Here is a 108653-nt window from a genome sequence, read left to right as displayed (position 1 = left end):
AGCGCCATCACCGTCATGCCGCCCATCGAGTGCCCGACGAGGACGAGCGGTCCCTCGGGCGCGGCGGCGTCGATGACGGCCCGCAGGTCGCGGCCGAGCCGGTCGATGGTGACGGGCACCCCGTCGGCTCCCGTCTGGGAGGCGCCGCGGGCGGAGCGGCCGTGCCCGCGCTGGTCCCAGAAGACGGTCCGCACCCGGCCCCGGAGGGCGGCGCGCTGGTAGTGCCAGGAGTCCTGGGCGAGGCAGAAGCCGTGACAGAAGACGACGGTGACGACCGGGCCGGCGGTCTCGCCGGTCTCGCCGGTCTCGTCCACCTCGTCCAGCTCGTCCAGCTCGTACGCGAGGGCGGTGCCGTCGTCCGCGAGGGCGCGGCCCGCGGTGCCGCGGAGGGTGCCGTACGGGCCGGTGGCGTCCAGGGCGAGCCGGGCCTTCTGGCGCACCGAGCGGCCCACCGTCAGGCGTTCGATCGCGACTCCGGCCGCCGCACCGGCGGCCAGCACGCCTATCGCCGCGCCGGCGAACCCCGCGCGGCGCCAGCCGCTCCCCCCGGTCCCCTCCCCCATGGCGGGCTACTCCCCCACGTAGACGCGCGGCACGCGGGCGCCGATCCGGGTGACGATCTCGTACGCGATGGTGTCGGCGGCCTCCGCCCAGTCCTGGGCCGTCGGCTCGCCGTGCTCGCCGGAGCCGAAGAGGACGGCCTCGGTGCCGGGCGCGGGCCGTTCGCCGCCGAGGTCCACCACGAACTGGTCCATGGCGACCCGCCCGGCGACCGTGCGGACCGTGCCGTCGACCAGGACGGGGCCGCGGCCGGAGGCGTGCCGGGGGACGCCGTCGGCGTAGCCCACCGGGATCAGGCCGAGGGTGGTCTCGCCGCCGGTGACGTAGTGGTGCCCGTAGGAGACGCCGTGGCCGGCCGGGACCTCCTTCACCAGGGCGACGCTCGCCTTCAGCGACATCACCGGGCGCAGGCCGAGCTCGGCGGAGGTGCCCAGCTCGGGCGCGGGCGAGACGCCGTACATCGCGATGCCGGGCCGGACCAGGTCGAAGTGGGCCTCGGGCAGGGTGAGCGTGGCGGGCGAGTTGGCGATGTGCCGGACCTCGGGCTCGACGCCGGCCTTCTCGGCGTAGTCGAGCATCGAGCGGAAGACGTCGAGCTGGGCGGTGATCGAGGGGTGGCCCGGTTCGTCCGCGCACGCGAAGTGGGACCAGAGCCCCGTCACCTTGACCAGGCCCTCCTGCTCGGCCTTCAGCGCCTCGGTGACGAGCGCGGGCCAGTCGGCGGGCTGGCAGCCGTTGCGGCCGAGGCCGGTGTCGGCCTTGAGCTGGATACGGGCCGTGCCGCCGGTGCGGCGGGCGGCGGCGGTCACCTCGTCGAGGGCCCACCGGCCGCTGACCGCGATGTCGAGACCGGCCTCGACGCCGGCGTCCCACGGATCGCCGGGGGTCCACAGCCAGCACAGCACGGGCACGTCGGTGATCCCGGCGGCGCGCAGCGCCAGCGCCTCCTGCGGGGTGGCCGTGCCGAGCCACGCGGCGCCCGCGTCGAGGGCGGCGCGGGCACAGCGCTCGGCGCCGTGTCCGTACGCGTCGGCCTTGACCACGGCCATGACCCGGACGTGGGGCGCGACGCGGGCGCGCAGCGCGCGGACGTTGGCGCGCAGCGCCCCGAGGTCGATCTCGGCGCGGGCTCGGCTGGGCGGCGGTGCTGTCTCAGTCATCGCGCCCAGTCTCTCAGGTGGCCGGAGTCCCGGCGGCGCGCCCCGGCTGTCGACCCGGTCACCCGTCACCGGGAGCCGTGGCCGGCCGGAGGCGCGGCGGGTCAGGGTTCCCTGACGTCCCGCCAGGCGGCGCGGAGCGTGTCGGCGACCTCGGTCGCGGTGATCGGGCCGGTGCCGTCGGCGGCGCGGCGGGCCGCGAGGCCGTGCAGGTAAGCGGCGCAGGAGGCGGCGTCGACGGGGCCGAGTCCGCCGGCGAGGAGGGAGCCGGCCAGTCCGGAGAGGACGTCGCCGGAGCCGGCGGTGGCGAGCCAGGGGGTGCCGGTCGGGTTGACCCGCACGGGGCCGGTGCCGCCCGGGCCGCAGACCAGGGTGGTCGAGCCCTTGAGGAGGACGGTGGCGCCGTAGCGGACGGCGAGCTCGCGGACGGCGGCGAGCCGGCCGGCCTCCACGGCCGCCCGGTCGGTGCCGAGCAGGGCGGCGGCCTCGCCGGCGTGCGGGGTGAGCAGGGTGGGCGCGGCGCGCTCGCGCACGGCGTCGGGGTCGAGGGCGCGCAGGCCGTCCGCGTCGACGAGGACGGGGACGTCGGAGTCGAGGACCTCCGCGACGGCGACCTCCGTGCCGGGGCCGTCGCCGAGGCCGGGTCCGACGACCCACGCCTGGACGCGGCCGGCCTTGTCCGGCGGGCCCGAGTGCACCAGCGTCTCCGGGTGGGCGGCGATCACCGCCTCGCGGGCGGGGCCCACGTACCGGACGGCCCCGGCGCCACCGCGCAGGGCGCCCGCGACGGCGAGGACGGCGGCGCCGGGGTAGCGGGCGGAGCCGGCGACGACGCCGAGGACGCCGCGCCGGTACTTGTCGCTCTCCGCGCCGGGCGCCGGCAGCAGCCGGGCCACGTCCTCGTGCTGGAGGGCCTCCAGGGCGGGCACGGAGGGGAGGGTGGCGGCGAGCCCGATGTCCACCAGCCGCAGCGCGCCGGCGTACTCCCGGGCGGGGTCGACGAGCAGTCCCGGCTTGTACGTGCCGAAGGTGACGGTGGCGTCGGCGCGCAGGGCCTCGCCCGCGACCTCGCCGGTGTCGGCGTCGACGCCGCTGGGCAGGTCGACGGCGACGACGACCGCGTCGGAGCCGCGCGCGGCGCGGGCGACGGGCACGGCCTCGGGGCGCAGTCCGCCGCGCCCGCCGATGCCGGTGATGCCGTCGAGGACGAGGTCGGCGGCGGCCAGCGCCTCGTACGGGTCCTCGGTGACGTGCCCGCCGGCCGCCCGGAGCGCGGCGAGTCCGGCGCCGTGGGCGCGGGCGCCGAGCAGCACGGCGGTGACGCCGGCGCCGCGCCGGGCGAGCCGGGCGCCGGCGTAGAGGGCGTCGCCGCCGTTGTCGCCGCTGCCGACGAGGAGGACGACCCGGGATCCGTACACCCGGCCCTTGCCGAGCAGGGAGCAGCAGGCGGCGGCGAGTCCGGCGGCGGCCCGCTGCATCAGCGCGCCTTGGGGCAGGCGGGCCATCAGCTCGGTCTCGGCGGCCCGGACGGTCTCCACGTGGTGAGCGGTACGCATGGTCAGCAGTCTGCCGCAGGTGCGGGCCGCCCGCCGGGAAGGACCGGACGGGGCTCGGGCCGCCCGCCGGGAAGGGCCGGACGGGGCGGCCCCCGAGGCTCCCGGGGAGGGGCCGGGCGAGAAAGGGTCCCAAGAGGCGGCCGAAAAGCGACGGTTGACGCCCCGTCGACGATCAACTTAGGTTTGCCTTACCTAACCAACCTGCCCTGGAAGGCCGGCTTCGCCATGCGTACCCGCACCCGCACCGCCCTCACCTCCGCCCTCGCCCTCGCCTCCGCGAGCGCCCTCACCCTCGGGCTCGCCTCCTCCGCCTCGGCCGCCACCGCCGGCCGCACGGTCACCGACGGCACCCGCAGCTACACCCTCTCCCTGACCGCCCCGAACACCGCCGCGGGCACCGGCACCAACGTCACCGTCACCGGCTCCGGCTACAACCCCGACCAGGGCGTCTACGTCGGCCTCTGCGCCATACCGGCGGGCGTGAACACGGCCGATCCCTCCACCTGGAACAGCAAGCCCACCCCCTGCCTCGGCGGCCAGGACGAGACCGGCACCACCGGCGCCTCCCACTGGGTGAACAGCGACTGGTACTGGATGTCCCCGTCCAACTCCTCCCCGTTCACCGAGTCCGGCGGCCTCGGCTCCTTCTCCGTCCAGATCTACGTCAAGGCCCAGCTCTCCTCCACCGTCACCTGCGGCCAGGGCGGCGTGACCTGCGCGATCGTCACCCGCGCCGACCACTTCGACAGCTCCGACCGCAAGTACGACGTCTACGTCCCGGTGACCTTCTCGTGAGAACAGCCCTTCTGACGGCCGCCGCCGCGCTCGCCCTCGCGGGCGGGGCGGCGGCCCCCGGCCCGGCCGGACCGCACCACGAGACGCTCCGCACGATCACGCCGCCCGCCGGGGCCGCCCTGGACGCCGAGGTCGACCCTGCCGCCGACCGGCTCTACGTCAGCAGCAGCGACGGCGGCTCCCACCACCTCACCGTGTACGACACGGCGACCGGCGCCGCCGTCGGCGACCCGGTGCCGCTGCCCGCCCCGGCGACCGTGCTCGCGCTCGGCGCGGGCGGCACGCTCCACCTCGGCCTCTCCACCCGGATCGCCGTCTTCGACCCGGCGACCCGCACCCTCACCGACGACCGGATCCCGGTCACCGGCAGCGTCACCCTCCTCGCCGCCGACCCGGGCCAGGGGCGGCTGTACGTCGGCAACCAGGCCGCGAAATCGGTGACCGTGTACGACACGGCCACCGGCGCGCCCGTCGGCGACCCCGTCGTCCTGCCCTTCCACCCGGCCGGACTCGCCGTGGACACCACCCGGCACACCGGGTACGCCACCTATGTCGGCGGCGCCGTCGAGAACGGCTCGGTCGTCTACAGGAACGTGCTCAACGCGGTCGACGGCGCCACCGGCCGCCTCACCGGCAGCGTCAGCCTCGGCTCCACCGCCCTCGGCTCCATGGGCGTCACCGTCGACCCGACCACCCGCACCGGCTACGTGGCCAACCTGGCCGCCGGCACGGTCTCGGTCGTGGACCTCGCCGCCGAGTCGGTCACCGGCACGCTCCCGGTCCCCGGCAACCCGAAGGCGCTCGCGTACGACCCCGGCACCGCCACTCTCTACGCGGCGCAGACCGGCAGCTCGTCGGTGGCCGTCGTCGACCCGGCGAAGGGCGAGGTCACCGAGACGATCGCGACCGGCGAACGCCCGGCGGCCCTCGCCCTGGACCCCGAGGACCACACGGTCTACACGGTGGCGGGCGGGGCGGTCACCCAGACGACCCGGAGGACCCCGGAACCGACCCCTACACCCACGGGCGAGCCGACCCCCACGCCCACCGGCGAACCGACCGGCGAGCCCACGGGCGAACCCACCGGGGAGCCCACCGGCACCGCCTCCCCCACCCCGACCGGCACCCCGGAACCGACCCCGACGGACACCCCGACGGGCACCCCCACAGGAACCGCCTCCCCGACCACGACGGCGACCGCGACCACTGAGCCGGATCCGGACGACACGGGCACCGGCACCGCCGCCCCCGGCCCGACGACAGGCACAGGCACGAGCACCGGCACCGGCACCGGTTCCGGCTCGGGCGGCGGCTCAGGCACCGCCTCGGGCGGCGCCTCGGGCGACGGCGGCTCCCTCCAGGCGACCGGCTCCGACCCGGTCGCCACCGGCTCGGCCGGCGGCTCGGCGCTCGCCTCCACCGGCGGCCGCGCCCTCACCCTCACCCTCGCGGCCGGCGCCTTCGCGGCCCTCGGCGGTACCGCCGTCGCCGTGGCCCGGCGCCGGCAGCGCACCGAGGAGGGAGCCGCTCTGTAGAGACCCCGGAGACCCCGCGCGCGGCACTCGCAACCACCGCCGGCCCTGGCAGCCGCGCGCGGCACGGAACGGGGCCCGGTACCGCCTCCCCGCGGCCGGGCCCCGCTCTCCGTCCACCCGTCACCCCTCGGCGATCACCACCGCCGACGCGACCCCGGCGTCATGGCTCAGCGACAGGTGCCAGTGCTCCACGCCCAGCTCCGCCGCCCGGGCCGCCACCGTGCCCCGCACCCGCAGCCGGGGCCTGCCGGTGGACTCGACGTACACCTCGGCGTCCGTCCAGAGCAGATTGCCCGGCGCCCCGAGCGCCTTCGCCAGCGCCTCCTTGGCCGCGAAGCGCGCCGCGAGGGAGGCGGGACCGCGCCGCTCCCCGCTCGGCAGCATCAGCTCGTCGCGGACGAAGAGCCGGTCGAGCAGCCCCGGCGTCCGCTCCAGCGACGCGGCGAACCGGTCGATCTCCGCCACGTCGATCCCCACCCCGATGATCATCTCTTCACTCACTCCACCGTCACGGACTTGGCCAGGTTGCGCGGCTGGTCCACCTCGTTGCCCCGCGCGGTGGCCAGCTCGCAGGCGAAGACCTGGAGCGGCACCGTCGAGACGAGCGGCTGGAGCAGCGTGGGCGTGGCGGGGATCCGGACGAGGTGGTCGGCGAAGGGGACGACGGCCTCGTCGCCCTCCTCCGCGATCACGATCGTCCGGGCGCCACGGGCCCGGATCTCCTGGATGTTGGAGACGATCTTGTCGTGGAGGACCGAGCGGCCCTTCGGCGAGGGCACCACGACGACGACCGGCAGGTCCTCCTCGATCAGGGCGATCGGCCCGTGCTTCAGCTCGCCGGCCGCGAAGCCCTCGGCGTGCATGTACGCCAGCTCCTTCAGCTTCAGCGCGCCCTCCAGGGCGACCGGGTAGCCGACGTGCCGGCCGAGGAAGAGGATCGTGTCCTTGTGCGCGAGGGAGCGGGCGAGGGCCCGTACCGGCTCCATCGTCTCCAGCACCCGCTCGACCTCCTCGCCGATCCTGGCGAGCTCGCGGACGACGGCCCGGATCTCGTCGCCCCACTTGGTGCCGCGCACCTGGCCCAGGTAGAGGGCGAGCAGGTAGCAGGCGACGAGCTGGGTGAGGAAGGCCTTCGTGGACGCGACCGCGACCTCGGGCCCGGCGTGCGTGTAGAGCACGGCGTCGGACTCGCGCGGGATGGTGGAGCCGTTGGTGTTGCAGACGGCGAGGACCTTGGCGCCCTGCTCGCGGGCGTGCCGGAGCGCCATCAGCGTGTCCATGGTCTCGCCGGACTGCGAGATCGCGATCACCAGCGTCCGCTGCCCCAGGATCGGGTCGCGGTAGCGGAACTCGCTGGCCAGCTCCACCTCGCACGGGATCCGGGTCCAGTGCTCGATGGCGTACTTGGCGATGAGCCCGGCATGGAAGGCGGTGCCGCAGGCGACGATGACGATCTTGTCCGCCTCGCGGAGCACCGCGTCGGGGATCCGCACCTCGTCGAGGGTGAGCCGCCCGGAGGCGTCGATCCGGCCGAGGAGGGTGTCGGCGACCGCCTTCGGCTGCTCGGCGATCTCCTTGAGCATGAAGTGGTCGTAGCCGCCCTTCTCGGCGGCGGAGGCGTCCCAGTCGACGTGGAAGGCGCGCACCTCGGCGGGCGCGCCGTCGAAGTCGGTGACGGTGACGCCGTCCCGGGTGAGCTCGACGACCTGGTCCTGGCCCAGCTCGATCGCGGACCGGGTGTGGGCGATGAAGGCCGAGACGTCGGAGGCGAGGAAGTTCTCCCCCTCGCCGACGCCGACGACGAGCGGCGAGTTGCGGCGGGCGCCGACGACGACGTCCGGCTGGTCGGCGTGGACGGCGACCAGGGTGAAGGCCCCGTCGAGCCGGCGGCAGACCAGCCGCATGGACTCGGCGAGGTCGCCCACCGAGGAGAACTCCTCCGCCAGCAGATGGGCGACGACCTCGGTGTCGGTCTCGGAGAGCAGGGTGTGGCCGCGCCCGGTGAGCTCCTCGCGCAGGGCGGCGAAGTTCTCGATGATCCCGTTGTGGACGACGGCGACCCGGCCCGCGTTGTCGAGGTGCGGATGGGCGTTGGCGTCGGTGGGGCCGCCGTGGGTGGCCCACCGGGTGTGCCCGATGCCGACGGAGCCGCCGGCCAGCGGCCGTTCGACGAGCTCCTTCTCCAGATTGACGAGCTTGCCCGCCTTCTTCGCGGCGGCGAGCCCGCCGTCCGCGAGCACGGCGACCCCGGCCGAGTCGTACCCCCGGTACTCCAGCCGCTTCAGCCCCGCGACGACCACATCAAGCGCCGACTGCCCGCCGACGTATCCCACGATTCCGCACATGGCGGCAGCCTACGGCCGAACCGGGCGCCCGTCCCGGACCCCGCACGGAGTCGGGGCCGCCGCCGTCAACCACGCGGCACGTGACCCACCCCACGGCCCACGGCGCGCGGGAAGCCGGGACAATGGCGGGGTGATCACTTCGCCGCCACGAAGCGCCAACGGCAACGGTGCCGGGAACGGCGGGCCCCGCAGGGCCGCCGAGCCGACGCCGTACGTCGACCTCACCCGCGCCGAGTGGAGCGCCCTGCGCGACAAGACCCCGCTCCCCCTCACCGCCGACGAGGTCGAGCGGCTCCAGGGCCTCGGGGACGTCATCGACCTCGACGAGGTCCGGGACGTCTACCTGCCCCTCTCCCGGCTGCTCAACCTGTACGTGCAGGCCACCAGCGGGCTGCGGGGGGCGCTGAACACCTTCCTCGGGGAGAGGGCCGAGCAGCGCGGCACGCCCTTCGTCATAGGGGTGGCCGGCTCGGTCGCGGTGGGCAAGTCGACGGTGGCCCGGCTCCTCCAGGCGCTGCTCGCCCGCTGGCCGGAGCACCCGCGGGTGGAGCGGATCACCACCGACGGCTTCCTCTATCCGATGGAGGAGCTGAAGGCGCGCGGGCTGATGTCCCGGAAGGGCTTCCCCGAGTCGTACGACCGGCGGGCGCTGACCAAGTTCGTCGCCGACGTGAAGGCCGGCAAGGACGAGGTCACCGCCCCGGTCTACTCGCACCTCATCTACGACCGGGTGCCCGGCGAGCAGCTGGTGGTGCGGCGCCCCGACATCCTGATCGTCGAGGGCCTCAACGTGCTCCAGCCGGCGCTGCCCGGCAAGGACGGGCGGACCCGGGTGGGCCTGGCGGACTACTTCGACTTCTCGGTGTACGTGGACGCGCGGCCGGAGGACATCGAGGGCTGGTACCTCAACCGCTTCCGCAAACTGCGGGAGACGGCGTTCCAGGACCCGTCGTCGTACTTCCGGCGGTGGACGCAGGTCTCCGAGGAGGAGGCCCTGGACTACGCCCGCACGATGTGGCGGACCGTCAACAGGGTGAACCTGCTGGAGAACGTGGCGCCGACGCGCGGCCGGGCGACGCTCGTCGTCCGCAAGGGCCCGGACCACAAGGTGCAGCGCCTGAGCCTGCGCAAGCTCTGACCTCCGTAAGCTCGGGGGATGTTGCATCTGCGGATGATCGTGCCCCCGGACCGCACGGACGCGGTCACGGAACTGATCGGGTCGACGGTGGGCACCACCCATCTGGTGGTGCTGCCGGGGGCGGCCCGGGACCCCGCGGGCGACGTGGTGATGTGCGACGTGGCCCGCGAGGCGGGGGACGAACTCCTGCACGGGCTGCGCGATCTGAAGCTGGATCAGGACGGTTCGATCGCGGTCGAGAACATCGACCTGTCGATGTCGGAGCGGGCGGACGCGGCCGAGGACGACGCTCCCGGCGAGGGCGCGGACGCGGTGATCTGGGAGCAGCTGGCGGAGGCCACCCACGAGGAGTCGACGCTCTCCGTCACGTACCTGTCGTTCATGCTGCTCGCGACGATGATCGCCGCCTGCGGTGTCGTCCTGGACAACGCGATCCTCATCGTGGGCGCGATGGCGGTGGGCCCGGAGTTCGGCCCGATCGCCGGGGTGTGCACGGCGATCGTGCAGCGGGCTCCGCGGCTGGCCGCCCGCGCGCTGATCGCGCTGCTGATCGGCTTCGTGGCGGCGATCGCGGTGACGACCTTGTTCAGCCTGCTCATGGACCGGCTGGACCTGTTCAGCCGGGAGATGCTGGACGGGGAGCGGCCGCAGACCGGCTTCATCTGGCAGCCCGACCCGTTCTCGCTGGTGGTGGCGCTGCTGGCGGGCGCGGCCGGCACGCTGTCGCTGACCTCGTCCAAGTCCGGCGCCCTGGTGGGCGTGGCGATCTCGGTGACGACGGTGCCGGCCGCCGCGAACGCGGCGGTGGCGCTCAGCTACGGCGAGGTCGGCCAGACGTGGGGGTCGATCGAGCAGCTGCTCCTCAACCTGGCGGCGCTCATGGTGTCGGGCACCGCGACGCTCGCCCTCCAGAAGAAGCTGTGGCAGACCCAGCGCGGCAAGCTGCGGCGCCGGCTGCGCAGGGGCTGAGCCGGTCCGTACGGGAAGGGGCCCCGCGCACCGGAGTGCGCGGGGCCCCTTCCCGTACCGATGGGGGCGGCTAGCCCAGCGCGGACTTCACGACGTCGGCGAGGCGCTGCGCGACCGAGCGGGCCTGCTCGATGTCGGCGGCCTCGACCATCACGCGGACCAGCGGCTCGGTGCCGGAGGAGCGGAGCAGCACGCGGCCGGTGGTGCCCAGTTCGCGCTCGGCGTCGGCGACGGCGGCGGCGAGTTCACCGGACGTGGTGACGCGGGACTTGTCGACGTCCTTGACGTTGATGAGGATCTGCGGCAGCCGCTCCATCACGGAGGCCAGCTCGGCGAGGGACTTGCCGGTGGCGGCGACCCGGGCGGCCAGCATGAGGCCGGTGAGGGTGCCGTCGCCGGTGGTGGCGTGGTCGAGCACGATGACGTGCCCGGACTGCTCGCCGCCGAGGGCGTAGCCGTGCTCCTTCATGGACTCCAGGACGTAGCGGTCGCCGACCGCGGTCTGGACGAGGGTGAGGCCCTCGCGCTCCATGGCGAGCTTGAAGCCCAGGTTGGACATGACGGTGGCGACGACGGTCTCGCCGCGCAGCGTGCCGGCCTCGCGCATGGCGAGGGAGAGCACGGCGAGGATCTGGTCGCCGTCCACCTCCTCGCCGGTGTGGTCGACGGCGAGGCAGCGGTCGGCGTCGCCGTCGTGGGCGACGCCGAAGTCGGCGCCGTGCTCGATCACGGCGGCCTTGAGCAGCTCCAGGTGGGTGGAGCCGCAGCCGTCGTTGATGTTGAGGCCGTCGGGGGCGGCGCCGATGGTGACGACCTGGGCGCCGGCGCGGGTGAACGCCTCGGGGGAGACGCGGGCGGCGGCGCCGTGGGCCTCGTCGAGGACGATCTTCAGGCCGTCGAGGCGGTTGGGCAGCACGGTGAGGAGGTGGGAGACGTAGGTCTCGAAGCCCTCGTCGTAGTCGCGGACGCGGCCGACGCCGGCACCGGTCGGGCGGTCCCAGGGAGCGCCGGTGCGGTGCTCCTCGTAGACGGCCTCGATCTTGTCCTCCAGGTCGTCGGCCAGCTTGTGGCCGCCGCGGGCGAAGAACTTGATGCCGTTGTCGGGCATGGCGTTGTGGCTGGCGGAGAGCATCACGCCGAGGTCGGCGCCGAGGACACCGGTGAGGTGCGCGACGGCCGGGGTCGGCAGGACGCCGACGCGCAGGACGTCGACACCGGCGCTGGCGAGGCCGGCGACGACGGCCGCCTCCAGGAACTCTCCGGACGCGCGGGGGTCACGGCCGACCACGGCCGTCGGCCGATGGCCCTCGAAGGTCCCCGCCTCGGCGAGCACGTGCGCCGCCGCGACCGACAGGCCGAGCGCGAGCTCCGCCGTCAGGTCGGCGTTGGCGACGCCGCGTACGCCGTCGGTGCCGAAGAGTCGTCCCACAGCTGTCCTCCGAAAATGCGTGCCCAAAGGTGGAAAAAGTCCAGGGATGAAAAAGGTTAAGAAAAAACGTACGCCCCGACGGCACGCGCAGTGCGCCGGGGCGTACGTACAAGCAGTGCTGGCAGGCGATTAACGCTTGCTGTACTGCGGAGCCTTACGGGCCTTCTTGAGACCGGCCTTCTTCCGCTCGACCGCACGGTCGTCACGGGAGAGGAAGCCGGCCTTCTTCAGCGCCGGGCGGTTGTTCTCGACGTCGGCCTCGTTCAGGGCGCGGGCGACACCGAGACGCAGGGCGCCGGCCTGGCCGGAGACACCGCCACCCGCGATGCGGGCGATGACGTCGTAGCGGTTGTCGAGCTCGAGCACCTTGAAGGGCTCGTTGACTTCCTGCTGGTGCACCTTGTTGGGGAAGTAGTCCTCAAGGGTGCGACCGTTGATCTTCCACTTGCCGGTGCCCGGGACGATCCGGACGCGGGCGATGGCGTTCTTGCGACGGCCCAGGCCGGCGGCCGGCTGCGGGTCGCCGAAGCGGGAGGCCAGGGACTCGGAGGTGTAGTCACCCTCCACGACCTCGGTCTCGGTGGTGTACTCCTCGACGCCCTCGAACTCGTCGACGGGGGTCTCAGGGGTGGTCTCGGCCACGATGCTCCTCAGATTTCTTTCGTTCTTAGGGGGTGTGGCCGGAACTACTGCGCGACCTGGGTGATCTCGAACGGGACCGGCTGCTGGGCAGCGTGCGGGTGGTTCTCGCCCGCGTAGACCTTCAGCTTCGAGAGCATCTGACGGCCCAGGGTGTTCTTGGGGATCATGCCCTTGATGGCCTTCTCGACGGCCTTCTCGGGGTTCTTGTCCATCAGCTCGTCGTAGCGGACGGAGCGCAGACCACCCGGGTAGCCAGAGTGGCGGTAGGCCATCTTCTGGGTCTTCTTGTTGCCGGACAGGTGAACCTTGTCGGCGTTGATGATGATGACGAAGTCGCCCATGTCCATGTGGGGGGCGTAGACCGGCTTGTGCTTGCCTCGCAGGAGGTTCGCAGCCGTGGTCGCCAGACGGCCCAGGACGATGTCCTGCGCGTCGATGATGTGCCACTGGCGAGTGACATCGCCGGGCTTGGGGCTGTACGTACGCACTTCGTAGCCTTCGCTTCTTCAGTGGATGGAGTCCAGACACACCTGAAGCGATCATGCAGCTGGGGCCTGCACTGCCGGGACGCGATGCCCGTATGCGAGCCACTGGTAACTGCTCCAGGGAACCTGCGTAAGGGCCCCTCGCGTGAGAACGACGCGGCCTATACGCATAACAAACCTGAAGACTACCCGGGCCCCCCGCGGCGGGTCAAAACGCGTCGTACGCGGCCCGCGCCGCCGCCACCTCCCCCATGTGCCCGTCCGCCCACGCCTTCACCGCCGCCACCACCGGCAGCAGGGACGCGCCCAGCGGGGTCAGCGCGTAGTCGACCCGGACGGGGACGCAGGGGGTCACGGTGCGGGTCACGAGGCCGTCGCGCTCCAGCCCCCGCAGGGTCTGCGTGAGCATCTTCTGGCTGACGCCGGCGACCTTGCGGCTCAGTTCGGCGTAGCGGCGGGGGCCGTCCGCCAGGGCGTTCAGGACCAGGGTGACCCACTTGTCGGAGAGCCGGTCGAGGAGCTGCCGGGCGGGGCAGTCGGCGAGGTACGCGTCGTAGGCGCGGCGCGCCTCGGCGCGCTGCTCGGCGGCGGTGCGGGTGGGCATGGGCGCTCTCCCTCGGGTGCGGTACGCACTTCCAGGTGCCTGCTTCCCGACGGAGAGTAGCGCTCCCTAGGTTCGTGAGGAGCCTCACATCCGCCCGCCGTCCCGCGAAAGGCCCCTCCCATGCGCGCACTCGTCCTCGACTCCTTCGGCGGCCCGGAGGTCCTGCGGATCGCCGACGTCCCCGTCCCCGCCGCCGGCCCCGGGCGGGTGCGGGTGCGGGTCGAGGCCGCCACCGTCCACCCGGTGGACCTCGCCACCCGCGCCGGCGTCCTCGCCGAGGCCGGGGTGATGAGCGGCGGCGGCCGCCTCGGGCTCGGCTGGGACGTGGCCGGGGTGGTCGAGGAGACCGGCCCCGACGTCGCCCACGTGCGCCCTGGCGACCGGGTCATCGGCATGAACGACCGGCTCGACGTGCCCCTCGGCACCCAGGCCGAGCAGGTCGTCCTGGACGCCCACGCGGTGGTGCCCGCCCCGGCGGGGCTCGACCCGGTGGCCGCCGCGACCCTGCCGCTGGCCGGCCTGACCGCCCTCCAGGCCCTGGACGCCCTCGCGCTGACCGGCGGCGAGACGCTGCTGGTCACCGGAGCGGCCGGCGCGGTCGGCGGCTACGCGGTGCAGCTGGCCGCCGCGCGCGGCCTCCGGGTGGTGGCGACGGCCCGTGCCGCCGACGAGACGCCCGTACGGGAGCTGGGCGCCGCGCTCTTCGTGCCCGCGGGCGCGGGGCGCCTCGGCGAGGAGGTCCGCGCCCTGGTCCCCGGCGGCGTGGCCGCGGCGCTGGACGCCGCCGTCCTGGGCGCGGCGGCCCTGGACGCGGTCCGTACCGGCGGCGCCTTCGCCGCCCTGGTCGCCGGCGGCGCCCCGTACCCCCTGCGGGGCATCCGGGTCGCCCCGGTCTGGGTCCGCGCGGACCGCACCGGCCTGACCCGGCTGGCCTCGCTGGCCGAAGAGGGCGTCCTCACCCCGCGCGTCGCGGAGACCCTGCCCCTGGCGGAAGCGGCGAAGGCCCACCGCCGCCTGGCCGGGGGCGGCCTCCGCGGGCGCCTGGTCCTGGTCCCGTAGCGGCCCCGATCCCGCCCGGTCGGGTCCCGTAGGGGCCCCTACCGCACCCGATCGGGGCCCGCAAGGGGCACCCCTACCGCGCCCGGTCGACCCGCCGCTCGTCCCACACCGGCTCGGTCGACTCCCGCACGACGCCGTCCGAGCCGAAGACCAGGAAGCGGTCGAAGCTCTTCGCGAACCAGCGGTCGTGGGTGACGGCCAGGACCGTGCCCTCGTACGACTCCAGACCGTCCTGGAGGGCCTCCGCCGACTCCAGGTCCAGGTTGTCCGTCGGCTCGTCCAGGAGGAGCGCCGTGGTTCCGGCCAGCTCCAGGAGCAGGATCTGGAAGCGGGCCTGCTGGCCGCCGGAGAGCTTGTCGAAGGGCTGGTCGCCCTGCCGCTCCAGCTCGTACCGGCGCAGCATCGACATCGCCGCGCCCCGGTCCCTGGCGTGCTCGGTCCACAGGATGTCGACCAGCGGGCGCCCGGCGAGCTCGGGGTGCGCGTGGGTCTGGGCGAAGTGCCCGGGGACGACCCGCGCGCCCAGCTTCCACGTACCCGTGTGGGCCACCGACGGGTCACCGGCGAGGAGGCGCAGGAAGTGGGACTTGCCGGAGCCGTTCGAGCCCAGGACGCCGACCCGCTCCCCGTAGAAGATCTCCAGGGAGAAGGGCTTCATCAGACCGGTGAGCTCAAGGTTCTCGCAGGTCACGGCCCTGACGCCGGTGCGGCCGCCGCGCAGCCGCATCCGGATGTCCTGCTCGCGCGGCGGCTCCGGCGGCGGTCCGGCCTCCTCGTACTTCCGCAGCCGCGTCTGGGCGGCGGCGTACCGGGACGCCATCTCGTGGCTGACCGCGGCCGCCTGCCGCAGGGTGACGACCAGCTTCTTCAGCTGCGCGTGCTTCTCCTCCCAGCGCCGCTTCAGCTCCTCGAAGCGGGCGAACCGCTCGCGCCGCGCGTCGTGGAAGGTGTCGAAGCCGCCGCCGTGCACCCACACGTCGGATCCGGCCACCCCGGGCTCCACCGCGATGATCTTCTGCGCGGCCCGCGACAGCAGCTCCCGGTCGTGGGAGATGAAGAGCACGGTCTTGCGGGTCTCCCGCAGCCGCTCCTCCAGCCAGCGCTTGCCGGGCACGTCCAGGTAGTTGTCCGGCTCGTCGAGGAGCAGCACCTCGTCGCCGCCGCGCAGCAGCGACTCCAGGACGAGCCGCTTCTGCTCACCGCCGGAGAGCGTCCGCACCTGACGGAACTGCGCCTTGTCGTACGGCATGCCCAGCGCGGCCATGGTGCAGATGTCCCACAGCGTCTCCGCCTCGTACCCCTGCACCTCGGCCCAGTCGGAGAGCGCCTGCGCGTACTTCATCTGCGCGGCCTCGTCGTCGACGGTCATGATCAGGTGCTCGGCCTCGTCGACCGCCTTCGCCGCCTCCCGGATCCGCGGGTGCGCCACGGAGACGAGCAGGTCGCGGACGGTCGACTCGTCCCGTACGGAGCCGATGAACTGCGGCATCACGCCGAGCCCGCCGCTGACGGTGACGGAGCCGCCGTGCGGCTGGAGGTCTCCCGCGATCATCCGCAGCAAGGTGGTCTTGCCGGCGCCGTTGGCCCCGACGAGCGCGACGACGGCGCCCTCCCCCACCCGGAAGGAGGCGTCCCCGAGCAGGACCCTCCCGTCGGGAAGGTAGTACTCCAGATGCGCGGCCTCGACATGTCCCATGAGGTGCATTGTCACCGCCCGCGTCCGGTTCTCCCAAGCGGATTAGGATGCGCGGCATGAGCTTTGGGGGACCGCAGTGGCCACAGGAGCCGCAGCAGCAGGGGCAGCAGGGGAACGGGCAGCCCGGTTACGGCTACCCGCCCCCGCAGGGGAACGGGCAGTCCGGCTACGGCTACCCGCCCCCGCAGGGGAACGGGCAGCAGCAAGGGGGATACGGGTACCCCCCGCAGCAGGGGCCGCACGGGCAGCCGCAGCACGGGTACGGCTACCCGCCGCCGCAGGGGAACGGGCAGCAGCACGGGTACGGCTACCCGCCGCCGCAGGATCCCTTCGCGGGCGGCCAGGGCGGCGGCGACACCCCTGACTGGGGCGCCCTCGCGGACGCCTCGGCCGCGGGCGGCCGCCGCAAGCGCCGGCTGATGATCGCGGGCGGTGTCCTCGCGACCGTCGCCGTGGGCGCGATCGTCGCCACCGCCGTCGTGGCGACCAACAAGAAGAACGACGAGGCCAAGAACGGCGGACCGACCCCGACGGGCGCCGTCACCACGACGGACTCCCCCACCCCCGCCCCGACCTTCTCCTCCGTGGCCCCGCCGCCCCCGCCGGACCCGAAGGACTACATCACCGATCCGAAGAAGGACACGGCGCCGCTGACCGCCGAGGGGCTGTACCCCGGCTCGAAGCTCACCATGTTCGGCCGCCCCTACAAGAAGGGCGCGACCTCCGCGACGAAGAACTGCGCCTCGGTCACCACGGGCGGCCTCGGATCCGTCCTCCAGAAGAACGGCTGCGAGCGCGTCCTGCGCGCGACCTACGTCAAGGACGGCGTGGCGATCACGGTCGGCCTGGCCGTCTTCCCCTCGGAGAAGGCGGCGCTGGCCGCGAAGAAGCAGGCCACCGGCGGCATCGCGCCCCTCGCCGGCAAGGGCGTGACGAACTTCTGCCACGCCACCGTCTGCCTGCGCCGCGCCAACTCGGTCGGCCGCTACGCCTACTTCACCCAGGCCGGCTTCACGAGCGGCAAGAAGGTCACCACCGGGGACAAGCCCGTCTTCCAGGCCAGCGACGACCTCGGCACCTTCGTCTTCAACCAGATCTACGCCCGCGGCAAGAGCCAGGCGAAGGCGGCGGCCGCCTCCTCCGCCCCGCCGCGGTAGCGGCGCCCGGTCTCAGCAGCAGCCCGCGCCGGGGAGGGTCCGCTTGTTGCGGGCCTCGCGGCTGCGGGCGGCGAGCTGGTCGTCGGCGGGGTAGCCGACCTCTTCGAGGGTGAGGCCGTGGGGGCGGACGACGTGGACGGCGGAGTCCCGCACCCCGGCCGCCAGCACCTTCCCCGGCCACTCGACCGGCCGGTGCCCGTCGCCGACGAAGAGCAGCGCGCCGACGAGCGAGCGGACCATGTTGTGGCAGAAGGCGTCGGCCTTGACCGTGGCCTCCAGAATGCCGTCGGGCCGCCGCTCCCAGCGCAGTTCCTGGAGGGTGCGGATGGTGGTGGCGCCCTCGCGCTTCTTGCAGTAGGCGGCGAAGTCGTGCTCACCGATCAGCGCGGCCGCCGCCTCGTTCATGGCGTCCATGTCGAGCGTCCAGTCGTGCCAGAGCACATGGCCGCGCAGCAGCGGGTCGACCCCGCCGGGGTGGTCGGTGACCCGGTAGGCGTACCGGCGCCAGATCGCGGAGAAGCGGGCGTTGAAGCCCTCGGGGGCCTCGGCGACGCTCCACACCCGGACGTCGTGCGACAGCCGCCCCGCGAGCCGCCGCAGCAGCTTCTCGCGGTGCTCCCGCCACAGCTCCTCCGGCAGGTCCACGTGGGCGACCTGGCCGCGCGCGTGCACCCCGGCGTCGGTCCGGCCGGCGACGGTCAGCTCGAACGTCTCCGGGGACCGCGTCACGGTCTTCAGCGCGGACTCGATCTCGCCCTGCACGGTCCGCTGCCCGCGGGCCTGCTTGGCCCAGCCGGAGAAGTCCCGGCCGTCGTACGAAAGGTCCAGCCGCACCCGTACGAACCCGGGCTGCACGTCATCACTCACCAGAAGATCCTCTCAGACACACGGGAACGGGCCCGCACCCCAGGGGGTACGGGCCCGTCCGCGAGAAACGTCGGAAGAACGCTTACGCGTCCTTCGCCTCGCCCTCGGTCGCCTCGGCGGCGGGGGCCTCGTCGGCCTCCTTGACGGCGCGCTTGGTGGCGGCCTCGGCCTCGGCGACGGTCGCCTTCTTGGCGATCTCGCCCTCGACCAGCTCGATCACGGCCATCGGGGCGTTGTCGCCACGACGGTTGCCGATCTTGGTGATGCGGGTGTAGCCACCCGGACGCTCCGAGTAGCGCGGGGCGATCTCGGTGAAGAGGGTGTGGACGATGCCCTTGTCGGTGATCGTCTGCAGCACCAGGCGACGGTTGTGGATGTCGCCCTTCTTCGCCTTGGTGATCAGGCGCTCGGCGACGGGACGCAGACGGCGGGCCTTGGCCTCGGTCGTCGTGATGCGGCCGTGCTCGAACAGCGACTTCGCCAGGTTGGCGAGCAGCAGCTTCTCGTGAGCGGCGGAACCGCCGAGGCGGGCACCCTTCGCGGGACGCGGCATGGTGTTTCTCCTTGTGATCTGCACCGGCCGTATGAGGTACCGGTGTCAGTGTCCGAGCGGGCGGTCACCCGTCGGAGACCGGGGCAGGGCCCCGGAAGGGGTGCGGGGAACTGCGCGACCAGCCACGGTCCACCCGCACCCGAGTACGGACCCGAAGGGCCCGAGCTCTTAGTACTGCTCGGTCTCGACGAAGCCCGCGTCCGCGTCGTCGTCGGCGCCGAAGGCGTCCGCGGCGGCGGTCGGGTCGAATCCGGGCGGGCTGTCCTTGAGCGCGAGGCCCATGCCGGCCAGCTTCGCCTTGACCTCGTCGATCGACTTCGCACCGAAGTTGCGGATGTCGAGCAGGTCGGCCTCGGAACGCGCCACGAGCTCACCCACGGAGTGGATGCCCTCGCGCTTGAGGCAGTTGTAGGAGCGGACGGTGAGCTCCAGCTCCTCGATCGGCAGCGCGAGGTCGGCGGCCAGGGCGGCGTCCGTGGGGGACGGGCCCATGTCGATGCCCTCGGCGTCGATGTTCAGCTCGCGGGCGAGACCGAACAGCTCGACCAGGGTCTTGCCGGCGGACGCCATGGCGTCGCGCGGGCGCATGGCCTGCTTGGTCTCGACGTCGACGATGAGCTTGTCGAAGTCGGTGCGCTGCTCGACTCGGGTCGCCTCGACCTTGTAGGTGACCTTGAGAACCGGCGAGTAGATGGAGTCGACCGGAATACGGCCGATCTCCTGGCCCACCTGCTTGTTCTGGACGGCGGAGACGTAGCCGCGACCGCGCTCGACGGTCAGCTCCATCTCCAGCTTGCCCTTGGCGTTCAGGGTCGCCAGGACGAGGTCGGGGTTGTGCACCTCGACACCGGCCGGGGGCGCGATGTCGGCGGCGGTGACCAGACCCGGGCCCTGCTTGCGCAGGTACATCACGACCGGCTCGTCGTGCTCCGAGGAGACGACCAGCTGCTTGATGTTGAGGATGAGGTCGGTGACGTCCTCCTTGACGCCCGGCACGGTGGTGAACTCGTGCAGGACACCGTCGATGCGGATGCTGGTGACAGCGGCACCCGGGATCGAGGAGAGGAGGGTACGGCGGAGGCTGTTGCCGAGGGTGTAACCGAAGCCCGGCTCCAGCGGCTCGATCACGAACCGGGAGCGGAACTCGTCGACGACCTCTTCGGTCAGCGACGGACGCTGAGCGATAAGCATGTGTGTTCCTTCAGTCGTGGACGCCCACTATTTGACGTCCGACAGGCACCGGGCGGAGCCCGGTGTTGCTACTGCACAAGGGTACGGGCGGTACGCCTCGAAGAGAGGCGCACCGCCCGAAAGCCCTGGTCAAGCAGGCCGTGCGTCAGACGCGGCGGCGCTTGGGGGGACGGCAGCCGTTGTGCGGCGTGGGGGTGACGTCCTGGATCGAGCCGACCTCGAGGCCGGTGGCCTGGAGGGAGCGGATCGCGGTCTCACGGCCGGAGCCGGGACCCTTGACGAAGACGTCGACCTTGCGCATGCCGTGCTCCTGCGCGCGGCGGGCGGCCGACTCGGCGGCCATCTGCGCGGCGAAGGGGGTGGACTTGCGCGAGCCCTTGAAGCCGACGTGGCCGGCGGAGGCCCAGGAGATCACGTTGCCCGAGGGGTCCGTGATCGAGACGATCGTGTTGTTGAACGTGCTCTTGATGTGCGCGTGGCCGTGAGCGACGTTCTTCTTTTCCTTGCGGCGCACCTTCTTGGCAGCGCCCTGACGACCCTTGGGGGGCATCTCTTACTCCTACGGGAGGTGGTCGGTCCTACAGCGAAGACCGCTTGGTCGAGCGTCCGCTGAGGACTACTTCTTGCCCGGCTTCTTCTTGCCGGCGATGGCGCGACGCGGGCCCTTGCGGGTACGAGCGTTCGTGCTGGTGCGCTGACCGCGGACGGGCAGGCCACGACGGTGGCGAAGACCCTGGTAGCAGCCGATCTCGACCTTGCGGCGGATGTCGGCGGCGATCTCGCGGCGGAGGTCACCCTCGGTCTGGAGGTTGGCGTCCACGTACTCGCGGATCTTGACGAGGTCTTCCTCGGCAAGGTCGCGGACACGGGTGGACGGGTTCACGCCGGTCGCGGCGAGAATCTCCTCGGACCGGGTACGCCCGATGCCGAAGACGTAGGTGAGTGCGACCACCACGCGCTTCTCGCGCGGGATGTCAACACCGGAAACGCGTGCCATTCAATGGCTCCTGTGTTCTCGGGGGTCTGCTGCAGAACCGTTCCCGGCTGCCGTATGAGGTACAGGTCGGGTCCCCGGCCCCCGCCGGAGGTGCCGTCAGCCGTGGATCACGGCCGGACGGGCTCTGCGTATGTACGTATTGCTATGCGTCGCGCGAAGAACTGCGAAATGCAGGTCGGTCGGCGTGCGTCAGCCCTGGCGCTGCTTGTGGCGCAGGTTGTCGCAGATGACCATGACCCGGCCGTGACGGCGGATCACCTTGCACTTGTCGCAGATCTTCTTGACGCTCGGCTTGACCTTCATGGGATGTGAGGTTCTCCGGGTCAGTGCCACCACCCGCGCGCGGAGGCGGGGTGCGGGCAAGATCTACTTGTACCGGTAGACGATCCGGCCACGCGTCAGGTCGTACGGAGAGAGCTCCACGACGACCCGGTCGTCCGGGAGGATACGGATGTAGTGCATCCGCATCTTGCCGGAGATGTGCGCGAGGACCTTGTGACCGTTCTGGAGCTCCACCTTGAACATGGCGTTCGGCAGGGACTCGATCACGGTGCCCTCGATCTCGATGGCACCTTGCTTCTTGGCCACGCTTCGCCCTTCGAATCGGCTACCTTGATCGACTCTCACTCCCCGGTGCGGACACACGGGTACACGAGAGCCGACGCATCAGTCTACGTCAGGCCCTACGAAAAGACGAATCCGAGGAATCTGCCCAACGCGGAAGATCATTACGCCGGCGAGGCTCCCCCTCCTCACGCACCGCTCGCGGGCGAGCGGGCCGAGGCCGGACGCCGAGGTGCACCCCGGGCTCGCCCCGCGGGAACGACGACTACGCCAGCGGGTCCGGCGCCGCCGTGACGCCGAGCTCCGCGAGCTTCGCCTTGCCGCCGTCGACCGCGGTGAGGACCAGGGGGCCCTCCTCGGTGAGGGCGACGCTGTGCTCCCAGTGGGAGGACCAGGTGCCGTCGGTGGAGACGACGGTCCAGTCGTCCTCCAGGACCTCCGTGCGCGGGGTGCCGAGGGAGACCATCGGCTCGATCGCCAGGCAGAAGCCGGGGACCAGCTTCGGGCCCTTGCCGCGCTTGCGGGAGACGTAGTTCAGGAGGTGCGGGTCCATGTGCATCTCGGTGCCGATGCCGTGGCCGCCGTAGTCCTCGACGATGCCGTACCGGCCGAGGCTGTGGTCGCCGGCGGCGGGCCGCGGCTGGCGCTTGATGTACGACTCGATCGCCTTCGAGATGTCGACCAGGCGCGCGCCCACCCGCATCGCGGCGATGCCGGCCCACATCGACCCCTCGGTCACCCGGGACAGCTCGACGAGCTCCGGGGCGTGACCGGTGCCGACGAAGGCGGTGTACGCGGCGTCGCCGTGCCAGCCGTCGACGATCGCGCCGGCGTCGATGGAGATGATGTCGCCGTCCTTGAGAACGGTCTTCTCGTCCGGGATGCCGTGGACGACGACCTCGTTGACCGAGGTGCAGATGGTGGCGGGGAAACCGCCGTAGCCGAGGAAGTTCGACTTCGCCCCGTGGTCGGCGATCACCTTGCGCGCGACCTCGTCCAGGTCCTTCGTCGTGGCGCCCGGCACCGCGGCCTCGCGGGTCGCCGCGTGGATGGCGGCGACGACCAGCCCCGCCTCGCGCATCTTCGCGATCTGCTCGGGGGTCTTGATCTGCACCATCGTGACGGGGGCCTTTCCAACGGGTACGGGGACAGAACAACGATACGGCCGCGGCGCCCGTGAGGGGCACCGCGGCCGTACCGCGTGAGCGTGGGGTTACTTCTTGAGCGCGGCCATCGCGCGCGCCGTGACCTCGTCCACCTTGCCGAGCGCCGAGATCGTCACGACCAGGTTCTGCGCCCGGTAGTAGTCGATGATCGGCTCGGTCTGCGTGTGGTAGACCTCCAGCCGCTTGCGGACGGTCTCCTCGGAGTCGTCGGCACGCTGGTAGAGCTCGCCACCACAGGTGTCGCAGACGCCCGCGGACTTCGGGGCGTTGTACTCGACGTGGAAGACGTGCGAGGAGTCGTTGCGGCAGATGCGGCGACCCGCGATCCGCTTCACGACCTCGTCCTCGGGGACCTCCAGGTCCAGGACCGCGTCCAGCTGCATGTCGTCGGCCTTCAGCACGACATCCAGGGCCTCGGCCTGAGCCACGTTGCGCGGGAACCCGTCGAGCAGGAAGCCGTTGACGGCGTCGCCCTGCTCCATGCGGTCCTTGGCCATCCCGATGGTCACCTCGTCCGGGACGAGCTCGCCCCGGTCCATGTAACCCTTCGCCTCCAGGCCCAGCGCCGTGCCCTGCGAGATGTTGGCACGGAACAGGTCACCCGTGGAGATGTGCGGGATGGCCAGGTTCTTGGCGAGGAACGCGGCCTGCGTTCCCTTGCCGGCCCCGGGCGGTCCGACGAGGACGATTCGCATCAGCGGAGGAACCCTTCGTAATTGCGCTGCTGGAGCTGGCTCTCGATCTGCTTCACGGTCTCCAGCCCCACACCCACGATGATGAGGATGCTCGTCCCGCCGAAGGGGAAGTTGGCATTGGCACCGCCGAAGCCTGCCAACGCCATCGTCGGCACAAGAGCGATCAGACCCAAGTACAGCGAGCCCGGCCAAGTGATCCGGTTGAGCACGTAGCTCAGGTACTCGGCAGTAGGTCGACCAGCCCGGATACCCGGGATGAAGCCACCATACTTCTTCATGTTGTCGGCGACTTCCTCGGGGTTGAACGAGATCGCCACGTAGAAGAAGGCGAAGAACACGATCAGGAGGAAGTACGTCGCGATGTAGTAGGGGTGGTCACCCTTGACGAAGTGGGCTTCGATCCAGGTCTTCCAGCCCGCCTGCGAGCTGGAGAACTGCGCGATCAGCGCCGGGATGTAGAGCAGCGACGACGCGAAGATGACAGGAATCACACCTGCCTGGTTCACCTTGAGCGGGATGTAAGTGGACGTACCGCCGTACGACCTGCGACCGATCATGCGCTTCGCGTACTGCACCGGGATGCGGCGCTGGGCCTGCTCGACGAAGACGACGAGGGCCACCATCACGAAGCCGATCAGGATGACGGTGCCGAACTCGATCCAGCCCTGGGCGAGCTTGCCGCTCTCCTTGATGGCCCACAGGGCGCCCGGGAAGCCGGCGGCGATCGAGATGAACATCAGGATCGACATGCCGTTGCCGATGCCGCGGTCGGTGATGAGCTCGCCGAGCCACATCACGATGGCGGTACCCGCGGTCATGGTGATGACCATGACGGCGATGGTGAAGATCGTGGGGTTCGGGACGACCTGGTCGGCGACGTTGCAGCCGCTGAAGAGGGCGCCGCTCTTGGCGGTGGCCACGAGGCCCGTGCCCTGGAGGACCGCGAGCGCGATCGTCAGGTAGCGGGTGTACTGCGTGATCTTCGCCGTACCGCTCTGGCCCTCCTTCTTGAGGGCTTCGAGACGCGGGATCACGACGGTGAGCAACTGCAGGATGATGCTCGCCGTGATGTACGGCATGATGCCGAGCGCGAAGATGGTGATCTGCAGCAGTGCGCCGCCACTGAACATGTTCACCAGGCCGAACAGGCTGTTGTTGCCCTCGCTCGCCTGGTCCACGCACATCTGGACGGCCTCGTAGCTGACGCCGGGCACGGGGACGTGGGCCCCGAGGCGGTACAGCACGATGATCGCCAGCGTGAAGAGCAGCTTCTTGCGCAGGTCGGGCGTCTTGAACGCCCGGGCGAAGCCGGTGAGCACGGTGCCTCCTGCGACCCCCGCGCTATGCGTCAGAGGTGACGGTTTTGAGATTCGACAATGACTGATTGGATCAGTCCCGGCTCCTGCGGTCTATACCGCATGAGCATGGACGGTGCACGCCACCTTACCGGCGACCATGCCCCCCTAGGAACGACCAACCGGGGATGCCCCTTTTGGGAGGCATCCCCGGTCGGATGTTCAGGCCATCGAGTCGTCTCAGACGAGCTCGGTGACGGTGCCGCCGGCGGCGGCGATCTTCTCCTTGGCGGAGCCGGAGACGGCGTCGACCGTCACCTGCAGCGCCACGGAGACCTCGCCGGTGCCGAGCACCTTGACGAGCTGGTTCTTACGAACCGCACCCTTGGCGACCAGATCGGCCACCGTGACCTCGCCACCCTGCGGGTAGAGCGCGGCCAGCTTGTCCAGGTTCACGACCTGGTACTCGGTGCGGAACGGGTTCTTGAAGCCCTTGAGCTTCGGGAGGCGCATGTGGAGGGGCATCTGGCCACCCTCGAAGCGCTCCGGAACCTGGTAACGGGCCTTGGTGCCCTTGGTACCACGACCGGCCGTCTTACCCTTCGACGCCTCACCACGACCCACACGGGTCTTGGCGGTCTTGGCGCCCGGGGCGGGACGGAGGTTGTGGATCTTGAGCGGGTTGTTCTCCGCCATGATCAGTCGACCTCCTCAACCGTCACGAGGTGGCGGACGGTGTGCACCATGCCGCGGAACTCGGGGCGGTCCTCCTTGACGACCACGTCGTTCAGGCGCTTGAGCCCGAGCGAACGCAGCGTGTCGCGGTGGTTCTGCTTGCTGCCGATGTACGACTTCGTCTGCGTGATCTTGAGGCGAGCCATTACGCACCCGCTCCCGCACGCGCACGAAGCAGAGCCGCGGGGGCGACGTCCTCGAGGGGCAGACCACGGCGAGCCGCGATCTCCTCGGGACGCTGCAGGCCCTTGAGGGCCTCCACGGTCGCGTGCACGATGTTGATCGCGTTGTCGGAGCCGAGCGACTTCGACAGGATGTCGTGGACGCCGGCGCACTCGAGAACCGCGCGCACCGGGCCACCGGCGATCACACCGGTACCGGGGGAAGCAGGCTTGAGCAGGACGACGCCCGCGGCCTTCTCACCCTGGATGGGGTGGGGGATGGTGCCCTGGATACGGGGGACCTTGAAGAAGTGCTTCTTGGCCTCCTCAACACCCTTGGCGATGGCGGCCGGCACCTCCTTGGCCTTGCCGTAACCGACACCCACGGTGCCGTCACCGTCGCCCACCACGACCAGCGCGGTGAAGCTGAAACGACGACCACCCTTGACAACCTTGGCGACGCGGTTGATCGCGACTACGCGCTCAACGTACGCGGTCTTCTCGGCGGCGGCAGCGCCACCGTCGCGGCCCTTCCGGTCCCGCCGCTCGCCGCCACCGGCACCGCTGCCGCGGCGCTGGGGTCCAGCCATTGGAATACCTCTCTCTGTTACGTCCGTTAGTCCCGGAACCGGGGCTTAGAACTTCAGCCCGGCTTCGCGGGCGGCGTCAGCCAGAGCGGCAATGCGCCCGGCGTACCTGTTGCCACCACGGTCGAACACGACGGCCTCGACACCGGCGGCCTTGGCGCGCTCGGCGACCAGGGCGCCGACCTGCTGGGCCTGCGAGGACTTGGAGCCCTCGCCGCCGCGGACGGAGGCGTCCAGGTGGGACGCCGACGCCACGGTGTGGCCCTTCAGGTCGTCGATGACCTGCGCGGTGATACCGCGGTTCGAACGCGTCACGACGAGGCGCGGACGCTCCGCCGTACCCGACACGTTCTTGCGGATGCGCAGGTGACGGCGCGCCTTCGCAGCGCGCTTGTAAGCGTCGCCCTTGGCGATCTTGACACCGTATGCCATGGCTTACTTACCAGCCTTTCCGACCTTGCGGCGGATGACCTCGCCCGCGTACTTGACGCCCTTGGCCTTGTACGGGTCGGGCTTCCGCAGCTTGCGGATGTTCGCGGCGACCTCGCCGACCTTCTGCTTGTCGATGCCCTCGACCGAGAACTTGGTCGGCGACTCGACCTTGAACGAGATGCCCTCGGGCGCCTCGATCAGGATCGGGTGGCTGTAGCCGAGCTGGAACTCCAGACCGGAGCCCTTCGCGGCCACGCGGTAACCGACACCGCTGATCTCGAGCGCCTTGACGTACCCCGCGGTCACACCGGTGATCATGTTGGCCACCAGCGTGCGGGACAGGCCGTGGAGGGCCTTGTTCTGACGCTCGTCGTTCGGACGGGTGACGTTCAGAACGCCGTCCTCGCCCTTGACGATCTCGATCGGCGCGGCGACGGTGTGGCTCAGGGTGCCCTTGGAACCCTTCACCGTGACCGTGCGGCCCTCGATGGTGACGTCCACGCCGGCGGGAACCGTGATGGGGAGCTTGCCGATTCGCGACATTGCTATTCCTCCGTTCCCGACTACCAGACGTAGGCGAGGACTTCCCCACCCACGCCCTTCTTCTGCGCCTGCTGGCCGGTCAGGAGACCGTGGGACGTGGAGATGATCGCCACGCCCAGGCCGCCGAGGACCTTCGGCAGGTTGGTGGACTTCGCGTAAACCCGGAGGCCCGGCTTCGAGATCCGCTTGATGCCCGCGATGGAGCGCTCACGGTTCGGACCGAACTTGAGGTCGACGACGAGGTTCTTGCCGACCTCGGCGTCCTCGACCTTCCAGCCCGTGATGAAGCCCTCCTGCTGGAGGATTTCCGCGATGTGAGACTTGATCTTGCTGTGCGGCATCGTCACGGTGTCGTGGTACGCCGAGTTCGCGTTACGCAGACGCGTGAGCATGTCTGCGATCGGATCAGTCATGGTCATGAATTGGCCTTCGGCCTCTCTCGCCGGGGTTTCCTGGTGCACCATCCCTCTCCCCGATCCGAGACGGGGCGGGTGCGGTGCGGTGGACCTACGGCGTAGTAAGTCGTAAGGGCGGCGGACGCCCAACCCCACTAGCCTAAGCCATGCGGGGGTGGGAGTCCGCCATCCCAATGCCTACCGAGAGACTCCGGTCATTCACCAACGCCCAGAGGGCGAAGGGGAATTACCAGGAGCTCTTGGTCACGCCCGGCAGCTCGCCACGGTGAGCCATCTCACGAAGGCACACGCGGCAGAGGCCGAACTTGCGGTACACGGAGTGGGGACGGCCGCAGCGCTGGCAGCGCGTGTAGGCACGCACGCCGAACTTGGGCTTGCGGGCAGCCTTCGCGATGAGAGCCTTCTTCGCCATCTCGCTTACGCCTCCTTGAACGGGAAGCCGAGGTGACGGAGAAGCGCGCGGCCCTCGTCGTCGTTGGTCGCCGTGGTGACCACGGTGATGTCCATACCCCGGGTACGGTCGATCTTGTCCTGGTCGATCTCGTGGAACATGACCTGCTCCGTGAGACCGAAGGTGTAGTTGCCCCGGCCGTCGAACTGCTTCGGGGACAGGCCGCGGAAGTCGCGGATGCGCGGCAGCGCGAGCGACAGGGTGCGGTCCAGGAACTCCCACATGCGGTCGCCACGGAGGGTGACGTGGGCACCGATCGGCTGGCCCTCGCGGAGCTTGAACTGCGCGATGGACTTGCGGGCCTTGGTGACGGCCGGCTTCTGACCGGTGATCGTGGTGAGGTCGCGGATCGCGCCCTCGATCAGCTTCGAGTCACGGGCGGCGTCGCCGACACCCATGTTGACCACGATCTTCACGAGGCCGGGGATCTGCATGACGTTCTCGTAGGAGAACTCCTCACGCAGCTTGCCGGTGATCTCCTCGCGGTACTTCGTCTTGAGACGCGGAGTGGTGGTAGCCATCAGATGTCCTCACCCGTCCGCTTGGCAACGCGGATCTTGTTGCCCTCGTCGTCGAAGCGGAAACCGACACGCGTGACGACCTTCTTGCCGTCCTTCTCCACGACCAGCTGGACGTTGGAGACGTGGACCGGCGCCTCGGTGGTCACGATGCCGCCGGCCTGGTTCGGGCCGGCCTTCGTGTGCTTCTTGACCCGGTTGACACCCTCGACCAGGACACGCGAGTCGGCGGGGTAGGCCGCGATGACCTTGCCCTGCTTGCCCTTGTCCTTGCCGGTGATGACCTGGACCAGGTCGCCCTTCTTGATCTTCATGCTTACAGCACCTCCGGCGCGAGCGAGATGATCTTCATGAACTTCTTCTCGCGCAGCTCACGGCCCACCGGGCCGAAGATACGGGTGCCACGAGGGTCGCCGTCGTTCTTCAGAATGACGGCGGCGTTCTCGTCGAAGCGGATGTACGAGCCGTCCTGACGACGACGCTCCTTGACGGTGCGAACGATGACCGCCTTGACGACGTCACCCTTCTTCACGTTGCCACCGGGGATCGCGTCCTTGACGGTGGCGACGATGACGTCACCGATGCCCGCGTAGCGGCGACCCGAACCACCGAGAACACGGATGCAAAGGATCTCCTTGGCACCAGTGTTGTCGGCGACGCGAAGTCGCGACTCCTGCTGGATCACGTCTATCTCCTGATTGTCTGCCGGTTCCCGGCAGGGGCACCGGAGTGCCCCTGCCGAGCCTGGCGGAACTGTTCCTAGGGGGTCCCCCTAGGAGGGATTACTTGGCCTTCTCGAGGATCTCGACGACGCGCCAGTGCTTCGTCGACGACAGCTTCCGGGTCTCCATCAGGAGGACGCGGTCGCCGATGCCGGCAGCGTTCTGCTCGTCGTGAGCCTTGAGCTTGTTGGTACGGCGGATGACCTTGCCGTACAGCGCGTGCTTGACGCGGTCCTCGACGGCGACGACGACGGTCTTGTCCATCTTGTCGCTGACGACCAGGCCCTCGCGGACCTTGCGAGCGTTGCGCTCGGTCTTCTCAGTCACGTTGCTCTCGCTCATCAGGCGTTCTCCACCGTCTCAATGCCGAGCTCACGCTCTCGCATGAGGGTGTAGATCCGGGCGATGTCCTTACGGACCGCCCGGAGACGGCCGTGGTTCTCGAGCTGACCCGTCGCCGCCTGGAAGCGGAGGTTGAACAGCTCTTCCTTGGCCTCGCGGAGCTTGCCAACAAGCTCCTCGTTGCCCAGCTCGCGCAGCTCGGACGCCTTGGTACCGGCCGACATCACAGCTCACCTGCCTCGCGCTTAACGATCTTGCACTTCATCGGCAGCTTGTGAGCCGCACGAGTCAGAGCCTCACGCGCGATCTTCTCGTTCGGGTAGGACAGCTCGAACATCACCCGACCGGGCTTGACGTTCGCGATCCACCACTCCGGCGAACCCTTACCGGAACCCATGCGGGTCTCGGCAGGCTTCTTCGTCAGCGGGCGGTCCGGGTAGATGTTGATCCAGACCTTGCCGCCACGCTTGATGTGGCGGGTCATCGCGATACGCGCGGCCTCGATCTGGCGGTTGGTCACGTAGGCCGGGGTGAGGGCCTGAATGCCGTACTCGCCGAACGCAACCTGCGTGCCACCCTTGGACATGCCATTGCGCTTCGGGTGGTGCTGCTTGCGGTGCTTGACCCTACGGGGGATCAGCATTTCGGTCAGGCCTCCGTTCCGGTGCTCTCAGCAGCCGGAGCGGCGGCGGCCTCGGCCTTGGGGGCCTCGGCAGCGGGAGCCTGCTGCGGCTTGCGACCGCGACCGCCACGCTCGCCACCGCGGCCACCGCGGCCGGCCGGGCGGTCAGCGCCGCCACGGGCCGGGCGGTTGCCCGCACGGGCAGCAGCGTTCTCGGCGCGGACCTCGGCGATGTTCTTGACGTCGCCCTTGTAGATCCAGACCTTCACGCCGATGCGGCCGAAGGTCGTCTTGGCCTCGAAGAAGCCGTACTCGACGTTCGCGCGGAGCGTGTGCAGCGGCACACGACCCTCGCGGTAGAACTCCGAGCGGGACATCTCGGCGCCGCCGAGACGGCCACCACACTGGATCTTGATGCCCTTGGCGCCGGCCTTCATGGCGGACTGCATGCTCTTGCGCATGGCCCGACGGAAGGAGACGCGGGAGGAGAGCTGCTCGGCGACGGCCTGGGCCACGAGCTGAGCGTCGACCTCGGGGTTCTTGACCTCGAGGATGTTCAGCTGGACCTGCTTGCCGGTCAGCTTCTCCAGCTGGCCGCGGATCTTGTCGGCCTCGGCGCCACGGCGACCGATGACAATGCCCGGACGAGCGGTGTGGATGTCCACGCGGACACGGTCACGGGTGCGCTCGATCTCAACCTTCGAGATGCCGGCGCGCTCCATGCCGGACGTCAGCATCCGACGGATGGCGACGTCTTCCTTGACGTAGTCCTTGTACAGCTTGTCGGCGTACCAGCGGGACTTGAAGTCCGTGGTGATGCCGAGCCGGAACCCATGCGGGTTAACCTTCTGGCCCATTACCGGGTTCCTTCCTTGCTGCTGACGACCACGGTGATGTGGCTGGTCCGCTTGCGGATCCGGTAGGCACGGCCCTGGGCACGCGGACGGAACCGCTTCAGGGTCGGGCCCTCGTCGACGTACGCCTCGCTGATGAACAGCGAGTTGGCGTCCGTGTGGTCGTAGTTGTGCGCGGCGTTGGCGATGGCGCTGTCGAGCACCTTGCCGACCGGCACGGAGGCTGCCTGCGGAGCGAATCGCAGAACAGCCTGAGCCTCCGTGGCATCCATGCCACGGATCAGGTCCACCACGCGGCGGGCCTTCATGGGCGTGACGCGGATGTACCGCGCCTGGGCCCTGGCTTCCATGGTTGTCCCTCTCAGTTACTTACGTGTCTGAATGCGATCCGCTACTAGCGGCGCTTCGACTTCCGGTCATCCTTGACGTGACCCCGGAAGGTACGCGTCGGCGAGAACTCGCCGAGCTTGTGCCCGACCATCGACTCGGTGACGAACACCGGGACGTGGGTCTTGCCGTTGTGCACCGCGATCGTGTGCCCGAGCATCGCCGGGATGATCATGGAGCGACGGGACCAGGTCTTGATGACGTTCTTGGTACCGGCCTCGTTCTGAGCGTCCACCTTCTTGATGAGGTGGCCGTCGACGAAGGGTCCCTTCTTGAGACTGCGCGGCATCTAAACCCGCTCCTAGCGCTTCTTGTTCGTCTTGCGGCGGCGGACGATGTACTTGCTCGAAGCCTTCTTCGGCGAGCGAGTACGACCCTCCTTCTGACCCCACGGGGAGACCGGGTGGCGACCACCGGAGGTCTTGCCCTCACCACCACCGTGCGGGTGGTCAACCGGGTTCATCGCCACACCGCGAACGGTCGGACGAACGCCCAGCCAGCGCTTGCGGCCGGCCTTGCCCCAGTTGATGTTCGACTGCTCGGCGTTGCCGACCTCGCCGATGGTGGCGCGGCAGCGGGCGTCGACCAGACGGATCTCACCGGACGGCATGCGGAGGTGGGCCATCGTGCCCTCCTTCGCCAGCAGCTGCACGGAGGCACCCGCGGAGCGGGCGAACTTGGCGCCACCACCGGGACGGAGCTCGATCGCGTGGATCGTGGTACCGACCGGGATGTTGCGGAGCGCCAGGTTGTTGCCGGGCTTGATGTCCGCGCCGGGGCCGTTCTCGACGCGGTCACCCTGCGTCAGACCCTTGGGAGCGATGATGTAGCGCTTCTCGCCGTCCAGGTAGTGGAGCAGCGCGATGCGCGCGGTGCGGTTGGGGTCGTACTCGATGTGAGCGACCTTGGCCGGCACGCCGTCCTTGTCGTGACGACGGAAGTCGATCACGCGGTAGGCGCGCTTGTGTCCGCCACCCTGGTGGCGAACGGTGATCCGGCCGGTGTTGTTACGGCCGCCCTTGCTGTGCAGGGGGCGGACCAGCGACTTCTCCGGCGTGGACCGCGTGATCTCGACGAAGTCGGCTACGGAGGAGCCACGACGGCCCGGCGTAGTCGGCTTGTACTTGCGGATACCCATTTCTCAGTCCTCGTCCGATATCGGACGACTCGACCGCCGTCAGGCGGTCGGGCCGCCGAAGATGTCGATTCGGTTGCCCTCGGCCAGGGTCACGATGGCGCGCTTGGTGTTGGCGCGCTTGCCGAAACCGGTGCGGGTGCGCTTGCGCTTGCCCTGACGGTTGATCGTGTTGACCCCGGTGACCTTGACCGAGAAGACCGCCTCGACGGCCTGCTTGATCTGGGTCTTGTTGGAGCCGGGCGCGACGATGAACGTGTACTTGTTCTCGTCGAGCAGGGCGTAGCTCTTCTCGGAGACAACCGGCTTGACGAGGACGTCGCGCGGGTCCGTGAAGGTCTTGCTGGTGATCTCGGCCATCAGGCGTCGTTCCCCTCGTTGTCGTCGGCCTTGGGGCCAGACACGAAGGACTCGAGGGCGGCCTGGGTGAAGACCACGTCGTCGGATCGCATCACGTCGTACGTGTTCAGCTGGCCCGGCTCCAGGATGTGCACCTGGGGCAGGTTGCGGGCGGACAGCCACGCGGCCTCGTCGGAGCGCTCGACGACCAGGAGCAGGTTCTTGCGCTCCGAGATCTTGCCGAACAGGACCTTGGCGGCCTTGGTGGAGACCTCACCCTCGACCACGCCGGTGACGACGTGGATGCGGGAGTGGTTCGCCCGGTCGGAGAGGGCACCGCGGAGGGCGGCGGCCTTCATCTTCTTGGGGGTCCGCTGCGAGTAGTCACGCGGCACGGGACCGTGCACGACGCCACCACCGGCGAACTGCGGGGCGCGGGTCGAACCCTGACGGGCGCGGCCGGTGCCCTTCTGGCGGTAGGGCTTCTTGCCACCACCACGGACCTCGCCACGCGTCTTGACCTTGTGCGTGCCCTGACGGGCGGCGGCCAGCTGCGCGACGACGACCTGGTGGATCAGCGGGACGCTGACCTTGGCTTCGAAGATCTCGGCCGGGAGCTCGACGGTCCCGGTCTTGTCGCCGGAAGGCGACAGAATGTCAATGGTGCTCATATCCTCAGGCCCCCTTGGCCGCGGTGCGGACCAGGACGAGGCCGCCGTTCGGACCAGGAACCGCGCCCTTGATGAGCAGCAGGCCCTTCTCCGCGTCAACGGCGTGAACGGTCAGGTTCTGGGTGGTCACGCGCTCGTTGCCCATGCGGCCGGCCATGCGCATGCCCTTGAAGACGCGGCCCGGGGTGGCGCAGCCACCGATCGAACCGGGCTTGCGGTGCACGCGGTGGGCACCGTGGGAGGCCTTGCCACCACGGAAGTTGTGGCGCTTCATGGCACCGGCGAAGCCCTTGCCCTTGCTCTTGCCGGTCACGTCGACCTTGATGCCCGCCTCGAAGACCTCGGCGGTGATCTCCTGGCCGAGGGTGTACTCGCTGGCGTCAGCGGTACGCAGCTCGACGAGGTGGCGGCGCGGGGTGACGTCGGCCTTGGCGAAGTGGCCCTTGAGGGGCTTGTTCACCTTGCGCGGGTCGATCTCGCCGAAGGCGATCTGGACCGACTCGTAGCCGTCGACGTCGTTCGTACGCACCTGGGTGACGACATTCGGGCCGGCCTTGACGACGGTCACCGGGACGACCCGGTTGTTCTCGTCCCAGACCTGCGTCATGCCGAGCTTCTCGCCCAGGATGCCCTTGATGTTCTTAGCCATCTCGCGCGCCCTCAGAGCTTGATCTCGATGTCGACACCGGCCGGCAGGTCGAGACGCATCAGCGAGTCAACCGTCTTCGGCGTGGGGTCGAGGATGTCGATGAGGCGCTTGTGCGTGCGCATCTCGAAGTGCTCGCGCGAGTCCTTGTACTTGTGCGGCGACTTGATGACGCAGTACACGTTCTTCTCAGTGGGCAGCGGCACCGGGCCCGCGACCGACGCACCAGTGCGGGTCACCGTCTCGACGATCTTCTTCGCCGAGGAGTCGATGACCTCGTGGTCGTAGGCCTTGAGCCGGATGCGGATCTTCTGTCCCGCCATGGCTACTCCGTAGTCCTGTCTTGTCGTTAAACGCTCTGGAGCCCGGAGGATCACCGTTCTCCTCCGACCCACGCGGTCGGGCGTGTCGCACTCCCTCTACGAAGAAGTCCCGAAGGATTTCCCAACCAAGGGGGTGCGGGCCGAGGACCGCGGGACGGGGGTGAACACCCACCGGGCGCCTGGCCGGTACCCCGCTGACACTTCCCGGAAGATTCCCGTACGTCCGCTCCTGAGAAGGAGCGACGAGTACCGTGGGACTCGCTTCCGGTCCCCCCGACGGGAGGCGTGCAGCATCGGCACTCAACCGAGCAACCCCGCTAGTCTGCCATACGGGGCCTATGGGCCGCCAATCGGGTCGAAGACTGTACCCCACGTCACGTTCACCCACACGCACAGGTCGAACGGGCTCCCGACGCCCGGGCCGCCCTCCCCCGGGGTCACCCCAGCCGGCGGGCTCGCTCCGTCAGGTGGCGGCGCTCGGGGGCGCTCGTGGTACGGCGGGCCGCCTCCCGGTAGGCGACCGCGGCCGCCGCCGGTTCGCCGGAGAGCTCCAGCAGATGGGCCCGGGTGGCCAGGAGCCGGTGGTGGCGGGCCATGCGCTTGTCGGCCGCCAGCGTGTCGAGCAGGGCGAGCCCCGCGCCCGGGCCCTCCACCATGGCCACCGCCACCGCGCGGTTGAGGGTGACCATCGGGTTGGGCCCGGTCCGCTCCAGGAGCTCGTACAGGGCCAGGATCTGCGGCCAGTCCGTCGTCTCCGCCGCCTCCGCCTCGTCGTGCACCGCCGCGATCGCCGCCTGGATCTGGTATGGGCCGACCTGACCGCGCGGAAGGGTGCGGCTGATCAGCCCGACGCCCTCGGCGACCAGGGCCGCGTCCCAGCGGGAACGGTCCTGCTCCGCCAGCGGGACCAGCTCGCCGTGCGGGCCGGTACGGGCCGGCCGGCGGGCGTCGGTGAGCAGCATCAGCGCCAGCAGGCCCGCCGTCTCGGTGTCCTCAGGGACGAGCCGGTGCAGCAGCCGGGCCAGCCGGATCGCCTCCGACGACAGCTCCGGCGCCGTCAGCTCCTCGCCGCCGCTCGCCGTGTACCCCTCGTTGAAGACCAGGTAGAGCACGTGCCGGACCTCGGCCAGCCGGGGCGCCCGGTCCCCGGCCTCCGGCAGGACGAGGGCGTCCCCCGCCGCCCGGACGGTCTGCTTGGCGCGGCTGATCCGCTGCGCCATCGTCGCCTCCGGCACCAGGAACGCGGCGGCGATCTGCGCGGTGGTGAGGCCGCCGACCGCCCGCAGGGTGAGCGCGATCCGGCTCGGCGGCGACAGGTCCCGGTGGCAGCAGAGGAAGAGCAGCGCCAGCGAGTCGTCCCGGTCGGTGTCCGGGGCCTGGTCGGCGGCGGGCGCCAGCAGCTCGGCGGCCGGCGTGGCGAGCGCGACCGTGTCCTCGCGCCGGCGCCGGGCCGCCTCGCTGCGCACCTGGTCGACGTACTTGCGGTGGGCGACGGCCAGCAGCCAGCTGCCGGGCCACTCCGGCACCCCCTGCTCCGGCCACTGCCGGGCCGCCGCGATCAGCGCCTCCTGGACGGCGTCCTCGCAGCCGTAGAAGTCGCCGTGCCGGCGGACGAGGGCGCCGAGGACCCGCGGGGCCGAGGCCCTCAGCAGCTCCTCGACGCCGGCCGGTTCCGCGGTCACACGTCCGCCGCGGACTCGTGCAGCACCGGCCAGAGCTCCACCGGGTCGACGTCCGCGAAGGGCATGTCGGCGGCGATCGCCTGGGCCCGCTCCAGGGACTCGCAGTCGAGGAGGTAGAAGCTGGCCAGGTACTCCTTGGTCTCCAGGTAGGGCCCGTCGGTGACGGCCGGGGCGCCGTCCTCGCGGCGCACCAGCTGGGCGGCGGCCGCGTCGGCGAGTCCGTACGCGCCGACCAGCTCGCCGGTCTCCCGGTACTTGCGGTTGAAGGCGTCCTGGCGGGCGATCGCCTCGGGCCACGCGTCGGCCGGGAACGCGTCCCACTTGGCCTGGTTGCCGTAGATCATCGCGACGTACTTCATCTCGGGTTCCTCCCCTGTCCCGCACGCCTCTCGCGGCGTGCTGTCACCCTAGGGTCGGAGCCGCCGCGACGGTCTCGACATCGCCCGGAGGAATCTTCGGAAGAAGATTCCTCCGGGCGCGCGGATCAGATCACGCCCTGCGCCAGCATCGCGTCCGCGACCCGCTCGAAGCCGGCGATGTTGGCGCCGGTGACGTAGTCGCCGGGGGCGCCGTACCGCTCGGCGGTCTCGTGGCAGGTGCGGTGGATGTCGGTCATGATCCCGGCCAGCTCCTCCTCGACCCGGGCCGCGGTCCAGGACGTGCGGGAGTGGTTCTGGGCCATCTCCAGGGCGCTGACGGCGACGCCGCCCGCGTTGGCGGCCTTGCCGGGGCCGAAGGCGACTCCGGCCCGCTGGAGCAGGTGGACGGCCTCGGCGGTCGTGGGCATGTTGGCGCCCTCGGCGACGGCCTTGACGCCGTTGCGCACCAGCGCGGCGGCGTCGTTCTCGTCCAGCTCGTTCTGGGTGGCGGAGGGCAGGGCGACGTCGGCGGGCACCTCCCAGACCCGGCCGCCGGGCACGAAGCGGGCGGAGGCGCCGCGCCGCTCGGCGTAGTCGGCGACCCGGCCGCGCTCGACCTCCTTGATCTGCTTGAGCAGGTCGAGGTCGATGCCCTTGTCGTCGTAGACGTAACCGCTGGAGTCGGAGCAGGTCAGCGGGTTGGCGCCGAGGGCGAGGAGCTTCTCGATCGTGTAGAGGGCCACGTTTCCGGAGCCGGAGACGACGGCGCTCTGGCCCTCCAGGTCCTCGCCGCGCTCGCGGAGCATGGCGGCGGCGAAGAGGACGCTGCCGTAGCCGGTGGCCTCGGGCCGGATGGCGGAGCCGCCCCAGCCGGTGCCCTTGCCGGTGAGGACGCCCGCCTCCCAGCGGTTGGTGATCCGCCGGTACTGGCCGAAGAGGTAGCCGATCTCGCGCCCGCCGACGCCGATGTCGCCGGCGGGGACGTCGGTGTGCTCGCCGAGGTGGCGGTACAGCTCGGTCATGAAGGACTGGCAGAAGCGCATGACCTCGGCGTCGCTGCGGCCGTGCGGGTCGAAGTCGCTGCCGCCCTTGCCGCCGCCGATGCCGAGGCCGGTGAGGGCGTTCTTGAAGATCTGCTCGAAGCCGAGGAACTTCACGATGCCGAGGTTCACCGAGGGGTGGAAGCGCAGACCGCCCTTGTAGGGGCCGAGGGCGCTGTTGAACTCGACGCGGAAGCCGCGGTTGACCTGCGTGCGGCCCCGGTCGTCCTGCCACGGCACGCGGAAGACGATCTGCCGCTCGGGCTCGACGAGCCGCTCCAGGAGGCCGGGGTCGGCGTACTCGGGGCGGGCCGCGAGCACCGGCGCGAGGCTGTCGAGCACCTCGTGGACGGCCTGGTGGAACTCGGGCTGGGCCGGGTTGCGCTGCTCGATCCCGGCGCGCAGGGCGTCGAGCGCGGACCGGGCGGCGGTGGTCTCGGCGGTGGTCTGGGACGGCACGGAGTACCCCCTTCTGGCACGGCTGCGCGCGCCAGGGAAGCGGTGCGGGGCTCGGCGCCGTTGCCGAGCCATGACGGGCGGCGTCCTCGCGCGCCCCCGCACCTGTGGGACCGCCACCAGCGGCAGTGTTACATCCATGTGAATGCAGGCACCAGTAAGCATTCCGACCCTTCCGGCATGCGAGACGGCGCTCCGGGGTCCCGGCGGTGCCCGGCCGGTGCGCAACCCCTGCCCCGCGATCCCCGTCTAGCCAGGGACCGCTCCAGGGGGAAGGGCCATCCGCCGTGCACATATCGTCCCGCCGTACGCTCCTGGCCGCCGCCGTGACCACGGCACTGGCCGCCGGCTGCTCCGTACCCGCTCCGCCCCGCGCCTCCGCGGCGGCGGACCCGGCACCGGGCAAGCCCTTCGCCGGCGGGGAGCCGGGCCGGGCGCTGCTGCTCCAGATCGTGGCGCACCCGGACGACGACCTGTACTTCATGAACCCGGACGCGCAGCGGCTCCTCGACGCCCGGGTGCCGCTGGTCTCCGTCTACGTGACGGCCGGGGAGCACACCGGCGTCAACCGGATCGAGGGCATGCCGGAGAGGGCGCCGGACCGGGCCGCGTACTCCTCCGCCCGCCGCCAGGGCCTGCGGCAGAGCTACGCGGCGGCGCTGGGTCTGCCGCTGTTCGCGCCGTGGCGGCGCGAGGCGCTGCCGCTGGGCGGCGGCCGTACGGCCGAGCGGGCCGTCCTGGCGCACGGCGGGCGCCGGGTGGAGCTGGTCTTCCTGGACCTGCCGATGCACACTCCGCGCCGGTACACGGCGCTGCCCGCGCTGTGGGAGGACCGGGCCCTGGAGCTGTCGGCGCACCGCTCGGCGGGCTCGCCGGTGACCCGTCCGGGGCCGTACGACCACGACGGCCTGGTGGCGGCGCTGACCGGGCTGCTGCGCCGCTACCGGCCGACCGTGGTGCACACCCTCGACCCGGACCCGGACGCGCAGCCGGGCGACGAGGCGACCCGCCGGCGGAACTCGGAGCAGCCGGGCTTCTCGGACCACGGCGACCACACCGCGGCGGCCTGCTTCGCCTGGGCGGCACTGGTGCGCTGGGTGGCGGAGGAGCTACGCGCCGGGGCGCCGGTGCCGTCCTTCACGGCGACCGCCTTCCGGGGCTACTACAACCGGCACTGGCCGAAGAACCTGCCGCCGGCCGTGCTGGCGGGGAAGGCGGCCCGGCTGGTGCCGTACGGCGGCGACCCTTCCTGGGAGTGCGGGAACCCGTCGGGGTGCGGCGACTACGGGGTGGGCGGCGACCGGCCGCTGACCAACCGCAAGGGCTGGGTCCGCTCCACCCACCACCGCTGGCCGGGCCCCGGGCTCGCACTGGCCGAGGAGCCGGACGGGCGGCTCGCCGCGTACGGGGTGCTGGGGCTGCGGGCGGTGCGCCGGCGGGAGACCGCGCCCGGGGTGTGGAGCGGTCCCGAGGACCTGGGCGGCGGGCCGCTGGCCCCGGCGCTCGGTTCGGCGGTGCTGCCGGACGGGCGGGTGCTGCTCTTCGGGGTGCGCTTCGCGGCCCTGGCCGGGCGCGGCGGGCCGAACCGGCGGGAGGTGGTGCTCCTGGAGCAGCGCTCCCCCGGCGGCCCGTTCCTGGCCTGGCGGGGGCTGGGCGCCCCGGACCGCGGCGGGGACCGCAGCCGGCGGCTGGGCGCCCCGGTGGCGGTGGCGGCCCCGGACGGGCGGGTGCGGCTGTACGTGCGGGACGCGGAGCGGGGGGTGGCCGAGCGGGTGCGCGAGCCGGATGGGGGCTGGGGGCCGTGGCGGGCTCTGCCGGGGGGCGGGGTGGTGCAGGACGGTCTCGCCGTCTCGCGGGACGGGGCGGGACGGACGCATGTGTACGCGGCGGGCCCTGAGTCCGTACGGCACTGGGTGGACGGCCGGGAGGCGCCGGGCGGGCTGCCGCTGTCGGGCTCGACGGTGGCGAGCGTGGGCGGGGCCCTCTACCACCGGGCGCCGGCCTCGGCGCGGCTGGTCGGCCCGGACGGTGCCGACGCGGGCCTGGACGGCTTCGGCGCGGTGCGGGCGGCGCGTTCTCCGGCGCTGGGCACGGTGCTGCTGGGGACGGACACCGCCGGGCGGCTCTGCGTCCGGGCCGGCGGGAGGCCGCGTTCCCGCGAGGGCGGTCCCGCGGTGGCGGCGGAGCTCCACGTGGGCGGGCGCGGGGTGACGGTGGTGGGGCAGGGCCCGGACGGTCGGCTCTGGTCCTGGCGGCCGTAGGGCCCCGCCGGAGGGCCGGAAAGCCGGACGCGAGAAGGCCGAACGCGAGAAGGCCGAACGCGAGAAGGCCCCGCACCTTCCGGTGCGGGGCCTTCCCTCACTGCTAGCAGCTCGTACGAGCTACCAGGTCAGTTCAAGATCAGGCAGTGATCTTGACGACCTGGCCGGCGCCGACGGTCCGGCCACCCTCACGGATGGCGAACTTGAGGCCCTCCTCCATGGCGATGGGCTGGATCAGCTCAACGCTCATGGCGGTGTTGTCGCCCGGCATGACCATCTCGGTGCCCTCGGGGAGGGTCACGACGCCGGTCACGTCCGTGGTGCGGAAGTAGAACTGCGGGCGGTAGTTGTTGAAGAACGGGGTGTGACGGCCACCCTCGTCCTTCGACAGGATGTAAGCCTGCGCCTCGAAGTTCGTGTGCGGCGTGACCGAGCCCGGCTTGATGATGACCTGGCCGCGCTCGACGTCCTCGCGCTTGATGCCACGGAGGAGCAGACCGACGTTCTCACCGGCCTGGCCCTCGTCGAGCAGCTTGCGGAACATCTCGATGCCGGTGACCGTGGTGGTGGTCTTCTCCTGCTTGATGCCGATGATGTCAACGGTCTCGTTGACCTTCAGGACACCACGCTCGATACGACCGGTGACGACGGTGCCACGACCGGTGATCGTGAAGACGTCCTCGATCGGCATCAGGAACGGCTTGTCGACGTCACGCTCGGGCTGCGGGATGGCCTCGTCGACGGCGTGCATGAGGCCGAGGAGCTTCTCGCCCCACTCCTTGTCGCCCTCGAGCGCCTTGAGCGCCGAGACGCGGACGACCGGCAGGTCGTCGCCCGGGAACTCGTACTCGGAGAGGAGCTCACGAACCTCGAGCTCGACGAGCTCCAGGATCTCCTCGTCGTCCACCATGTCGGCCTTGTTCAGGGCGACGACGATGTACGGAACGCCGACCTGGCGGGCCAGGAGCACGTGCTCCTTGGTCTGCGGCATCGGGCCGTCGGTGGCGGCGACCACGAGGATGGCGCCGTCCATCTGCGCGGCACCGGTGATCATGTTCTTGATGTAGTCCGCGTGACCGGGGCAGTCGACGTGGGCGTAGTGACGCGACTCGGTCTGGTACTCGACGTGCGCGATCGAGATCGTGATACCGCGCTGGCGCTCCTCGGGAGCCTTGTCGATCTGGTCGAAGGCCGAGGCCTCGTTCAGGTCCGGGTACGCGTCGTGCAGCACCTTGGTAATGGCGGCCGTGAGGGTCGTCTTACCGTGGTCGATGTGACCGATGGTGCCGATGTTGACGTGCGGCTTAGTCCGCTCGAACTTCGCCTTCGCCACTGGGGTCCTCCTGTGGAGTGGTTCTGAACGCCTTGCTTCATCGGCGCCAGGTGATCTTTGCTGGGGTGCCGCCCGGCAGGGGGTGTCCCTCGCGGAACGGCCCCCCACCGGTCGGTGTCAAGCCTAAAGCGTGTGCACGCGGTGCGTTGAACGCAGGTGCGTTACTCGCCCTTGGCCTTCGCGATGATCTCCTCGGCGACGTTCCGCGGAACCTCGGCGTAGGAGTCGAACTGCATCGAGTAGCTTGCGCGACCCGAGGTCTTGCTGCGGAGGTCGCCGACGTAGCCGAACATCTCCGACAGGGGCACGAGGCCCTTCACGATGCGGGCACCGTGACGCTCCTCCATGGCCTGGATCTGGCCACGGCGGGAGTTGATGTCGCCGATGACCTCGCCCATGTAGTCCTCGGGCGTGGTGACCTCGACGGCCATCATCGGCTCAAGGAGCACGGGAGAAGCCTTGCGCGCGGCCTCCTTGAAGGCCTGCGAACCGGCGATCTTGAACGCGAGCTCGGAGGAGTCGACCTCGTGGTAGCCACCGTCGAGAAGAATGACGCGGACGCCCGTCATCTCGTAGCCGGCCAGGATGCCGAACTGCATGGCCTCCTGCGCACCCGCGTCGACCGAAGGGATGTACTCCTTCGGGATGCGGCCACCGGTGACCTTGTTCACGAACTCGTACGACGCCTCGCCGCCCTCGATGGGCTCGATCGCGATCTGCACCTTGGCGAACTGACCGGTACCACCGGTCTGCTTCTTGTGGGTGTAGTCGTGACGCTCGACGGCCTTGCGGATCGTCTCGCGGTACGCGACCTGCGGCTTGCCGACGTTGGCCTCGACCTTGAACTCGCGACGCATGCGGTCGACGAGGATGTCGAGGTGGAGCTCGCCCATGCCACCGATGATGGTCTGGCCGGTCTCCTCGTCCGAGTGGACCTGGAAGGAGGGGTCCTCCTCCGCGAGACGCTGGATGGCGACACCCAGCTTCTCCTGGTCACCCTTGGACTTGGGCTCGATCGCGACCTGGATGACCGGCGCCGGGAAGTCCATGGACTCCAGGATGACCGGGTTCTTCTCGTCGCACAGCGTCTCACCGGTGGTGGTCTGCTTCAGGCCCATGACGGCGACGATGTCGCCGGCGCCCACCGAGTCGATCTCCTCACGCTTGTTCGCGTGCATGCGGTAGATCTTGCCGATGCGCTCCTTCTTGCCCTTGACGGAGTTCAGCACCGCGGTGCCGGCCTCCAGGCGACCGGAGTAGATCCGGACGAAGGTGAGCTTGCCGAGGTGCGGGTCGCTCGCGATCTTGAACGCGAGGGCGGCCAGCGGCTCCTCGTCGGACGGCTTGCGCCGGACGACGACCTCGGCGTCCTTGACGTCCTGGCCCTCGATGGCCTCGACGTCGAGGGGCGACGGCAGGTAGCGGACGACAGCGTCGAGCAGGGGCTGGACGCCCTTGTTCTTGAACGCGGTGCCACAGAACACGGGGGTGACCGTGGTCTCGCCGCCCTTGCCGGAGGCGATGGTGATGCGACGGATCGCGGCGTAGAGCTGCTCCTCGGTGGGCTCGACGCCCTCGAGGAAGAGCTCCATGAGCTCCTCGTCGTTCTCGGCGACGGCCTCGACGAGCTTGGCGCGGTACTCGTCCGCGAGCTCCTGCTTGTCGGCCGGGATGTCGACGACGTCGTACATCTCGCCCTTGGTCGCCTCGGCGGACCAGACGAGGGCCTTCATCTTCACGAGGTCGATGACGCCCTCGAAGTCGGCCTCGGCACCGATCGGGAGCTGCATGACGATCGGAGTGGCGCCGAGGCGGCTCACGATCATGTCGACGCAGCGGAAGAAGTCGGCACCCGTACGGTCGAGCTTGTTGACGAAGCAGATACGCGGAACGCCGTAGCGGTCCGCCTGACGCCAGACGGTCTCGGACTGGGGCTCGACACCGGCCACGCCGTCGAACACGGTCACGGCACCGTCGAGCACGCGCAGGGAACGCTCCACCTCGACGGTGAAGTCGACGTGACCCGGCGTGTCGATGATGTTGATCGTGTGGTCGACGTTCTCGAGCGGCCAGTGGCAGGTGGTGGCAGCGGACGTGATCGTGATGCCACGCTCCTGCTCCTGCTCCATCCAGTCCATCGTGGCAGCGCCGTCGTGGACCTCACCGATCTTGTACGAAACGCCGGTGTAGAACAGGATCCGCTCGGTGGTGGTCGTCTTGCCCGCGTCGATGTGGGCCATGATGCCGATGTTGCGCACCTTGGCCAGGTCAAGCGAAGTGGTAGCCATAAGGCTTCAGTCTTCTCTCGGTCTCGATGTGGGTTGCGACTACCAGCGGTAGTGCGCGAAGGCCTTGTTGGACTCGGCCATCTTGTGCGTGTCCTCGCGCTTCTTGACCGCAGCACCCAGGCCGTTGGAGGCGTCCAGGAGCTCGTTCATGAGGCGCTCGGTCATGGTCTTCTCACGGCGGGCGCGGGAGTAACCGACGAGCCAGCGCAGCGCGAGGGTGGAGGCACGACCGGGCTTGACCTCGATCGGCACCTGGTAGGTGGCGCCACCGACACGGCGGGACTTGACCTCGAGAGCCGGCTTGACGTTCTCGAGGGCGCGCTTCAGCGTGACGACCGGGTCAGCACCGGTCTTCTCGCGCAGGCCCTCCATGGCGCCGTAGACGATGCGCTCAGCGGTGGAGCGCTTGCCGTCGAGCAGGATCTTGTTGATCAGCGACGTGACAAGAGGAGAACCGTAGACCGGGTCGATGATGACCGGGCGCTTCGGGGCGGGGCCCTTACGAGGCATTCTTACTTCTCCTTCTTGGCGCCGTAGCGGCTGCGGGCCTGCTTGCGGTTCTTGACACCCTGGGTGTCGAGGGAGCCGCGGATGATCTTGTAACGAACACCAGGCAGGTCCTTCACACGGCCACCACGCACGAGCACGATGGAGTGCTCCTGCAGGTTGTGTCCCTCACCCGGGATGTAGGCCGTGACCTCGATGCCGCTGGTCAGACGCACACGCGCGACCTTACGGAGGGCCGAGTTCGGCTTCTTCGGGGTGGTCGTGAACACACGCGTGCAGACGCCACGGCGCTGGGGCGAACCCTCGAGAGCGGGCGTCTTGTTCTTCTCGACCTTGTCCTGCCGGCCCTTCCGGACCAGCTGCTGGATCGTAGGCACTACTTCTCCGGTTTCTGTGTGCCGTAAGTACTACTAACCTGGAACATTCACCGACCCACGCGGTCGGGAGTGTCGGACCCGGCGGACCCTCCGCGGAATGCGGAAAGGGCGCGGATCACGGTGGCCGGCCTTGGACTCACCGTGCGGTTGTGGACACGCACAGGAGCCCAGGCACACCCCAGGCACAAGGCATGAGCGTACCTATCGCATGGACTGCGGTCAAAAGAAAAGCCCACGCCGCCGGGACGGGCCGCCGGTGGATCTTGGCCCGCCCCGGGGAAGCACAGATGTGGCCCGCTGTCAATCGCGGGCGGTACGGCGGGATTCGGCACGGGGTTCCCCGGCCTCGGCGTCGGCGTCGGGCTCCAGGAACTGGCTCACGACCTTGACGAAGACGCTCATACGTTCGTCGGGGACACCGAGCCAGCGGGCGAAGTCCTCCATGGTGGGCTGCCAGTCGGTCGGCGGGAGCAGGTCGGCCGCGAGGGGAAGTTCCTCGGGGGTGACCCGGCCGGAGCGGATCAGCATGTCGCGCACCGAGACCCCGAGGAGCGGGGCGATGCGGCGCATGGTCTCCAGGTCGGGCATGCTCTGCCGCTGGAGCAGGCGGGTCACCGCGGCCCGGTGGACCCCGGCCTCGTCCGCGATGCGGGACTTCCCGCCACCGCGGGGACTGTCGATGTCGTATCCGCGCCGTCTCATCAGACCTTCGACCCAGCCGGCGAACTCGTCGAGCCCTTGACTGTTCATGCTCTACCGCTCCCTCATCATCCCCACCCTTCCGGGTTCCTCACTCTAGCGTGCTTGCGCGCACGGAATTACGTGCTTTCGGGCACGCAATCGTGTCGAATCGGTGAAGGCCCTCCCGGTCGTTAGTTGCGAGCTCGCACGCAACATGCAAGTCTGCTCCCCGCCGCACTCGCCGGCTCCTGGACGCCGTGCCCCCTCCCGGGGCGCCCCGGCGTCCGGCGGCCCCGGACCGTGGAGAGAACCCGTCTTGTCCCAGCACGACCCGACCCCCTGGCAGGCCGCCGCCGCGTGCGCCGGCCTCTCCCCGTCCGTCGTCTTCGCCCGCCGCGAGCGGCAGGCGGCCCCCGCGCTGCGGGCCTGCGCCGCCTGTCCCGTCCGCCGCGAGTGCGAGGCGGCCGTCGCCCCCGCCGAGAGCTGGTTCGACGGCGTCTGCGCGGGCCGCCTGTGGCGCAACGGACGCCCCGTCAAGCCCCGTTCGTCCCGATACGTGAAGCCGGGCGCCGCCGACCCGCTCGGCCCGCCCGCCCCGGGGCGCCCGGCCGCGGAGCCCGCGCCGCTGACCCCCCGCACCGTCGCCGCGCAGCTCGACGCCGCGCTCGACGCCGTGCTCGCCGCCGCTCCGGGCGCCGCCGGGGGGAACGCGTGAGCGGGAGCGCCGCCGAGGCCGTCCTGCGGGACACCGTGCTCTGGGCCGCCTCCCTCGTCCGTCAGTTCCCCGAGCTCGCCGAGGAGCTGGCGCCCGGCCGCCGCTCCCCCGTGGGCGCCGCGCCCGCGGCGCCGCGCGCCGGCGACGCCGCACTCCTCCGCCGGGAGCGGCGCGAGGCACTCCTCCTGGAGCAGCGGCACGGGCTCGCCGTCCCCGGGCACGGCGCCGCCCCGATCCGGCTGCACGTCTCCGACTGCATCCGGGACGTCACCGACGGCGTGGTGGAGCTGGAGGAGGCGGTGTGCGCCCGGCTGGGGCTGCCGCGGCCGCCCAGGGCCGGGGTGACGGACCGGCTGCGCCGGGTCGTGGGGCTCCTCGACGGGATCGCGGCCCACCCGGACCTCGCCCGACACGTGCGGGACGAGGTGCGGCGGATGGCCCGCCGGTGCGCGCGCACGCTGGGCGAGGCGGAGACGGTGGTGCGGGTGGCCGGCCGCTGCCCGTGGTGCGACTCCGTCTCGCTGCGCGCCTTCCCCGACCGCCGGGCGGTGCTGTGCGTGAACCCCGCCTGTGTGTGCGCCGATCAGGTGTGCGGCTGCCAGGACGACCCGGCCTACCGGCACCTGTGGCGGGAGGACGAGTGGGAGGAGCTGGCGGACGCCTCCGGGGCCCTCACGGAGGAGATCGAGGCGGCGATGGACGACACGAAGGAGACCTCATGCTGAGCTCGCCCCACCTCCCCGCGCTGATCCCGGGACCGCTCGCCGCCGAGGAGGCGGGGGTGGCTCCCGCGACCATCCGCAAGTGGGTCCAGCTGGGCCATCTGCGGGCCGCGGGGCGGGCCGGGCGGGCGCAGCTCTTCCGCCTGGAGGACGTCTTCGCGGCGGAGCGGGCGGCCCGCCGCCGCCCCCGTACCGCCTGAGACCGCACCGCACCACCGCGTCGAGCCCACCGAGCGCCCCGTGTCCGAGGACGGACACGGGGCGCTTCCTCATGCCTCGAGGAAGGCGTGGAGGGAGTCGGTCAGGGTCTCGGTGAAGCGGGTGCGGACGTCCTCGCCGACGCGGTCGAGCGAGAGGTACGGGTTGAGGTCCTCCAGCTCCACCAGGAGCAGCCGGCCGTCGCGGGTGCGGCAGGCGTCGACGCGCTGGACGCCGTGGCGGAGCGTGTTCCAGTCGATGAAGCGGCGGGCGAAGTCGAGGTCGTCCGGGGTGGCTTCGTACGGCTCCAGGACCCAGCGGCGCTCGGGGTCGGGGGCGTACAGCGCGTACTGGAAGAGGTCGTCGACGAAGACGAAGGAGACCTCGTACGTGAAGTCGATCCGCGGCTGGACGAGGAGGCTCCCGTCCCGGGGGAGGCCGTCGAGTTCCCCGTACGGGACGAACCGCAGTCCTATGGAGTCGGCGCCGGCCTTGGGCTTGACGGCGTAGAGCTCGGACTCGGGGAGGAGCCGGAGGTCCTCGGGGCGGTCGACGGTGGGGATGACGGGGTGCCCGGCGGCGGTGAGGTCGAGGAGGTACTGCTTGCCGGCCATGTCGCCGCGGCCGTGGAGCGGGTTGTAGACGCGGGTGCCCAGGGCGGCGGCGCGGGCGCGGAAGTCGTCGTAAGCCTCCTGGTGGTGGAGGACCGGACCGCTGTTGCGGACGACGACGGCGTCGAAGGCGTCCATCAGGGCGGCGGCGTCGCGCGGGTGGCAGAGCGCGAGGTCGAAGGAGGCGCGGAGGCGGGCGGTGAGGTCGATGTCCTCGTCGCGGTAGCGGCGTCCGCGGGCCGGGTAGGCGAGGTCGGTGACGTAGAGCAGACGGGGGCGGTCGGCGGACACGGGCGGCTCCTCGGGGGGGGTCGGGACGGCCAACCTATCCGCCGTCGCGGCCGATCCGGAAGACATCTCCGCAGGTCAGAGCTGTTCTGTGAGCTGTCGTGGGCGACGGAGCCGGTTTTAGTTGCGTGCGCGCACGCTCTCTGTCACAGTTGGTGCAGCGGCGGAGCTGCGCCCGTGAGACGGGACGCGGCTCCGCCGTCGGCCGTCCGGGCGCGCTGCCGCGCCCCTCCCCCTCCCGCCGGAGCCCCCGGACGGCCACCCCCTCTCCCGCCCACCGCCCCCTCTCCGAGGAGAACCGCGATGACCACTCCCCCGAGTGCGTTCCCGGACGTCGAGAAGCTGGTCGTCGACGTCCTCAAGGCCGACCCGGCGCTGGCCGGGGCGGTGCTCGCCGTCCACCCGCCGGCCGGGTTCGACGGCACGCAGGCCGCCGTCCTCGTCAACCGCCGCGGCGGCGCCTGGATCGGCGACCTGCACGTCGACATGCCGCTGGTCGAGTTCGAGGTGTACGGCCCCACCAAGGAGGCCGCCCACGTCCTCGCCAACGGCGCCCGGCGCGCGCTGCTCGCCACCCTCGGCAAGCAGATCGGCGGCTACGCCGTCCACGACGTGGAGGAGCAGGACGGGCCGCGCTGGCTGCCCGACTACCTCTACCGGGGCGCCAACCGCTACCTCTGCGTGCTGCGCCTCTCCCTCGGCGTCTTCTGACGCCCCGCCGGACCCCGTCCGGCCCCGCACCGGACCCCGTCCGGCCCCACAGACCAGGCCCTGCCGTCCGGCGGGGCCTTTGCCGTACCCGGGTCCCTTCCCTTCGCCCGGGCGCGGCGCCCTCACCCACACAAGGAGAAACCCACCATGGCAGGAAACAACTCCGCCGAGATCCGCGTCGCCGGCACCGGCAAGCTCTTCGTCGCCACCGCCGGTGCCGACGCCCCGTCCTTCGGCGCCGACCCGGCCGCCGACTGGGCCTCGACCACCTGGACGAACCTCGGCTACACGACCGGTGACGGCGTGACCTTCTCCAAGAAGGACAAGCTGGAGCCGATCGACACCTGGCAGTCGGTCTCCCCGGTGCACTTCATCTACTCCAGCCGCGACCTCTCGCTGAAGTTCTCGATGCTCCAGTTCAACGAGGACACGCTGCCGTTCTTCATGGGCGGCGGCAAGGTCGAGGCGGAGCCGGCCGCGTCGACCGACACGTACAAGTACGAGATCGCCGAGCGTCCCTACGCGGACGTCCGCGCCCTCGGCCTGGAGTTCACCGACGTCAAGGTCGGCGGCGCCGCGGTCACGTACCGCTTCATCATCCCGCGCGGCCAGGTCACCGCCTCCGACGACATCAAGCTGGCCCGCAAGGCGGCGTCCACCCTGGGCATCACCTTCACCGCGATGTCGAACGGCGACGGCAAGCCGCTGGCGACCTTCCTGATGAAGGACAACCAGTACGGCACCTCGGCCTGATCCCCCCCGGGGCGGGACGGCGGCACCCCCGCCGTCCCGCCCCGGGCCCTTCCCTCTCCCCCTCGCGCGCATCCGGCGCGTCCGACGCATCCGATCAAGGAGTACGCATCACCATGGCCCGTTTCGACGTCAACGCCGCCCGCGCCCAGCGCCAGGAGGGCCGCAGCCGCTCCTGGAGCTTCGAACTGGACGGCGACACCTTCACCCTCCCCACGGAGCTCTCCCGCGCGACCGCGAAGGGCCTGCGCAAGCTCGACGACAACGACGTGGACGGCCTGCTCGCGCTCCTCATGGGCGTGGAGCAGTTCGCCCGCTTCGAGGAGCACGAGGTCACCATGCAGGACATCGCCGCCATCCTGGAGGCGTACGGCCAGGAGACCGGGCTCGGCCTGGGGGAAGACTGAGCCTCGTCGAGTTCGTCGACGAACACGCCGAGGCCCTTGAGGCGGACCTGATCCGCTACTACGGGACCGACATCCTCGACTGGCACCGGGGTGAGCTGTCGAGCCGGCGGCTGCTGGTCCTGGTCAAGCACCTGCCGCGGGAGAGCGCGCTCCAGCGCCAGATCCACGGCGAGGCGGCCGAGTGGTCGGTCACCGACCATCTGCTGGCCGCGACCGTGGACCACCTGGCCGTCGGCAACTGGATGTTCTCCTGCGTCAACAGCGGGGAGGACGGCGATCCGCCCGAGTTCCCGAAGCCGGTCCCGCGCCCGGCGAACAGGGAGGACCGGGACGAGGGCGGGAGCGAGGGCGAGGACGGCACCGGGGCGGGCTCCGCCCCGGCGAACGGGGACGGGCCTCCCGAGGTCTCCCCCGGCCAGCTGGCCCGCTTCTTCGGCTGACCCTCCCGGCGCCCGCCCGCGCCACCCCTCCCGGAGTCCGTTCCCGTCAGGGGGCGGACTCCGGAGGTGCTTCCTGGGCACGCTCGGCGGCCAGCTCCTCCTCCAGCGCCTTGGCGCGCTCGGAGAGCCTGCGGGGCTTGCGGGGTTCGGCCTCCCGGCGTTCGCCGGGACCGGCGCCCTGCTGGACGGGGACGTGGGAGAGCGGCGGGACGATGGGGCGGCCGCCCTTGCCCCGTACGACCTTGCGCACGGGCTGCGCGGTGCGCCGGGCGCGGCCCTCGTGGGCCGTGGCCGGGGCGTCGGGCGCCCTTGTGTCGGGCGCCGGTTCCTTGCCGTGCTCGGGCTCGGGCTCGCCCCCGTGGCCGGCCTCGCCCGGGCCCCCGCCCCCGTCGCCGTACCTGGGCTCGATCCCGCCCTCGGGCTCGGGACCGGACTCGGACTCGGGAACGGGACCAGCCCCGGGACCGGGACCAGGCCCGGGACCCGACTCGGGCCCGGGGCCATGCTCCGGACCGGGCTCGGTCGGGTACCCCTGTTCGAACCGTTCGCGCTCCCGGCGCACCCGCTCCTCCGCCTCGACGACGGCGGCGGGCGGTTCGAGGAGCCGGGCGAAGGGCAGGGCGATGACCCGGGCGCCGCCCTCCGGACCGGTGTCCGTCCGGCGCTGCGGCCGCCGGATGCCCCGGCCGTCGCGCTGCCCCTGGGCGTAGGCGTCGGCGACACGGCGCTCGTACTCCCTCCGGATGCGCGGGAGTTCGTCGGAGACGGCCTCGGCCCAGCCGGAGGTGAAGGCGGTGGTCTCCCTGCGGTCGATCTCGGACCGGGGGATCACGACGAGTTCCTCGGGGGCGTGTCCGAGGACGTGGACGAGCTCGGAGAGCCGCGCGAAGAGGTGGGGCAGGTCGGGGTGGGAGGCGAGCCAGTCGACCACCCGCTCCCGCCGGTCGGCGTCCGGCTCCGTGTCCATGTCTCAGTACTGCCTTCCAGCCCCCTGGGGTCCCCGCGCGCCCCTCGCGCCCCTCGCCCTCCCCGGAGTGGTCGGGTCCGGGAGAGCGCCCTCCAGGTTACCCGGTCGGAATTTCTTTTCGTTCCCGGCCAACTCGTTCGAGAACGTGACGAGAAGACACGCCGTCAGCTCCTTCTCGCTCGACAAACCTAGAACAGATGTTCCACACTCTGTTCGCACAGTAGTTCGAACACGTGGTGCCCCCGCTCTCCAGACACACGCGGCGCCGCCACGCACGCAAGGGCAAGCAAAGGAAGGCAGGCGTCCATGACTCAGCCGGGCGAGGCATCGCGACCGCACATCCCTCTCCAGGACCGCCTCCGCCAGCTCCTCGACGGACCCGTCGCCCTCGACAAGAGAGCGCTGCTCGGCACCCTGTACGCCGAGGTCTCCCGCCGCGAGACCGTCGCGTACGCGGCCGGCTGGAACGACGCCCTCGCGACGACGCGGCGCACCCCCCGCCGGGACACCGACGCCTAGCCGCGGCGCACGCCCCTGCGCACGAGCCCCTGCCGGGATCGGCAGGGGCTTTTCGGCGCTTGGCCCTGACGGGCCGGAAGCGGAGCACACATGAGTAAGGAACAGGAGATCCTCGACAGGATCTCCGAACTGAAGGCCGCCCTGATCGAGGCCCGGCCCAACCCCGAGGGCAAGGACAAGCCCGAGCTGCCCTCCCTGCTCAAGAAACACCTCGTCGAAGCGGCCCCGAAGATCGCCACGGAGGAGTTCCTCAGCGGCTGGGCGGACGCGTACGACAAGATCAAGGAGATCCACACCGAGGTCACCAAGCACAAGACCACGGAGATGCTGGAGATGCTGGGTCTGAACAGCATCGCCGCCGTGCACGAGAAGTACCGCGAAGCCCAGGAGGACGCGAAGGTCCAGTGGAAGGACTGGCTCTACGCCGCCATCGGGGGCGCCGTACTCCTCCTCGTGATTCCCGCCCTCGCCCTGTTCTTCAGGGGCCAGCTCGTCAGCGCGGCACGATGGCTCCAGACCTGGCGTCCCCGCGGCGACAACACCGCCGAGGCACGCGAAGGACGGACGGTCCTGGCCGGGAACGGCAACGGCGGTCTGTCGCCCCAGACCCTCGGCGCCGTCAACCAGCGTGAGAACCGGGTCTTCATGGGCGGCACCAGCGTCGCCGACCTCGTGGGCAACTCGGCCAACGCCCAGCAGGCCGAGACGCTGGCCCAGGCACTGGAGAAGCTGAACCCGCAGGTGGAGAGGTTCGAGGCGAAGGCCCCCTCGTTCCTGAACTCCTTCAAGCGGCTGCCCAACCAGAGCAAGGCCGACAAGGCCGTGACCGTACTGGAGACCGTGGGCGCGGCCATCAAGAAGGTCAACGCCGTGAAGCTGCGGAAGGTCGCCGAGGGCCTGGAGAAGCTCAACGACGAGCTGGGCCGGTTCCAGCCCACCAAGCTGCCCACGGACACCCAGCTCGGAAACACCGCCCAGGCGATGAACAACCTCGCCACCGAGACCGGAACCCTCCGCGACAAGTTCCGCGACCTCCGGACCACCATCGGCGGCCTCGACGACGTGATCGCCGGCGCCGGCGCCCGCTGACACCCACCCACCCCCGAAAGGAGGTACACCCATGTCCCTCGTCAGAAACCTCAAGAACGCCTCGACCGCCCTCAACGGCTTCAGGACCCAGGCGGCGAACGCCGGCGGCTCGGTCAAGAAGGTCGGCGACGCCGGCCGGTCCGCGTCCGGTCAGCTCAGGACGCTGCGTACGAACGCCCAGGGCGCCGGCACCCAGCTGAAGAACCTCAAGACCGCGTCCGACCAGGCCGAGCGGGCCATGAAGAAGGCCGGCGACACCGCGCAGTCCGCCGGCGGCAAGCTCGGCAGGTACGAATCCGGGGCCGGCAAGGCCGCCAAGGGCCAGGACAAGCTCAACAAGTCCATGAAGGGCAACTTCCTGGTCCGCCTGCTCGAACTCTTCATGCCGCTCATCGAGGCCGTCGTCGACATGGCGCTGCGCTCGAAGACCATGCAGACCGTCCTGAAGAAGGCGTTCAGCGCGATCAAGAGCGTGATCAGCTCGGTCATGAAGGCCATCGGGCCGATCATGAAGAAGGCCGGCAGCCTCATCAAGTCGGTCTGGAACGGCATCAAGAAGGCCATCTCCACCGTCGTCAAGGCCGTCGCCACCGTCATCAGGACCTACGTGAAGATCTGGAAGACGGTCATCACCACGGTCATGAAGGCGATCAAGAGCGTCATCAGCACCGTGTGGAACGGCATCAAGCGCGTCATCACCCCGGTGGTGAACTGGATCAAGAGCGCGATCCCCAGGGCGTTCAGCGCCGTCAAGGAGAAGATGTCGTCCATCTGGAACGGCCTCAAGGGCATCGCGTCCCGCGCCTTCGACGGCATCAAGAGCGGCGTCAAGGGCCCGATCAACGCCGTCATCGGCCTGATCAACTCCATGATCCGCGCCATCAACCGGGTCAAGGTCTCCGTCCCCGGCTGGGTCCCCGTCGTCGGCGGCAAGACCTTCGGCGTCAACATCCCGACCATCCCGATGCTCGCCACCGGCGGCGTCGTGATGCCCCGCACCGGCGGCGTCCCCGCCATCCTCGCCGAGGCCGGCGAGGCCGAGGCCGTCCTGCCGCTCTCCAAGCTCGACCGGCTCCTCGCCCTCACCGCCCGCCGCGCCCGCCAGGCCCAGGGCCAGAGCGCCGGAGCCGGCGGCGGCCTCGTCATCGAGCACTACCACGCGGCCCGGGACAACAACCCGAAGGCCACCGCCGACGCGCTCATGTACCTGGTGAAGGCGCGTGGAGCACGGGCATGAGTTCCGCCCTCGCCATGCCCCGCTTCCAGGTGGCCGTCGGCCCGATGCAGAGCCTGCGGCAGGGGACCGCCTCGGCGACCGGGGCGGCCCGGAACCTCCGGCAGGGCGTCCAGCGGGCGTCCTCCGGCGTCGGCGCCCTCGTCACCGCCGCCCGTAACGCCTCGACCGCCACCCGCACCCTCGGCCAGAACTCCACCGCCACCCGCACCGCCCTCGACAAGCTCCGCCGCTCCCCCGCCGCCGCCCGCCTCAAGCGGGTCGCCACCGCCGCCGGCAAGGCCCGCCGGGCCGCCGGGCGGATCGGCACCGCCGCCGGGGCGGTCCTCGGGCTCCTCCTGCCGCTGCTGCCCGTCGCCGATGTCATCACCGGCCTGATGGGCACCTTCGGCACCGTCATGACCCTCGCCTCGGTCGCCATGACAGGCGTCAACGTCGCCATGCGGGCCAACCCGCTCGGCTTCCTCGTCGGCCTGATCGTGCCCATCGCCGCGTACCTCGTCGAACTCGCCGTCACCTCCGAGACCGGACAGCGGATCATCCGCCAGGTCCTCCAGCAGGCGCTCAAGGGCTTCCAGTCCGTCTGGGCCTTCATCAGCCCCTTCATGAAGGCGCTCGGCAAGGCGGTCGGCACCTACGCCAAGGCGTACCTGACCGTCTTCACCACCGCGCTGAAGATCGTCGGCTCGGCCATCGGCGGGATCGCGAGGATCGGCTCCGCCGTCCGCTCCGCGAGCAACGCCCTGGGCGGCATCGCCTCCCGCACCCTCGGCGGCGTCAAGAGCGCCGTCCAGCCCGTCGTCCGCTGGATCACCGACAAGGTCCCCGGCTTCTTCCGCACCGCCAAGGACGCCGTCGCCAAGGCCCTGAACGGCATCGGCGATCTGGTCCAGGGCGGCCTCAGCGCCGTCCTCGGCGTGGTCAAGGGGCCGATCAACGGCCTCATCGCCTTCGCCAACTGGATCATCGACGGACTCAACAAGCTGAGCTTCGAGATCCCGCTCACCGGCAAGAAGTTCGGCGTCACGCTCGACAAGATCCCGATGCTCGCCGAAGGCGGCATCGTCGCGCCCCCCGAGGCCGGCGAGTACCGCATCGACGCGCTGAACGAGCTGGAGCACCGGCGCGTCCCCGCGCTCACCGAGCCGCCCCCGCGCCCGTACCGCGTCCGGGAGTTCCGCGAGGAGCCCGGCACCGGCCCCCGGGCCGCGGCGGAGGACCTGCTCTTCCTCCTCTCCGCCCACGCCCGCGCCGGCGCCGAGCAGCCGGTCCTGACCTGACGACCCCGCCCACCCCCGAAGTGAGGTGACGGCCCCATGGCCGAGACCACGACCCCGTACGCCGGAAACTCCCACACCGCCGACCTCGCGCCCGGCTCGCTCATCACCCAGGACGGGCAGATGCAGTGGGCCGGGCTGCTGATCGGCCCCGGCACCCCCTTCGCCGTCGACAAGTCCGGCCTGACCGGCTGGGAGGACCTGCCCGAGTACGACTCCGCCGACGCCGACCGCCCGACCTCGCACGGCGCCTGGCCCGGCTCCCGCTACGCCAAGCCCCGCAAGACCGGCGGCACGATCGTCCTGATGCCCGAGCACGGCGGCGCCCCCGCGGCCGTCCGGGCGCTGCGGCAGGCACTGGCGCTCCTCGACGAGGAGCGCTGGCTCGCCGTCCGGCTGCACGGCGAGACCCTCGCCGTGCGCGCCCGGATCGCCCAGCGCGTGGTCCCCGCCGACCAGGGCTTCGCCACCCAGGGCAGCTCCCGCATGTCCGTCCAGTGGCTCGCCACCGACCCCCGCCGGTACGCCGTCAACGAGCAGCTCGCCACGAGCACGCCGCCGCAGCCGGAGGCCGGCCTCGTCTGGCCGCTGACCTGGCCGCTGTCCTGGGGCGAGGCCAAGAGCACCGGCGACGCCACCGTCGAGAACACCGGCTCGGCCCCCACCCACCCGGTGGTCGTCTTCCGCGGGCCCTGCTCGATGCCGAGCGTCACCGAGCGGGTCAGCCGCCGCCGGCTGCGGTACGCCATCGACCTGGCCGCCGGCGACGAGCTCACCGTCGACACCCGCGCGGGCACGGTGATGCTCAACAACTCCGCCTCCCGGCTGCACACGGCGATGGCCGACTCCACCCCGGAGGAACTGTTCGTCCTGGAGCCCGGCCGCAGCGACCTCTCCTTCCGTCCCGAGGAAGGCACCGAGCAGGCCCTCATGACCGTCCGCTGGCGCAGCGCCGAATGGTGACGGCCGCCTGAACCGGCCCCGCGGCGCCACCGCCCGCACGGACCGGCCCCGCGCCCTGCGCACCACCGCCCACGCCCGCCGGGCGGCGCCGCCGCGCGCCGGCCCGGCGGGTGTTCCTTTCCCTCCGCTACCCCCGAGGTGACCCCATGACCGTACGAGCCGCCTGGCTCCACTCCGAAGGGCAGACCCGCGAGGACACCCGCATCACCCTCGCCGCCCTCCTCACCCCCAGCGGCCAGAGCGCCGAAGAGACACCGCTCCGCTCCCGGGCCGGCATCGTGCCCGGCGGGTTCGCGCTGACCGGCGGTTCGCCCATGCAGGCGATCATCGGCACCGGCCGCGCGATCGTGCAGGGCAAGGACACCGCCCAGGGGGCCTACCTCGTCGCCGTCACGGCGCCTGAGCCGCTGACGATCGAGGACGGCAACGCCCAGTACGACCGGATCGACCTCATCGAACTGGCCGTCGTCGACGACGCCTACGACCGCACCGGCACCACCGAGGCCGTCGTCCGCCTGGTCAAGGGCGAGCCGAGCGCGACCCCGGTCGCCCCGGCGAGCGGCCCCGGCAGCGTCCTCCAGCTGTACACGGTGAAGGTGCCGAAGGGCGTCTCGGCCGGCACCGGCGGCATCGCCTGGGGCACCGCGGCCGTCACCAGCCTGCACTGGCCGGTCGTCGCGCTCGGCGGCATCCTGCCGACCAGCGGCTTCAAGGGCGCGTACGTCGGCCAGTACCGGGACACCTCCGGGCTGCTCCAGCGCTGGGACGGCGCCACCTGGGTGTCGTACCCGAAGGGGATCGGCGGCATCGCGTCGAGCAGCACCGCCACCGGCGCCTACACCGGGCAGTTCCGCGACACCGGCTCCGGCCTCCAGCGCTGGAACGGCGCCGGCTGGCAGTACATCGAGGGCGCCTCGAAGGTGCTGTTCGGCGCGACCCAGTACCTGACCACCCAGCAGCAGACGCTCGCCACGAACACCTGGACCCCGATCAGCCTGCCCACCGTCGAGGTCGACGACGCCGCCGGCTGGAACGGCACGACCACCTACACCGTGCCGCGCACCGGCTACTGGCGGCTCAACGGCCACGTCACCTACGCCAACGACGGCCAGACCGGCATGCGCGGCGCCCGGATCACCGTCAGCGGCATCAACCAGCCCCGGTTCACCTGGCTCGGCCCCGCGGGCAACGGCGCCGTCAGCGTCGGCGGCAGCGGACTCACCCGGCTGACCGCCGGCGACACCATCCAGCTCTCCGGCTTCCACAACCACACCGCCTCCGTCCGCACGCTCGGCGGCTCCGGCTACGGCTGCACGCTCGCCGCCGAGTGGATCCGGCCCTGACACCCACCGCCCCCACCCTCTGAGGAGAACCCCGTGAACCTGCGCAGCAGCTGGGTCGCCACCGAAGGCCAGACCCGCGAGGACACCCGCCTCACCCAGACCGGCGTCACCACGCTCGCCAACCCGGTCCAGGTCCGCTCCGGCATCCTGCCCGGCTCGTACGACGGCCAGTACCGGCTCGCCGCCTTCTGGACCTTCGGCTCCGCCCCGATGACCGCCACGGTCTCCGAGGGCCGCGCCGTCATCCAGGGCGGCATCTCCGAGGGCGCCTACCCGGTGACCCTCCCCAACTCCGAGACCCTCACCTTCGCCCCCGGCAACGCCTACAACCGCATCGACCTGATCGTCCTCAAGATCTACGACGGCCTGTACGACGACAACACGCGGTACGAGGCGAAGCTGGAGATCATCCAGGGCGCCGCCGAACCCACCCCGCAGGTCCCCCAGATCCCGCCGCGCTGCCTGCCGCTGTACGAGGTGCTGGTGCCGGCCGGCGTCAGCGCGGGCAACGGCGGCATCCCCTGGAACACCTCGCTCAAGGACCTGCGCACCCCGGTCGTCTCGCTCGGCGGCATCCTCCCGGTCGAGGGCGCGGTCCAGCCGGGCGCCTACCCGGGCCAGTACCAGGACGGCGGCGGCGCGTTCCAGCGCTGGGACGGCGGGGCCTGGGTGTCCTACCCGTCCGCGCTCGGCGGCATCATCCCCAACTCGGCCGCGAGCACCCCCGCCAGCTACACCGGCCAGTACCGGGACTCCACCACCGGCGTCCTCCAGCGCTGGAACGGCACGGCCTGGGTGCCGGCCGTGCCCGGCCCGTACTACACCGAGAACAACGACCAGGGCGAGACCGCGTCCGGCTCCTACGTCCACACGCTCGCGGGCCGGATCACCAACCCGCTCAAGATCACCTTCACCGCCCCGCCGTCGAAGGCGATCGTGGCCGCCTACGGCTGCCGCATGCGCGCGCGCGACGACCTCTACTCGTACATGGCGCTGGAACTCTCCCAGAACGGCACCGTCCTCATCGCCCCCGAGGACGAGTACGGGCTCTACACCGCCAGCACCACGACGACCGCGGTCTCCACCATGCGCCGGTTCACGAACCTGACCGCGGGCGCCACCTACACGCTGACCGCCTACTTCCGGGTCGTCCCCACCACGCCGGCCGTCAAGGCGTACTTCGACAACACGTACATCAAGGTCGACCCGCTGCCGTAGCCGCGCCCCCACCCACCACCCGCCGAGAGGAGAACCCCATGCCCGTGCGTCCCGGCTGGCTGCTGCCCAGCGGCCAGACCCGCCAGACGACCCGCCTCACCCACCTCGGGGCCGGCACCCCGGTCGACCCGCTCGTCTCCCGCTCCGGCGTCCTGCCGGGGTCCACGGACGGCAAGTACCGGGTCAGCGGCCTGGCGATGACCGGCACCGGCCCGATGACCGCGACCGTCAACCCCGGACGGGCCCTCGTCCAGGGCCGGCCCGAACAGGGCGCGTATCCCGTCGCCCTCGACGGGAACACCGTCCTCGCCTTCGGCGACGGCGACCCGCTCCACCCCAGGATCGACCTCGTCGTCCTGCGCGTCTACGACGACGAGTTCGACAGCCTCACCCGGCACGAGGCCGTCCTGGAGATCGTCGTCGGCCAGCCGAAGGCCACCCCGGCCGCGCCGCCCGCCCCGGCCGCCTCGCTCCCGCTCTTCACCGTCCGGGTCAAGGCGGGCGCCTCCGCCGGCACCGGCGGCATCGCCTGGACCGGCGGCGACCTGACCGACCTGCGCACCACGATCACCGGCGTCGGCGGCATCCTGCCCGTCTACAACAACGCCGGCGTGCCCGGCTCCTACCCCGGCCAGTACCAGGACAACGACATCGCCCACCACCTCCAGCGGTGGAGCGGCACCGGCTGGGTCGCGTACCCGAAGGAGATCGGCGGCATCGCCCCCCAGGGGGCGCTCTCCGTCGGCGGCTACACCGGCCAGTACCGGGAGCACAACGGGGTCCTCCAGCGGTGGAACGGCACCGGCTGGGCGGCCTACCACCCGCCGGTGGAGGCCGAGACCACCACGACCGGCGCGGTCGCGCTCGCCAACTGGACGCTCGTCTCCTACGAGGCCCGGCGCACCCGGAGCGGGCTGTGCGGCATGCAGGTCACGCTCACCCGCAGCGGCCCCCAGATCGACGCCAACAGCGCCGGCAACATCAACGACGAGCCGCTGTGCACCCTGCCGCCCGGCTGGCGCCCCTCGCTGTCCATGGACGTGACCGCCTCCGACGGCTTCGGCGACGGCTCGGCCTGGCTCTCCACGGGCGGCCAGGTCACCCTGCGCACCTGGGTCTCGAACGGCGCCCTCGTCCCGGGCCGCCACGTCCGCGTCAGCGCCACCTACATCCTTCCGTGAGGTCCGCCCCATGAGTCTCGACACTCCCTACCGGGCCGTCTTCTGCGACCTGGTGACCGACCAGACCCTCGACATCCTGCCGCTGCGGGACGTCTCCTTCGAGGACTACATCGGCCGCGCCGGCTCGCTCTCCGGCACCGTGCCGATCCCCGACCGGACCATGGCCGAACGCGCCCACAAGATCAAGCCCGGCCGGACCACCGTCTACCTGGAACGCGGCGGCTTCCTCTGGTGGGGCGGCATCGTCTGGACGACCAACCTCCAGGGCAGCGACCGGGGCGTGGTCACGCTCTCCGTCCAGGCCGCCACCTTCGACTCGTACGCGGGCCGGCGCCGGATCCGCGAGGACCTCAAGTACAACCAGACCGAGCAGTTCGACATCGCCCGCGGCCTGTGGGAGAAGCTCGGCGCGGGCCTCGGGGCGAGCCGGATCGAGCCCGGGGACGACGTGCCCGCGCGGCCCGTGCCGCGCACCACCGCGTACCAGCTCGGCGACGAGACCGTCTACCAGGAGGCCCTGGACCAGCTCGGCGCCTACGAGGACGGCGTCGAGTACCAGATCCTCGTGTACCGCGACCCGTCCGACGCGCGCCGGATCCGCCGGCTGCGGCTCGGCTCGCCCAAGATCCGCACCGGCGCGACGGACGTCGTCTTCGACCGGCCCGGGACGATCCTCAGCTACTCGCTCCCCGACGACGCCACCCGCGGCGGCACCACCTCGGTCGCCCGCGGCGCCTCCACCAACAACAACGCCGCCGCCACCTCCCGCCCCACCCTGTCGGCGCAGGCCGAGGCGGAGGGCCTGCCCGACCTCTGGCCGCAGCTGGACCTGTCCACCGACTTCAACGACATCAGCGACCCGGCCACGCTCGACGCGCTGGCCCGGGCCGTCCTGAAGGAGGCCCAGGGCTCGGTGGTGATCCCCGAGCTCAGCATCCGGCTCTCCGACATCGTCCCCTCGACGCTCCTCGGCCGCACCGCCCGCATCCGGATCACCGACGAGTGGCACCCGACGGGCCTCGACGCCCGCTACCGCATCGTCGGCGTGAAGGTCAGGCCGGCCGAGCGGGGCCGCCCCGACACCGCCGAACTCGCCCTGGAGGAAGCCTGATGGCACTGCTCCCCGAGGACATCATCGACCGGCTGATCCAGATGGAACGCCGGATCAACGCCCTCTCCACGGCGGTCAACGTCCGCCCACCGCTCACCGAGCTCGTCAACGGCTCGCTCACCCTGAAGCGGCAGACCGACCCGGAGGACCCGGCGACCGCCACGCTCGTCGCTCAGCTCACCACCCCCGGCCCGGACGGCACCAAGCCCGTGCTGCGGGTCAACGACGCCTACGGCCACGAGGTCCTCTCCGACGACATCGTCACCGGCGGCCTCGCCCGGCCCTGGCTGCCGATGCTGCCGCCGCAGGACATGGCCTCCGCGAACTGGCCGGCGACCTCGGCCACCACCTGGACCACCGTCGCCCAGTCCCAGAACCCGATCTGGCAGCCCAAGATGCGGCTGCGGATGTACACCCGGGTCTCCTCCGGGGCCACCGGGCAGATCCGGGTGATGGTCGGCGGCGTCCAGTTCGGCCAGACCATCGCCGCCGGCACCGTCTTCGACCACACCGCGGCCGTCACCACCGCCATGCAGACCGACTTCGGCAAGGACCTGAACGTGGAGATCCACGCCATCGTCACCAGCGCCACCGGCACGGTCTACGCCAAGCCGGTGCTGATGCACGGCCGCCAGACCTGACCGCCCCACGAGAGGAGAGCACCCCATGATCCCCGACCCCACCCAGCCCTGGGGCGTCGCCATCGACTACGCGGGCCGCGGCACCGTCGCCGAGGCCGGCCACACCGTCGCCCTGCGCCTGTACGACAACACCCTCGGCGGCCCGCTGGAGCTCGACCCGATGACGGGCGAGTACCCGGCGGTGTACGTCACGGCCCAGGTCGTCGAGAGCGGCGAGGGCGGCGCCCAGCTGCGCGGCTACGGCCTCGCCATGGTCCAGCCGGTGAACGGCCGCCCCGCCGTGCCCGACCCGGCGACGGTCGTCCGGGCCGTCGAGGCGGCGCTGGCCGACTTCGAGACCCGCAGGGCCGCCTTCGCCGCGCTCTGCGCCACCTGGACCCCGGCCCCCGAACCGGAGCCCGAGCCGGAACCCGAGCCCGAGCCCGAGCCGGAACCGGAGCCCGAGCCGCAGCCGGAGCCCGAGCCCGCTCCGTAACCCCGCCGCCCGGCCCCGCACGCCCGCACCACCCCGCACGCCCGCCCCGCGCCGCCGACGGCCGGGGCCTTCGCATGTCTGGAGGACAACAGTTGGCCACTCCCCTGTCCGCGGACCGGCTCCTCGCCGCGCTCCGCGCCGAAGGCGTCACCGTCGTCGAGCACCCCGGCTGGCGCACCCACCACCGCAACCACACCGGACCCTGGGGTCCCGTCGCCGGCGTCATGATCCACCACACCGTGTCCAGCGGCACCACGTCCTCCGTCGCGATGTGCTCCGACGGCTACGAGAGCCTCCCGGGCCCGCTCTGCCACGGCGTGATCGCCAAGGACGGCACCGTGCACCTGGTCTCCGCCGGGCGCGCCAACCACGCCGGCGGCGGGGACCCGTCCGTCCTGCGGGCCGTCGTCACCGAGGCGTACGGCGACCGGCCGCCGGTCCCGCGCGAGCACCAGGGCAGCCCCGGCGCCGTGGACGGAAACTCCCGCTTCTACGGCTTCGAGTGCGTCAACCTCGGCAACGGCACCGACCCGTGGCCGGCCGCCCAGCTCGACGCGATCGAACGGGCCTCCGCCGCGCTCTGCCGGGCCCACGGCTGGGGCGCCAGGTCCGTCATCGGCCACCTGGAGTGGTCCGACTGGAAGAGCGACCCCAAGGGCTTCGGCATGCCGGGCATGCGCGACCGGGTCCAGAAGCGGCTCGGCGCAGCCCCGGCCCCGAAGCCCACCTCCCCCGCGAAGCCGTCCGCCCCCCGCCACCAGCCCTTCCCCGGCACCGCCTTCTTCCGGAACAACCCCAGCTCGCCGGTGGTCACGGCGATGGGCCGCCGGCTGATGGCCGAGGGCTGCGGGCGCTATCAGGTCGGCCCGGGCCCCCGCTGGTCCGAGGCCGACCGCCGGTCGTACGCCGCCTGGCAGCGCAAGCTCGGCTTCCGCGGCACGGACGCCGACGGCTGGCCCGGCGCCGCCTCGTGGAACGCGCTGAAGGTCCCGTACACGAAGTAGACGACAACGAGGAGAGTCCCCCATGTCCGAAGCCGCGAAGCGCACGGCCCGTACCGTGCTGCAGACCGCCGTCGCCCTCGCCCTGGTCCTGCCGGCGCTCGTCGACGCCTCCGGCCTCCCCGCCTCCCTGCCCTGGGTGGCCGGCGCGCTCGCCGTCGCCGGTGCCCTCACCCGGGCCATGGCGGTCCCCGCCGTCCAGCTCCTGCTGCCCTCCTGGCTGCGCACGGAACCGGGCACGGAACCGGGCGGTGCCGATGACCGAGGCTGACCCGAACGACCCGGTCGCGGTGGCGCTCGAACTGGAACGGCTGCGCGGCACCCTCGAAGCCGGCTTCGCCCGGGTCGACGGCTCGCTCGCCCTGCTGGTGCAGCGCAGCGACCAGACCGACAAGCAGCTCGCCGACCACGAGGCCCGCCTCGACGAACTGGAGCGGGCCCGCTGGCCGCTCGCCTCGATCGCCGCGCTCACCGCGGGCGCCGGCGTGCTGGTCGCCCTGTGGGAGCTGACCTCCCGCTGAAACGCCGCAGGGCGGCACCCCCGGAAAGGGGTGCCGCCCTGCGGTCTCGCGCTCTTACTGGTTGTACGGACCGTAGTCGTAGTCCTCCAGCGGAACGGCCTGGCCGGAGCCGGTGCCGAACGGCGAGTAGTCGAGGTCGTCGTAGCCGACGGACGAGTACATCGCCGCCTTGGCCTCCTCGGTCGGCTCGACCCGGATGTTGCGGTAGCGGGAGAGACCCGTACCGGCCGGGATGAGCTTACCGATGATGACGTTCTCCTTGAGGCCGATGAGGCTGTCGGACTTGGCGTTGATCGCCGCATCCGTCAGGACTCGGGTCGTCTCCTGGAAGGAGGCGGCCGACAGCCAGGACTCGGTCGCCAGCGAGGCCTTGGTGATACCCATCAGCTGCGGACGGCCGGAGGCGGGGTGACCGCCCTCGGTGACCACGCGACGGTTCTCGGTCTCGAACTTCGACCGCTCGACCAGCTCGCCCGGGAGGAGCTCCGCGTCGCCGGACTCGATGATCGTCACGCGGCGGAGCATCTGCCGGATGATGATCTCGATGTGCTTGTCGTGGATCGACACGCCCTGCGAGTTGTAGACCTTCTGGACTTCGCCGACCAGGTGGACCTGGACCGCGCGCTGACCGAGGATCCGGAGCACGTCGTGCGGGTTGGTGGCACCCACGGTGAGCTTCTGGCCCACCTCGACGTGGTCGCCCTCGCCCACGAGCAGACGGGCACGCTTCGAGATCGGGAACGCCGTCTCGTCGGTGCCGTCGTCCGGGGTGACGACGATCTTCTTGGTCTTCTCGGTCTCCTCGATGCGGACGCGACCGGCCGCCTCGGAGATCGGGGCGACACCCTTGGGCTGACGCGCCTCGAAGAGCTCGACGACACGCGGCAGACCCTGGGTGATGTCGTCACCGGCCACACCACCGGTGTGGAAGGTACGCATCGTCAGCTGGGTACCGGGCTCACCGATGGACTGGGCGGCGATGATGCCGACCGCCTCACCGATGTCGACCAGCTTGCCGGTGGCCAGCGAGCGGCCGTAGCAGAAGGCACAGGTGCCGACGGCGGACTCACAGGTCAGGACCGAGCGGGTCTTGACCTCCTCCACACCGGCGCCCACGAGGGCGTCGATGAGCACGTCACCCAGGTCGACGTTGGCCGGCGCGATGACCTTGCCGTCCACGACGACGTCCTCGGCGAGCATCCGCGCGTACACGGAGGTCTCGACGTCGTCCGTCTTCCGCAGGACACCGGCCTCGTCCTTGGCCGCGATCCGCAGCTTCAGACCGCGCTCGGTGCCGCAGTCCTCCTCGCGGATGATCACGTCCTGCGAGACGTCCACCAGACGACGGGTCAGGTAACCCGAGTCGGCGGTACGCAGGGCGGTGTCGGCGAGACCCTTACGGGCACCGTGCGTCGAGATGAAGTACTCGAGGACGGTGAGGCCCTCACGGAAGGACGCCTTGATGGGACGCGGGATCGTCTCGTTCTTGGCGTTCGACACCAGACCACGCATACCGGCGATCTGACGCATCTGCATCATGTTTCCTCGGGCGCCCGAGTCCACCATCATGAAGATCGGGTTCGTCCGCGGGAAGTTCGCGTTCATCGCCTCGGCGACCTCGTTGGTCGCCTTGGTCCAGATCGCGATGAGCTCCTGAGTGCGCTCTTCCTTCGTGATGAGACCGCGCTCGTACTGCTTCTGGACCTTCTCGTCCTGCTCCTCGTAGCCCTTGACGATGGCCTTCTTGGCCTCGGGCACGACGACGTCGGAGATGGCCACGGTGACGCCCGAACGGGTCGCCCAGTGGAAGCCAGCCGCCTTCAGGTTGTCGAGCGTCGCCGCCACGATGACCTTGGGGTAGCGCTCCGCCAGGTCGTTGACGATCTCGGAGAGCTGCTTCTTGCCCACCGAGTAGTCGACGAAGGGGTAGTCCTCGGGCAGCAGCTCGTTGAAGAGCGCACGGCCCAGCGTCGTCTTCAGACGGAAGCTGTCACCCTGCTGCCACTCCGGCTCGCCCTCCTCGGCGACCGGGGGAACCCAGCCGCGCGGCGGAACGGTGCCGATCGGGAAGCGGATGTCGATCTCCGACTGGAGCGCGAGCTCCCGGCCGTCGAAGGCCATGATCGCCTCGGCCGTGGAGCCGAACGCGCGGCCCTCGCCCTTGGTGTCACGGAGCTCGCCGTCGGTGGTGAGGAAGAACAGACCGAGGACCATGTCCTGGGTCGGCATCGTCACCGGACGGCCGTCGGCCGGCTTGAGGATGTTGTTCGAGGACAGCATCAGGATGCGGGCCTCGGCCTGCGCCTCCGCGGAGAGCGGCAGGTGCACGGCCATCTGGTCACCGTCGAAGTCCGCGTTGAAGGCGGTGCAGACGAGCGGGTGGATCTGGATGGCCTTGCCCTCGACCAGCTGGGGCTCGAAGGCCTGGATGCCGAGGCGGTGCAGCGTGGGCGCACGGTTCAGCAGGACCGGGTGCTCGGCGATGACCTCTTCGAGGACGTCGTACACGACCGTGCGGCCGCGCTCGACCATCCGCTTGGCGCTCTTGATGTTCTGCGCGTGGTTCAGGTCGACCAGGCGCTTCATCACGAACGGCTTGAAGAGCTCCAGCGCCATGGCCTTGGGCAGACCGCACTGGTGCAGCTTCAGCTGCGGGCCGACGACGATGACGGAACGCGCCGAGTAGTCGACACGCTTGCCGAGCAGGTTCTGACGGAAACGACCCTGCTTGCCCTTCAGCATGTCGCTGAGGGACTTCAGCGGACGGTTGCCGGGGCCCGTCACCGGGCGACCGCGACGGCCGTTGTCGAAGAGGGCGTCGACCGCCTCCTGGAGCATCCGCTTCTCGTTGTTCACGATGATCTCGGGGGCACCGAGGTCGAGCAGACGCTTCAGACGGTTGTTGCGGTTGATCACACGGCGGTACAGGTCGTTCAGGTCGGAGGTCGCGAAGCGGCCACCGTCGAGCTGCACCATCGGACGGAGGTCCGGCGGGATGACCGGCACGCAGTCGAGAACCATGCCCTTGGGGCTGTTCGCGGTCTGCAGGAACGCGGAGACGACCTTGAGGCGCTTGAGCGCACGGGTCTTCTTCTGGCCCTTGCCGGTGCGGATGATCTCGCGGAGCTTCTCCGCCTCCTCCTCCAGGTCGAAGGACTCCAGGCGCTTCTGCAGCGCCGCGGCACCCATCGAGCCGTCGAAGTACGTGCCGAAGCGGTCACGCAGCTCGCGGTAGAGGAGCTCGTCGCCCTCCAGGTCCTGGACCTTGAGGTTCTTGAAGCGGGACCAGACCTCGTCCAGACGGTCGATCTCGCGCTGCGCGCGGTCGCGCAGCTGCTTCATCTCGCGCTCGGCACCCTCGCGCACCTTGCGGCGCACGTCGGCCTTGGCGCCCTCGGCCTCCAGCTCGGCCAGGTCGGACTCGAGCTTCTTGGCGCGGTTCTCCAGGTCGGAGTCGCGGCGCTGCTCGATCTGCTGGCGCTCGACGGAGACGTGGGCCTCCAGCGACGGCAGGTCGCGGGTACGGCGCTCGTCGTCGACGTACGTGATCATGTACGCCGCGAAGTAGATGACCTTCTCCAGGTCCTTCGGGGCGAGGTCGAGCAGGTAGCCCAGACGCGACGGAACGCCCTTGAAGTACCAGATGTGGGTGACGGGAGCGGCCAGCTCGATGTGGCCCATCCGCTCACGGCGCACCTTGGCGCGGGTGACCTCGACGCCACACCGCTCGCAGATGATGCCCTTGAAGCGGACGCGCTTGTACTTGCCGCAGTAGCACTCCCAGTCCCGGGTCGGACCGAAGATCTTCTCGCAGAAGAGTCCGTCCTTCTCGGGCTTCAGGGTGCGGTAGTTGATGGTCTCCGGCTTCTTGACCTCGCCGTGGCTCCACTGACGGATGTCGTCAGCGGTGGCCAGACCGATCCGGAGCTCGTCGAAGAAGTTGACGTCGAGCACTATGCGTCAATCCCTCTCAGGGTTGTAAGGCTGTGGGGTCTGATACGGGGGTCCTGGGGCCGGCGGGGGGACCATCGCTGGTCCCCCTGCCGGACTCCCGTCAGACCTCTTCGACGCTGCTCGGCTCGCGCCGGGACAGGTCGATGCCGAGCTCCTCCGCTGCGCGGAAGACGTCCTCGTCGGTGTCGCGCATCTCGATGGACATGCCGTCCGAGGACAGCACCTCCACGTTGAGGCACAGGGACTGCATCTCCTTGATGAGCACCTTGAAGGACTCGGGGATGCCGGGCTCAGGGATGTTCTCGCCCTTGACGATGGCCTCGTAGACCTTCACGCGGCCGGTCACGTCGTCGGACTTGATCGTCAGCAGCTCCTGGAGGGCGTACGCGGCGCCGTAAGCCTCCAGCGCCCACACCTCCATCTCACCGAAGCGCTGGCCACCGAACTGGGCCTTACCACCCAGCGGCTGCTGGGTGATCATCGAGTACGGGCCGGTCGAACGCGCGTGCAGCTTGTCGTCGACCAGGTGGTGGAGCTTGAGGATGTACATGTACCCGACCGAGATCGGGTCCGGGAACGGCTCGCCGGAGCGGCCGTCGAACAGGCGCGCCTTACCGGTCGGGAGCACCATGCGCTCGCCGTCGCGGTTCGGGATGGTGTGCTGGAGCAGGCCGGCGAGCTCGTCCTCACGGGCACCGTCGAAGACCGGGGTCGCGACGTTGGTGCCGGGGGCGACGGAGTCGGCGCCGATCGCCTGGAGGCGCTGCGCCCACTCGTCCGCGAGGCCGGAGACGTCCCAGCCGCGGCTGGCGAGCCAGCCGAGATGGATCTCCAGGACCTGTCCCGGGTTCATTCGGGACGGGACACCCAGCGGGTTGAGGATGATGTCGACCGGGGTGCCGTCCTCAAGGAAGGGCATGTCCTCGATCGGGAGGATCTTGGAGATGACACCCTTGTTGCCGTGGCGGCCGGCGAGCTTGTCACCGTCGGTGATCTTGCGCTTCTGGGCGACGTAGACGCGGACCAGCTGGTTCACGCCCGGGGGAAGCTCGTCGCCCTCCTCGCGGTCGAAGACGCGCACGCCGATGATCTTGCCGATCTCGCCGTGCGGGACCTTCAGGGAGGTGTCGCGGACCTCGCGGGCCTTCTCGCCGAAGATCGCGCGGAGCAGGCGCTCCTCCGGGGTCAGCTCGGTCTCGCCCTTGGGCGTGACCTTGCCGACCAGGATGTCGCCGGCGACGACCTCGGCACCGATGCGGATGATGCCGCGCTCGTCGAGGTCGGCGAGGACCTCCTCGGAGACGTTCGGGATGTCCCGGGTGATCTCCTCGGGGCCGAGCTTGGTGTCACGGGCGTCGACCTCGTGCTCCTCGATGTGGATCGAGGAGAGGACGTCGTCCTGGACGAGGCGCTGCGACAGGATGATCGCGTCCTCGTAGTTGTGACCCTCCCACGGCATGAACGCGACGAGCAGGTTCTTGCCGAGCGCCATCTCGCCGTCTTCGGTGGCCGGACCGTCGGCGAGGACCTGGCCCTCGACGACGTGGTCACCCTCGGCGACGACGACCTTCTGGTTGACCGAGGTGCCCTGGTTCGACCGGGCGAACTTGTGCAGGCGGTACGTGTTGTACGTGCCGTCGTCGTTGGCGACCGTGACGTAGTCGGCCGACAGCTCCTGGACGACACCGGCCTTCTCGGCCTTGAGGACGTCGCCGGCGTCGGTGGCACAGCGGTACTCCATGCCGGTGCCGACGAGCGGGGCCTCCGCCTTGATGAGCGGGACGGCCTGGCGCATCATGTTCGCGCCCATGAGGGCACGGTTGGCGTCGTCGTGCTCGAGGAAGGGGATCATGGCGGTCGCGACCGACACCATCTGGCGCGGCGAGACGTCCATGTAGTCCACGTCCTCGGGGAGGACGTAGTCGACCTCGCCGCCACGCTTACGGACCAGGATGCGGTTCTCGGTGAAGCGCAGCTCGTCGTCGAGCGCGGCGTTGGCCTGCGCGATGACGAAGCGGTCCTCCTCGTCGGCGGTGACGTAGTCGACCTCGTCGGTGACCTGGCCGTCGACGACCTTGCGGTACGGCGTCTCGATGAAGCCGAACGCGTTGACGCGGCCGTACGAGGCGAGCGAACCGATCAGACCGATGTTCGGGCCTTCGGGGGTCTCGATCGGGCACATGCGTCCGTAGTGGGACGGGTGCACGTCTCGGACCTCGAAGCCGGCCCGCTCACGGGAGAGACCACCGGGGCCCAGCGCGGACAGACGACGCTTGTGCGTCAGACCCGAGAGCGGGTTGTTCTGGTCCATGAACTGGGACAGCTGGCTGGTGCCGAAGAACTCCTTGATGGAGGCGACGACCGGCCGGATGTTGATCAGGGTCTGCGGCGTGATCGCCTCGACGTCCTGGGTGGTCATCCGCTCGCGGACGACGCGCTCCATACGAGCCAGACCCGTGCGGACCTGGTTCTGGATGAGCTCGCCGACGTTGCGCAGACGACGGTTGCCGAAGTGGTCGATGTCGTCGGTCTCGACGACGATCTCGTTGCCGTTCTCGCCGATCGTCTCGGTCTCGCCCGCGTGGAGCTTCACGAGGTACTTGATCGTGGCGATGACGTCGTCGGTGGTGAGGACGCCGGCGTCCAGCGGCTCGTCCGCGCCGAGCTTCTTGTTCACCTTGTAGCGGCCGACCTTGGCGAGGTCGTAGCGCTTCGGGTTGAAGTAGAGGTTCTCGAGCAGCGTCTGAGCGGCCTCACGGGTCGGCGGCTCGCCCGGACGCAGCTTGCGGTAGATGTCGAGCAGCGCGTCGTCCTGGCCCTGGGTGTGGTCCTTCTCCAGGGTGGCGCGCATGGACTCGTACTCGCCGAACTCCTGGAGGATCTGCTCGGTGGTCCAGCCGAGAGCCTTGAGGAGGACGGTGACGGACTGCTTGCGCTTGCGGTCGATGCGGACACCGACGAGGTCGCGCTTGTCGATCTCCATCTCCAGCCAGGCACCCCGGGACGGGATGATCTTGGCGGAGAAGATGTCCTTGTCGGACGTCTTGTCGATCGAGGAGTCGAAGTAGACACCCGGCGAGCGGACGAGCTGCGACACGACGACACGCTCGGTGCCGTTGATGACGAAGGTGCCCTTGTTGGTCATGAGCGGGAAGTCGCCCATGAAGACCGTCTGAGACTTGATCTCGCCGGTCTCGTTGTTGGTGAACTCGGCGGTGACGAAGAGCGGGGCGCCGTACGTGAAGTCACGGTCCTTGCACTCGTCGATGGAGTTCTTCGGCGGCTCGAAGCGGTGGTCGCGGAAGGTCAGCGACATCGACCCGGAGAAGTCCTCGATCGGGGAGATCTCCTCGAAGATCTCCTCCAGACCGGACTTCGTGGGGACGTCCTGTCCCGACTCAAGGGCAGCCTCGACGCGAGCCTTCCAGGCGGCGTTGCCGAGCAGCCAGTCAAAGCTCTCGGTCTGCAGCGCGAGGAGGTTCGGAACCTCGAGGGGCTCCTTGATCTTTGCAAAGGAGATGCGCAGCGGGGCGGTGCTGGCGCCGTTGTTCATGTTGTTCGAGGCGTTGCGCGAGGCGGCCAAGAGGGGGTCCTTCCGAGGGCTCGGACTCACTACGCGCGTACCGGTCCCCAGCAACGCTTCACGGCAGACGTTTCCTGAAATGACCAGAAGGCCAGGTCAGACGGGGTCGGTCCACGAAGCTGATGCGAAGGTATGCCCCTGGTGACGGGCAGGGGGCAGCTAACAGGCAGCGCAAAGGGTCAGTGTAGCCACTTGGCTCACTGATGTCCAGGGCGACTTCCTCGCGACCCTCGTTGCTCTCAACTCCGCGGTACTCGCGCCGTGTGGCGCACCTCGATACTGCCCGTTCGGTCGTCGATCCATGCCTCGGAAACGGATCGTTGTGACGACGCGTCCTGAGAATTGCGCGCGGCGTGCCGTTCGTCAAGGCCCCCGCCCGTGAGCGGCGCACGGCGAAGATCACCATACTCCGCTTCCGGAGACCCGTACGACCCCCGCCACGCGGGTCCCGGGAACGCCGAAAGGCGACCACCCGTATGGATGATCGCCTGTCGGTGCTCCCGCGTTACACGGGGGCGGAAATCAGCTTCAGCGAGCCGAAACGGTCTTACTTGACCGTGACGGAGGCGCCGGCGGCCTTGAGGGACTCGGCAGCCTTCTCGGCGGCCTCCTTCGCGACCTTCTCGAGGACGGGCTTCGGGGTGCCGTCGACGAGGTCCTTGGCCTCCTTGAGGCCCAGGGAGGTGAGCTCGCGCACGACCTTGATGACCTGGATCTTCTTGTCGCCGGCACCCTCGAGGATGACGTCGAACTCGTCCTGCTCCTCAGCGGCGGCGGCGTCGCCACCACCAACGCCGGACGGGGCGGCAACGGCGACGGCCGCGGCGGCGGTGACGTCGAACTTCTCCTCGAAGGCCTTCACGAACTCGGAGAGCTCGATGAGGGTCATCTCCTCGAACTGGGCGAGGAGGTCGTCCTGAGAGAGCTTCGCCATGATGGGCGATCCTTCCACTAATTCGGCAGGTGCCGATGTGTCTATAGAGGCGGGCGTAACGGCCCGCTACGACCCGTGCGCTAGGCGGCGCGGATCAATGCGCGAGCCGAATTACTCGGCACCGCCCTGCTCGGCCTGCTTGGCACGGAGCGCGTCCACGGTGCGGACGAGCTTCGACGGCAGCGCCTGGAAGAGCTGAGCAGCCTGAGACTGCTTGCCCTTGAAGGCACCGGCCAGCTTGCTGAGCAGAACCTCGCGGGACTCGAGGTCCGCAAGCTTCTTGATGTCGTCGGCGGAGAGAGCCTTACCGTCAAGGACACCAGCCTTGATGATGAGGTTCGGGTTCTCCTTGGCGAAGTCACGCAGGGCCTTCGCCGACTCCACCGGGTCACCGGTGACGAAGGCGACCGCGGTCGGACCAGCGAAGTGCTCGTCCAGTGCGGTGATCCCGGCCTCGTTGGCCGCAATCTTGGTCAGCGTGTTCTTCACCACGGCGTACTGGGCGTTCTCACCGAGAGAGCGACGCAGCGTCTTGAGCTGCGCGACGGTGAGACCCCGGTACTCGGTCAGCACGGCGGCGTTGGAGCTCTGGAACGCGTCCTTGAGCTCGGCCACCGATGCAGCCTTGTTGGGCGTCGGCATAGTGCGTTCGCCTCCTTCCGGGTGATGAGGACCGCTCAGAAGGGGCTGAACAAACGAAAACGCCCCGGGCGCAGGCGCACGGGGCTCAGCTCGACCGGATGGGACATCCGGGAACTCTCCACAGTCACCTGCGCGGGTCGTCCGCAGTCAGCGGATCCTTCGGCCACCGCACCCGGTAGGGCACAGCAACGACCAGCGGTCTTTGGCTTCTGTGGAAGAGTACGTGACGTCGGGCGTCAGGGGCAAATCAGTCCTGAAGGGCCTCGGAGCCCTTGCCCTCCTCCAGGGCCTTGCCGGCGTCCTGGAGCATCTTGAAGAGGTCGACGGTCTCGTCGGCCGGCGGGGCCTGGACGCTCGCCTTGGTGCCGTAGTCGCTGTAGTCGGCGCGCATCTCCATGGAGCCCTTGCCCATCTTCATGGCGACGTCCATGCGGGCCGGGTAGCCGTCCTTGTTGACCCAGACCTCGGTGTCGTAGCCCGTCATGCCGAGCTGCTTCACCGTCTCGGTGAACTTCTTGCGCTCCTCCGCGGTCAGGAGCTCCGCGGACCCGCCGGCCTTCATCATCTGCTCGACGGTGAGCGTGCCCTTGTAGTGCTCGGTGTCCATGCCGTTGACCTTCTCGGCACCGACGTGCTTGAGGTCCGGGGACTCCAGGAGGAGGGCGAGCTGCTGGGCGGGGTCCTGGTTCATCTGGTCCAGGCCGCCGGTCATCTGCTTCTGGAGGGCCTTGTCGCCGGAGGCGTCGGCCGCCGCCTTCAGGTCCAGCTTCATCCAGCGCTTGCCGTCCATCTGGGCGGCCTGCTTCTCGCCCATGTCCATGTACATGGCGCCGTCGACCATGACCATGCGGACTTCCTCGGGCGCCTCGGGGTCCCCGGCGCTCAGCATCGAGCCCTTGACGGTGAGGTCCATCACCGCCGGGTCCCAGCCCATGGAGCCCGTCATGTCGGCGGTGCCGGACTCGGCCCCCACGCCCTCCATCTTCATGGTCATCTTGACCTTGGCGGACTTGGCCGCCGACGTCTTCTCGTACGCCACCTTGATGAACTGCGCGGCGTTGGTCGGGTCGCCCGCCTTGGCGCCCGCACCCGTCTTGTCGCCGTCGTTACACCCCGCCAGGCCCGCCACGAGGCCCACGGCGGTGAGCGCGACGCCCGCGCGCTTCCAGGTCGTCTTGCGCATAGGTGTTCCCCACCCCTTGATCTTCTTCTTTGCGGTCTCTTGAACCGTAACGCACCTCTACGACAGTCAAGACGCAATAAAAGCCGCCCCCCGTTCCTCCGGAGAGGAAACAGGGGGCGGCTTTCAGGACTGACTGCGCCGAGCCGGAAGGGCTCAGACCGCGGCCGGGTCCTCCTCGACGAGGAGGTTCCGGGTGCGGTTGCCGTCGACCGGGATGCCGGGGCCCATCGTGGTGCTGATGGCGGCCTTCTTGATGTAACGGCCCTTGGCGGCGGACGGCTTCAGACGGAGGATCTCCTCCAGGGCCGCGCCGTAGTTCTCCACCAGCTGCGTGTCGTCGAAGGACGTCTTGCCGATGATGAAGTGCAGGTTCGAGTGCTTGTCGACGCGGAACTCGATCTTGCCGCCCTTGATGTCGTTGACAGCCTTGGCGACATCGGGGGTCACGGTGCCGGTCTTCGGGTTCGGCATGAGACCACGCGGACCGAGCACGCGGCCGAGGCGGCCGACCTTGCCCATGAGGTCCGGGGTGGCGACCACGGCGTCGAACTCGTTCAGGCGCTGGCCCTTGGCGATCTCGTCGATCAGCTCGTCGGAGCCGACGATGTCGGCGCCCGCGGCGACCGCGGCCTCGGCACGCTCACCGGTCGCGAAGACCAGGACCCGGGCGGTCTTGCCGGTGCCGTGCGGGAGGTTCACGGTGCCACGGACCATCTGGTCGGCCTTGCGCGGGTCGACACCCAGGCGGAAGGCGACCTCGACGGTGCCGTCGAACTTCGTGGTGGAGGTCTCCTTGGCAAGACGGACGGCCTCGAGCGGGGCGTAGAGCTTCTCCCGGTCGATCTTGGCGTCCGCAGCGCGGAGGGACTTGCTGCGCTTCACTTCTGCTCCTGGTGTGTTTCAGGTGTGGAGTCGTGGTGCGGGCCAAGCGCTGGCCCTACCACTGAGGTCACGAGGGGGGGTGATCAGCCCTCGACCGTGATGCCCATGGAACGGGCGGTGCCGGCGATGATCTTCGACGCGGCGTCCAGGTCGTTCGCGTTGAGGTCGGGCATCTTGGTGGTGGCGATCTCGCGGACCTGCGCCTCGGTGATCTTGGCGACCTTGGTCTTGTGCGGCTCGCCGGAGCCCTTCTCCACGCCCGCGGCCTTGAGGATCATCTTGGCGGCCGGCGGGGTCTTGGTGATGAAGGTGAAGGAACGGTCCTCGTAGACCGTGATCTCCACCGGGATCACCCAGCCACGCTGCGACTCGGTCGCGGCGTTGTAGGCCTTGCAGAACTCCATGATGTTGACGCCGTGCTGGCCGAGCGCGGGGCCGACCGGCGGGGCCGGGTTGGCCGCACCGGCGTTGATCTGGAGCTTGATAAGCCCCGTGACCTTCTTCTTCTTGGGAGGCATTGCTCTCTCCGGGTCCTAGTGAGAGTTTTCAGCCGATCCATCCGGTCATCCGGATGGAGGCATACCGCACAACGATAACGGGTATGGCTGCGCGTCCAAAAACCGAGCAGGTCAGAGGGGCTGTAGCAGCCCCTCTGACCTGTCCGGAAACTCGGGAACGATCTCTGGGAACGATCTTGTGAAGAGATCAGTTCTTCTGGATCTGGTCGAAGCTGAGCTCGACCGGGGTCTCGCGACCGAAGATCTCGACGAGGCCCTTGACCTTCTTCGAGTCCGGGTTGATCTCGTTGATCGTCGCCTGGAGGGTGGCGAAGGGGCCGTCGGTGACGGTGACCGAGTCGCCGACCTCGAAGTCGAGGACCTGGACCTCCAGCTTGCGGGCCGGAGCCGGCTTGCCCTCGGCCTCGGCGGCCTCGCGGGCGGCCTTCTCCTCGGCCTCCGGGGCGAGCATCTTGACGATCTCGTCCAGGGTCAGCGGGTACGGGTCGTAGGCGTTGCCCACGAAGCCGGTGACGCCGGGGGTGTTGCGGACGACGCCCCAGGACTCGTTCGTCAGGTCCATGCGGACGAGGACGTAGCCGGGGAGCTTGTTCTGCTTGACGTTCTTCCGCTCGCCGCCCTTGATCTGGACGATCTCTTCCTCGGGCACCTCGGCCTGGTAGATGAAGTCCTCGACGTTGAGCGAGACGGCGCGCTGCTCCAGGTTGGCCTTCACGCGCTTCTCGTAGCCCGCGTAGGTGTGGATGACGTACCACTCGCCGGGCAGGGTGCGCAGCTCCTCGCGGAGTGCGGCGACGGGGTCGACCGGGGCGGCCGGCTCGGCCTCCTCCTCGGTCTCCTCGATCTCGGCCTCGGCCTCGGCGACGTCGTCGCCGGCCTCGTCGGCCTCGTCGGCGAGCTCGGACTCGGCGTCCTCGTCGGCAGCGTCCTCGTCGGCGGAGGCCTCCTCGTCGGAGTCCTCGTCGGCCTCGACGGCGGAGTCCTCGGCGGCCTCTTCCGCCGCGGCGTCCGCAGCCTGGTCCTCGTCCTCGTCGGCGGCCTCGATGATGTCCAGCTCGTCCTCGACGGACTCGGACTCGAAGGCGTCGTTCAGGTTCGCGTCAGACACGGTGGCTGCTTCTTCCTGCGATACAGATGGGGTGGAACAAAAAGTCAGCCGAAGACGTACTTGACTGCTTCCTGGAAGCCAAAGTCAATCACGGTGACCAGGCCGATCATGACGACCACGAAGATGATCACGACAGTGGTGTACGACGACAGCTGACTGCGTGTCGGCCAGACGACCTTGCGGAGCTCCGCGACGATCTGGCGGTAGAAAAGGGCGAGACGGCCCAGGGGGCCCTTCTTCCCGCGCTTGCCGCCCTTGCGGCCCTTCTTCGCGGAAGCATCCTCGGCATCAGGCATGTCGATGGAGCCAACGGCGTCCGTCACGATCTCTCACCTGATTCCGGGTCGGCCGTGCCGCGCCCGGGTGGAGCCGCACGGCGGTGCAATGAAGTACGTACATGCGCACAACACCTGGCGGTGTGTGTAGCAGGGCCGGAGGGACTTGAACCCCCAACCGCCGGTTTTGGAGACCGGTGCTCTACCAATTGAGCTACGACCCTTTGTGGCGTCCCCAACCTACCCCATGTGTGACGGGTTCGGTGCGGGCCAACGAGGAGTGAGTGTACGTGACCTTGGGCCCCCGCGTCGAACAGGAACCGCCCCGACCTGGCCCAGGGCCCCTTCCCGACCGGTATCGACCGCTCCTGTCCGCTCCCTGAAACCTGTGTGCCGGGCCGGGAAACGGTCTGGGACGATGGCCGTATGAGCGCTGCTACCCCTCCCACCGAGCGTCGGGTCTCCGCCCGGATCGGTGCGATCTCCGAGTCCGCCACCCTCGCCGTCGACGCCAAGGCCAAGGCCCTCAAGGCCGCCGGGCGCCCGGTGATCGGTTTCGGCGCCGGTGAGCCGGACTTCCCGACCCCCGACTACATCGTCGACGCGGCCGTCGAGGCCTGCAAGAACCCCAAGTACCACCGCTACACGCCGGCCGGCGGCCTGCCCGAGCTGAAGGCCGCGATCGCCGCCAAGACGCTCCGCGACTCCGGCTACGAGGTCGACGCCTCCCAGGTCCTGGTGACCAACGGCGGCAAGCAGGCGATCTACGAGGCGTTCGCCGCGATCCTCGACCCGGGCGACGAGGTCATCGTCCCCGCCCCGTACTGGACCACCTACCCCGAGTCGATCCGCCTCGCCGGCGGTGTCCCGGTGGAGGTCGTGGCCGACGAGACGACCGGCTACCGCGTCTCGGTGGAGCAGCTGGAGGCGGCCCGCACGGAGCGGACCAAGGTCGTCCTCTTCGTCTCCCCGTCGAACCCGACCGGCGCCGTCTACAGCGAGGCCGACGCCGAGGCGATCGGCCGCTGGGCCGTCGAGCACGGCCTGTGGGTCCTCACCGACGAGATCTACGAGCACCTGGTCTACGGCGACGCGAAGTTCACCTCGCTGCCGGCGATCGTGCCCGAGCTGCGCGACAAGTGCATCGTCGTCAACGGCGTCGCCAAGACGTACGCGATGACCGGCTGGCGCGTCGGGTGGATCGTCGGCCCCAAGGACGTGGTGAAGGCGGCGACCAACCTCCAGTCGCACGCCACCTCCAACGTCTCCAACGTGGCCCAGGTCGCCGCGCTGGCCGCCGTCTCCGGCAGCCTGGACGCGGTCGCCGAGATGCGGACCGCCTTCGACCGGCGCCGGCAGACCATCGTGCGGATGCTGAACGAGATCGACGGCGTCCTCTGCCCGACCCCGGAGGGCGCGTTCTACGTGTACCCGTCGGTGAAGGAGCTGCTCGGCAAGGAGATCCGCGGCAAGCGTCCGCAGAGCTCCGTGGAGCTGGCCGCGCTGATCCTGGACGAGGCCGAGGTCGCGGTGGTCCCGGGCGAGGCGTTCGGCACCCCCGGCTACCTGCGCCTGTCGTACGCGCTCGGTGACGAGGACCTGGTGGAGGGCGTCTCCCGGATCCAGAAGCTGCTGGCCGAGGCCCGCGACTGACACCGGCCCCGACCGTTCGGGAGCGGGCCCCGGTTCTGCGGAACCGGGGCCCGTTTCTGCGTTCGGGCTGGTATCGATCGGGGAATGGCCGTGCATACCGCCGTTCGGGTAAGGCAGGATCGGTCGATGGAGCACCCCCGCGATCTCACCCTGCTGCCCAAGGCCCATCTGCACCTGCACTTCACCGGTTCGATGCGGCCCACCACCCTCATCGAGCTGGCCGACAAGTACGGCGTGCACCTCCCGGAGGCGCTGAGCAGCGGGAATCCCCCGCGGCTGCGGGCGACGGACGAGCGCGGCTGGTTCCGCTTCCAGCGCCTGTACGACATCGCCCGCTCCTGCCTGCGCTCCCCGGAGGACATCCAGCGGCTGGTGCGGGAGGCGGCGCAGGAGGACGTGCGGGACGGTTCGGGCTGGCTGGAGATCCAGGTGGACCCGACCTCGTACGCTCCGCATCTCGGCGGGCTGATCCCGGCTCTGGAGATCATCCTGGACGCGGTCGACTCGGCGGCCCGGGAGACCGGGCTCGGGATGCGGGTGCTGGTGGCCGCGAACCGGATGAAGCACCCGCTGGAGGCCCGCACGCTGGCCCGGCTCGCGGTGCGGTACGCGGACCGGGGCGTGGTCGGCTTCGGGCTCTCCAACGACGAGCGCCGGGGCATGGCCCGTGACTTCGACCGGGCCTTCGCGATCGCCCGCGAGGGCGGCCTGCTCGCGGCCCCGCACGGCGGGGAGCTGACCGGCCCCTCCTCCGTACGGGACTGCCTGGACGACCTGCGGGCGTCGCGGGTGGGGCACGGGGTACGGGCGGCGGAGGACGAGCGGCTGCTGCGGAAGCTCGCGGAGCGCGGCGTGACCTGTGAGGTGTGCCCGGCGTCGAACGTGGCGCTCGGGGTGTACGAGAAGCACGAGGACGTGCCGCTGCGGACGCTCTTCGAGGCGGGCGTCCCGATGGCGCTGGGCGCCGACGACCCGCTGCTCTTCGGTTCCCGGCTGGCCGCCCAGTACGAGATCGCCCGCCGCCACCACGGCTTCACGGACGCGGAGCTGGCGGAGCTGGCCCGCCAGTCGGTGCGGGCGTCGGCGGCCCCGGAGGGCGTCACGGAGAAGCTGTTGTCCGGGATCGACGACTGGCTGGCGGCGCCGGTCGGCTGAGGCCGCCCATCAGGGTGCGGGCGAGCCCGGCGGCGAACGCGTCCACCGGCGGCCTGAGGTCGGGCGCCGCGTCGTAGGCGAAGGCCCGGTGGGCGCAGGCGCCGAGGAGGAGCGAGGCGGCGGCGCGGGTGTCGGCGTCGTCACGGAGGCGGCCGTGGTCCCGCTCGGCGCGCAGGTAGGCGTCGAGGCCCTCGATCGGGAGGTGGGGGCCGGCTCCGATCTCGCGCATGACCTGCTCGTGGCGGGCCTTGAGCCGGGGCTCCGCGTAGAGGGAGGCGGCGATCGGGAAGCTCTCCTCGTAGAAGAGGGCCGCGTGGCGGGCGATCTCCGTCAGGTTCTCCTCGACGGTGCGCTCCCCCGGGTCGACGGCGAGGGCGCCGAGGAGCCGGCCGAGGCCGGGCAGCCGCTCGCCGAGGACGGTGACGAACAGTTCCTCCTTGCTCGCGAAGTGCTTGTAGAGGGCGGCTTCGGAGCAGCCGGCGGCCCTGGCGATCTGTTTGGTGGTGGTGCGGGCCAGTCCCGCCGTGCGCATGAGGTCGCGGGCGGCGTCGATGATCCGGGTCCGGGTCGGCTTCTGGTCCACGGGATCTCCCGATAGCGCTTGACGGAGGGGTGAGCGTCCACTCACCCTACGGGTGAGTGAATACTTACTCACCTTGGGAGAGGGGTGCGCGGCATGAAGCTCACTGTCTTCGGCGCGACGGGCGGTGTCGGCGGGGAGATCGTCCGGCAGGCGCTCGCCGGCGGCCACGAGGTGACGGCGGCGGTGCGGGATCCCTCGCGGTTCGCGCTGACCGGCGAGCGTCTTGAGGTCCTGCGCTGCGACCTCGCCGACCCGGAGGCGCTGCGCGGGGCGGTGGCCGGCCGGGACGCGGTCCTCTCCGGCCTGGGCGCCCGCAACAGGGCGGACGCGGCCTCGGGGATCACGGCCCGCCTGACCCGTCCCGTCCTGCGGGCCATGGAGGCGGAGGGGACGCGCCGGCTGCTGGTCGTGAGCGCGGCGCCGGTGGGCCCGCCGGCGCCGGGGGACGGCCTTCTCGACAAGGCCGTCCTCGCGGTGGTCGGCAGCGTCTTCAAGGACGTCTACGCCGATCTGCGCGTCATGGAGACGGAGCTGGCCGCGAGCGGCACCGCCTGGACCTCGGTCCGGCCGCCGAGGCTGACGGACGGGCCGGGCACGGGCCGGTACCGCCGGGTCGTCGGCGGCAATCCGCCCAAGGGCCGCACGCTGGCCCGGGCGGACGTGGCCCACGCGATGCTCGCGATGGTCGACGAGCCGTCGACGGTGGGGCAGGGCGTGGGTGTCGCGTACTGAGCCGGCGGCTACAGGCTGACGCCGACGGTCACGGGCTCGTTGACGAGGGTGACGCCGAAGGCGTCGTGGACACCGGCGACGACCTCGCGGGCGAGGGCGAGCAGGTCCTCGGTCGTGGCCTCGCCGCGGTTGGTGAGGGCGAGGGTGTGCTTGGTGGAGATCCGGGCGGGCCCGGAGCCGTAGCCCTTGGTGAAGCCGGCCTTGTCGATGAGCCAGGCGGCGGAGGTCTTGGTGCGGCCGTCGCCGGCCGGGTAGGCGGGCGGGGCGACGTCGGCGCCGAGCCGGTCGGCGACGCGGGCGAGGAAGGTCTCGTACTCCGCCGCGGTGAGGACCGGGTTGGTGAAGAAGGAGCCGGCGGACCAGGTGTCGTGGTCCTCGGGGTCGAGGACCATGCCCTTGCCGGCGCGGAGCTTCAGCACGGTCTCGCGGACGTGGGCGAGCGGCACCCGGTCGCCCGCCCCGACGCCGAGGGCGCGGGCGGTCTCCGGGTACGCGATCGGAGCGGAGAGCCCGCCGGCGTCCTCCAGCTCGAAGCGGACGCGCAGCACGACGTAGCGGTCGGGCCGGTCCTTGAAGAGGCTGTGGCGGTACGAGAAGGCGCACTCGGCGTTGGTGAGGGTGACGGTCTCCTCGGCCCGGCGGTCGTACGCGACGACCTCGGTGAGGGTGGCGGAGACGTCCTGGCCGTAGGCGCCGACGTTCTGGATCGGGGTGGCGCCCGCGGAGCCGGGGATGCCGGCGAGGCACTCGATCCCGGCGAGTCCGGCCTCGACGGTCCGGGCGACGGCGTCGGTCCAGACCTCGCCGGCGGCGAGCTCCAGACGGGTCCCGTCGAGGGAGAAGCCGGTGGTGGCGAGGTGCAGGGCGGTGCCCTCGAAGCCCTTGTCCCCGATGACCAGGTTGGAGCCGCCGCCGATGATCAGCAGCGGGGTCCCGGCCGCGTCGGCCTCGCGGACCGCGGCGATCACCTCGGCGTCGGTGGTGGCCGTGACGAGCCGGGTGGCGGGGCCGCCGAGCCGGAAGGTGGTCAGGGGGGCGAGGGGGGCGTCCTTGAGCTGCTGCACGGGCTCAAGGGTACTCACGTGAGGGCCTCCGCCCCCCTTGACGAACCTGCCGGTCAGGCGAGGCGGACCACGGCCCGGCTCATGCCGAGGACCTTCTGGCCCGCGCTGGTCGCCGTCAGGTCGACCCGGACGAGGTTGTCGTCCAGCTTGGCGCCGACCTTCGCGGTGACCTCGATCACGGCGCCGACGCCGTCGTCGGGGACGACGACCGGCTTGGTGAAGCGGACGCCGTACTCGACGACGGCGGCGGGGTCGCCGGCCCAGTCGGTGACGACGCGGATCGCCTCGGCCATGGTGAACATGCCGTGGGCGATGACGTCCGGAAGGCCGACCCCGACCGCGAACTTCTCGTTCCAGTGGATCGGGTTGAAGTCCCCGGAGGCGCCCGCGTACCGGACGAGGGTGGCGCGGTTCACGGGGAAGGTCTGCGCGGGCAGCTCGGTGCCGGCCTCGACCTCGGCGTAGGCGATCTTCGCGGTCATGGTCAGGCCTCCTCGGGGGCGCGGGAGACGAGCTTGGTCCAGGCGGTGACGACGTGCTCGCCCGTCGCGTCGTGGACCTCGCCGCGGATGTCCAGGATGTCGTTGCCGGCCAGCGACTTGATGGCCTCGATGGTGGAGGTGACCGCGAGGCGGTCGCCGGCGCGGACGGGCCGCGTGTAGGCGAACTTCTGGTCGCCGTGGACGACGCGGCTGTAGTCGAGGCCGAGCTGCGGGTCCTCGATCACCTGCGCGGCGGCCTTGAACGTGATGGCGAACACGAAAGTCGGCGGAGCGATCACATCGGGGTGGCCGAGTTCCTTCGCCGCCTCGGCGTCGGTGTACGCGGGATTCGCGTCACCGATGGCCTCGGCGAATTCACGGATCTTCTCCCGGCCGACCTCGTAGGGCGCGGTGGGCGGATAGGTCCGGCCCACGAAGGACTGGTCGAGCGCCATGGCCTCGATACCTCCTGCTGAATCTGATGCGTGAAACGCCACGAGGCCGCCCCCTGCCGGGGACGGCCTCGTGAACGAGCCTGATTAGCGCGTCTCGCGGTGCGCGGTGTGCGAGTTGCAGCGGGGGCAGTGCTTCTTCATCTCAAGACGGTCCGGGTTGTTACGCCGGTTCTTCTTGGTGATGTAGTTCCGCTCCTTGCACTCCACGCAGGCCAGCGTGATCTTCGGGCGGACGTCGGTGGCAGCCACGTGAGTGCTCCTTGACGGACGGATTGATGGACTGGGCGCACCCCCGCGCCAGAAGCTTGGGGGAGCATAGAAGAGTAGCCGATTGCAGGACCGACCCCACAATCGGCTACTGTCTGTAGCGGTGACCGGACTTGAACCGGTGACACAGCGATTATGAGCCGCTTGCTCTACCGACTGAGCTACACCGCTTTGATGTCGGTAGCCCCGCCCGAAGGCGGGATTCCCTACACCAGAGCCCCAATACGGAATCGAACCGTAGACCTTCTCCTTACCATGGAGACGCTCTGCCGACTGAGCTATTGGGGCGAGCGAGGAAGACATTACACGGTCCGCAGCCCATCACCCAAATCCGTTTGGGTGTGGCCCCCGGCCGGGCGCCGGACGGGCCCCGTACGCCACTCGTGGACTCATCGGTACGACTATTGCGCTCCTCCTCGAAGGCACGGCCGCCCGCCCCTAGGCTCTGCCCCACGCTGCGTGATCTCGATCTTGGTGACTGGTGAGGAGCCCGATGTCGGCCGACAGCAAGCAGCCCCGTCAGCCCTCCGACGACGGGGGCGGCGCGGCCACCGAGGACGCGAACGCGCTCCTGCTGTCGAACGCGCGGCTGACCGACGGGCGGACCGTGGACGTGCGGCTGGTGCGGGGCCGGATCGAGGCCGTCGGCACCGCCGGGAGCCTGGCCACGCTCGGCGCCCGGGTGGATCTGACCGGCCATCTGCTGCTGCCGGCCCCCGCCGAGCCGCACGCCCACGCCGACACCGCGCTCTCCGCCGCCACCCCCGGCCCGGTCTCGTACGCCCCCGAGGAGGTGCAGCGGCGGGCCACCGAGGCGGCGCTGCTCCAGCTCGGGCACGGGGCGACCGCGCTGCGGGCCCACGTCCGGATCGGCGACGTGCACGCGCTCGGCCCGCTGGAGGCCGTCCTCCAGGCCCGGCGCTCGCTGCGCGGCCTGGCGGACCTCACGGCGGTGGCGGTGCCCCGGCTGCTGACCGGGGCGGCGGGCGCGGACGGCCTGGCGATGCTGCGGGACGCGGTGAAGATGGGCGCCGGGGTGGTGGGCGGCCGCCCCGACCTGGACCCGGACCCGGCGGGGTACGTGGAGGCGGTCCTGGAGGTGGCGGCCGAGCACGGGGTGCCGGTGGACCTGCACACGGACGGGGACGACCCGGCGCGGCTCGCGCGCTTCGCGGCGATGGCCGGCGGACTGCGGCCGGGGGTGGCGATCGGGCCGTGCGCGGGGCTCGCGCGGCTGCCGGAGGACGTGGCGGGCCGGACGGCGGACCGGCTGGCGGCGGCGGGAGTGACGGTGGTCTGCCTGCCGCAGGGCGGCTGCGCGGGGACCGAGCGTCGCGGTACGGCCCCGGTGCGGCTGCTGCGGTCGGCCGGGGTGCGGCTGGCGGCCGGCGGCGGCTCGCTGCGGGACACGGCGAACCCGGTGGGGCGCGGGGACCCGCTGGAGGCGGCCTTCCTGCTGGCCTCCCTCGACGGGCTGTCGCCGGAGGAGGCGTACGGGGCGGTGAGCGCCGGGGCGCGGGAGGCGATGGGGCTGCCGGAGGTACGGGTGGAGGCCGGCTTCCCCGCGGAGCTGGTGGCGGTGCGGGGCGAGCGGCTGGCGGGGGTGCTGTCGCTGGCGTACAGCCGGATCGTGGTGCACCGGGGACGGGTGGTGGCGCGGACGAGCGCGGTGCGGGAGTACTGCGACTCGGCGGCGGCGCTGGACCTGCCGCGGCAGGCCGCCCGGCCGGATCCGGGAGGCCCTGCGGCCCGCTGAGCCGTACGGTCGGGGTATGCGCATCGTCATCGCTGGAGGACACGGTCGGATCGCCCTGCGCCTGGAGCGGCTGCTCTCGGCGGGCGGACACGAGGCGGTCGGGATCATCCGCCGCCCTGAGCAGGCGGAGGACCTGCGGACGGCGGGCGCCGAGCCCGTCGTACTGGATCTGGAGGCGGCGTCCGTGGAGGAGGTCGCGGAGGTCCTGCGGGGCGCGGACGCGGCCGTCTTCGCGGCGGGCGCGGGCCCGGGCAGCGACGCCGCCCGCAAGGAGACGGTGGACCGCGCCGCCGCGGTCCTGCTGGCGGACGCGGCGGAGCGCGCGGGCGTCCGGCGCTTCCTCGTCGTCTCGTCGATGGGCGCGGACGCGGACCACCCGGGCGACGAGGTCTTCGACGCCTATCTGCGGGCCAAGGGGGCGGCGGACGACGCGGTCCGCTCCCGCCCGGGCCTGGAGTGGACGGTCCTGCGCCCCGGCATGCTGACGGACGACGCCGGCAAGGGCCTGGTCCGCCTGGAGGCCCGCACGGGCCGCGGCCCGATCCCCCGCGACGACGTGGCCGCGGTCCTCGCCGAACTGGTCGAGACCCCCGCCACCGCCGGCCTGACCCTGGAACTGGTCACGGGCCCGACCCCGGTCACGGTCGCCGTGAAGGACGTGGCCGGCAACTGACCCCCCGGCCCCCCGCCCCCGGAAACGAGTGAAGGTCCCCGGTGAGAACACCGGGGACCTTCTTCACGTGGCGACGCCAGGATTCGAACCTGGGTAGGCTAAGCCGACGGATTTACAGTCCGCTCCCATTGGCCGCTCGGGCACATCGCCATGGGTTCGCTGCCTTGGTTCCCCGCTGTTCTGCGGTGTTCCCCGGCAACGACGTAAACAATACCTGATCCCCGGGGGTGGTTCGCCACCGGATTGATCGGCGGGTGATCCGAGGTTCGGGCCGTTGCTCACCCCCTAGGCTTTGGGGGTACCCCACAGCATCCGAGCAAGGAGCCACGAGTCATGGCCGACTCCAGTTTCGACATCGTCTCCAAGGTCGAGCGGCAGGAGGTCGACAACGCCCTCAACCAGGCCGTGAAGGAGATCTCGCAGCGCTACGACTTCAAGGGAACCAACGCCTCGATCTCCTGGTCCGGCGAGAAGATCCTGATGCAGGCGAACGGCGAGGAGCGCGTGATGGCGATCCTCGACATCTTCCAGTCCAAGCTGATCAAGCGCGGGATCTCGCTGAAGTCGCTGGACGTCGAGGGTGAGCCGCAGCTGTCCGGCAAGGAGTACAAGCTCTTCGCGTCGGTCACCGAGGGCATCTCGCAGGAGAACGCCAAGAAGGTCGCGAAGACCATCCGGGACGAGGGTCCCAAGGGCGTCAAGGCGCAGGTGCAGGGCGACGAGCTGCGGGTCAGCTCGAAGAGCCGGGACGACCTGCAGGCCGTGCAGGCGCTGCTCAAGGGCAAGGACTTCGACTTCGCGATCCAGTTCGTGAACTACCGGTAGGTCCGTGTCCGAAAGCCGCCGGTCCACGGGCCGGCGGGGCTCGCACACTGGAGTCATGGACGACATCACCGTGTACGCGTACGTCGACGGCCCCCTGGGCGAGATGCTGCTGACCGGGCAGGTCTCGGCGGGGGGCCGCGCCGTGCTGCGGTCGCTCTCGCTGCCCGGGCAGAAGGGGGCCGCGGCGGTCGAGGACGGCTGGGTGCGGGACCAGGGGGCCTTCGCGGAGGTCGTGGCGCAGCTGGAGGAGTACTTCGGCGGGCGGCGGGAGCGGTTCGACGTGCCGCTCGCCGGGGACACCGGGACGGAGTTCCAGCGGCGGGTGTGGGCGGCCCTGGAGGAGGTCCCGTACGGGACGACCGTCAGCTACGCGGAGATCGGGCGGCGGGTCGGGGCCGGCGGGGCCGGGGTGCGGGCGGTGGGGACGGCGATCGGGCGCAATCCGCTGCTCGTGGTGCGGCCCTGCCACCGGGTGATCGGGGCGGACGGGAGTCTGCGCGGGTACGCGGCGGGGCTGGACCGGAAGCGGTCGCTGCTGGACCTGGAGGGAGCCCTCGCGTGACCGAGGGGCTGTTCCCGCGCGAGCGGGCCGAGCCGGCGCCCGGGGCGGTGCACGTGCCGGGGTGGCTGCCGCTCGATCGGCAGCGTGAACTGGTCGCGGCCTGCCGGGAGTTCGGGCGCGGGCCGCTGGCGTACCGGCAGACCGTGCTGCCCGGCGGGGGCGTGATGTCGGTGCGGTCGCTCTGTCTGGGCCGGCAGTGGGTCCCGTACCGGTATCTCGACTCCGTCGCCGTCGAACTGCCCGGCTGGCTGGTCGCTCTGGGGCGGGAGGCGGTGGCCGAGGCGTACGGGGAGGACGGCGGTTTCGCGCCCGACACCGCGCTGGTGAACTTCTACGGCGACGGGGCCCGGATGGGCATGCACCAGGACAAGGAGGAGCGGTCCGGTGCGCCGGTGGTGTCGCTGAGCCTGGGCGACCGGTGTGTCTTCCGGCTGGGCAACGCCGAGGGGCGGGGGCGGCCCTGGAGCGACGTGGAGCTGGCCTCGGGGGACCTGTTCGTCTTCGGCGGGGAGTCGCGGTGGGTCTATCACGGCGTGCCGAGGGTGTTCCCGGGTACGGCCGATCCCTCGCTCGGGCTGTCCGGGCGGCTCAACATCACCCTCCGGGAGACGGGTCGTCCGTGACCCCGCCGGCGGTCACGTGTGCGATCGCGAACGCGGGCGGTCAGGCGAGGACGACGTGGACGCCCGACGCTCCGAGGCCGTCGACCCACTCCTGGAAGGTGGGCGGGCGGGGCTCGGCGAGGAGCGGAAGGACGCCGAGGCAGGCGCGGGCGATGTCGGCGTGGTGCCAGACGAGGGTGCTGCCGGACAGGGCCTCGCCGAGGGCGCGGGGGGTGAGGGAGGGGTAGGCCAGGCCGGGGCCGTGGACCGCTTCGGTGACCGCGCAGACCAGCGCGTCCTCGTCGGTGATCCCCCGGCCGTCGATCTCGTACGTGCCGCCGGGGGCGGGGTCCGGCAGGCCGGACGAGCGGAGGGACGCCTCGTGCCGCCACACGGCGCGGGCGGGCCCGGTGAAGCGGCGCCAGGTACCGGTCTCGGTGGGCGGCCGGTGGTCGTGGAAGAGCTCCCAGACCTCGCGGGTCTGCCGCGGGATCAGGCCGGCGCGGGGAAGGGCCACGGTGAGGTCCAGCAGGCCGTGGTGGCCGCGGGCGGTGTCCCAGGCGGTCACGCGGCCGGTCTCGCCCTCGTGGCGGAGGCTTCCGGTGGCGCGGAGGACCTGGTAGCGGACCTCCTCGAAGGCTTCGGCTCCGAGGGCGAGGGCGTCGCGCAGGGCGCCGCGCGGCGAGCAGCCGAGGAAGGTGACGTCGGCGAGGGGTGGTGGGGGGACGGGGAGCGGGATGAGGTGGGCGCAGGGGACCGGGTCTCCGGCGCCCTGGGCGCGGCGGGGCGGCCCGGCCGCCTCGATGGTGACGACGTCGCCGCGGGCGCCCAGGACGCGGACGGCGTCGAAGCGCCAGAGTCCGTCGGGGGTCTCGGCCACGAGGGTGCCGAGCGGCGCGGATCCCTCGACGATCGCCTGGGTGACGGCCCGGGCGAGCGGGCCGCGCGGTTCGCAGCCGCGTAGTTCGTGACGGGGGCGCGGGCGGGGGGCGGGGTCGCCGTAGAGGCCGTCGACGTCGTGGCAGAGGGCGAGGACGCGGCGGCCGGAGAGCAGGGCGTAGCGGGGTTGGTGCACGGCTCAGAAGCCGGGGTGGCGGTACTGCTGCTGTGTGGTCGGGGCGCCGTGTCCGTACGCCTGGTCGGTGGGGACGATGTCCTTGCCGAGCGGCAGCAGCGAGACGGGGATGAGCTTGAAGTTCGCGATGCCGAGCGGGATGCCGATGATCGTGATGCAGAGCGCGATGCCGGTGACGATGTGGCCGATGGCGAGCCACCAGCCGGCGAGGATCAGCCACAGGACGTTGCCGACGCAGGAGGCGGCGCCGGCGCCGGGCTTGTCGACGACGGTGCGGCCGAAGGGCCAGAGGGCGTAGAGGCCGATCCGGAAGGCCGCGAGGCCGAAGGGGATGCCGATGATGGTGATGCAGAGCAGCACTCCGGCGAGGAGGTAGGCGAGGAACAGCCAGAAGCCGGAGAGGACGAGCCATATGACGTTGAGGACGGTCTTCACGGTCGGCGACCTGCCATCTCTTCGAGGCGAGCGATCCGCTCGGCCATGGGCGGGTGGGTCGAGAACATCTTGGAGAGTCCCTTACCCGGACGGAAGGGGTTCGCGATCATCATGTGGCTCGCGGTCTCGATCCGCGGCTCGGGGGGCAGCGGGAGCTGTTTGGTGCCCGCTTCGAGCTTCCTGAGGGCGCTGGCGAGGGCGAGCGGGTCGCCGGTGAGCTGGGAACCGGAGGCGTCCGCCTCGTACTCGCGGGAGCGGGAGATGGCGAGCTGGATGATCGAGGCGGCGATGGGGCCGAGGATGAGGATCATCAGGTAGCCGAGGAGGCCGGGGCCTTCGTCGTCGCTGGAGCGGCCGACGGGGATCAGCCAGGCGAAGTTGACCAGGAACATCACCACGGAGGCGAGCGCGCCGGCGACCGAGGAGATGAGGATGTCCCGGTTGTAGACGTGGCTGAGCTCGTGGCCGATGACTCCGCGGAGCTCGCGCTCGTCGAGGATGGCGAGGATGCCCTCGGTGCAGCAGACGGCGGCGTTGCGCGGATTGCGGCCGGTGGCGAAGGCGTTCGGCGCCTGGGTCGGCGAGATGTAGAGGCGGGGCATCGGCTGGCGCGCCTGGGTGGAGAGCTCCCGGACCATCCTGTAGAGGGCGGGGGCCTCGAATTCGCTGACGGGGCGGGCGCGCATGGCGCGCAGGGCCAGCTTGTCGCTGTTCCAGTACGCGTACGCGTTGGTGCCGATCGCGACGACGAGTCCGACGATCAGGCCCGTACGGCCGAAGAAACTGCCGATGACGATGATGAGGGCGGAGAGCCCTCCGAGGAGTACGGCGGTCCTCAGCCCGTTGTGCCGGCGGTGCACGGTACGCCCTCCAAGTGGTGCGGCAGGGGAACCCTTTGCTTCGTGGTCCACGCGTCCAGTGGACCCTCACGTACTGGTCAACGCCAGGCGAGAGGCTGCGGTTCCCCCGGCCGCACCGGGGGCGTATTACGCCGTTCGGGTGATGGTCACCCTGGGCACCAGGGGCACCAGGGGCACCAGGGGCACCAGGGGCACCAGGGGCACCAGGGGCACCAGGGGCACCAGGGGCAGCGGGGGCACCAGGGGCAGCGGGGGCACCAGGGTCAGCGGGCCGCGGGGACGGTCAGCTTCTCCAGGCTGGCGGCGATCGGCTCGACCTCGCTGGTGCAGTGGGCGCAGCGGGAGGCGACGGCCGGGATCTCGGTGAAGCAGCGGGGGCAGTCGCGCTTCTCGGCCTTGGGGTCGAGCGCCTCCTCCTTGGCGAACCGCTCCTGGACCTTCGCGAGCGGGGCGACGATGAGGAAGTAGAGGACCGCGGCGGTGATGACGAAGGCGATGGCGGCGGAGATGGCCAGGCCGTAGGGGAAGACGGTCTTGCCGACGTGGAACTGGGCGTCGTTGAAGTTGCCCACGGAGCCGGTGGCGAGGCCGATGAGCGGGGTGATGAAGGCCTTGCTGAAGCCGGTGACGACGGCGGTGAACGCGGTTCCGACGGCCAGGCCGATGGCCATCGAGATGACGTTCCCGCGAAGTATGAAGTCCTTGAATCCGTTCAGCACGGGGTGTTGCTCCTAGAGGTGGGGTTCCGTGGGGGGCGTGGGGGTCAGAAGAGGCCGCCCGTCGCGAAGCGGAGGGCGAGCTGCGGGTATCCCGACAGGACGGCTCCGGCGGCGGCGGTCAGCACGATCGCCAGGGTGACGGGCGCGGGGGCCCGCCGCGGTGTCGTCGGGACGGCGTCCTGCGGCGTGCGGAACAGCAGCGCCGTCCACCGCAGGTAGTACGCGAGGCCGATGACGACGTTGACGCCCATGACCACGGCCAGCCAGCCGAGGCCCGCGTCGACGGCCGACGAGAAAACGGTCACCTTGGCGAAGAGGCCGATGATACCCGGGGGCAAACCGGCCAGATTCAGGAGGAAGAAGGCGAGCGCGAGGGCGGCGGCGGGGCTGGTGGCGTGGAGCCCGGCGTGGTCGGCGATCCGCTTGCCGGGGTGGGCGCGGGCGACGAGGGCGACGACCGCGAAGGCGCCGAGGTTCACGACCGCGTACATGAGGGCGTACGCGACGGTGGCGCCGATCTGGTCGTCGCTGGAGTACGCGGCGGCGGCGATCGGCACGAGGAGGTAGCCGGCCTGGGCGACGGAGGACCAGGCGAGCAGCCGGATCGCGCTGCCCGCGCGCGTGGGGTCCTGCCGGAGGGCGGCGACGTTGCCCGCGGTCATGGTGAGGGCGGCGAGGACGGCGAGGGCCGGGCCCCAGATGTCGGCGTAGGCGGGGAAGGCGACGACGGTCACCAGGATGAGGCCGGTGAAGCCGACGGCCTTGCCGACCACGGACAGGTAGGCGGCGACGGGCAGCGGGGCGCCGCTGTAGGTGTCGGGGACCCAGAAGTGGAAGGGGACGGCGGCGACCTTGAAGGCGAAGCCGACGAGGGTGAGGGCGACGCCGGCCTCGGCGAGGGTCTGGAGCTGTCCGGGGACGTCGTCGAGGCGGGCGGCGATCTCGGTGAGGTGGAGGGTGCCGGTGGCGGCGTAGACGAAGCTCACGCCGAGGAGGGTGACGGCGGTGGCGGTCACCGAGGAGAGGAAGAACTTGAGGGCGGCCTCGCTGGAGCGCCGGTCGCCGCGCTTGAGGCCGACGAGCGCGAAGGCGGGCAGCGAGGCGACCTCCAGGGCGACCACGAGGGTGGCGAGGTCGCGGGAGGCGGGCAGCAGGGCGGCGCCGGCGGCGGAGGAGAGCAGCAGGAACCAGTACTCGCCGGCCGGGAGCCTGCCCTCGCGCGTGGCGGGCAGCGAGAGCAGGGCGGTGAGGAGCGCGCCGCCGAGCACGAGGAGCTGGATGACCAGGGTGAAGTGGTCGGCGGTGTAGCTGCACCCGGCGGTCTGGGCGTGGCTGTCGGCCTGGGCTCCGGCGGTGAGGCAGAACGTCGCCCGGTCGCCGGAGCGCAGGGGCAGGAGGAGCGCGAGGGCGGCGGCGAGGCCGGTGATCGAGATCCATCCGAGGAGCCGCTTGCGCTCGGCGGGGACGAAGAGGTCGGCGACGAGGACGCCGAGCGCGACCAGGGCGGTGAGCGTCGGGGGCGCGATCGTCAGCCAGTCGACGGACTGGACGAGGGAGGCGTCGGCGGTGCTGGCGGACATCACTGGGTGCCTCCCGCGAGGAGCTGCTGGACGGCCGGGTCGGTGAGGCCGAGGAGGACCGCGGGCCAGAGTCCGGCGAGGACGGTGAGGGCGACGAGCGGGGTCCAGGCGGCCAGCTCGTACGGCTGGACGTCGGCGAGCTCCGGTTCGCCGGCCGGGCGGGGGCCGCCCATGCAGACGCGGCGGACGACGATCAGCAGGTAGGCGGCGGTGAGCAGGGTGCCGAGGCCGCCGAGGGCCATGAAGACGAGGTACGCGGTGCGGTTCAGGCCCTCGGCCGGGTCGAAGGCGGCGAAGAGGGCGAGCATCTCGCCCCAGAAGCCGGCGAGGCCGGGCAGGCCGAGGGAGGCGACGGCGGCGAAGGCGAGGAGGGCTCCGAGGCGGGGGGCGCGGCCGTAGAGGGCGGCGCCGGTGGCCCCGGCGAGGGTGTCGAGGTCGGCGGTGCCGTACCGGTCCTTCAGGGCCCCGACGAGGAAGAAGAGCAGGCCGGTGATGAGGCCGTGGGCGATGTTGGCGAAGAGGGCGCCGTTGACCCCGGTGGGGGTCAGGGTGGCGATGCCGAGGAGGACGAAGCCCATGTGGCCGACGGAGGAGTACGCGATCAGCCGCTTGAGGTCGCCCTTGGCGCCGGGGCGCGCGAGGGCGAGGCAGGCGAGGGAGCCGTAGACGATGCCGGCGGCGGCGAAGGCGGCCAGGTAGGGGGCGAGGGTGTGCATGCCGTCGGGGGCGATGGGCAGGGCGATGCGGACGAACCCGTACGTGCCCATCTTCAGGAGCACGCCGGCGAGGAGGACCGAGCCGACGGTGGGGGCGGCGGTGTGGGCGTCCGGCAGCCAGGAGTGCAGCGGCCACATCGGGGTCTTCACGGCGAGCCCGAGGCCGATCGCGAGAACGGCGGTGACCTGCACCGACGTGGTCAGTCCACGGCCGTTGTCGGTGGCGAGTGCCACCATGTCGAAGGTGCCCGCCTTGATCCCGATCAGGAGCAGGCCGAGCAGCATGACGACGGAGCCGAGCAGCGTGTAGAGGATGAACTTCCCGGCGGCGGCCCGCCGGCCCTCGCCGCCCCAGCGGGCGATGAGGAAGTACATCGGGACGAGGACCGTCTCGAAGGCGAGGAAGAAGAGGACCAGGTCGAGGACGGCGAAGGTGGCGAGGGTGCCGGCCTCCAGGAGGAGCAGCAGCGCGACGAACGCCTTCGGGGACGGGCCCGCCGGCGGCTTGAAGTAGGAGTACAGCGCGCAGAGGAAGGTCAGCAGCGCCGTCAGCACCAGGAGGGGGAGCGAGATGCCGTCGACACCGAGGTGGATCCGCACGTCGAGTGCCCTGATCCAGCTGATGTCCGTGGTGGCCTGCATCCTCGACGGGTCGTCGTGGTCGAAGCCGAGGGTGAGGACGAGCGCGGCGAGCAGGATCACGCCGGTGACGGTGACGCCGTGGCGGAGCACCGCCTGCTCGGGCGACTTCCCCTTCAGTCCGGGCGGGGCGGGCAGGAGTGCGGCGGCGGCGCCGAGGAGAGGCGCCGCGACGATGAACGCGAGAAGGAACTGCATCACGGATTCGCTGATATCGATCACGGCTCACGCTCCGGCGAAGGCGTTGGCGAGGGCGACGGCGGCGATCGCCAGGACGACGGAGCCGGCGAGCAGGGCGCTGAGGTAGGTCTGCAGGTTGCCGGTCTGGGCGCGGCGGACGAGCCATCCGAGGCCCTTGGCGGAGCCGGCGGCACCGCTCACGTAGGTGTCGACGACCTCGCGGTCCAGGAAGCGGACCAGGGAGGCGGCGCCGAGTACGGGGCGGACGAGGACCTTCTGGTACAGGGCGTCCAGGTGGAAGCCGTCGGCGGCCGGACCGTACAGCGGGCCGAGGAGGGCACGGCCGGGGTCGGCCGGGTCCCGCGCGGGGTGCGGCAGGTGCAGCGCCTCGGCCTCGACGAGACCGGCGTCGGCGTCGGGGTGGGCGACGTGCGGGGTCGGGACGGCGGGTACGGCCCTGGCGGCGAGGGTGCGCCAGACGGCGTAGGTGACGGCGCCGCCGGCGACGGCGAGGCCGGTGCCGAGGACGGCGGTGGTGAGGGTCGGGGTGAGGGCCTCGCCGTCGAACCAGTCGTCGAGGTACACGGCGCTCAGCCCGAAGCCGAGGGAGGGGATCGCGAGGACCCACAGGACGGAGGTCATGGCGAGCGGCTGCCTGCCGTGACGCGGGGCCTCGGGGCCGTGGCCGCGGAAGGTGCGGAGCCAGAGGCGCAGGGCGTACGCGGCGGTGAGGAGGGCGGTCAGCAGGCCCGCGACGAGGATCGTCCAGCCTGCCCCGGCGGGGGCGGTGGTCCGGTCGCCGAGCGCGGTGTGCTCGGCGGCGACGAGGACCGCCTCCTTGGAGAAGAAGCCGGCGAAGGGCGGGATCGCGGCGAGCGCGAGGAGGGCGACGGTCATCGTCCAGTACGCGTCGGGGATCCGCTTCGCCAGGCCGCCCATCCGGGACATGGCGGTGAGCGAGTTGGTGCCGGCGGCGTGGATGACCGCGCCGGCGGCGAGGAACAGCAGCGCCTTGAAGGCGGCGTGCGAGAGGAGGTGGAAGACGGCGGCGCCCCGGTCGCCGACGGCGAGCGCGCCGGCCATGTAGCCGAGCTGGCCGATCGTCGAGTAGGCGAGGACCCGCTTGATGTCGTCCTGGGCGAGCGCGGCGAGCGCCGAGCCGACCATGGTGATCGCGGCCATCACGGCGAGCACGGTCATCGCGGCGGCGGAGGCGGCGAAGACCGGGAGGAGCCGGGCGACGAAGTAGATGCCGGCGGCGACCATGGTGGCCGCGTGGATGAGCGCGGAGACCGGCGTCGGGCCGGCCATGGCGTCGGGCAGCCAGGTGTGCAGCGGGAACTGCGCGGACTTCCCGGCGACGCCGGCGAGCAGCAGCAGCGCCACCAGGGTGGGGTGGTCGAGGCCGCCGGAGGCGACGGTGGAGAGGATGCCGTCGATGCGGAAGGTGCCCGCGTCGGTGGCGAGGGCGAAGAGCCCGAAGAGGAAGGGGACGTCGCCGAGCTTGGTGACGAGGAAGGCCTTCAGGGAGGCGGAGCGCGCCTCGGGGGTCTCCCAGTAGTGCCCGACGAGGAAGTACGAGCAGATGCCCATGATCTCCCAGCCGACCAGGAGCACCATCAGGTCGCCGGAGTAGACGACGAGGAGCATCGCGGCGGTGAAGAGGGAGACCAGCGCCGCGTACGAGGGGTAGCGGGGGTCCTCGCGGAGGTAGCCGGTCGAGTAGATCTGCACGCAGCTCGCGACCACGCCGACCAGGACGGCGACGAGGGCGGCGAAGCCGTCGACGTGGAGGCCGAGGGAGATCGGGACGGAGCCGGTGGGGGTGAGCTGGGTGCTCGCCTCGATCACCGTGTTCCCGCCCTGGCGGATCGCCACGAGGACGGCGAGGACGGCGGCGGCGAGGGTCGGGAGCACGGCGAGCGGCCGGACGAAGCCGGGCGCCCGGCGGCCGGTGGCGAGCCCGGCGGCGGCGCCGAGGAAGGGCAGGAGGGGGACGAGGACGGCGAGGGTCGTGGTGGTCACGCGGCGGCCTCGGCCTTCTCGTCTGTCTCGTCGGGGCTGTGCGTGGGTTCCGCCGTGTCGCGGAGGCGGTCGACGTCGGACGTGCCCCGGTTGCGGTAGACCATCAGGACGATCGCGAGGCCGATGCCGATCTCGGCGGCGGCGATGGCGATGGTGAAAAGGGTGAGGGCCTGGCCGGCGTGGAGGGCGTCGCGGAGCCAGACGTCGAAGGCGACCAGGTTCAGGTTGACGGCGTTGAGCATCAGCTCGACCGACATCAGGACCAGGATGGCGTTGCGGCGGGCGAGGACGCCGTACAGGCCGACGCAGAAGAGGAGCGCGGCGAGGACGGCGGGGTAGGCGAGGTGCATCAGTCCCGCTCCCCTTCCGGCTTCTTGCGGGACAGGACGATGGCGCCGACCAGTGCGGCGAGCAGGAGCACGGACAGCGCCTCGAAGGGCAGCACCCAGTGCCGGAAAAGGATCTCGCCGGTCACGCCGGTGGAGCCCTGCGCGGGCCCGTCCAGCTCGATCCAGGTCGTGCGGAAGGCGTCGACGACCACCCAGACGAGGGCCGCCGCCGCGGCGAGCGCGACACCGAGGGCGACCGGCCGGTTGCCCGAGTCGGCGTCCGGTGAGCGCCCGATGGGGGCCTTGGTGAGCATGAGGCCGAAGAGGAGGAGGACGACGACCGAGCCGACGTAGATGAGGACCTGGACCCAGGCGATGAACTCGGCGGTCAGGAGCAGGTACTCCACGGCGAGGCCGCCGAGCGCGACGACGAGCCAGAGCGCGGCGTGCACGAGCTGCTTCGTGGTGACCGAGACGATCGCGGCGCCGAGGGTGACGAGGCCGACGAGGAGGAAGGCGATCTCGACGCCGGAGGGCGAGAGGAAGCCGGGACCGGTCTGGGCGGCGGCGAGGATCACTGGGGGCCCTCCTGCTCCTTGGCCTCGGCGGCGGCCTCGGCTTCTGCTGCGGCTGCGGCTGCGGCGGCCTGGGCGGCGGCTTCGGCCGCGGCGGCCTTCTCGGCGGCCTTGCGGGCGGCGGCGATCTCCTTGGGCTCCTCCGCCGCCGGGTCGAGCGCGGGCGGCTCGGGGACGGTCCACATCCACTCGCGGAGCTTGTCCCGCTCGTGGGTGAGCTCGTGGATGTCGGTCTCCGCGTACTCGAACTCCGGCGACCAGAAGAGGGCGTCGAAGGGGCACACCTCGATGCAGATCCCGCAGTACATGCAGAGGGAGAAGTCGATGGCGAAGCGGTCGAGGACGTTCCGGCTGCGCTCGCGGCCGCCGGGGGCGGCGGCCGGGACGGTCTCCTTGTGGGAGTCGATGTAGATGCACCAGTCCGGGCACTCGCGGGCGCACAGCATGCAGACCGTGCAGTTCTCCTCGAAGAGCGCGATCACGCCGCGCGACCGGGGCGGCAGCTCGGGCTGCGCGTCCGGGTACTGGGCCGTGACCGACCTGCGCGTCATCGTGCGGAGGGTGACGGCGAGGCCCTTGGCGAGGCCGGAGCCGGGGATGTTCGGGGACATTTAGCTGATCGCCACCTTCACGATGCCGGTGAGCGCGATCTGCGCCAGGGCGAGCGGGACCAGGGTCGTCCAGGCCAGCTTCTGGAGCTGGTCCTCGCGCAGGCGCGGGTAGCTCACCCGCAGCCAGATGACGACGAAGGCCAGGACGGCGGTCTTCAGCAGGGTCCAGAGCCAGCCGAGGCCGTCGGCGCCCCAGGGACCGTGCCAGCCGCCGAGGAAGAGGACGGTGGTGAGGCCGCAGAGGACGACGATGCCGGCGTACTCGGCGAGCAGGAAGAGCGCGAAGCGGAGGCCGGTGTACTCGGTGTACGCGCCGAAGATGATCTCCGAGTCGGCGACCGGCATGTCGAACGGCGGGCGCTGGAGCTCGGCGAGTCCCGCGACGAAGAAGACCAGCGCGCCGACGATCTGCCACGGCACCCACCACCACTCGAAGGCGTCGAGGACGCCGGTGAGGGAGACGGTGCCGGCCGCCATCGCGACGGACGCGGCGGCGAGCAGCATCGGCAGCTCGTACGCGAGGAGCTGGGCGGCGGTGCGCAGGCCGCCGAGGAGCGAGAACTTGTTGGCGGACGCCCAGCCGGCCATCAGGCTGCCGAGCACGCCGACGCCCATGACCGCGAGCACGAAGAAGATGCCGGCGTCGACGACCGCGCCGACGGAGCCCGGTGCGACCGGGATCGCGACGAGGACGAGCAGGTACGGGAGGAGGGCGACGGCCGGCGCGAGCTGGAAGACCCGCCGGTCGGCGTCCTTCGGGACCACGTCCTCCTTCTGCGCGAACTTCACGCCGTCGGCGACGAGCTGGGCCCAGCCGTGGAAACCACCGGCGTACATGGGTCCGAGCCGGCCCTGCATGTGGGCCATCACCTTGTGCTCGGTCTGCCCGACGACGAGCGGCAGCACGAGGAACGCGGCGAAGACGAGCAGCAGCCGGACGGCGACGTCGAGTGCGTCGTTCACGCGGGATCGCCTCCGGCGGGGTCGGGGTCGGGGTGGGTGCCGGAGCCGGGGCCGGCGGGCGACGTGCCGGGGCCGCGGTCGCCTGCGGCGGGCTTCGCGTCCGGGGTGGGCTCGGCGGTTGCGGGCTGCGGCTCTGAGGCGGGCTCGCCTGTGGCGGGCTTCGGCTCCGGGGCGGGCTCGCCTGTGGCCGGCTTCGGCTCCGGGGCGGGCTCGGCGCTTCCGGGATGCGCCTCAGGGGCGGGCTCGGCCCCGGGCGCGGGCTCGCCGGTTGCGGGCTCTGCCCCGGGCGCGGTGTCGCTCGCCGCGGGCTTCGCCTCCGGGGTGGGCTCCTCCGCGACGGGCTTCGCCTCCGCGACGGGCTTCGCCTCCGGGGTGGGCTCGGCGCCGGCGGGCTTGGCCTCCGGGGGCGGCTCCGGGGTCGGTGTGGTGGGTTTCGGGGTGTCGTCGAAGGCCGGGCGGGCGTGGTGCCAGGGGGCGTCCGCGCTGCGGGTGCGCGGGGGCGGCGCGGGGGCCGTCGGGGGCTCGCCGGGCTGCTCCGCCTGCTGGCTCGCCGAGCCCTGGCTCGCGCTGCGCGTGCGGCGCGGAGCGGCCGGGGACGTCTGGCTCGCGGAGCCGTCCGAGGCCGAGCGGGTGCGGCGGGGCGCGGAGGCCGGAGGGGCCGGAGCCGCCTCGGGCGCGGCCGGGGACGTCTGGCTTGCCGAGCCGTCCGAGGCCGAGCGGGTGCGGCGAGGCGCGGGGGCCGGAGCGGCCGGGGGCGCCTCGGGGGTCTGGCTTGCCGAGCCGTCCGAGGCCGTGCGGGTGCGGCGGGGTGGGGTGTCCTGGCCGGCTGAGCCGTCCGCCGCCGTGCGGGTGCGGCGGGGGCGGTCGCCGGCGGCGGCCCGGGCGGGGCGTTCGGGGGCCGGGGGGAGCTGGCCCTTGAGGGGGCCCCATTCGTTGGGGTCGGGGACGCCCGGCGGGAGCATCTGGCGGCGCTTGGGGCCGCCGTCGTGCGCCTCGCCCGGCTCCTTCGCGCCCGGCCACGCCTTGGCGACGCGCGCGGCGAGGACGAAGTCCTTGCGGAGCGGGTGGCCCTCGAAGTTCTCGGGGAGGAGGAGGGGGGTGAGGTTCGGGTGGCCCTCGAAGACGACGCCGAACATCTCGTGGGTCTCGCGCTCGTGCCAGGCCGCGCCCGCGTACACGCCGATGGCGGTGGGGAGGGCGGGGGCCGTGTGGGGCACGGTGGTGCGGAGCAGGAGGCGGCGGGGGGCGCCGTCCCCGACGGCGGCGACGTGCGCGCAGACGCGGAAGCCCGTGCCGGGCTCGTCCACCGCGCTCAGCCAGTCGAAGTAGGTGCAGCCCAGCTCGTCCCGGGCGGTCCGCAGCGCGTCGAGCCAGTCCGTGACGGGGACGTCGACGGTCAGCAGGTCGTACGCCCGCTCCGCCGCCGCCTCGTCGCCGAACAGGTCCGTCACGGCTTCGGGAAGGGAGTCGTAGCGGTTCATCGGTCGTCGCCTCCCGGCGGCGGGGTGACCAGCGGGCTGGTGAGCTGGGACACCGAGGCCGGTGCCGTCGTGCCGTACCGCTCGCCGAGGTTCTCCCGGGCGATCTTCTCCTGGAGCTTGAGGATGCCCTGGAGGAGCGCCTCGGGGCGGGGCGGGCAGCCGGGGACGTACACGTCGACCGGGATGATCTGGTCGACGCCCTTGGTGACGGAGTACGAGTCCCAGTAGGGGCCGCCGCAGTTCGAGCAGGCGCCGAAGGAGATGACGTACTTCGGCTCGGGCATCTGCTCGTAGAGACGCTTTACGGCGGGCGCCATCTTGTCCGTCACCGTGCCGGAGACGATCATCAGGTCGGCCTGGCGGGGCCCGGGCGCGAAGGGGATCACGCCGAGGCGGATGAAGTCGTGGCGGGCCATGGACGCGGCGATGAACTCGATCGCGCAGCAGGCGAGGCCGAAGTTGAAGACCCAGAGGCTGTAGCGGCGGCCCCAGTTCAGGACGACCTTCATCGGCTCCGGGGCCAGGCGGGAGAGCGTGCCCAGCTTCGGTGCGGGCAGGGGGACGGCGCCCCCGGCGGCACCGCCGGCGGGAGTCGCGTCCGGGGTCTCGTCCGGGGTCTCGTCCGGTGTCTCGTCCGGTGTTACGTCCACGTCAGGACGCCCTTCTTGTACGCGTAGAGCAGCCCGACGGCGAGGAAGCCGAGGAAGACGAACATCTCGACGAGGGTGGTGGCGCCGTAGCCGGGCGCGGCGAAGACCGTCGCCCACGGGAAGAGGAAGATCGAGTCGACGGCGAAGATCACGTAGAGGAAGGCGTAGACGTAGTAGCGGACCTGGGTGTGGGCCCAGCCCTCCCCCACGGGGTCGACGCCGCACTCGTAGGTGAGCAGTTTCTCCGGGGTCGGCACGACGGGCCGGAGCAGCCGGCCGGCGCCGAAGGCGACCGCGACGAAGAGCACGCCGACGACGGCGAGCAGGCCGACGACGGAGTACGTATCGAAGTAGTCCGCCGCGAATACGGTCGGTTCCCGCACGTCCGCCGCCCCTCTAGTCCCTCGCCGCCGTTTTCACGGACGCGAGTCTAGGCCCTGCTAAAAGGAGCGTAAGCAGGTGCGGGTGGGGTGCGGGTGGGGTTATCCCCCCGGGCCGACACCCACCTCCCCCATGGTCCGGAGGGGGCGGGGGACGGCAGGCTGGGGGCATGACCGCTGATCATCCGAGCACTTCCTCCCCCGCCGTCGCGGCCGGGCGCCCGCCCGCGCGGCGGCGGACCGCGTACGGGAAGGAGACCTGGAAGGAGATCTCCTTCCTCCTCCTGAACCTGCCCACCGCGCTGGTGGGCTTCGTCTACGCCATCACCTCGGTGGTCGTCGGGGTCGCCCTGTCGGTGACCGTGATCGGCCTGCCGCTGCTGGCGGCGGGCCAGGCGGGCGCGCGCGGGATCGGCCGGTCCGAGCGGGCCAGGGCGCGGGCGATGCTCGACGTGGACGTGGCCGAGCCGTCGCGGCTGCCGCGCGTCGGGGGCGCGCTGCCCTGGCTGTGGGCGCGGCTGAAGGACCCGGTGGCGTGGCGGACGCAGCTGTACGGGCTGATCCGGCTGCCGTGGGGTGTCTTCACCTTCTCCGTCACCCTGGTGGCGCTGGTGGCGCTGTGGCCGGTGCTGCCGTTCATCGCGCGGGGCCTGGCGGCGGCGGACCGGGGCATGGTGCGGGGGCTGCTCTCGCCCTCGGACGAGCTGGAGCGGCGGATCGCCGAGCTGGAGTCGGACCGGGGCGTGGTGGTGGACACGGCGGCGGCGGACCTGCGGCGGATCGAGCGGGACCTGCACGACGGGGCGCAGGCGCGGCTCGTGGCGCTGGCGATGGGGCTCGGCCTGGCGAAGGAGAAGCTGCACGAGGACCCGGACGCGGCGGCGGCGATGGTCGCGGAGGCGCACGGCGAGGTGAAGCTGGCGCTCCAGGAGCTGCGGGACCTCGCGCGCGGGATCCATCCGGCGGTGCTGACCGACCGGGGTCTCGGCGCGGCGCTGTCCTCGCTGGCGGGCCGGTGCACGGTCCCGGGGTCGGTGCACGTGGATCTGGCGGAGCGGCCGGCCGAGGCGATCGAGGGGATCGCGTACTTCACCGTCTCGGAGCTGCTCCAGAACGTCTCCAAGCACGCCCGCGCCCGCAAGGTCTCGGTGGAGGTGTGGCGGTCGAAGGACCGGCTGCTGCTCCAGGTCCGGGACGACGGCGTGGGCGGAGCCCGGCTCGACGGCTCCGGCACGGGCCTGGCCGGCCTGGCGGAGCGGCTCGGCGCGGTGGACGGCCTGCTGGTCGTGGACTCGCCGGAGGGCGGCCCGACGACGGTCACGGCGGAACTGCCGTGGCGGGAGCGGCGGGGCTGAGCGGTGGCCCAGGGGCACGGCTGAGTGCCGGGCAGCCGCACGGCTGAGCAGTGGGCAGCCGCACGGCTGAGTGGTGGGGCGGGTCCGCGTCGCCCCCGGGGGTGGGGTTATCCCCCCTCGGGAGACGCCGACCCGCCTCATGGTGTGCGGGGGGTGCCGGACGGGAGCCTTGAGACGTACCGACCGACGTACCGACCGACGTACCGACCGGCCCGATCACCGACGTACCGACCGACGTACCGACCGAGGCATCACCCGCCGATCCCCTCCCTCCGAGTGAAGGACTTCCCGATGGATTCGCCGCTCGTTCCCTCCGCCCTCCGGGCCCCGTTCCAGGGGCGGACCTGGCGGGCCTTCCTGTTCACGCTGGTGGGGCTGCCGCTGAGCGTGCTGTGGTTCTCGCTGGCCGTGGCGCTGACCTCGACCGGGCTCGGGCTGCTGATCACCTTCCTCGGGGTGCCGGTGCTCGCCGCGTCGCTGGCGGTGTGCCGGGGGTTCGGGGCGGTGGAGCGGGCGCGGGTGCGGGGGCTGCTCGGGGCGGACGTGGCGGCGCCGGAGCCGGTACGCGGGCGGACCGGCGGGGCGTTCTCGTGGATGGCGGCGATGCTGCGGAGCGGGGCCTCGTGGCGACACCTGCTGTACGCGCTCGTGCACTTCCCGTGGGCGGTGTTCTCCTTCTGCCTGTCGCTGACCTTCTTCACGTGGGGCTGGGGCATGTTCACGTACCCGCTGTGGCGGTGGGTCTTCCCGGCGCACCTGGGCCAGGACGGGATCCAGCTGTACGGGGACGAGACCCACGCGATGTACCTCGACTCGCCCTTCGAGATCGCCGTCACCTGCGGCCTCGGACTGCTGGTCGTGCTGGCCTGGCCGCCGGTGGTGCGCGGGCTGACGGCGGTGGACCGGGTCCTGGTGGCGGGGCTGCTGGGGCCGGGGCGGCTGGCGGAGCGGGTGACGGAGCTGGAGTCGGACCGGGGTGCGGTCGTGGACACGGCGGCGGCCGACCTGCGGCGGATCGAACGGGAGCTGCACGACGGGCCGCAGGCGCGGCTGGCGTCGCTGGCGATGGACCTGGGCGTGGCGAAGGAGACGCTGGTCAGGGACCCGGAGGCGGCGGCGGTGCTGGTGGACGAGGCGCACGGCGAGGTCAAGCTGGCGCTGAAGGAGCTGCGGGACCTGGCGCGGGGCATCCACCCGGCGGTCCTGACCGACCGGGGGCTCGACGCGGCGCTGTCGTCGGTGGCGGCGCGCTGCTCGGTGCCGGTGTCGGTGACGGTGGAGCTGCCGGGCCGGCCGGTGGCGGCGATCGAGGGCCTGGCGTACTTCACGGTCGTGGAGCTGCTGCGGAACGTGACGCTGCACGCGCGGGCGCGGCGGGCGTCGGTGGACGTGTGGCGGTCGGAGGCGCGGCTGATGCTCCAGGTCCGGGACGACGGCGTCGGCGGCGCGGACCCGGCGCGCGGGCAGGGGCTGGCGGGGCTCGCGGAGCGGCTGCGTTCGGTGGACGGCGTCCTGGCGGTGGACTCCCCGGCGGGCGGCCCGACGACGGTCACCGCGGAGCTTCCCTGGCGCGCCTGACCCCACCGTCCCGAACCCCTCCGCCCGCGCGCGGCGGCGGCGAACCGGCGAGCTTCCCGGGCACGCCCGACCACAGCACCCCGACACCCGGCCCCGTGCGGCCCGCACGAACCACACGGGCCGCACGGGCCGTCGGCGCGACCCGCCCGCACAGCCCGCCGGCGCGGCCCACCCGGCCCGCCTGCCCGCCCGGCCTGCCCACCCGGCCCGCCTGCCCGCCCGGACCGCTCCGCCCCGCCTCACCGCTCCGGCAATCTCTCCGGCAATCCGGCAATGTCGGGGCGGGGATCGCCCGCGCCGCCCGCCGGGCGGGCATTCCTGCGATGCTGATCACGCGACGCCGACCGGGTCGCGTGGAGTCGAGCAGGGGTCTTGGGGGAAGCGGGCGTGGGTGTGGGTGAGGTGAGCGACCGGGTGCGCGTGGTGATCGCCGAGGACTCGGTGCTGTTGCGCGAGGGGCTGACCCGGCTGCTCACGGACCGGGGGCACGAGGTCGTCGCGGGGGTCGGGGACGGCGACGCGCTGGTCAAGACGGTGGCGGAGCTCGCGGACGCGGGCGCGCTGCCGGACGTGGTGGTGGCGGACGTACGGATGCCGCCGACCCACACGGACGAGGGCGTGCGGGCGGCGGTGCGGCTGCGCGCGGAGTATCCGGACCTCGGGGTGCTGGTGCTGTCGCAGTACGTGGAGGAGCAGTACGCCACCGAACTGCTGGCCGGTTCCACGCGGGGTGTGGGCTATCTGCTGAAGGACCGCGTCGCGGAGGTGCGCGAGTTCACCGAGGCGGTGGTGCGGGTGGCCGGGGGCGGTACGGCCCTGGACCCGGAGGTGGTCCAGCAGCTGCTGGGCCGGAGCCGTCAGCAGGACGTGCTGGCGCACCTGACCCCGCGCGAGCGGGAGGTCCTCGGTCTGATGGCCGAGGGCCGGACGAACTCGGCGATCGCCAAGCAGCTCGTGGTGAGCGACGGCGCGGTGGAGAAGCACATCGGCAACATCTTCCTGAAGCTGGGTCTGTCGCCGAGCGAGGGCGATCACCGCAGGGTGCTGGCGGTGCTGACGTACCTGAGGTCCTGACCGGGGCCCCTCCTGAACCCTTGATCTTCTGACACTCTGTCAGGTACGGCCGTTCGGGGCCCCCGGGGGGCCTAGGACGGAAGAACGAGTCGGAATACGGCGTTCCGGAACATTCCGGGTGTCGCAGAACAGGACAATGTACGACACAAGGGCGTCTCAGGCTGAGGCCCGAGATGCGAGAACTCCAGGGAAGGTCCACCTCGCAGTCGTAGGGTGGGCCCAGAGTCCCGCTTGCCGCTAGGGAGGTCCAGTTCAGTGACCAGCCAGGTCAGTAGCGAGGCCGGTGAAGCCCTGCTCGGGGAGCAGCGCAGCGCCCCGGCGGAGGCCCGTCAGGGCGCCGAGAAGGAGATCCGCCGACTCGATCGGGTGATCATCCGGTTCGCGGGCGACTCCGGTGACGGCATGCAGCTCACGGGTGACCGTTTCACCTCGGAGACGGCGTCCTTCGGGAACGACCTTTCGACGCTGCCGAACTTCCCGGCCGAGATCCGGGCTCCCGCCGGGACGCTGCCGGGCGTCTCGTCCTTCCAGCTGCACTTCGCCGACCACGACATCCTCACCCCGGGCGACGCGCCGAACGTGCTGGTCGCGATGAACCCGGCCGCCCTGAAGGCGAACATCGCCGACGTGCCGCGCGGTGGCGAGATCATCGTGAACACCGACGAGTTCGCCAAGCGGGCCATGGCCAAGGTCGGGTACGCGGAGAACCCGCTGGAGGACGGGTCGCTGGACGGCTACCGGGTGCATCCGGTGCCGCTGACGACCCTGACGATCGAGGCCCTGAAGGAGTTCGGCCTGTCGAGGAAGGAGGCCGAGCGGTCGAAGAACATGTTCGCGCTCGGGCTGCTCTCCTGGATGTACCACCGGCCGACCGAGGGGACCGAGGCGTTCCTCCGGTCCAAGTTCGCGAAGAAGCCGCAGATCGCCGAGGCGAACGTGGCCGCCTTCCGGGCCGGCTGGAACTTCGGCGAGACCACCGAGGACTTCGCCGTCTCCTACGAGGTCGCCCCCGCGACCCGCGCCTTCCCCACCGGCACGTACCGGAACATCTCCGGGAACCTGGCCCTCTCCTACGGCCTCGTCGCCGCGGGCCGGCAGTCCGGGCTGCCGCTCTACCTGGGGTCGTACCCGATCACCCCGGCCTCCGACATCCTGCACGAGCTCAGCAAGCACAAGAACTTCGGCGTGCGGACCTTCCAGGCCGAGGACGAGATCGCCGGCATCGGCGCCGCGCTCGGCGCGGCCTTCGGCGGCTCGCTCGCCGTGACCACCACCTCCGGCCCCGGCGTGGCGCTCAAGAGCGAGACGATCGGTCTCGCGGTCTCCCTGGAGCTGCCGCTGCTGATCGTCGACATCCAGCGCGGCGGCCCCTCCACCGGTCTGCCGACCAAGACCGAGCAGGCCGACCTCCTCCAGGCGATGTACGGGCGCAACGGCGAGGCCCCGGTCCCGATCGTCGCCCCGAAGACGCCGGCCGACTGCTTCGACGCGGCCCTGGAGGCGGCCCGGATCGCCCTCACGTACCGCACCCCCGTCTTCCTCCTCTCCGACGGCTACCTCGCCAACGGCTCCGAGCCCTGGCGGATCCCCGAGGTCGAGGGCCTGCCCGACCTGCGGACCGCCTTCGCCACCGGCCCGAACCACACCGAGGCCGACGGCACCGAGGTCTTCTGGCCGTACAAGCGCGACCCCGAGACCCTGGCCCGGCCCTGGGCCGTGCCCGGCACCCCCGGCCTGGAGCACCGGATCGGCGGCATCGAGAAGCAGGACGGCACCGGCAACATCTCGTACGACCCCGGCAACCACGAGTTCATGGTCCGCACCCGGCAGGCCAAGGTCGACGGCATCGACGTCCCCGACATCGAGGTCGACGACCCGGACGGCGCCCGCACCCTCGTCCTCGGCTGGGGCTCCACCTACGGCCCGATCACCGCCGCCGTACGCCGCATCCGCCGCGAGGGCGGCCACATCGCCCAGGCGCACCTGCGCCACCTCAACCCCTTCCCGAAGAACCTCGGCGAGGTCCTGAAGCGGTACGACAAGGTCGTCGTCCCCGAGATGAACCTCGGCCAGCTCGCCACCCTGATCCGCGCGAAGTACCTCGTCGACGCCCGCAGTCACAACCAGGTCAACGGCATGCCGTTCAAGGCCGAGCAGCTCGCCGCCGCCCTCAAGGAGGCCATCGATGCCTGAGCCGCGCACCGACTCGCTCCTGCACCTGGTCCCCAAGGCCGAGGCGCGGCAGACCATGAAGGACTTCAAGTCCGACCAGGAGGTCCGCTGGTGCCCGGGGTGCGGCGACTACGCCGTGCTCGCCGCCGTCCAGGGCTTCATGCCCGAGCTGGGACTGGCGAAGGAGAACATCGTCTTCGTCTCCGGCATCGGCTGCTCCTCCCGCTTCCCGTACTACATGAACACCTACGGGATGCACTCCATCCACGGCCGCGCCCCGGCGATCGCGACCGGCCTGGCCACCTCCCGCCGCGACCTGTCCGTCTGGGTCGTCACCGGCGACGGCGACGCCCTGTCCATCGGCGGCAACCACCTCATCCACGCCCTGCGCCGCAACGTCAACCTCAAGATCCTGCTCTTCAACAACCGGATCTACGGCCTGACCAAGGGCCAGTACTCCCCCACCTCCGAGGTCGGCAAGATCACCAAGTCGACCCCGATGGGCTCCCTCGACGCCCCCTTCAACCCCGTCTCCCTCGCCATCGGCGCCGAGGCGACCTTCGTCGCCCGCACCGTCGACTCCGACCGCAAGCACCTCACCGAGGTGCTGCGCCAGGCCGCCGACCACGACGGCACCGCGCTGGTGGAGATCTACCAGAACTGCAACATCTTCAACGACGGCGCCTTCGAGGTCCTCAAGGACAAGGCCCAGGCCGAGGAAGCCGTCATCCGCCTCGCACACGGACAGCCGATCCGCTTCGGCGCCGACCTCGCCAAGGGCGTCGTCCGCGACCCCGTCACCGGTGACCTGGAGGTCGTCACCGTCACCCCGGACAACGAGTCCCGGATCCTCGTCCACGACGCGCACGCCGCCTCCCCGACGACCGCCTTCGCGCTCTCCCGGCTCGCCGACCCCGACACCCTCCACCAGACCCCCATCGGCGTCTTCCGCTCCGTCGAACGCCCGGTCTACGACACGCTGATGGCCGACCAGCTGGACCGCGCGGCGGAGCGGCAGGGCGAGGGCGACCTGGCCCGGCTGCTCGCCGGCAACGACACGTGGACGGTGGTCGGCTGACGGCCGGTCACCCGGAGCGGAGAGGGGCGCGGCCGCGCCCCTCTCCGCATGCTCCGCAGGGGAAACGCAGCGGTACCACCACACCCCGCTCCCGGCCGGAGTCAGCTCTCCGCCGACTCCGCGAGCGACGGCGAGACGCTCGGCCCTTCGCCGGCACCGAAGGCCGCCCCGTGGCTCGTGACCGAGCAGCCGCGCCACAGGATCATCGCTCGCGCGCCTCGTCGTACCGGGTGCGGGCGTCCTCGACGGCGGGGACGCGGGACTCGGTCCAGAGGGCCAGCTCCCTGACGCGGTGGGCCGCCTCCTCGCCGAGCGGGGTGAGGGTGTAGTCGACCCGGGGCGGGATGACGGGCTTGGCGTCGCGGTGGACGAAGCCGTCGCGCTCCAGGGTCTGGAGGGTCTGGGTCAGCATCTTCTCGCTGACGCCGCCGATCCTCCGGCGCAGCTCGCTGAAGCGGTACGAGCGCTCCAGGAGGGCGATCAGGGCGAGAACGCCCCAGCGGCTGGTGACGTGCTCCAGGACGAGGCGGGACGGGCACATGGCGCCGTCGACGTCGGCCAGCAGGGGCCCTTCGAACGGCTTC

121 protein-coding genes and 4 tRNA genes (2 of these 125 running past the window's edge) are annotated in these 108653 nt (G+C 71.2%); 41 read left to right on the top strand and 84 right to left on the bottom strand.

The features are described 5' to 3' along the window. The 3 genes from ACFYT9_RS09230 to ACFYT9_RS09220 form a co-directional block, all read right to left on the bottom strand. A protein-coding gene (locus ACFYT9_RS09230; RefSeq protein WP_389161940.1) for an alpha/beta fold hydrolase crosses the window boundary here: on the bottom strand, window positions 1–563 show its beginning. 598 nt of this gene lie to the left of the window's left edge; only the first 563 of its 1161 coding nucleotides appear in the window; its start codon is at window positions 561–563; its stop codon lies beyond the left edge, outside the window. Window positions 564–569: 6 nt separating this feature from the next. Further along, a complete protein-coding gene (alr, locus tag ACFYT9_RS09225; RefSeq protein WP_389161939.1) occupies window positions 570–1721 on the bottom strand; it encodes an alanine racemase in 1152 nt (383 codons plus the stop codon). Window positions 1722–1822: 101 nt separating this feature from the next. Beyond that, window positions 1823–3274, bottom strand: coding sequence for an NAD(P)H-hydrate dehydratase (locus tag ACFYT9_RS09220; protein ID WP_389161937.1), 1452 nt, complete (start codon window positions 3272–3274; stop codon window positions 1823–1825). A gap of 225 nt (window positions 3275–3499) precedes the next feature. On the opposite strand from ACFYT9_RS09220, the gene ACFYT9_RS09215 reads away from it, so the two are divergent. Continuing rightward, on the top strand, window positions 3500–4069 hold the full coding sequence (locus tag ACFYT9_RS09215) for a hypothetical protein (protein WP_389162112.1): 570 nt from the start codon (window positions 3500–3502) through the stop codon (window positions 4067–4069). Then, on the top strand, window positions 4066–5604 hold the full coding sequence (locus tag ACFYT9_RS09210) for a hypothetical protein (protein ID WP_389161935.1): 1539 nt from the start codon (window positions 4066–4068) through the stop codon (window positions 5602–5604). The genes ACFYT9_RS09215 and ACFYT9_RS09210 overlap by 4 nt, the downstream gene beginning before the upstream one ends. A gap of 120 nt (window positions 5605–5724) precedes the next feature. On the opposite strand, the gene ACFYT9_RS09205 is transcribed toward ACFYT9_RS09210, so the two are convergent. Then, on the bottom strand, window positions 5725–6093 hold the full coding sequence (locus tag ACFYT9_RS09205) for a holo-ACP synthase (RefSeq protein ID WP_387271340.1): 369 nt from the start codon (window positions 6091–6093) through the stop codon (window positions 5725–5727). 8 nt (window positions 6094–6101) lie between these two features. Next, window positions 6102–7949 (bottom strand): glutamine--fructose-6-phosphate transaminase (isomerizing), encoded by a 1848-nt coding sequence (glmS, locus tag ACFYT9_RS09200; protein ID WP_376604643.1) that lies wholly within the window; start codon window positions 7947–7949, stop codon window positions 6102–6104. A 130-nt stretch (window positions 7950–8079) separates the two neighbouring features. Between glmS and coaA the strand changes: the two genes are divergently transcribed. Together coaA and ACFYT9_RS09190 are read left to right on the top strand one after the other, a co-directional pair. Continuing rightward, window positions 8080–9087, top strand: a complete 1008-nt coding sequence (gene coaA, locus ACFYT9_RS09195) for a type I pantothenate kinase (RefSeq protein ID WP_376604645.1) — start codon at window positions 8080–8082, stop codon at window positions 9085–9087. Window positions 9088–9105: 18 nt separating this feature from the next. Continuing rightward, the gene (locus tag ACFYT9_RS09190; RefSeq protein WP_376604647.1) at window positions 9106–10056 is read left to right on the top strand and encodes a DUF389 domain-containing protein; all 951 of its coding nucleotides are present in this window, start codon (window positions 9106–9108) and stop codon (window positions 10054–10056) included. Between the two features lie 70 nt (window positions 10057–10126). Here ACFYT9_RS09190 and glmM read toward each other — a convergent pair whose 3' ends face one another. From glmM to ACFYT9_RS09170, 4 genes are all read right to left on the bottom strand, one after another. Further along, a complete protein-coding gene (gene glmM, locus ACFYT9_RS09185; RefSeq protein WP_387271345.1) occupies window positions 10127–11485 on the bottom strand; it encodes a phosphoglucosamine mutase in 1359 nt (452 codons plus the stop codon). Between the two features lie 129 nt (window positions 11486–11614). After that, window positions 11615–12127: a 30S ribosomal protein S9 gene (gene rpsI / locus ACFYT9_RS09180; protein WP_030494273.1), complete on the bottom strand. Its 513-nt coding sequence runs from the start codon at window positions 12125–12127 to the stop codon at window positions 11615–11617. Window positions 12128–12171: 44 nt separating this feature from the next. Then, a complete protein-coding gene (rplM, locus tag ACFYT9_RS09175) occupies window positions 12172–12615 on the bottom strand; it encodes a 50S ribosomal protein L13 (protein WP_376605401.1) in 444 nt (147 codons plus the stop codon). Between the two features lie 205 nt (window positions 12616–12820). Further along, a complete protein-coding gene (locus ACFYT9_RS09170) occupies window positions 12821–13216 on the bottom strand; it encodes a winged helix-turn-helix transcriptional regulator (protein ID WP_389161932.1) in 396 nt (131 codons plus the stop codon). A gap of 120 nt (window positions 13217–13336) precedes the next feature. Here ACFYT9_RS09170 and ACFYT9_RS09165 point away from each other — a divergent pair, with 120 nt between their 5' ends. Further along, window positions 13337–14275 carry an NADP-dependent oxidoreductase gene (locus ACFYT9_RS09165; RefSeq protein WP_389161931.1) on the top strand — a complete coding sequence of 313 codons (939 nt, stop codon included), beginning with the start codon at window positions 13337–13339 and terminating at the stop codon, window positions 14273–14275. 73 nt (window positions 14276–14348) lie between these two features. On the opposite strand, the gene ACFYT9_RS09160 is transcribed toward ACFYT9_RS09165, so the two are convergent. Beyond that, window positions 14349–15971 carry an ABC-F family ATP-binding cassette domain-containing protein gene (locus ACFYT9_RS09160; RefSeq protein ID WP_376602560.1) on the bottom strand — a complete coding sequence of 541 codons (1623 nt, stop codon included), beginning with the start codon at window positions 15969–15971 and terminating at the stop codon, window positions 14349–14351. A gap of 56 nt (window positions 15972–16027) precedes the next feature. On the opposite strand from ACFYT9_RS09160, the gene ACFYT9_RS09155 reads away from it, so the two are divergent. Then, on the top strand, window positions 16028–17128 hold the full coding sequence (locus ACFYT9_RS09155; protein ID WP_389161929.1) for a hypothetical protein: 1101 nt from the start codon (window positions 16028–16030) through the stop codon (window positions 17126–17128). Between the two features lie 12 nt (window positions 17129–17140). Here ACFYT9_RS09155 and truA read toward each other — a convergent pair whose 3' ends face one another. The 34 genes from truA to gdhA all read right to left on the bottom strand — a co-directional run bounded on the left by truA (window position 17141) and on the right by gdhA (window position 37880). Then, window positions 17141–17995 (bottom strand): tRNA pseudouridine(38-40) synthase TruA, encoded by an 855-nt coding sequence (gene truA, locus ACFYT9_RS09150; RefSeq protein ID WP_389161927.1) that lies wholly within the window; start codon window positions 17993–17995, stop codon window positions 17141–17143. Between the two features lie 82 nt (window positions 17996–18077). Then, complete coding sequence (gene rplQ / locus ACFYT9_RS09145) at window positions 18078–18548, bottom strand: 50S ribosomal protein L17 (RefSeq protein WP_359162191.1); 471 nt, start codon at window positions 18546–18548, stop codon at window positions 18078–18080. A gap of 168 nt (window positions 18549–18716) precedes the next feature. Continuing rightward, window positions 18717–19739 (bottom strand): DNA-directed RNA polymerase subunit alpha, encoded by a 1023-nt coding sequence (locus ACFYT9_RS09140; RefSeq protein WP_004946635.1) that lies wholly within the window; start codon window positions 19737–19739, stop codon window positions 18717–18719. A 145-nt stretch (window positions 19740–19884) separates the two neighbouring features. Further along, a complete protein-coding gene (rpsK, locus tag ACFYT9_RS09135; RefSeq protein ID WP_003956432.1) occupies window positions 19885–20289 on the bottom strand; it encodes a 30S ribosomal protein S11 in 405 nt (134 codons plus the stop codon). A 66-nt stretch (window positions 20290–20355) separates the two neighbouring features. After that, entirely contained in the window at window positions 20356–20736 is a 381-nt protein-coding gene (rpsM, locus tag ACFYT9_RS09130; protein WP_015035595.1) for a 30S ribosomal protein S13, read from the bottom strand. Window positions 20737–20925: 189 nt separating this feature from the next. Next, a complete protein-coding gene (gene rpmJ, locus ACFYT9_RS09125) occupies window positions 20926–21039 on the bottom strand; it encodes a 50S ribosomal protein L36 (protein WP_003956441.1) in 114 nt (37 codons plus the stop codon). Window positions 21040–21102: 63 nt separating this feature from the next. Continuing rightward, window positions 21103–21324, bottom strand: coding sequence for a translation initiation factor IF-1 (gene infA / locus ACFYT9_RS09120; RefSeq protein ID WP_003956442.1), 222 nt, complete (start codon window positions 21322–21324; stop codon window positions 21103–21105). Window positions 21325–21565: 241 nt separating this feature from the next. Then, window positions 21566–22417 carry a type I methionyl aminopeptidase gene (gene map, locus ACFYT9_RS09115; RefSeq protein ID WP_376602564.1) on the bottom strand — a complete coding sequence of 284 codons (852 nt, stop codon included), beginning with the start codon at window positions 22415–22417 and terminating at the stop codon, window positions 21566–21568. Window positions 22418–22513: 96 nt separating this feature from the next. Then, complete coding sequence (locus ACFYT9_RS09110) at window positions 22514–23161, bottom strand: adenylate kinase (RefSeq protein WP_376598791.1); 648 nt, start codon at window positions 23159–23161, stop codon at window positions 22514–22516. Continuing rightward, window positions 23161–24480 (bottom strand): preprotein translocase subunit SecY, encoded by a 1320-nt coding sequence (gene secY / locus ACFYT9_RS09105; protein ID WP_387271355.1) that lies wholly within the window; start codon window positions 24478–24480, stop codon window positions 23161–23163. The genes ACFYT9_RS09110 and secY overlap by 1 nt, the downstream gene beginning before the upstream one ends. Window positions 24481–24696: 216 nt before the next feature. Continuing rightward, on the bottom strand, window positions 24697–25152 hold the full coding sequence (gene rplO / locus ACFYT9_RS09100; protein WP_030494264.1) for a 50S ribosomal protein L15: 456 nt from the start codon (window positions 25150–25152) through the stop codon (window positions 24697–24699). A 2-nt stretch (window positions 25153–25154) separates the two neighbouring features. Next, entirely contained in the window at window positions 25155–25337 is a 183-nt protein-coding gene (gene rpmD, locus ACFYT9_RS09095; protein WP_005313525.1) for a 50S ribosomal protein L30, read from the bottom strand. After that, window positions 25337–25942 carry a 30S ribosomal protein S5 gene (gene rpsE, locus ACFYT9_RS09090; RefSeq protein ID WP_030201551.1) on the bottom strand — a complete coding sequence of 202 codons (606 nt, stop codon included), beginning with the start codon at window positions 25940–25942 and terminating at the stop codon, window positions 25337–25339. Before rpsE ends, rpmD begins: the two co-directional genes overlap by 1 nt. Before the next feature lie 45 nt (window positions 25943–25987). After that, entirely contained in the window at window positions 25988–26371 is a 384-nt protein-coding gene (rplR, locus tag ACFYT9_RS09085) for a 50S ribosomal protein L18 (protein ID WP_376598794.1), read from the bottom strand. Window positions 26372–26374: 3 nt separating this feature from the next. After that, a complete protein-coding gene (gene rplF, locus ACFYT9_RS09080) occupies window positions 26375–26914 on the bottom strand; it encodes a 50S ribosomal protein L6 (RefSeq protein ID WP_376598796.1) in 540 nt (179 codons plus the stop codon). A gap of 20 nt (window positions 26915–26934) precedes the next feature. Next, a complete protein-coding gene (gene rpsH, locus ACFYT9_RS09075) occupies window positions 26935–27333 on the bottom strand; it encodes a 30S ribosomal protein S8 (protein ID WP_030759363.1) in 399 nt (132 codons plus the stop codon). Between the two features lie 223 nt (window positions 27334–27556). Continuing rightward, a complete protein-coding gene (locus ACFYT9_RS09070) occupies window positions 27557–27742 on the bottom strand; it encodes a type Z 30S ribosomal protein S14 (RefSeq protein ID WP_003956452.1) in 186 nt (61 codons plus the stop codon). Window positions 27743–27747: 5 nt separating this feature from the next. Beyond that, window positions 27748–28305, bottom strand: a complete 558-nt coding sequence (rplE, locus tag ACFYT9_RS09065) for a 50S ribosomal protein L5 (protein ID WP_189847270.1) — start codon at window positions 28303–28305, stop codon at window positions 27748–27750. Further along, window positions 28302–28613, bottom strand: a complete 312-nt coding sequence (gene rplX / locus ACFYT9_RS09060) for a 50S ribosomal protein L24 (RefSeq protein ID WP_043230276.1) — start codon at window positions 28611–28613, stop codon at window positions 28302–28304. The genes rplE and rplX overlap by 4 nt, the downstream gene beginning before the upstream one ends. Window positions 28614–28615: 2 nt before the next feature. Further along, a complete protein-coding gene (gene rplN / locus ACFYT9_RS09055; RefSeq protein ID WP_003956455.1) occupies window positions 28616–28984 on the bottom strand; it encodes a 50S ribosomal protein L14 in 369 nt (122 codons plus the stop codon). 97 nt (window positions 28985–29081) lie between these two features. Beyond that, a complete protein-coding gene (gene rpsQ, locus ACFYT9_RS09050; protein ID WP_024755411.1) occupies window positions 29082–29363 on the bottom strand; it encodes a 30S ribosomal protein S17 in 282 nt (93 codons plus the stop codon). Then, complete coding sequence (rpmC, locus tag ACFYT9_RS09045; protein WP_345039134.1) at window positions 29363–29587, bottom strand: 50S ribosomal protein L29; 225 nt, start codon at window positions 29585–29587, stop codon at window positions 29363–29365. The genes rpsQ and rpmC overlap by 1 nt, the downstream gene beginning before the upstream one ends. Then, the gene (gene rplP / locus ACFYT9_RS09040) at window positions 29587–30006 is read right to left on the bottom strand and encodes a 50S ribosomal protein L16 (RefSeq protein WP_030494257.1); all 420 of its coding nucleotides are present in this window, start codon (window positions 30004–30006) and stop codon (window positions 29587–29589) included. Before rplP ends, rpmC begins: the two co-directional genes overlap by 1 nt. Before the next feature lie 5 nt (window positions 30007–30011). After that, window positions 30012–30842, bottom strand: coding sequence for a 30S ribosomal protein S3 (gene rpsC / locus ACFYT9_RS09035; RefSeq protein WP_030759375.1), 831 nt, complete (start codon window positions 30840–30842; stop codon window positions 30012–30014). Continuing rightward, window positions 30842–31189, bottom strand: a complete 348-nt coding sequence (gene rplV, locus ACFYT9_RS09030) for a 50S ribosomal protein L22 (protein ID WP_055517281.1) — start codon at window positions 31187–31189, stop codon at window positions 30842–30844. The genes rpsC and rplV overlap by 1 nt, the downstream gene beginning before the upstream one ends. Before the next feature lie 44 nt (window positions 31190–31233). Next, a complete protein-coding gene (gene rpsS / locus ACFYT9_RS09025) occupies window positions 31234–31515 on the bottom strand; it encodes a 30S ribosomal protein S19 (protein ID WP_043230274.1) in 282 nt (93 codons plus the stop codon). A gap of 12 nt (window positions 31516–31527) precedes the next feature. Beyond that, window positions 31528–32364, bottom strand: coding sequence for a 50S ribosomal protein L2 (rplB, locus tag ACFYT9_RS09020; protein ID WP_017239576.1), 837 nt, complete (start codon window positions 32362–32364; stop codon window positions 31528–31530). A gap of 39 nt (window positions 32365–32403) precedes the next feature. Then, window positions 32404–32721, bottom strand: a complete 318-nt coding sequence (rplW, locus tag ACFYT9_RS09015) for a 50S ribosomal protein L23 (protein ID WP_030759382.1) — start codon at window positions 32719–32721, stop codon at window positions 32404–32406. Beyond that, window positions 32721–33371: a 50S ribosomal protein L4 gene (rplD, locus tag ACFYT9_RS09010; RefSeq protein WP_376598803.1), complete on the bottom strand. Its 651-nt coding sequence runs from the start codon at window positions 33369–33371 to the stop codon at window positions 32721–32723. The genes rplW and rplD overlap by 1 nt, the downstream gene beginning before the upstream one ends. Before the next feature lie 4 nt (window positions 33372–33375). Continuing rightward, window positions 33376–34020, bottom strand: a complete 645-nt coding sequence (gene rplC / locus ACFYT9_RS09005) for a 50S ribosomal protein L3 (RefSeq protein WP_376598804.1) — start codon at window positions 34018–34020, stop codon at window positions 33376–33378. Between the two features lie 11 nt (window positions 34021–34031). Continuing rightward, on the bottom strand, window positions 34032–34340 hold the full coding sequence (rpsJ, locus tag ACFYT9_RS09000; protein WP_003948644.1) for a 30S ribosomal protein S10: 309 nt from the start codon (window positions 34338–34340) through the stop codon (window positions 34032–34034). A 437-nt stretch (window positions 34341–34777) separates the two neighbouring features. Next, window positions 34778–36022: an RNA polymerase sigma factor gene (locus tag ACFYT9_RS08995; protein ID WP_389161923.1), complete on the bottom strand. Its 1245-nt coding sequence runs from the start codon at window positions 36020–36022 to the stop codon at window positions 34778–34780. Beyond that, entirely contained in the window at window positions 36019–36381 is a 363-nt protein-coding gene (locus ACFYT9_RS08990) for a YciI family protein (RefSeq protein ID WP_376598808.1), read from the bottom strand. The genes ACFYT9_RS08995 and ACFYT9_RS08990 overlap by 4 nt, the downstream gene beginning before the upstream one ends. 125 nt (window positions 36382–36506) lie before the next feature. Further along, window positions 36507–37880 carry an NADP-specific glutamate dehydrogenase gene (gene gdhA, locus ACFYT9_RS08985; protein WP_376598810.1) on the bottom strand — a complete coding sequence of 458 codons (1374 nt, stop codon included), beginning with the start codon at window positions 37878–37880 and terminating at the stop codon, window positions 36507–36509. A 323-nt stretch (window positions 37881–38203) separates the two neighbouring features. On the opposite strand from gdhA, the gene ACFYT9_RS08980 reads away from it, so the two are divergent. Then, window positions 38204–40138, top strand: a complete 1935-nt coding sequence (locus ACFYT9_RS08980) for a PIG-L family deacetylase (RefSeq protein WP_389161920.1) — start codon at window positions 38204–38206, stop codon at window positions 40136–40138. A gap of 139 nt (window positions 40139–40277) precedes the next feature. On the opposite strand, the gene tuf is transcribed toward ACFYT9_RS08980, so the two are convergent. The 5 genes from tuf to ACFYT9_RS08955 form a co-directional block, all read right to left on the bottom strand. Next, entirely contained in the window at window positions 40278–41471 is a 1194-nt protein-coding gene (gene tuf / locus ACFYT9_RS08975; RefSeq protein ID WP_376603358.1) for an elongation factor Tu, read from the bottom strand. Window positions 41472–41632: 161 nt separating this feature from the next. Beyond that, entirely contained in the window at window positions 41633–43759 is a 2127-nt protein-coding gene (fusA, locus tag ACFYT9_RS08970; RefSeq protein ID WP_376603359.1) for an elongation factor G, read from the bottom strand. 39 nt (window positions 43760–43798) lie between these two features. Further along, the gene (gene rpsG / locus ACFYT9_RS08965) at window positions 43799–44269 is read right to left on the bottom strand and encodes a 30S ribosomal protein S7 (RefSeq protein WP_351110852.1); all 471 of its coding nucleotides are present in this window, start codon (window positions 44267–44269) and stop codon (window positions 43799–43801) included. Window positions 44270–44271: 2 nt separating this feature from the next. After that, window positions 44272–44643 carry a 30S ribosomal protein S12 gene (gene rpsL, locus ACFYT9_RS08960; protein ID WP_003948652.1) on the bottom strand — a complete coding sequence of 124 codons (372 nt, stop codon included), beginning with the start codon at window positions 44641–44643 and terminating at the stop codon, window positions 44272–44274. Between the two features lie 300 nt (window positions 44644–44943). Continuing rightward, complete coding sequence (locus ACFYT9_RS08955; protein WP_389161918.1) at window positions 44944–45393, bottom strand: helix-turn-helix domain-containing protein; 450 nt, start codon at window positions 45391–45393, stop codon at window positions 44944–44946. Between the two features lie 247 nt (window positions 45394–45640). On the opposite strand from ACFYT9_RS08955, the gene ACFYT9_RS08950 reads away from it, so the two are divergent. Genes ACFYT9_RS08950 through ACFYT9_RS08940 form a run of 3 tightly spaced genes read left to right on the top strand, consistent with a single transcriptional unit; the run spans window position 45641 to window position 46961 of the window. Next, on the top strand, window positions 45641–46039 hold the full coding sequence (locus ACFYT9_RS08950) for a WhiB family transcriptional regulator (RefSeq protein ID WP_387271367.1): 399 nt from the start codon (window positions 45641–45643) through the stop codon (window positions 46037–46039). Then, window positions 46036–46764 (top strand): hypothetical protein, encoded by a 729-nt coding sequence (locus ACFYT9_RS08945; RefSeq protein ID WP_389161916.1) that lies wholly within the window; start codon window positions 46036–46038, stop codon window positions 46762–46764. The genes ACFYT9_RS08950 and ACFYT9_RS08945 overlap by 4 nt, the downstream gene beginning before the upstream one ends. Beyond that, window positions 46758–46961, top strand: coding sequence for a hypothetical protein (locus ACFYT9_RS08940; RefSeq protein ID WP_030759416.1), 204 nt, complete (start codon window positions 46758–46760; stop codon window positions 46959–46961). The genes ACFYT9_RS08945 and ACFYT9_RS08940 overlap by 7 nt, the downstream gene beginning before the upstream one ends. 69 nt (window positions 46962–47030) lie before the next feature. Here ACFYT9_RS08940 and ACFYT9_RS08935 read toward each other — a convergent pair whose 3' ends face one another. Next, a complete protein-coding gene (locus ACFYT9_RS08935) occupies window positions 47031–47861 on the bottom strand; it encodes a hypothetical protein (protein ID WP_389161914.1) in 831 nt (276 codons plus the stop codon). Window positions 47862–48161: 300 nt separating this feature from the next. On the opposite strand from ACFYT9_RS08935, the gene ACFYT9_RS08930 reads away from it, so the two are divergent. The 4 genes from ACFYT9_RS08930 (at window position 48162) to ACFYT9_RS08915 (ending at window position 50166) form a co-directional block, all read left to right on the top strand. Next, window positions 48162–48569: a hypothetical protein gene (locus tag ACFYT9_RS08930; RefSeq protein ID WP_376604959.1), complete on the top strand. Its 408-nt coding sequence runs from the start codon at window positions 48162–48164 to the stop codon at window positions 48567–48569. A gap of 147 nt (window positions 48570–48716) precedes the next feature. Beyond that, window positions 48717–49322: a phage tail protein gene (locus tag ACFYT9_RS08925; protein WP_389161912.1), complete on the top strand. Its 606-nt coding sequence runs from the start codon at window positions 48717–48719 to the stop codon at window positions 49320–49322. 113 nt (window positions 49323–49435) lie between these two features. Beyond that, window positions 49436–49726 (top strand): hypothetical protein, encoded by a 291-nt coding sequence (locus ACFYT9_RS08920; RefSeq protein ID WP_387279726.1) that lies wholly within the window; start codon window positions 49436–49438, stop codon window positions 49724–49726. A 215-nt stretch (window positions 49727–49941) separates the two neighbouring features. Next, complete coding sequence (locus ACFYT9_RS08915; protein ID WP_387279728.1) at window positions 49942–50166, top strand: hypothetical protein; 225 nt, start codon at window positions 49942–49944, stop codon at window positions 50164–50166. Between the two features lie 46 nt (window positions 50167–50212). On the opposite strand, the gene ACFYT9_RS08910 is transcribed toward ACFYT9_RS08915, so the two are convergent. Beyond that, window positions 50213–51133, bottom strand: a complete 921-nt coding sequence (locus tag ACFYT9_RS08910; protein WP_389161910.1) for a hypothetical protein — start codon at window positions 51131–51133, stop codon at window positions 50213–50215. A gap of 306 nt (window positions 51134–51439) precedes the next feature. Here ACFYT9_RS08910 and ACFYT9_RS08905 point away from each other — a divergent pair, with 306 nt between their 5' ends. From ACFYT9_RS08905 to ACFYT9_RS08840, 14 genes are all read left to right on the top strand, one after another. Next, window positions 51440–51652: a hypothetical protein gene (locus ACFYT9_RS08905; protein WP_376603334.1), complete on the top strand. Its 213-nt coding sequence runs from the start codon at window positions 51440–51442 to the stop codon at window positions 51650–51652. Between the two features lie 90 nt (window positions 51653–51742). Continuing rightward, complete coding sequence (locus tag ACFYT9_RS08900) at window positions 51743–52741, top strand: hypothetical protein (protein WP_389161908.1); 999 nt, start codon at window positions 51743–51745, stop codon at window positions 52739–52741. 31 nt (window positions 52742–52772) lie between these two features. Beyond that, window positions 52773–53978: a phage tail protein gene (locus tag ACFYT9_RS08895; RefSeq protein WP_389161907.1), complete on the top strand. Its 1206-nt coding sequence runs from the start codon at window positions 52773–52775 to the stop codon at window positions 53976–53978. Beyond that, a complete protein-coding gene (locus ACFYT9_RS08890; RefSeq protein WP_389161905.1) occupies window positions 53975–55255 on the top strand; it encodes a tape-measure protein in 1281 nt (426 codons plus the stop codon). The genes ACFYT9_RS08895 and ACFYT9_RS08890 overlap by 4 nt, the downstream gene beginning before the upstream one ends. 36 nt (window positions 55256–55291) lie before the next feature. Next, complete coding sequence (locus tag ACFYT9_RS08885) at window positions 55292–56215, top strand: phage distal tail protein (protein ID WP_389161903.1); 924 nt, start codon at window positions 55292–55294, stop codon at window positions 56213–56215. Between the two features lie 146 nt (window positions 56216–56361). Beyond that, the gene (locus ACFYT9_RS08880) at window positions 56362–57558 is read left to right on the top strand and encodes a hypothetical protein (RefSeq protein WP_389161901.1); all 1197 of its coding nucleotides are present in this window, start codon (window positions 56362–56364) and stop codon (window positions 57556–57558) included. Window positions 57559–57591: 33 nt separating this feature from the next. Then, window positions 57592–58776, top strand: coding sequence for a hypothetical protein (locus ACFYT9_RS08875; RefSeq protein ID WP_387279742.1), 1185 nt, complete (start codon window positions 57592–57594; stop codon window positions 58774–58776). A 38-nt stretch (window positions 58777–58814) separates the two neighbouring features. Then, window positions 58815–59957: a hypothetical protein gene (locus ACFYT9_RS08870; protein ID WP_387279744.1), complete on the top strand. Its 1143-nt coding sequence runs from the start codon at window positions 58815–58817 to the stop codon at window positions 59955–59957. Window positions 59958–59967: 10 nt separating this feature from the next. After that, window positions 59968–61068 carry a hypothetical protein gene (locus ACFYT9_RS08865; RefSeq protein WP_389161899.1) on the top strand — a complete coding sequence of 367 codons (1101 nt, stop codon included), beginning with the start codon at window positions 59968–59970 and terminating at the stop codon, window positions 61066–61068. Then, entirely contained in the window at window positions 61068–61709 is a 642-nt protein-coding gene (locus ACFYT9_RS08860; RefSeq protein WP_389161898.1) for a hypothetical protein, read from the top strand. Before ACFYT9_RS08865 ends, ACFYT9_RS08860 begins: the two co-directional genes overlap by 1 nt. 25 nt (window positions 61710–61734) lie before the next feature. Continuing rightward, window positions 61735–62184 carry an ATP-binding protein gene (locus ACFYT9_RS08855; protein WP_389161896.1) on the top strand — a complete coding sequence of 150 codons (450 nt, stop codon included), beginning with the start codon at window positions 61735–61737 and terminating at the stop codon, window positions 62182–62184. Window positions 62185–62276: 92 nt separating this feature from the next. Next, window positions 62277–63188 carry a peptidoglycan-binding protein gene (locus tag ACFYT9_RS08850; protein ID WP_389161894.1) on the top strand — a complete coding sequence of 304 codons (912 nt, stop codon included), beginning with the start codon at window positions 62277–62279 and terminating at the stop codon, window positions 63186–63188. A 22-nt stretch (window positions 63189–63210) separates the two neighbouring features. Further along, window positions 63211–63456 carry a hypothetical protein gene (locus ACFYT9_RS08845; protein WP_387279752.1) on the top strand — a complete coding sequence of 82 codons (246 nt, stop codon included), beginning with the start codon at window positions 63211–63213 and terminating at the stop codon, window positions 63454–63456. Continuing rightward, window positions 63443–63706, top strand: coding sequence for a hypothetical protein (locus ACFYT9_RS08840; RefSeq protein WP_376602997.1), 264 nt, complete (start codon window positions 63443–63445; stop codon window positions 63704–63706). The genes ACFYT9_RS08845 and ACFYT9_RS08840 overlap by 14 nt, the downstream gene beginning before the upstream one ends. Window positions 63707–63760: 54 nt before the next feature. Here ACFYT9_RS08840 and ACFYT9_RS08835 read toward each other — a convergent pair whose 3' ends face one another. From ACFYT9_RS08835 to ACFYT9_RS08790, 10 genes are all read right to left on the bottom strand, one after another. Then, complete coding sequence (locus tag ACFYT9_RS08835; protein WP_376601477.1) at window positions 63761–67660, bottom strand: DNA-directed RNA polymerase subunit beta'; 3900 nt, start codon at window positions 67658–67660, stop codon at window positions 63761–63763. 100 nt (window positions 67661–67760) lie between these two features. Further along, the gene (gene rpoB / locus ACFYT9_RS08830) at window positions 67761–71243 is read right to left on the bottom strand and encodes a DNA-directed RNA polymerase subunit beta (RefSeq protein ID WP_376601479.1); all 3483 of its coding nucleotides are present in this window, start codon (window positions 71241–71243) and stop codon (window positions 67761–67763) included. 547 nt (window positions 71244–71790) lie between these two features. Beyond that, complete coding sequence (gene rplL / locus ACFYT9_RS08825) at window positions 71791–72177, bottom strand: 50S ribosomal protein L7/L12 (protein ID WP_387270824.1); 387 nt, start codon at window positions 72175–72177, stop codon at window positions 71791–71793. A 111-nt stretch (window positions 72178–72288) separates the two neighbouring features. Beyond that, window positions 72289–72819: a 50S ribosomal protein L10 gene (rplJ, locus tag ACFYT9_RS08820; protein WP_030757401.1), complete on the bottom strand. Its 531-nt coding sequence runs from the start codon at window positions 72817–72819 to the stop codon at window positions 72289–72291. 247 nt (window positions 72820–73066) lie between these two features. Continuing rightward, the gene (locus tag ACFYT9_RS08815) at window positions 73067–74002 is read right to left on the bottom strand and encodes a hypothetical protein (protein ID WP_387270827.1); all 936 of its coding nucleotides are present in this window, start codon (window positions 74000–74002) and stop codon (window positions 73067–73069) included. 153 nt (window positions 74003–74155) lie between these two features. Next, window positions 74156–74884 (bottom strand): 50S ribosomal protein L1, encoded by a 729-nt coding sequence (gene rplA / locus ACFYT9_RS08810; RefSeq protein WP_169088411.1) that lies wholly within the window; start codon window positions 74882–74884, stop codon window positions 74156–74158. An 83-nt stretch (window positions 74885–74967) separates the two neighbouring features. After that, the gene (gene rplK / locus ACFYT9_RS08805) at window positions 74968–75402 is read right to left on the bottom strand and encodes a 50S ribosomal protein L11 (RefSeq protein WP_030494213.1); all 435 of its coding nucleotides are present in this window, start codon (window positions 75400–75402) and stop codon (window positions 74968–74970) included. A gap of 187 nt (window positions 75403–75589) precedes the next feature. Then, complete coding sequence (gene nusG / locus ACFYT9_RS08800) at window positions 75590–76510, bottom strand: transcription termination/antitermination protein NusG (RefSeq protein ID WP_389161891.1); 921 nt, start codon at window positions 76508–76510, stop codon at window positions 75590–75592. 44 nt (window positions 76511–76554) lie between these two features. Beyond that, window positions 76555–76833, bottom strand: a complete 279-nt coding sequence (secE, locus tag ACFYT9_RS08795; protein WP_376605525.1) for a preprotein translocase subunit SecE — start codon at window positions 76831–76833, stop codon at window positions 76555–76557. Between the two features lie 103 nt (window positions 76834–76936). Further along, window positions 76937–77009, bottom strand: a tRNA-Trp gene (locus tag ACFYT9_RS08790). A 202-nt stretch (window positions 77010–77211) separates the two neighbouring features. On the opposite strand from ACFYT9_RS08790, the gene ACFYT9_RS08785 reads away from it, so the two are divergent. Next, on the top strand, window positions 77212–78438 hold the full coding sequence (locus ACFYT9_RS08785; RefSeq protein ID WP_376605523.1) for a pyridoxal phosphate-dependent aminotransferase: 1227 nt from the start codon (window positions 77212–77214) through the stop codon (window positions 78436–78438). Window positions 78439–78564: 126 nt separating this feature from the next. Further along, window positions 78565–79593: an adenosine deaminase gene (locus tag ACFYT9_RS08780; RefSeq protein WP_376598496.1), complete on the top strand. Its 1029-nt coding sequence runs from the start codon at window positions 78565–78567 to the stop codon at window positions 79591–79593. Here ACFYT9_RS08780 and ACFYT9_RS08775 read toward each other — a convergent pair. Then, window positions 79538–80176 (bottom strand): TetR/AcrR family transcriptional regulator, encoded by a 639-nt coding sequence (locus ACFYT9_RS08775; protein WP_389161889.1) that lies wholly within the window; start codon window positions 80174–80176, stop codon window positions 79538–79540. The two genes, ACFYT9_RS08780 and ACFYT9_RS08775, sit on opposite strands and share 56 nt — an antisense overlap. A gap of 93 nt (window positions 80177–80269) precedes the next feature. Here ACFYT9_RS08775 and ACFYT9_RS08770 point away from each other — a divergent pair, with 93 nt between their 5' ends. After that, window positions 80270–80908, top strand: a complete 639-nt coding sequence (locus ACFYT9_RS08770; protein WP_389161887.1) for an NAD(P)-dependent oxidoreductase — start codon at window positions 80270–80272, stop codon at window positions 80906–80908. A gap of 8 nt (window positions 80909–80916) precedes the next feature. Here the strand turns inward: ACFYT9_RS08770 and ACFYT9_RS08765 are convergent, their stop codons facing one another. The 6 genes from ACFYT9_RS08765 to ACFYT9_RS08740 form a co-directional block, all read right to left on the bottom strand. Continuing rightward, the gene (locus ACFYT9_RS08765; protein ID WP_389161885.1) at window positions 80917–81972 is read right to left on the bottom strand and encodes a UDP-N-acetylmuramate dehydrogenase; all 1056 of its coding nucleotides are present in this window, start codon (window positions 81970–81972) and stop codon (window positions 80917–80919) included. 53 nt (window positions 81973–82025) lie between these two features. After that, on the bottom strand, window positions 82026–82454 hold the full coding sequence (locus ACFYT9_RS08760; protein WP_376598490.1) for a MaoC family dehydratase: 429 nt from the start codon (window positions 82452–82454) through the stop codon (window positions 82026–82028). A 2-nt stretch (window positions 82455–82456) separates the two neighbouring features. Continuing rightward, window positions 82457–82909 (bottom strand): MaoC family dehydratase N-terminal domain-containing protein, encoded by a 453-nt coding sequence (locus ACFYT9_RS08755; RefSeq protein WP_376598489.1) that lies wholly within the window; start codon window positions 82907–82909, stop codon window positions 82457–82459. 84 nt (window positions 82910–82993) lie between these two features. After that, a complete protein-coding gene (rpmG, locus tag ACFYT9_RS08750; RefSeq protein WP_003956487.1) occupies window positions 82994–83158 on the bottom strand; it encodes a 50S ribosomal protein L33 in 165 nt (54 codons plus the stop codon). Between the two features lie 116 nt (window positions 83159–83274). Further along, window positions 83275–83347 (bottom strand) — tRNA-Met (locus ACFYT9_RS08745). Window positions 83348–83391: 44 nt separating this feature from the next. Further along, a tRNA-Thr gene (locus ACFYT9_RS08740) sits at window positions 83392–83464 on the bottom strand. A gap of 205 nt (window positions 83465–83669) precedes the next feature. Here ACFYT9_RS08740 and ACFYT9_RS08735 point away from each other — a divergent pair. Continuing rightward, complete coding sequence (locus ACFYT9_RS08735) at window positions 83670–84932, top strand: amidohydrolase family protein (RefSeq protein WP_376598487.1); 1263 nt, start codon at window positions 83670–83672, stop codon at window positions 84930–84932. Between the two features lie 16 nt (window positions 84933–84948). Continuing rightward, the gene (locus ACFYT9_RS08730) at window positions 84949–85605 is read left to right on the top strand and encodes an NAD(P)H-binding protein (RefSeq protein ID WP_376598485.1); all 657 of its coding nucleotides are present in this window, start codon (window positions 84949–84951) and stop codon (window positions 85603–85605) included. Window positions 85606–85673: 68 nt separating this feature from the next. On the opposite strand, the gene ACFYT9_RS08725 is transcribed toward ACFYT9_RS08730, so the two are convergent. After that, window positions 85674–85755, bottom strand: a tRNA-Tyr gene (locus tag ACFYT9_RS08725). 183 nt (window positions 85756–85938) lie between these two features. Here ACFYT9_RS08725 and ACFYT9_RS08720 point away from each other — a divergent pair. From ACFYT9_RS08720 to ACFYT9_RS08710, 3 genes are read left to right on the top strand one after another with little or no spacing between them, the layout of a single operon-like run. Then, window positions 85939–86430, top strand: a complete 492-nt coding sequence (locus ACFYT9_RS08720) for a YajQ family cyclic di-GMP-binding protein (RefSeq protein ID WP_031009290.1) — start codon at window positions 85939–85941, stop codon at window positions 86428–86430. 55 nt (window positions 86431–86485) lie between these two features. Then, window positions 86486–86992 (top strand): methylated-DNA--[protein]-cysteine S-methyltransferase, encoded by a 507-nt coding sequence (locus tag ACFYT9_RS08715; protein ID WP_389161883.1) that lies wholly within the window; start codon window positions 86486–86488, stop codon window positions 86990–86992. Next, a complete protein-coding gene (locus tag ACFYT9_RS08710) occupies window positions 86989–87615 on the top strand; it encodes an alpha-ketoglutarate-dependent dioxygenase AlkB (RefSeq protein ID WP_376598482.1) in 627 nt (208 codons plus the stop codon). The genes ACFYT9_RS08715 and ACFYT9_RS08710 overlap by 4 nt, the downstream gene beginning before the upstream one ends. Window positions 87616–87655: 40 nt before the next feature. Here the strand turns inward: ACFYT9_RS08710 and ACFYT9_RS08705 are convergent, their stop codons facing one another. The 14 genes from ACFYT9_RS08705 to ACFYT9_RS08640 form a co-directional block, all read right to left on the bottom strand. After that, entirely contained in the window at window positions 87656–88669 is a 1014-nt protein-coding gene (locus ACFYT9_RS08705) for a hypothetical protein (protein WP_389161882.1), read from the bottom strand. A gap of 3 nt (window positions 88670–88672) precedes the next feature. Further along, window positions 88673–89104 carry a YccF domain-containing protein gene (locus tag ACFYT9_RS08700; protein WP_376598478.1) on the bottom strand — a complete coding sequence of 144 codons (432 nt, stop codon included), beginning with the start codon at window positions 89102–89104 and terminating at the stop codon, window positions 88673–88675. After that, complete coding sequence (gene htpX, locus ACFYT9_RS08695; RefSeq protein ID WP_387270967.1) at window positions 89101–89964, bottom strand: zinc metalloprotease HtpX; 864 nt, start codon at window positions 89962–89964, stop codon at window positions 89101–89103. The genes ACFYT9_RS08700 and htpX overlap by 4 nt, the downstream gene beginning before the upstream one ends. A 263-nt stretch (window positions 89965–90227) precedes the next feature. After that, entirely contained in the window at window positions 90228–90683 is a 456-nt protein-coding gene (gene mscL / locus ACFYT9_RS08690) for a large conductance mechanosensitive channel protein MscL (protein ID WP_376598474.1), read from the bottom strand. A 44-nt stretch (window positions 90684–90727) separates the two neighbouring features. Further along, window positions 90728–92263: an NADH-quinone oxidoreductase subunit N gene (locus ACFYT9_RS08685; RefSeq protein WP_389161879.1), complete on the bottom strand. Its 1536-nt coding sequence runs from the start codon at window positions 92261–92263 to the stop codon at window positions 90728–90730. Then, entirely contained in the window at window positions 92263–93840 is a 1578-nt protein-coding gene (locus ACFYT9_RS08680; RefSeq protein ID WP_389161877.1) for a NuoM family protein, read from the bottom strand. The genes ACFYT9_RS08685 and ACFYT9_RS08680 overlap by 1 nt, the downstream gene beginning before the upstream one ends. A gap of 3 nt (window positions 93841–93843) precedes the next feature. Beyond that, complete coding sequence (locus ACFYT9_RS08675; RefSeq protein ID WP_389161876.1) at window positions 93844–95823, bottom strand: NADH-quinone oxidoreductase subunit L; 1980 nt, start codon at window positions 95821–95823, stop codon at window positions 93844–93846. After that, a complete protein-coding gene (nuoK, locus tag ACFYT9_RS08670; RefSeq protein ID WP_387270856.1) occupies window positions 95820–96173 on the bottom strand; it encodes an NADH-quinone oxidoreductase subunit NuoK in 354 nt (117 codons plus the stop codon). The genes ACFYT9_RS08675 and nuoK overlap by 4 nt, the downstream gene beginning before the upstream one ends. Next, on the bottom strand, window positions 96173–96730 hold the full coding sequence (locus ACFYT9_RS08665; RefSeq protein ID WP_376598465.1) for an NADH-quinone oxidoreductase subunit J: 558 nt from the start codon (window positions 96728–96730) through the stop codon (window positions 96173–96175). The genes nuoK and ACFYT9_RS08665 overlap by 1 nt, the downstream gene beginning before the upstream one ends. Further along, window positions 96727–97338, bottom strand: coding sequence for a NuoI/complex I 23 kDa subunit family protein (locus ACFYT9_RS08660; RefSeq protein ID WP_387270857.1), 612 nt, complete (start codon window positions 97336–97338; stop codon window positions 96727–96729). The genes ACFYT9_RS08665 and ACFYT9_RS08660 overlap by 4 nt, the downstream gene beginning before the upstream one ends. Beyond that, window positions 97339–98301 carry a complex I subunit 1 family protein gene (locus tag ACFYT9_RS08655; protein ID WP_360309098.1) on the bottom strand — a complete coding sequence of 321 codons (963 nt, stop codon included), beginning with the start codon at window positions 98299–98301 and terminating at the stop codon, window positions 97339–97341. Next, a complete protein-coding gene (locus ACFYT9_RS08650) occupies window positions 98298–99782 on the bottom strand; it encodes an NADH-quinone oxidoreductase subunit C (RefSeq protein ID WP_389161874.1) in 1485 nt (494 codons plus the stop codon). The genes ACFYT9_RS08655 and ACFYT9_RS08650 overlap by 4 nt, the downstream gene beginning before the upstream one ends. Next, a complete protein-coding gene (locus ACFYT9_RS08645; protein WP_389161873.1) occupies window positions 99779–100432 on the bottom strand; it encodes an NADH-quinone oxidoreductase subunit B in 654 nt (217 codons plus the stop codon). The genes ACFYT9_RS08650 and ACFYT9_RS08645 overlap by 4 nt, the downstream gene beginning before the upstream one ends. Then, the gene (locus ACFYT9_RS08640; RefSeq protein ID WP_376600847.1) at window positions 100423–100815 is read right to left on the bottom strand and encodes an NADH-quinone oxidoreductase subunit A; all 393 of its coding nucleotides are present in this window, start codon (window positions 100813–100815) and stop codon (window positions 100423–100425) included. Before ACFYT9_RS08640 ends, ACFYT9_RS08645 begins: the two co-directional genes overlap by 10 nt. 167 nt (window positions 100816–100982) lie before the next feature. Here ACFYT9_RS08640 and ACFYT9_RS08635 point away from each other — a divergent pair, with 167 nt between their 5' ends. From ACFYT9_RS08635 to ACFYT9_RS08615, 5 genes are all read left to right on the top strand, one after another. Then, the gene (locus ACFYT9_RS08635; protein WP_387270865.1) at window positions 100983–102167 is read left to right on the top strand and encodes a sensor histidine kinase; all 1185 of its coding nucleotides are present in this window, start codon (window positions 100983–100985) and stop codon (window positions 102165–102167) included. A 291-nt stretch (window positions 102168–102458) separates the two neighbouring features. Further along, on the top strand, window positions 102459–103745 hold the full coding sequence (locus tag ACFYT9_RS08630; protein ID WP_387270867.1) for a sensor histidine kinase: 1287 nt from the start codon (window positions 102459–102461) through the stop codon (window positions 103743–103745). Window positions 103746–104159: 414 nt separating this feature from the next. Then, window positions 104160–104819: a LuxR C-terminal-related transcriptional regulator gene (locus ACFYT9_RS08625; RefSeq protein ID WP_376600856.1), complete on the top strand. Its 660-nt coding sequence runs from the start codon at window positions 104160–104162 to the stop codon at window positions 104817–104819. 255 nt (window positions 104820–105074) lie between these two features. Then, entirely contained in the window at window positions 105075–107012 is a 1938-nt protein-coding gene (locus ACFYT9_RS08620; RefSeq protein WP_389161871.1) for a 2-oxoacid:acceptor oxidoreductase subunit alpha, read from the top strand. Next, window positions 107005–108069: a 2-oxoacid:ferredoxin oxidoreductase subunit beta gene (locus tag ACFYT9_RS08615; protein WP_389161869.1), complete on the top strand. Its 1065-nt coding sequence runs from the start codon at window positions 107005–107007 to the stop codon at window positions 108067–108069. Before ACFYT9_RS08620 ends, ACFYT9_RS08615 begins: the two co-directional genes overlap by 8 nt. 202 nt (window positions 108070–108271) lie before the next feature. On the opposite strand, the gene ACFYT9_RS08610 is transcribed toward ACFYT9_RS08615, so the two are convergent. Then, a protein-coding gene (locus ACFYT9_RS08610; RefSeq protein WP_387270871.1) for a winged helix-turn-helix transcriptional regulator crosses the window boundary here: on the bottom strand, window positions 108272–108653 show its 3' portion. It continues 14 nt past the right edge of the window; only the last 382 of its 396 coding nucleotides appear in the window; its start codon lies off the right edge, out of view — the gene reads right to left on this strand; it ends in the stop codon at window positions 108272–108274.

The organism is Streptomyces sp. NPDC004435 (assembly GCF_042873895.1).
Lineage (GTDB): Bacteria > Actinomycetota > Actinomycetes > Streptomycetales > Streptomycetaceae > Streptomyces.
Note: the sequence above shows the minus strand (reverse complement) of the source record. Positions and strands in the feature narration are given on the sequence as shown.

What these genes read in the sequence shown, in the direction of transcription:
- ACFYT9_RS08715 (WP_389161883.1), top strand. Translation starts at nt 86,486, where the DNA reads ATGGACGACATCACCGTGTACGCGTACGTCGACGGCCCCCTGGGCGAG.
- ACFYT9_RS08685 (WP_389161879.1), bottom strand. Translation starts at nt 92,263, where the DNA reads ATGTCCGCCAGCACCGCCGACGCCTCCCTCGTCCAGTCCGTCGACTGG.
- rpsG (WP_351110852.1), bottom strand. Translation starts at nt 44,269, where the DNA reads ATGCCTCGTAAGGGCCCCGCCCCGAAGCGCCCGGTCATCATCGACCCG.
- ACFYT9_RS08885 (WP_389161903.1), top strand. Translation starts at nt 55,292, where the DNA reads ATGGCCGAGACCACGACCCCGTACGCCGGAAACTCCCACACCGCCGAC.
- ACFYT9_RS08760 (WP_376598490.1), bottom strand. Translation starts at nt 82,454, where the DNA reads ATGACCGCGAAGATCGCCTACGCCGAGGTCGAGGCCGGCACCGAGCTG.
- rpmD (WP_005313525.1), bottom strand. Translation starts at nt 25,337, where the DNA reads ATGGCTCGCCTCAAGATCACGCAGACGAAGTCGTACATCGGCAGCAAG.
- ACFYT9_RS08955 (WP_389161918.1), bottom strand. Translation starts at nt 45,393, where the DNA reads ATGAACAGTCAAGGGCTCGACGAGTTCGCCGGCTGGGTCGAAGGTCTG.
- rpmJ (WP_003956441.1), bottom strand. Translation starts at nt 21,039, where the DNA reads ATGAAGGTCAAGCCGAGCGTCAAGAAGATCTGCGACAAGTGCAAGGTG.
- ACFYT9_RS09070 (WP_003956452.1), bottom strand. Translation starts at nt 27,742, where the DNA reads ATGGCGAAGAAGGCTCTCATCGCGAAGGCTGCCCGCAAGCCCAAGTTC.
- rpsQ (WP_024755411.1), bottom strand. Translation starts at nt 29,363, where the DNA reads ATGAGCGAGAGCAACGTGACTGAGAAGACCGAGCGCAACGCTCGCAAG.
- ACFYT9_RS08895 (WP_389161907.1), top strand. Translation starts at nt 52,773, where the DNA reads ATGTCCCTCGTCAGAAACCTCAAGAACGCCTCGACCGCCCTCAACGGC.
- rplP (WP_030494257.1), bottom strand. Translation starts at nt 30,006, where the DNA reads ATGCTGATCCCCCGTAGGGTCAAGCACCGCAAGCAGCACCACCCGAAG.
- ACFYT9_RS08925 (WP_389161912.1), top strand. Translation starts at nt 48,717, where the DNA reads ATGGCAGGAAACAACTCCGCCGAGATCCGCGTCGCCGGCACCGGCAAG.
- ACFYT9_RS08865 (WP_389161899.1), top strand. Translation starts at nt 59,968, where the DNA reads ATGAGTCTCGACACTCCCTACCGGGCCGTCTTCTGCGACCTGGTGACC.
- ACFYT9_RS09190 (WP_376604647.1), top strand. Translation starts at nt 9,106, where the DNA reads ATGTTGCATCTGCGGATGATCGTGCCCCCGGACCGCACGGACGCGGTC.
- ACFYT9_RS09155 (WP_389161929.1), top strand. Translation starts at nt 16,028, where the DNA reads ATGAGCTTTGGGGGACCGCAGTGGCCACAGGAGCCGCAGCAGCAGGGG.
- ACFYT9_RS08940 (WP_030759416.1), top strand. Translation starts at nt 46,758, where the DNA reads ATGCTGAGCTCGCCCCACCTCCCCGCGCTGATCCCGGGACCGCTCGCC.
- ACFYT9_RS08730 (WP_376598485.1), top strand. Translation starts at nt 84,949, where the DNA reads ATGCGCATCGTCATCGCTGGAGGACACGGTCGGATCGCCCTGCGCCTG.
- glmS (WP_376604643.1), bottom strand. Translation starts at nt 7,949, where the DNA reads ATGTGCGGAATCGTGGGATACGTCGGCGGGCAGTCGGCGCTTGATGTG.
- rplB (WP_017239576.1), bottom strand. Translation starts at nt 32,364, where the DNA reads ATGGGTATCCGCAAGTACAAGCCGACTACGCCGGGCCGTCGTGGCTCC.
- ACFYT9_RS08635 (WP_387270865.1), top strand. Translation starts at nt 100,983, where the DNA reads ATGACCGCTGATCATCCGAGCACTTCCTCCCCCGCCGTCGCGGCCGGG.
- rplW (WP_030759382.1), bottom strand. Translation starts at nt 32,721, where the DNA reads ATGGCCGAGATCACCAGCAAGACCTTCACGGACCCGCGCGACGTCCTC.
- ACFYT9_RS08780 (WP_376598496.1), top strand. Translation starts at nt 78,565, where the DNA reads ATGGAGCACCCCCGCGATCTCACCCTGCTGCCCAAGGCCCATCTGCAC.
- ACFYT9_RS08930 (WP_376604959.1), top strand. Translation starts at nt 48,162, where the DNA reads ATGACCACTCCCCCGAGTGCGTTCCCGGACGTCGAGAAGCTGGTCGTC.
- ACFYT9_RS09205 (WP_387271340.1), bottom strand. Translation starts at nt 6,093, where the DNA reads ATGATCATCGGGGTGGGGATCGACGTGGCGGAGATCGACCGGTTCGCC.
- ACFYT9_RS08860 (WP_389161898.1), top strand. Translation starts at nt 61,068, where the DNA reads ATGGCACTGCTCCCCGAGGACATCATCGACCGGCTGATCCAGATGGAA.
- ACFYT9_RS08785 (WP_376605523.1), top strand. Translation starts at nt 77,212, where the DNA reads ATGAGCGCTGCTACCCCTCCCACCGAGCGTCGGGTCTCCGCCCGGATC.
- rpsE (WP_030201551.1), bottom strand. Translation starts at nt 25,942, where the DNA reads ATGGCTGGACCCCAGCGCCGCGGCAGCGGTGCCGGTGGCGGCGAGCGG.
- rpsJ (WP_003948644.1), bottom strand. Translation starts at nt 34,340, where the DNA reads ATGGCGGGACAGAAGATCCGCATCCGGCTCAAGGCCTACGACCACGAG.
- ACFYT9_RS08755 (WP_376598489.1), bottom strand. Translation starts at nt 82,909, where the DNA reads ATGGCGCTCGACCAGTCCTTCGTGGGCCGGACCTATCCGCCCACCGCG.
- ACFYT9_RS08990 (WP_376598808.1), bottom strand. Translation starts at nt 36,381, where the DNA reads ATGAAGTACGTCGCGATGATCTACGGCAACCAGGCCAAGTGGGACGCG.
- rplC (WP_376598804.1), bottom strand. Translation starts at nt 34,020, where the DNA reads ATGGCTAAGAACATCAAGGGCATCCTGGGCGAGAAGCTCGGCATGACG.
- ACFYT9_RS09170 (WP_389161932.1), bottom strand. Translation starts at nt 13,216, where the DNA reads ATGCCCACCCGCACCGCCGCCGAGCAGCGCGCCGAGGCGCGCCGCGCC.
- ACFYT9_RS09215 (WP_389162112.1), top strand. Translation starts at nt 3,500, where the DNA reads ATGCGTACCCGCACCCGCACCGCCCTCACCTCCGCCCTCGCCCTCGCC.
- ACFYT9_RS09110 (WP_376598791.1), bottom strand. Translation starts at nt 23,161, where the DNA reads ATGCGAATCGTCCTCGTCGGACCGCCCGGGGCCGGCAAGGGAACGCAG.
- ACFYT9_RS09160 (WP_376602560.1), bottom strand. Translation starts at nt 15,971, where the DNA reads ATGGGACATGTCGAGGCCGCGCATCTGGAGTACTACCTTCCCGACGGG.
- ACFYT9_RS09220 (WP_389161937.1), bottom strand. Translation starts at nt 3,274, where the DNA reads ATGCGTACCGCTCACCACGTGGAGACCGTCCGGGCCGCCGAGACCGAG.
- rplO (WP_030494264.1), bottom strand. Translation starts at nt 25,152, where the DNA reads ATGGCGGAGAACAACCCGCTCAAGATCCACAACCTCCGTCCCGCCCCG.
- ACFYT9_RS08890 (WP_389161905.1), top strand. Translation starts at nt 53,975, where the DNA reads ATGAGTTCCGCCCTCGCCATGCCCCGCTTCCAGGTGGCCGTCGGCCCG.
- rpsK (WP_003956432.1), bottom strand. Translation starts at nt 20,289, where the DNA reads ATGCCCCCCAAGGGTCGTCAGGGCGCTGCCAAGAAGGTGCGCCGCAAG.
- rplK (WP_030494213.1), bottom strand. Translation starts at nt 75,402, where the DNA reads ATGCCTCCCAAGAAGAAGAAGGTCACGGGGCTTATCAAGCTCCAGATC.
- ACFYT9_RS09140 (WP_004946635.1), bottom strand. Translation starts at nt 19,739, where the DNA reads ATGCTTATCGCTCAGCGTCCGTCGCTGACCGAAGAGGTCGTCGACGAG.
- rplL (WP_387270824.1), bottom strand. Translation starts at nt 72,177, where the DNA reads ATGGCGAAGCTCTCTCAGGACGACCTCCTCGCCCAGTTCGAGGAGATG.
- ACFYT9_RS08855 (WP_389161896.1), top strand. Translation starts at nt 61,735, where the DNA reads ATGATCCCCGACCCCACCCAGCCCTGGGGCGTCGCCATCGACTACGCG.
- ACFYT9_RS08900 (WP_389161908.1), top strand. Translation starts at nt 51,743, where the DNA reads ATGAGTAAGGAACAGGAGATCCTCGACAGGATCTCCGAACTGAAGGCC.
- rpsS (WP_043230274.1), bottom strand. Translation starts at nt 31,515, where the DNA reads ATGCCGCGCAGTCTCAAGAAGGGACCCTTCGTCGACGGCCACCTCATC.
- ACFYT9_RS08660 (WP_387270857.1), bottom strand. Translation starts at nt 97,338, where the DNA reads ATGTCCCCGAACATCCCCGGCTCCGGCCTCGCCAAGGGCCTCGCCGTC.
- fusA (WP_376603359.1), bottom strand. Translation starts at nt 43,759, where the DNA reads ATGGCTACCACTTCGCTTGACCTGGCCAAGGTGCGCAACATCGGCATC.
- rplJ (WP_030757401.1), bottom strand. Translation starts at nt 72,819, where the DNA reads ATGCCGACGCCCAACAAGGCTGCATCGGTGGCCGAGCTCAAGGACGCG.
- ACFYT9_RS08770 (WP_389161887.1), top strand. Translation starts at nt 80,270, where the DNA reads ATGAAGCTCACTGTCTTCGGCGCGACGGGCGGTGTCGGCGGGGAGATC.
- ACFYT9_RS08920 (WP_387279726.1), top strand. Translation starts at nt 49,436, where the DNA reads ATGGCCCGTTTCGACGTCAACGCCGCCCGCGCCCAGCGCCAGGAGGGC.
- rpmC (WP_345039134.1), bottom strand. Translation starts at nt 29,587, where the DNA reads ATGTCGGCCGGTACCAAGGCGTCCGAGCTGCGCGAGCTGGGCAACGAG.
- ACFYT9_RS08815 (WP_387270827.1), bottom strand. Translation starts at nt 74,002, where the DNA reads ATGCGCAAGACGACCTGGAAGCGCGCGGGCGTCGCGCTCACCGCCGTG.
- rplR (WP_376598794.1), bottom strand. Translation starts at nt 26,371, where the DNA reads ATGGCATACGGTGTCAAGATCGCCAAGGGCGACGCTTACAAGCGCGCT.
- rplV (WP_055517281.1), bottom strand. Translation starts at nt 31,189, where the DNA reads ATGGAAGCCAGGGCCCAGGCGCGGTACATCCGCGTCACGCCCATGAAG.
- ACFYT9_RS08870 (WP_387279744.1), top strand. Translation starts at nt 58,815, where the DNA reads ATGCCCGTGCGTCCCGGCTGGCTGCTGCCCAGCGGCCAGACCCGCCAG.
- ACFYT9_RS08910 (WP_389161910.1), bottom strand. Translation starts at nt 51,133, where the DNA reads ATGGACACGGAGCCGGACGCCGACCGGCGGGAGCGGGTGGTCGACTGG.
- ACFYT9_RS08735 (WP_376598487.1), top strand. Translation starts at nt 83,670, where the DNA reads ATGTCGGCCGACAGCAAGCAGCCCCGTCAGCCCTCCGACGACGGGGGC.
- nuoK (WP_387270856.1), bottom strand. Translation starts at nt 96,173, where the DNA reads ATGCACCTCGCCTACCCCGCCGTCCTCGCCGCGCTCCTCTTCTGCGTC.
- ACFYT9_RS08650 (WP_389161874.1), bottom strand. Translation starts at nt 99,782, where the DNA reads ATGAACCGCTACGACTCCCTTCCCGAAGCCGTGACGGACCTGTTCGGC.
- ACFYT9_RS08880 (WP_389161901.1), top strand. Translation starts at nt 56,362, where the DNA reads ATGACCGTACGAGCCGCCTGGCTCCACTCCGAAGGGCAGACCCGCGAG.
- map (WP_376602564.1), bottom strand. Translation starts at nt 22,417, where the DNA reads ATGGTGCAGATCAAGACCCCCGAGCAGATCGCGAAGATGCGCGAGGCG.
- ACFYT9_RS08845 (WP_387279752.1), top strand. Translation starts at nt 63,211, where the DNA reads ATGTCCGAAGCCGCGAAGCGCACGGCCCGTACCGTGCTGCAGACCGCC.
- ACFYT9_RS08630 (WP_387270867.1), top strand. Translation starts at nt 102,459, where the DNA reads ATGGATTCGCCGCTCGTTCCCTCCGCCCTCCGGGCCCCGTTCCAGGGG.
- alr (WP_389161939.1), bottom strand. Translation starts at nt 1,721, where the DNA reads ATGACTGAGACAGCACCGCCGCCCAGCCGAGCCCGCGCCGAGATCGAC.
- rplD (WP_376598803.1), bottom strand. Translation starts at nt 33,371, where the DNA reads ATGAGCACCATTGACATTCTGTCGCCTTCCGGCGACAAGACCGGGACC.
- ACFYT9_RS09165 (WP_389161931.1), top strand. Translation starts at nt 13,337, where the DNA reads ATGCGCGCACTCGTCCTCGACTCCTTCGGCGGCCCGGAGGTCCTGCGG.
- rpsC (WP_030759375.1), bottom strand. Translation starts at nt 30,842, where the DNA reads ATGGGCCAGAAGGTTAACCCGCATGGGTTCCGGCTCGGCATCACCACG.
- ACFYT9_RS08840 (WP_376602997.1), top strand. Translation starts at nt 63,443, where the DNA reads ATGACCGAGGCTGACCCGAACGACCCGGTCGCGGTGGCGCTCGAACTG.
- rplQ (WP_359162191.1), bottom strand. Translation starts at nt 18,548, where the DNA reads ATGCCGCGTCCCGCGAAGGGTGCCCGCCTCGGCGGTTCCGCCGCTCAC.
- ACFYT9_RS08615 (WP_389161869.1), top strand. Translation starts at nt 107,005, where the DNA reads ATGCCTGAGCCGCGCACCGACTCGCTCCTGCACCTGGTCCCCAAGGCC.
- rplX (WP_043230276.1), bottom strand. Translation starts at nt 28,613, where the DNA reads ATGAAGATCAAGAAGGGCGACCTGGTCCAGGTCATCACCGGCAAGGAC.
- ACFYT9_RS08720 (WP_031009290.1), top strand. Translation starts at nt 85,939, where the DNA reads ATGGCCGACTCCAGTTTCGACATCGTCTCCAAGGTCGAGCGGCAGGAG.
- rpsH (WP_030759363.1), bottom strand. Translation starts at nt 27,333, where the DNA reads ATGACCATGACTGATCCGATCGCAGACATGCTCACGCGTCTGCGTAAC.
- rplF (WP_376598796.1), bottom strand. Translation starts at nt 26,914, where the DNA reads ATGTCGCGAATCGGCAAGCTCCCCATCACGGTTCCCGCCGGCGTGGAC.
- rpsM (WP_015035595.1), bottom strand. Translation starts at nt 20,736, where the DNA reads ATGGCACGCGTTTCCGGTGTTGACATCCCGCGCGAGAAGCGCGTGGTG.
- ACFYT9_RS08905 (WP_376603334.1), top strand. Translation starts at nt 51,440, where the DNA reads ATGACTCAGCCGGGCGAGGCATCGCGACCGCACATCCCTCTCCAGGAC.